Source organism: Mesorhizobium oxytropidicola (assembly GCF_056174625.1).
On the sequence record NZ_CM149692.1, the window covers coordinates 6567730 to 6683072 of the forward strand.

Consider the following 115343-nt stretch of genomic DNA (forward strand, 5'->3'; position numbering starts at 1 on the left):
TTGGCCATTCTCGTCCCTTCCTTCATGAAGGTCGAGAACGCCGTCGAGGTTCGTGCCTTGCCGATCACCAACGAAACGGCTGACCATTGGTTCTATTGGCTACCGCGGATCGTCGGTGTCTTCGCCTTCTTCGCCGCCGCCTTTAACCTCTTGCCGGGTCTCGGTATCGATCGGGACGGAATGATGGTCCTGTCTCTGGGCGCCGATTTCGTGATGCTTTTTCTGTGGCTGCTTGCCGTTTGGCGACGACCAAGAAGGGCGGCGGATGGCGCGCACCGCAGCGGTCATGTGGGCGTGACCTGGTTATTGACTGCTTATTTCGTCGTTCTGTTCCTGGAGCGCATCGCCGGCCTGTATACATGGTTCTGGTTTACCTTCGCCGCATTCGTCCTGCCCTTGGCAATCGTGCTGACGCAGCGTGGGGTTAATTTCGTCCTGCGGCCGGGTTCGGAAGATGCTGGCCGGCCGACGATCCCGGCGGTGACGATCGCAGTCATCGATCGCGGTATCCGGATGATCTTGATCCTGGCGGCGGCTTACTTTCTCGCGCGTGTCTGGGGCCTGGACATGCAATCCATGCGGGAGAGCGATACGACGACCATGCTCATATTGAGCGGCTTGATCAATGTCGTGGTCATTGCGCTTGCCGCCGATTTCGGCTGGTCGATCATCAAAGCCTTGATCGAACGAAAGCTGGGCATCCACACACCGCATGCGGTGATCGGCGATGAGGACATCCTGACCCTCGATCCGCATCAGGCGCGGCTGCACACGCTGTTGCCGATCATCCAGAACATTCTGCTCGCCGTGATCATCGTGATGGCGGTGCTGATGATGCTCGCCTCGATTGGAATCCAGATCGGCCCGCTGATCGCCGGCGCTGGCGTCGTCGGCGTCGCCGTGGGTTTTGGCGCACAAACCATCGTCAAGGATGTGATCTCGGGCGTGTTTTATCTGCTCGACGATGCTTTTCGTGTCGGCGAATACATTTCATCGGGCAGCTACAGGGGTACGGTGGAGAGCTTTTCGCTGCGCTCGGTGAAGCTGCGCCACCATCGTGGCCCGCTGTTCACGATACCTTTCGGCGAACTCGGGGCGGTGCAGAACCAGAGCCGCGACTGGGTCACCGACAAATTCAACGTCACCGTTGGCTACGACACCGATATCGAGCTCGCGCGCAAGCTGATCAAGCGGATAGGCCTCGAACTGGCGGAAGATCCAGAATTCAAACACTGGGTGATCGAACCGATCAAGATGCAGGGCGTACAGGAGTTCGGCGAGTACGGCATCGTGTTGAGGGTCAAGGTCACAACCAGGCCGGGAGGTGCCTTCAGTATGAAAGGCAGATTCTTTTTACGCCTCCGCCAAGCCTTCAAGGAGCAGGGCATCGAACTCCCATTCCCCACCGTCCACGTCCAGGGGCTGCAGAACCCGCATGAGGCAGAGAATGCGCCTTTGGAGATCACGCCCGAGTTAAGAATGGCCGTCGCGCAGTCGCACACCAATCGCCGCAGAAAGAAGAGCACTACAACGGAGTAGGAAAGTAGCGTCACGAGCCTCACCGAACCCCCTGACGGTACTCTGAAAGATTCGGTCGGCAGTATGCCGGAGGTCCGTTGGACGCGGCGTTGGCGTCAAACGCTACATGCCAGTAGGCATTCGCGTAAACGCCGTCCGCCCCGGATTTGTGCGCACCGGCATACAGGAGCGTGAAGTCATCTGGGAAGCAAAGCTGCGAGGGATGACACCTCAAGAGGTTACCGACAGCTACATCGCCCAGACCCCGTTAGGGCGCCTGGAAGAACCGGACGACGTCGCCAGGGTGGTTGCATTTCTGGTTTCGGACGCAGCGCGGTTCATGACAGGTCAAGGCACCAACGTCACCGGCGGTGTGTTCACATCCTGACGATTTTGGCCCCCTTGCGACGGTCCACGGCGCGCTCGGGCCGTCTCGAAAAGGACCGTCACCGCTCCAACCAGGGCATTTGTCCGTCGCAAATCCATCGCCATGGCGGTTTACGGGTCGTTCTCTAAACCACCGCCGATCCGTCGATGCGCGGCGTGGAAATGCCCTGGCGGGCCTGTGCTTCGTGCCTCATGAGGTACCGCTCTATCGAGCGGATGATCGCGATCAGCAACAGGTTGACGACCAGGTACAAGACCCCCGCAATTGCGAAAATCTCGAAGATCGCGAAGGTCTGGCTCATGAGCCGCTTGGCATAGCCGGTGATTTCCAGCACGGTGATCGTGGAGGCCAGGCTTGTCCCCTTGACGACGAGAATAAGCTCGTTGCCATAGGCCGGCAGCGCCTGGCGTATCGCGAGCGGGAACTCGATGCGGCGAAAGCGCAGTATCCGCGACATGCCGCAAGCCTGGGCTGCTTCGACCAGGCCCGCCGGGACCGACATCAGCCCTCCGCGCAGGATCTCGGACGTGTAAGCTGCGGTGTTGAGCGCCAACGCCAGCACGGCGCAGCGCGAACCATCGCTGATCACCCACCACAGAACGGCGTTGTCCCTGATCAGGCTGACCTTGCCGAGGCCGTAGTAGAAGATGAATATCTGGACCAGCAGCGGCGTGCCGCGAAAGACATTGCTGTAATACTTGGCAAAGCCGGCCGCGAAAGCATTTGACGACAGCCTCATCAGCGCCAGTCCCAGGCCGAGATTGAAGCCTATGAGCACCGAGACCAGCGCCAGCGCGACCGTGACCCACAGGCCTTTGAGGAGAACCGGAACCGCAAGCTGGATGAGTTCCATGGTCCTACCTCCTCGCCCGCAGCCGAAGCAGGCGTTCGACCCCATCGAAGCCGGCCTGGCTGACAAGCGTGATGAGCAGATAGACGACTGCCGCGATCAGATAAAAGATAAACGGATGGCGTGTGGAGTTCGCGCCGATGTAGGAAATGCGCATCAGTTCCTGAAGCCCAACCACTGAAACCAGGGCAGTGTCCTTGATCGTGGTCTGCCAGACATTGTTTATGCCTGGAACAGCTATGCGCAGCATCTGCGGGGCTATGATGCGGCGGAAGATACGGCCCCCGGATAGGCCAAGGGCACGCGCGGCCTCGATGTGCCCGTTGGGGATCGATGCCAATGCGCCCCGGATCACCTCGGTCGAGTAGGCGCCCGAGATCGCCCCTATGGCGATCACAGCGATGACGAATGCATAGCCGCTCTCCGCCAGCCCGGCGTAGCCGAAAGCCGTGATGACCTTCGTGACGAATTCAACCGAACTGAAAAACAGAAGGTAGATAACGAGCAGCTCGGGAACGCCTCGCACCACGGACGTATATCCGTCCACGAGGAGCGAGAGCGGAAATATCCTGGCCCATTTGATCAGACCACAGACAACGCCAATCAGCAGCCCTGCGACCATACTGGACAAGCCTACCGCGATCGTCACGGCAGCACCGCGCAGAATGGCGGTCACCCAACCAGCTTCCCAAACCTGCCAGAGACCGAATTCCATCTGTGTTGCTCTATTCCCGAATGCGAACGAAACGAGGCTTGATTTGGCCTGCATTGGCCGGCGCCCGGCTCATTTTCTCAAAGCAGCCCCGCGCCGATACTTCGCATGCGCCTATCTGGCGCATGCGATATCGCGAGTTGAGCGGCGTCAGTTGCAAGGTCTGGAAATATCCGTCTTGAACCATTTCTTGCTGGCGTTGCCGACCGATCCATCGGCGATCAGTGCGCAAAGCGCCTTGTCGATCTTGGCCTTGAGTTCGGTGTTTTCCTGCGCGATGCCGACGCCGATGCCTTCGCCGAGCGTCGGGTCGAAGGTGCTCTTGATCTGCACGCCGACCAGCTGGAAGTTCTTGCCGTCGGGCTTGTCCAGGAAGTCCTGCAGGGCGGATTGATCGGCAAAGGCCGCGTCGATCCGGCCGCTCGCCAGATCGATCTGCATCTGGTCAAGTGTGTCGTAGGTCTTCAGATCGGCATCCGGCGCACGCTTCTCGAGGAAGTGGGCGTGGGTCGTGCCGGCCTGCACGCCGACCTTCTTGCCCGCGAGAGATTTCAGCAGCGTGTCGACGTCGGTGACGCCTGCAAGATCCGAGCCCTTCGGGGCGACGAACATGTTGGCGAGTTCGGCGTAGCCAACGCTGAAATTGATCTCTTTCTTGCGGTCGGCGGTGATCGACATCCCCGAGATGATGACATCGAAGCGCTTGGCCTTCAGCGCGGGGATGAGGCCGTCGAAAGCCTGCACGACGAAATGGCACTTCACCTCAAGCTTGGTGCAGAGCAAAGCGCCGACATCCGCGTCGAAACCGGTTACGTTGCCGCTGGCGTCGGACATGCTCCATGGCGGATACGCGCCCTCCGTGCCGATGGACAGCTCCCCTTCCGCGGCAAACGCACTTCCTGTGCTTGCCGCAAGACATGCGAGCAATGACAAGACTTTCAATTTCATAGTCAGTTCCCCTTGTTGATGTTCATTTTTGGTAGACTTGCCCCGGCACTTGCTGGAGGCTTCGAGGGTGCGCCTTACGCTCATAGCGTCCGGGCCAGGAACTGGCGCAGACGCTCCGAGCGCGGACTGCCAAACAGCTCCGCCGGCGCGCCCTCCTCCTCCACCTTTCCCTGGTGGAGAAACAGAATCTTGTGGGAGACCTCGCGCGCGAACTGCATCTCGTGCGTCACGAGGATCATCGTGTTGCCTTCCTCGGCCAACTGCCGGATCACCCGCAGCACCTCGCCGACCAGTTCGGGGTCGAGCGCCGATGTCGGTTCGTCGAAAAGGATGACCTTGGGGCGCATCGCGAGCGTCCGGGCAATCGCGGCACGCTGCTGCTGGCCTCCCGACAACTGGCCGGGATAATGCGCGTGCTTGTCGGAAAGCCCGACCTTCTTCAGCAGGGCATGAGCGTGGTCGACAGCCTTCTCGCGCGGTTCTTTCAAGACATACCGGGGGGCCTCGATGATGTTTTCCAGCACAGTCATGTGCGGCCAGAGATTGAAGCTCTGAAACACCATGCCGACGCGGGCACGAATCCGTTCGACCTGCGCCATGTCGGCGGGTCCGGCACGACCGTTCGACAGTTGCTTCATCTTGATGACTTCGCCGTCGATGGCGACCTTACCGCCGTCCGGCTGTTCCAGCAGATTGATGCAGCGCAGAAACGTGCTCTTGCCCGATCCAGACGAACCGATCATCGAAATCACCTCGCCTGCGTGGGCGGTGAGATTGACGCCTTTCAACACCAGAAGAGGACCGAATCTCTTGTGCAGGTCTTCGATTTGCACGGCTGGTATCGTGACCTTCGCCGCGGTCGCGGGAACGTGACCCGCCACGGCAATACTGTCCGATGACAGCGTCTGTCCGCTCTGGCCGGGCTTGCTTTCCGCCACTTCGACGGCCTGCAACTCCGTCAACGCGCGATCGAAGTATCGCAGGCTGGTGGACAGGCAGGTCCGCTGCCAATCCGGATCGTCGGGGATGAAAGCACCGCGCAGCGTTGCCTTGATCCGTTTGCCGATGGCGGAATCGATCCGGCCGAAAAGATGCAGCCAGTTGTCGGCCTGGACGGCATCCATGACGGCGGCTCCGTCCAGCGTACCGCATTCCACCACGAGCGGCAGCACCCGCGCGTGCGGCATGGCCCTGACGACGGCCTCGGAGACATAACCGGTCGCGGTCGCGGCGATGCCGGTGCTGGTCGTCGCATCGGGTCCGGTGATGACCGTGGCCAGCGTCGGTCCGAAAACGGACTTGCCCCAGGCCATGCCGGGATGCTCGGAACCGGCCACCGAAAGCAGGGCTGGATAGGCATAGGGTCCGGCACCCGTGTGCAAGTCGAAGACGACGGCATGGCGCGCGCCGTCGGCAAAAGTCGACAGGATGTCGGTCAACGTCCGGTTCGACCAGACGGGGCCGGCGCCGCCATAAAACAGTCCGTCGGGAAATTCGTACTGACCGGCTTCGACGATGGCTGCCAGCCCGGCTTGTCCAAGCCTTGTTCTGGTGGCAAGAAGTTTCTCGTCGGCAGCTGTGCGATCCGGTCCTTCCCATTCCCTGTAGGCCAGCATGTGGTGGAGGCCGGCATAGCTATCGTTCTCAGGTGGTGTGCCGCCGGACCAATCGATAAAGTTGCGATTGAGATCGACGTTGTCCTCGTTGACACGACGCGACCACGCCGTTCCCCAGGGGTTGATGAGGTGGATTGCCAGGACGGCCGTTTCCGCGTCCAGCTTCCATGGGCTTTTCTGGCTGAGCCAGGCCGTCTGGCAGGCAGAGCCGAATGGGCCCTCCACGCCATGGGTACCCGAAATGAGCACGATCAGTTTTTGCGCGTCGCGCCGCCCCAACAGCGCGACATCGGTCGTAAGGACCTCACCATCCGGCCCATGCAACGGATGGACATATTCGGACAATTCCGCGCCCGCGCGCTGCGCCGCCCTGCGGAATCTGTCACGCATCGCCGAGAAGCTGGCGGCGTATGGCTGCGTCGTATGATCGTGCCGCGCCGTGGCCCCTTCAAAACGGTCAACAGCTTCGGCCAACTTGTCCGTTCCATGCAATTTCGCGATGGGGCTAGTCATTGGCGGTCTCGTTTTGACGTTGCGATCGGCGCACTTCGGAAGCAGGCGGTCCGGGACAACGGACGAACCAACCATGGCCAGGCAGTACCTTGTCAGGGTTCATGAGTGACTGACCGTCCAGCGCCTTCTTGATCCGTTCCATCGTGGCGAGCTTGGTCTGGTCGGCTGTTGCCAGGAGCGAATGGATGCGCTTGGACCCGATACCGTGCTCGGCGGAAAAGGAGCCGCCAAGCTCCCGCAGGCCGTCATAGAGAACGCGCTCGACCGCTTCTGCCATACGTTCGGGGAGCGGGCCCTGACGGTTCAGGATGATGTGCAAATTGCCATCCGCGAGATGCCCGAAAACATACGGGACAAGATCGGGTTCGATCGCGACAAGGCCAGCGAGGGCCTTTTCGAGATAGTCCGGAATTTCCGACAAGGGCACGGACACGTCGAACGATGGTGCGTTCGGGTGGGCGCGGTAGAGAACGCTGCTGTCTTCACGCAGCCGCCACAGATCGTCTTCCTGCCGTCGCGAGCTGGCGATGATGCCTGTCGCCTCCGGAAAGCGCTCGACGGTTTCGCAAAAGAGGCGTTCGAAATCCTCATGAAGGGCATCTTGGCGGGCGCCACCAAGCGACAGCAGGAGGAATATCGGCTGGTCGAGCGCAACACCGGGTTCTGACCAGCCATACGCCGAGGTCGCCAGCCTAAAGTAGGTATTCCACATTGCCTCGGCGGCGCGCAAATGCCCGACGCTGGATTGAAACGCCATACGGATGGTTTCGAGAGCGGCCTCGACAGAAGGCAGCCCGAAAAGCGCGGTAGCGGTTGCCTTGGGCGAAGGATCGAGCTTGACGACCACACGCGTCACTATTCCAAGTGTTCCTTCGGCGCCGATAAAAAGATGCTTGAGGTCATAGCCAGCGGAATTCTTCACCACCCTGGTGAGGTCGCAATAGACAGAACCATCCGCCATCACCGCCTCGAGACCAAGGATCCGATGGCGCATGACGCCATTGCGAAACGCCATCATCCCACCGGCGTTGGTGGACACCATGCCGCCGATCGTCGCGGAGCCCCGCGCGGCCAGATCGATACCCGGTTCCAGACCATGGACTCTGCTGCCGTTTGCAATTCTTCCAGGGTGACGCCGGCATCGACGACTGCAGTCCGCTCAACCGGATCGAGCCGTTCGATCCGGTTCATGCGTGCCGTCGAAAGGACGATCTCGCCAATATGCGAAATGCTTCCCCCGACAAGACCCGTCCCGCCACCGAGAGGCACCACCGGGATCTCGTACTGGCAGCAGACACGAACGACCGCGGCAACCTCATCTGTGGAGGCTGGCAACACAATGATGGCGGCGTCCTGTTCGATCGTCCCGGAGACCTCGGCGATACGCACGTTCGAAGTGCCGACGATGGTACGAAGGCTTTCAATCAGCGGAAGGGGCACCAAATTGCCGATACGTTCGTCATGGCTTGCGACCGCGGCGGCGTTCATTGGCCTGCCAGCCCCTGAAGGGTTGCGATCAGCCGGTCATTGTCGGCAGGCGAGCCGATTGTGACGCGGATATAGCGCTCATACCCGTTTTCGCGCCATGCCTTGACGATGATCCCCTGCCCAAGCAGCGAGGCCGCAAGGCGCGCACTGTCGCCGTTGCAATCGAAGAAAAGGAAATTGGTCTGCGACGGCGCGACCCGGAAGCCGAGCCCGGCAAGTGCCGCCGCGACACGCTCCCGCTCTGCTCTTACGCCGCTGGCCGACGCTCTCATCCAGCCTTCGTCAGCCAGCGCGGCGATGGCCGCGATCTGTGCCGCCCCGTTGACGTTGAACGGCGTTTTCGCGGCGGCAATCACCGCCGCCAGTTCAACGCTGGAACACAGGGCATAACCGACGCGCAGTCCGGCCAGGCCATAGGCTTTGGAAAATGTCCGAAGGACGACATAGTCGATGTCGCTGTCTCGCAAGATTTCGATGCCGTCGGGCGCGCCCGGATCGGAGAACTCGAAATAAGCCTCGTCGAGAACAAAGAGCGTTCCAGGCCGAACGGCTGCAATGAGGCGTTGCAGGGCGGCGTGGTCGAGGCCTGGTCCCACGGGATTCCAGGGCGATGAGATGAAAACGATCCTCGGCTCCTCAGCGATCGCGGCTTCGAGTGCGCGCAGATCAAATCCCATTTCGGCGGTCATGGGAATCTTGGCCACCTTGGCGCCGACCGCCAGGGGCTCGATTTCGTGCAGACCAAAGCTCGGCACCGTCGTGACAACGCAGGCGCCGGGCGAGAGTATGGCGCGCGAAATCGCAGCGATCATTTCCTCCGATCCGTTGCCGACAACGATCAGACCCGGGTCGATCGCCACTTTCTCGCCAAGTGCCGCACGCAACTCCGTGCAGGCCGGATCGGCATAGCGCCACGGCTCGAACGACGGCGATGCAAGCGCCTTCATGACAGTTGGAGAACAGCCGTCGGGATTCTCATTGCTGGCCAGCCGGGCGATGTCCTGGCGACCGCTGAGCGTGCGCGCCACCGCAATGTTCATGCCCGCATTGTATGGAGGCAACGAGGCGACATACGGATTGAAGAGAAGTTTTGACTTTGATGTGCGCGAATTTTCCAATCCAGACGTCCTTTCCGATACGCTCTTTCGGCGGATGGCATCCATCAGATATCCAGGACGACAGATCCGCGCGGCTTGGAGCAGCACAGCAACACTTCCCCTGGCTCAAGCTCGTCGAGCGGCTCTTCGAAATAGCTGACCTCACCGCTGATCAGCCGCGACTTGCACGTGCCGCAGACGCCGGCGCGGCAGCTGAATTCCGGTTCCAGGCCTTGCTCCTCGGCGAATTCGAGCAGGGATGACACACCGTCCCATGCAGCCTTGATCCCCGATTTCCGGAACTCGACCGCAACGGCTTTGCCGTCTGGCTCGATCTCCACCCTTGGTGGGGCCATGGCAGGTGTCTGCGCGACATCGAGCACCGTGGCCGGGCCGAAAAAACTCGTAGGCGACGCGCGCTTTCGGCACGCCAAGGTCCCGCACGATCGCGTAGACAGCTTGCATGAAAGGCGGCGGACCGCAGAGGTAGAAGTCGTAGTCGTCGAGCGGCAAAAGACGCTGGAGCATTTCGCGCGAAACCAGGCCCTCGCTGTGGAATTTCCGGTCCGATTTGTCGCGCTCCGTCGGTGAGCGATAGCAGAAGTGAACCGTGACGCCGGGCCGTGTGGCCGCCAAGGCCGACACCTCGTCGCGCAATGCATGAACGTCCCCGTTCTCGCAGGCGTGGATGAAGACCACCCGACGATCCGATATCGAAGGATCCGGTGTCGATGAAAGGGCGTGCAGCATCGAAACCATCGGCGTCAGGCCGACACCACCACTGAGCAGGACAACGGGCCGGCTGCTGCCGGTGTCGAGAACGAAATCGCCGCGCGGCCCTTCGGCCGACAGGACATCGCCCACTTCGATCTGGTCGTGCAGGAAGCAGGAACTCAGCCCGGCTGGTAAGCCCGCCTTGGGCGGGGCCTCCCGCTTGACGCTGATCCGGTAAGTGCCGACGACGCTCGGCGGGCCGGAGACGCTGTAGTTTCGCAGCACATAGTCCTTTGCGCCCGCCGCTTGCTTCGAAGCGGGAATGCGGAACACCAGGAACTGGCCCGGCTGGTACGGCCGCCAGCCCTGCGCCTGCACCGGTTCGAGGAGGAACGATGTGATGATCGCGCTCTCCCTGACCTTCGCGACGACTTTCAGGTCGCGAAACCCGCTTCGTTCCACACTTGCGCGGGCGGACAATGAGCTCATTCGGCCGCGGCCAATTGCTGGCTTTCGGCGGCAATGAGTTTTGAAAGATTGCGACGAAAGCGCATCGGTCCGACATCGATCTTGAGATCGAGATTGGGTGTCCGTTTGTTGGCCATGCCTTTGTGCACGGCATTCAAGACAGCGCGGTCTTCGTCGAATGCCCCGCGCACCGATGTGGCGAACTGGCGCGAGACCTCCTGGTCGGCGGGCGCGAAGTTGCGCATCTGGAACCAGTAGTATTTCGTCTGGTTCTCATCGACGGGCGTCATGAAGTTGTAGCTGTCCATGAGGAATACATCCTCATGGTACGGCTTGCCTTCGCCACCGGTACGGGCGGGCACGAAGATGGCCTTGATGATGGCGTTGCTGGGGTAGCGCACTTCGTAGTGCTGCTTGCGGTCGCAATGGCCTGAGAACTTCAGGAACGGCGCGTAGAATGGCGCTGGCTCGACATCCACCATCCAGCGCCACACCGTCACCCCGTCCGGGCCCACGGTGGTCTCGAGCGGCACGTCTTCCATCGCCGGGACACCGCCAAAAGACGACTGATGGACCCAGGAGACGTGCGACGGATCCAGCAAATTGTCAGTCATGTAGAGGTAGTTGCAATCGAGCGTCATCGACTCGCCGCGATTGACGCCCCATGCCGGATCGCCCCAGTGGTCGACTTCGAAGATCAAGGCGGGATCGGCCTTCTGCGGCTCGCCCATCCAGACCCACAGCAGGCCGTAGCGCTCGGCAATCGGATAGGAACGCACGCAGGCCACATGGGGTATCTTTTCCGCCCCGGGCACGCGGGTGCAGGTTCCGGTGCTGTCAAAAGTCAGCCCGTGATAGCCGCACTCGACCATATCGCCCTTGATGCGACCCATAGACAGCGGCAACTTGCGATGCGGGCAGGCATCCTCAAGTGCGGCCACGACGCCGTCGGTCTTGCGATAGAGGACGATATCTTCGCCGAGGATGCGCACAGGCTTGAGCCCCTCGCCGACCTCCGCGTCCCATGCCGCTACGTACCAACAATTTCGAAGAAACATGGCGTCCTCCCGAGCTTGCGATCGCCAGACTGATAGCTCTCGGGCAGGGAGCGACAAAGGGCTTGCATCTGCGTTCTATTTTAGAAATGCTAAAACAAACCGACCCCAGGATTGTCCCCAGGTGAAGAAAGCGCTCCCCCTCCGTGCGATCGAGGCCTTCGAGGCTTTCGGCCGACGCGGCAGCGTTACCGCCGCCGCCGAAGAGCTTGGCGTTTCCGTCGGTGCGGTCAGCCAGCAAATCCGCAAGGCCGAAGATGCGCTCGGCCTCAGCTTGCTTGAACGCCGTGGCAGGAGTGTCGCGCTGACGTCCTGGGGGCGAACCTATCACGCGGCCGTTTCTTCAGGCTTCGAACAGCTTCGCGACGCGCAGCACATTGTCGAGCGGGCGCGTTCGGAAAGCGCGCTCACCATCTCTTGTCTGCCTTCGCTTGCCAGCAAATGGCTGGCGCCACGGCTTCTGGATTGGCAGACGGTCCATGCCGGAGCGACCGTGCGGCTGATCGGCGCCGAGCAAGAGCCGCGTTTTGGTGATGACCAGGTGGATTTCCGGATCTCGTACGGCGCGAAGGTTCATGAGTTCGATCACTACGCCGAGTTGTTCACGGACTGGGTGGTCCCCGCCTGCGCGCCTGGGTTGCTGGCCAACCGCCCCTTGAAGAGGCCCTCGGATATCCTTGATTTTCCCCTGCTCGGCATAGAATGGGCACGGGACCATCAATCACCGCCGAGCTGGGCGGAGTGGGCGCACGGGATTGGTGCGTCGCACCGGAGGACTTCCGGTGAAGTGGCGTTCTCATTGTCGAGTGCCGCGATCGACGCCGCGATCAATGGAAAAGGCTTTGTCCTTGCTCAATTGTCCATGGCCGCAGAGGACATTGCATCCGGCCGGCTGATCGTGCCGTTCAACGAGCGCGTGCGACTGCCCGGTGCCTATTTCCTTGCCTGGGATCGTGCGGCGCTGGACAAGCCATTCGGGCCGGAACTGCGTGCTTGGGTCGTTTCAATCTCCAAGCGGCTGGATGCTTCTTGAGCACGTTCCTGAAACCGATGCCCTCGGCGACGATCTGATCAAGCGCACCAATAGCCTCGTGCAGCGCATCGTCGTGTGCAGCCGCTTACCGGCGCTTCAAAGCGAGCCCTCGGCTCGTAAACGGCCACCTATTATTTCGTCAGTCCCCTCGACGTCGATCGACACTCCGTGCGCCCGCGAGCGGGCCGCCAAGTCCTTGATCATCTCGGCTCCCAGCGTTTCCGACGCCGGAACTGGAATGATGCGCTCATGATAATTTTTGGCGCCCAGCAGCTGCTCGCCGCCTATGATGATGGGAAGGAAGTCGATCGACTGCAGCCGGGCATCGGCATCGAAGCGGCACGTCGCCACCATGCTCTTCCAAACATCCGGCGCGCTCCATACCACTTCGCCTTCATTGAGATGGAAGAGGAAATTACCCAGCCCGAAGAAGATCGGCGCGCCGCGATAGGTCTCCACGGGCTGCAGGACGGGAGCGCCGTGACTGACGAACACGCCTGCCCGGCATCGACACAGGCGCGCGCAAGCGACTGAACCCATGCTGGAACCTCCCGCCAGTTCGGTTCCCAATGATGATGGTGGAGGTAGGCGATGACGAAGGCACCCTCCGCGGCGGCCTGGCGGATCGCCGAGAGGTGATTTTGCAGGCTCGCCTCGTCCACCAGGATCCGGCGCCTGTTCGTCGAGGATCGGCAAAAGATCGTTCCGTAAAAATCGATCTCGTCTGCGGACTGAAGTTCAGGCGGATCGTGCGGCTGGGCATAGTTGCCCTGTTCCATTGGACTGCTTTGGAAGATGTCCTGAATGCCGGTCAGGTTTGCAAACACCTTGGGATCGACGTCAAATCGCCTCGAGACGTCGAGCCCATTCACGCCCGGCCTAGCAGGACGTCGGTCCGTCGCGTCGGCCGCGTACATGGTCGCCGGGCCGGGTCCCGCATCCATTGCGACAAGCGCCACCCGTCTCGTGCCGAAGGTTTTCACTCCCGGCCGACGCGCATCCGTGGCATCGACACCGATGCCGGCGTGAAGGAACCCTCTCTCCGCCACCTCTTCGAGCGTCGACAGAACGCCAGGTGGGCCGAGGTCGAAGGCGTGGTTGTTGGAGAGCGCCAAGGCGTTGAAGCCGATGTCCTTCAGCGCATCCAGCACCACGGGTGCCGAACAGCCGAAGTAGGAACCCTTCATCGGCCATCCTCCATGCCGGCCGAAAACCGTCGTCTCGAAATTCGTGAAGGCGATATCAGCCTGCCGGATCAGCGCCTTGATCGCGGTAAATCCAGCGTCCGAGACCTGCCGAACATCATGATGGATGAGAGATTGTCCGGTCAGAACAAGCGTGAACGGTGAAGACATTATAGCGTACCCTGGAGATGAATTAGGGGTGGCGGCCCTCAGGCCGCCGGAAGGAGCCGGGGGCAGTCACTTCCCGGTTTGCGGGGAAATATCCACGCCGAACCACTTCAGGCTGATCTTGCCGATCGCGCCGTCCTTGACGCTCGCTTCGATGGCCTTGTCGAGGGCTTCGGCGAGATCGGTATCCTCCTTGCGAAGGCCGACGCCGACGCCGGGACCCCAGGTGCCACCTGAAAGCTGCGGGCCGAAAAACTCGACCGCCTTCCCCTCCGGCGTGTCGAGGAACTGCTTCCACACCAGACGGTCTCCCAAGCCTCCGTCGATGCGTTCGGACGTAAGGTCGAGTTTGAGATTCTCCTGGCTGTCATAGCTGCGCACCTCCGCAACATCGCCGAAGAGTTCCCGGACGACCGCCTCCGAATTGGACGAGCGAAGGACGCCAAGGGTCCTCCCCTTCAGGTTCTCTCTCAGTTTTTCGATGGTTTCCTTCTTCGCCGTGTCGATGTCCGTCAGATTCAGTTTCGCATTGATGTCACTGGGCGGCAGGCCGAGCCCCCGGCGCATGACGATCTGGTTCGGCGCCGCGGCATAGGGAATGGAGAAGGCGATCGATTTCTTGCGCTTTTCGGTGATCGACATGCCGGCGATGATCGCATCGTACTTCATCACCAGAAGACCGGGGATGATGCCGTCCCAGTCCTGGGCGACGAAGGTGCATTGCAGTTTGATCCGGGCGCAGAGTTCGTTGCCGACGTCGATGTCGAAGCCGGCGAGCGCGCCGTTCTTGTCGATATAGTCCCACGGTGGTGAGGCCCCTTCCGAGGCAATCGTGATCGCCGTGCGCTCTCCGGCATGGGCGAGGCCGGCAACCAGCAGCAGAGCCGCGAGGGCGCAGGTCAGATGTCGTTTCATGTCATTCCCCTTCTTGTTGGTTTGGTCTGGATTGTTGTGTGACGTCTATCCGGCGCAGGCTCTCCCGCAGGCCGCAGGCCACGCCCGTTTCGTCTGTGTTCCAGGCACTGGCGAGCTCGGCAGCGTGATGCGATCTGCGCAGGAAGAGCCGAGCAGGACCGCTTCATCCCCGAACGCCGCTTCGGGAACATTCGTGACATCGATGCGCAGATGTTCGAGATGGATGGGCGGCACGATGGGCGCACGCTGTCCCCTGACGAGCACCGAGGCCGAGGAATCGAGGTCGCGCGGCACGCCATGCCCCCAGCCGATCCCCAGCACCGCCATGCGCATGGCCGCGTGGTATCCCGGCAGGCCGGGAGGCGCCCCCATGCTGTCGTGGCACGTCTTGAGCGCGACGATACGCGCCTTGATCGCCGCCAGGGCCGGACGGGTGGGCAGGATGCGGCGTCCATCGCGAGAACGGGTCAATCCGAAGAGCAGTGCGCCGGGATCGACCGCATCCATGTCGAATTCCGGATGGTGAAGCAGGCTTTCGCTGCTTGAGACCATGATCGTTCCGGGAAGGCGGCCCTTTGCCCTCAGCTCTTCGAGAAGTGGCGTCAGGCGCGCAAGCTGCGCCGGTGCCGAGGAACCGGCGTCGCCGAATTCGTTGAGATGAGCATAAAGACCGTCGACGGCGACATTGCCTTCGGTGGCGCACAGATCCATCAGACCTGGGAGGTCGGAAGGAGCCACGCCGGCGCGCCAAAAACCCAGATCGACCTTCACGAAGACCTTGAGCGGCGTGCCGGTCGCAAGCCAGCCTGCCAGATCCTCTTCGCCGGAAATCGAAATCGTCAAATCGAGATTCCGGACAAGATCGACAGCGTTCGGACCAATGCCCGGATACACGAGGATGGGTTTTCCTGCCGCCGCTTTTCGTACGGCCAAAGCGTCGGCGATCGACACGACGCCGAAGGCATCGGCGCCCGCTTCGGACAAGACAGACGCGACCTTCTCCGCCCCGCATCCATAGGCGTCCTGTTTCAGGCAGGCGAAGACTTTTGTGTCGCTGCCGATTGCCGCCCGGATGGCGCGATAGTTGGAGGTGATGGCCGACAGGTCGATTTCGCGCCAGGCAGTTTCGCGGAACGGCAATGGGTCTCGACGGGGACTATTGTCCATGGGCCACCTGCTGCAGGGTGACCCGGCGCTTGTATGCCTTTGCCCGCGGCGCACCGTTCAACCAGACCTCCAGCACGTGGAAAAAGCCGGCCAGCAGGAGGGTCAGGCCTAGATAGAGCACGCCGGCGGCAATGAAGATCTCATAGGGTGCAAAGGTCTCTGAAACCAATTTTCGTGAAAGGCCGGTTATCTCCAGCAAGGTCACGGTGCTGGCGAGCGATGTCGCTTTCACGAGGCTGATAACCTCGTTGGCATAAGAGGGAAGCACGCTTCGAAAGGCGATCGGGAAGATGATCCGGCGCTTGATCTGCAACGGCGACATGCCCACCGCCTGCGCCGCCTCGATCATACCGATGGCCACGGCCTGGATGCCGCCGCGAAAAATCTCCGTCGTGTAAGCAGCGCCGTTCAGGGAAAAGGCCAGCAGGCAGCACCAGAAAGGATCACGCAGCAGGACCCACAGGACGCTCGACCGAATGGCGCCGATCTGACCGAGGCCGTAGTAGATGATGAAAAGCTGGACAAGCAGGGGCGTGCCGCGAAACACATAGGTATAGGCGAGCACAGGCCGTGAAAGCCACTTGCGAGACGATGCGCGCATGAAGGCCAGAGGTACGGCAAGGACGAGGCCTGCAAGCAGCGATGCGAATGTCAGAAGGAGCGTCAGCGGAATGCCGCTGGCAAGCGCGACCATGCTGGTGAGGAGGAGCGTGATGTCCATTACCTGGCGCCTCACCGTCCGGGAACGGCGAAACGCCGTTCGAGAAGATGGAAGATCACCAGCGCAAGACTGGTCAGCGCGAGATAGAGGGCCGATGCGGCGAGATAGAACGTCAGCGGCGCCCGTAGTGAGCCCGCGCCGATGGCGGCAACCCGCATGATATCGGTCAGCCCGACGATCGAGATCAGCGACGTTTCCTTGACCAGGGAGATCCACTGGTTGGCAAGTGCCGGCAGAGCGATGCGCAGCATCTGTGGAAGGATGACCAGCAGCCAGGTCTGCCACGGATGCAGCCCGAGCGAGCGGGCCGCCTCGATCTGTCCCGTCGGTATGCTGAGCACGGCTCCCCGGAAAATTTCCGCCGTATAGGCGCCGAAGACGACGGTGAGGGAAACGACCCCGGCGAGGAACGCGTTGACCTCGACATAGCGACCGAAGAAAGCGCTGATGGCGACCGTTCCGCCGAAATAGATCAGCAGGATGATGATGAGTTCGGGCACGCCGCGAATCATCGTCGTGTAGAAACCGACCAAGCGGCTTAGTACCCTCCACCGCGACAATCGCCCCGCCGCGGCAAGCAATCCGAGCGCCATGCCGAGCGCGCCGCTGACAAGCGCCAGCAGTACCGTCGTCTTCAGTCCGCTGACGAACTGCACGGCAAAACCGTCCATGCGCGAAGTCCTTCTATCGGTGTGAAGCGAGAAAGTTGCGAAGGTGGCTGGAGACGGGAGAGGAGAAGAATTCTTGCGGCGGACTTTCCTCTTCGATCAGCCCGCGGTGCATGAAGGCTGCCCGTGTCGATACCTCGCGCGCGAAAGCCATTTCGTGGGTGACGATCACCATGGTGCGCCCCTCTCCCGCCAGCGCTGCCATGACGCGCAGCACTTCGCCCACCAGTTCCGGGTCCAACGCCGAGGTCGGCTCGTCGAAGAGCAGCACGCGTGGCTCCATCGCCAGCGCGCGGGCAATCGCCACCCGCTGCTGCTGGCCGCCGGAGAGATGGCGCGGGTAGGCGTCCGCCTTGTCGGAGAGCCCGACCTTGGCGAGGTAGTGGCGTCCGAGATCGGCCGCTGCATCGCGCCGGATTCCCTTTACGAGGACGGGCCCTTCCGTGACATTCTCAAGCGCCGTCCTGTGAGGCCAGAGATTGAAGCTCTGGAACACCATGCCCATCGACGCTCGCACCCGCCGGACCTGACGATGGTCGGTGACGCTGGACTGGCCACCCCGCTGCGATGCAACTCGGATCGCCAGCTTCTCGCCGTGGATCCAAATGTCGCCGCGATCGGGAACTGTCAGGAGATTGAGGCACCGCAGAAGCGTGCTCTTGCCCGAGCCGCTGCTGCCAAGGATGGAGAGAATTTCGCCTGGCCGGACGTCGAGATCCACGCCACGCAGGACATCAATGCCGCCAAGCCGTTTTTCAACCCGCTCAGCACGGATACCGGGCGTCAGGGTCTGTTGGAACATCGGCTCGCTCGGCATCAGGCACTCCGCGCTGGAGACTGCGTGCCGCCGGTACGAGACATGGGAAATGCAGGACACGGCAAAGCCCTTGCTGCACGCATGGAGCGGCACCACCCTTTTGCTTTCGGTTGTCGATGTGCAGGAGCGCCCCATTGCTCCGGTGGCGCCAAGCGCCTTCGGAACGGCGTCTTGACCTCAAAATTGCCTGCGGGCCTCCAAAGGTCAATTTATAAGCCAAATTATTTTTCGATAAGCTCAGCTAATATGGTCCAACGTCATCTCAATGCGAACAACCGTCTCTGGCGCTGCGGAAGCAAATCGGCGTGGCGCAAACGGCATTCAGGTATAAGTTGATCTTTGTATGGGAAAGGCGGCAATCGGCAGCCGCACGGAAGCTTCATCATGGTCGAAATCTCGAAAACAGGCATCACACTTCGCCAGCTTCAGATCCTGCGCGAGGTCGTCAGGGCGGGCTCAGAGCGGGCTGCTGCCAAGGTGCTCGAAATCACCCAGCCGGCCGTCAGCCAGCAAATTCGGATATTGGAGGGCCTGCTCGGAGTGCAATTGTTCGTGCGTGACAAGGGGCGGCTTCTCCCGACTGCCCGACGATGACGCTTTTTCGCGATACCGACGCGACCTTCATTCAGATGGAGAGGATAGCCAAGACGGTCGCGTCCCTGAAGGGTGTCGACAGCGATACGATAAGCATCGCGGCACCGTACGTCTTCTCACTCCGACTTCTTCCGGACGCTTTCCACAAACTGAGCTCACACCTGCGGGTCGCGGGGATCGTTCTTAAGTCGGGCACCTACCCGGAAGTGGCGGACCATGTGCTGGATGGGCGCGCCGACCTCGGAATTGCGCGACTGCCTTTGGACGGCAATGTCTTCGACTGGTGCCCGGCGACGACCGCAACCAATGTTTACATCGTCCCGCGTGGCCACCGGTTCGCCCAAAAGGACATCATCAGGCCCGAAGACCTCGTCGGAGAGCCGCTTGTGGATGTCGAACCCCGGATGCAATCGCATCTCATGAATGAGAACGCCCTGCGATACATGGGGGCGGAACCGCATCTTGCGATACAGGTCGATGTCATTGGTCAAGAGGTCAGTTTCGTCGCCGCAGGTCTAGGCATTTCAAGCAGCAACACCTTTGCCGCCCGGCAATTTGCGTCTTTTCCAGTGGAAGTCCGCCCCTTTGAGCCAAGCGCCCTCTATCACTACGTCGTATTCTGGCAAAAAGGCCGACGGTTGAGCACGCTGCTTCAGGAGGCAGTGAATGTGCTCGTCGAGTGCGCGCAGGACGGGCCGGAACGTCCTGGTTTGTAAGTACGCAATATCCTGGGTTGCGAGGCGATAACGTCTTTGTCGTCAAGATCGCCACTGGCTTTTATGAGAACCCATCCATAAGCCTGCCCTCCTCGGGCGGCGTGCCTTCTTTGGTATCGGACATTCTGATCCGCTGCGAGCGGCAAGAGCGGCGACTGGGGGCCGTGATGGGATTCTAAGTCAGTCGTGCTCGGGTCGTGCGCGGCGTGGCCAGGAGCAGACTGGTTTCGCTGCCTGTTATGCCGGCTATGAGGCGGATGCGCCTCAGCACTGCATCGAAATCAGTCAGTGATGCGGTCCCGAGTTCGACAACCAGATCCCAGCGGCCATTGGTGGTATGGATGGTCGAGACTTCGGGGAAGCCGCCTAGTGCCCGCACCACGCGGTCGGCGGCATGGCCCTCAATCTCGATGAGCATGATGCCGCGGATGCGCTGATCGACGGCGTCGGCGCGCAGCACCACCGTGTAACCGATGATGTCGCCGGACCGTTCCAGCCGCTCCATGCGCGCCCTGACCGTGGCGCGCGAGACGCCAAGATCGATGGCGAGATCCGACACGCTGCGCCGCGCGTCATGTCGCAGCAAGGTCACCAGCCGTTCGTCAAGCGTATCCATCGGGCATTTCCATCGAGGTTACCATTTTGATCAGTTCTGCTGCCATTACGATAGAGAATGCTTTCCGGATTGCCAATTCTATCTATTCGTATCGCCGGCTCGCCATGATCTCCTCGCGGCTATCAGGATTTGGGCTGCGGGAAAAACAATGCGTTGCAAAATCGTCGGGGCACCGGTGCAGGACGGAGCCGGCAGAATGGGATGCGAAATGGGGCCGAGTGCGCTGAGGACCGCGGGCCTTGTTGAGGTGCTGTCCGGCCTCGGGCACGCTGTCGAGGATATGGGTGCCGTCCAGGCAATTCCGGCGAGGCGCGTCGTGCATGGCAATCTGGCGCTGAAGGCCCTGCCCGAAATATCGGCCTGGACATCCGCCATTGCCGCGGCCGCCTACGCGGCGAGCGAGGACGCCATGCCGATCTTTCTCGGCGGCGACCATTCGATCTCGGCCGGGACCGTGTCGGGCCTCGCCCGCCGCGCCGCCGAGGCTGGGCGTCCGCTATTCGTGCTGTGGCTCGATGCGCATCCGGATTTTCACACGCTCGACACCACCGCCAGCGGCAATCTGCATGGCGTGCCGCTGGCCTATGCCAGTGGCCAGCCGGGTTTCAGTGGCTATTTTCCGGATCTGCCGGCGGCGGTCGACCCCAAGCGTATCTGCACCATGGGTCTGCGCAGTGTGGACCCGGCCGAGCGCAGCGCGCTCAACCAGGCGGGCGTGACTGTGCATGACATGCGCGCCATCGACGAGCATGGCATCGCGCCGCTGCTGCGCGCCTTCCTGGCGCGCGTGTCGGCCGAGGACGGGCTGCTGCATGTCAGTCTCGACGTCGACTTCCTCGATCCGTCGATTGCGCCTGCAGTCGGCACGACAGTTCCCGGCGGCGCGACGTTCCGCGAGGCGCACCTGGTGATGGAGATGCTGTCCGACAGCGGCCTCGTCTCCAGTCTGGACCTTGTCGAGTTGAACCCCTTTCTGGACGAGCGCGGCCGCACCGCGACGCTGATGGTCGACCTGACGGCGAGCCTGATGGGCCGCCGCATCATGGACCGCCCCACCCGCAGCCATTCCGGGAGCTTTTGATCATGACCGCGGCAAAGCTGAACATCGTCCCCTTCGTCAGCGTCGACCGTATGATGAAGCTGGTCATCGCCATCGGTATCGAGCGCTTCCTGACTGAGCTCGCCAGCTATATCGAGGAAGACTTCCGTCGCTGGGAACTTTTCGACAAGACGCCACGCATCGCCTCGCACAGCCATGACGGCGTCATCGAGCTGATGCCGACAAGCGATGGGCGCCTCTACGGCTTCAAATATGTCAACGGCCATCCCAAGAACATGCGTCAGGGTCTGCAGACGGTCACCGCCTTCGGCGTGCTCGCCGATGTCGGCAGCGGCTACCCGATGCTGCTCACCGAAATGACCATCCTGACCGCGCTACGCACCGCCGCAACGTCCGCTGTCGCCGCCAAATATCTGGCGCCGAGCGGCGCGCGCACCATGGCCATCATCGGCAATGGTGCGCAGTCGGAATTCCAGGCGATCGCCTTCAAGGCGCTGACCGGCGTCGATCGGCTCAGGCTCTACGACATCGATCGTTCCGCCTCGCGGAAATGCGCGAAGAACCTGGCTGGCATAGGATTTGACATCACCATCTGCGAAACCGCGCAGGAAGCGGTTGAAGGTGCAGGGATCATCACGACCGTCACCGCCGACAAGCAGTGCGCCACGATTCTCACCGACAACATGGTCGGCTCCGGCGTCCACATCAACGCCGTCGGCGGCGACTGCCCCGGCAAGACCGAACTGCACAAGGACATTCTGCTGCGCTCCGACATTTTCGTCGAGTTTCCGCCACAGACACGCGTCGAGGGCGAGATCCAGCAGCTGGATCCCAACCATCGGGTGACCGAGCTCTGGGAAGTGATCGCCGGCAAGGCGCAAGGGCGCCGAGACGCCAAGCAGATCACGCTGTTCGATTCAGTCGGCTTCGCCATCGAGGATTTTTCAGCGCTGCGCTATGTACGCGACCAGCTGCAAGCGACTGGCCTCTACGAAGAGCTCGACCTGCTTGCCGATCCCGATGAACCACGCGACCTCTATGGCATGCTGCTCGAGAGCGGCCTTACAGCCGGCGGCATAACCAGGCTCGCTCAAACGCTTGGAGGGGCCTGAATCATTCCCACTCGATCGTTTCCAGCCCAGCTAGGTCATTGATCTATCTGGATTTTTCTCGCTTGCCGCGCCGAAAGCCGACGCGCCATCCGTCAAAAAGTTACGCTTTTGATTTTAAAGGGAAAATCGACGCAAAAAATATTTTGAGGTCTCACCAACTATCGGGACCAATCGGACGATTTTGCACCCTTGCGGTGTTCCACGGCGCCGGCTCGAAAAGCACCGTCAGCGCCCCCATCGTCAGCATGTCAACGCCTACGCCCTGACGGAGCGGGTCTTATGTTGATGGACGTCAGGCCCCGGCGCGTGCCAGTTACAGGCCTGACATCGAAACCCGGGCATCGCCAATCGATTGGCGGTACCCGTTATTTCTGGCGAAACGCGGAATGGAACGACACAACCAGCGGGCCAAGAATGTAGTCGAGTGCCGTGCGTTCCTCGGTAACGATCATGACTGACGCCGGCATGCCCGGATAGAGGACAATCTGTGGGGCCGCGGCCAATTCCACCGGGTCGACCGCCACGTCGGCAAGATAGTAAGGAAACCCTGTCTTGCTGTCGGTGATTCGATCCGCCGAAATGCGGGTGACGCGTCCATGGATTATGGGTATCGAACGCTGCTTGTAGGATGTGAAACGAACTTCGGCGGCCATATCGGGTCGCAGGTTTGATATATCCTCGACGCGAACCTGAGCCTGGACGATCAGTGAATTCTCGGTCGGCACGATGTCGAGGATGGTCTGGCCCGGCGCCACGATCGCACCGATCGAGAAGACACTGAGATCCATCACCTGGCCATCATAAGGCGCGCGCACTTCGGCCCGGTCCACGGCAGCCTGGGCGGCAAACATCTTGGGCACGAGGTCGGCAAGGCTCGATTGCGTATCGATCAGCATGGCCGACAGTTTGGCCCGGCGCTCATTGGTCAATTGCGCGATCTGGCTCTCGAGTTCGGCTTTGCTCTGTTGGCTGCCGCCGATTGCGCCGAGATTCTCGTCGATCAGGCCCTGCAGATCCGAGGCGGACCTTTCCAGTTCCAGGATGCGCGGGCGGGTCGTCAGTCCAGCTGTGAGCAGCTTCGACAGGCTGGCCTTCTCGTTAATCGTCGATTGCAGCTGGGCCTGGTAGGATTCGACCCGAGACTGCTTGCCCTGGATCTGCTCCTCGAGCTCGGCAATGCGCCGCTCTAGGATCTGCTTGGCGCCGGCCATCGAGGCACGCTGGCTTTCCAGATCGGCGATCTGGTTTGCCATTGCATCCTTGAGATAGTCCTCGTGCCCTTTGAGAATGTCCTTCGGAAAGGCAACAGCCTCGCTGCCATCCAGTTCAGCCCGGATCCTGGCGTCGGTTGCGCGCAACAATGCATATTGCTGGGCATAGAGGTTGAACTCGGACCGAATCCTGGTGTCGTCCAGTTTCAACATGATGTCGCCCTTCCTGACGACGTCGCCATCCTTGACACGGATCTCCTTCACCGTACCACCGTCGAAGTGCTGGACGCTTTTTCGATTGCCTTCCACCTTGACGATGGCGTCGGCGAGCACGGCGCCATTCAGCGGGGCAAAGGCCGCCCAGCCACCGAAAATGCCGAAAAAAGCCAATATAATCAGCAGGCCGATATAGGCCGGCAGCCGAATCGAATCCGGGGCCAGGATACCGGCCTCGCCGGGCAGGCTTTGGTAGGTGAGGACGCCGTCGCTCATCGATCTCTCCGGCCACAGCTCATTGGGTCGCCACCGCGATTGGGGCCGCGCGCTGGTTGAGCAGCGCCACGATCTCGTTTCTCATCCCGAAGGCCTCAACGGCGCCATCGCGCAACAGAAGGATCTTGTCGACATTCGCCAAGGTAGAGGGCCGGTGCGAGACGATGATCACCGTGCTGCCGCGGCGCTTCAGCTCAATTGCGCAGTCGCTCAGCGCGCGATCGCCATCGGCGTCGAGATTGGAGCTCGGCTCGTCGAGAATGATCAGTTTCGGCATTCCGAACACCGCCCGGGCAAGAGCGATCCGTTGCCGGTATCCTCCTGAAAGAACTGCGCCGCCTTCGCCGATCTGGGTCTCGTAACCTTGCGGCAGGCGAATGATCATCTCATGCACGCCGGCGAGCCGCGCGGCGTCGATCACCTCCTGGTCGACACTGGTCTTGAAGCGGCCGATGTTGGCAGCGACCGTATCGGAGAAGAGTTCGATATCCTGCGGCAGGTAGCCGATGTGGTCGCCGAGCGCGTCGTGCCCCCATTGCGACAGGTCGGCCCCATCCAGCCTGACGGTGCCGCGGCTGGGCTGCATGACGCCCGCGAGATGACGCGCCAGCGTCGACTTGCCGGCGCCGGAAGGGCCGACGATTCCCAGCGCCTCGCCTGCGTCCAGCCGGAATGATACGTCCCGGAGAAGCACTTTCTGCTGGCTGGCGATCGCAAAGCTGACCTGCTCGACCGAAATCTTGCCGCTGGGCTTCGGCAGGTTGAACGATCTTTCGTCCCGCGCGCTCCCGTCGACCAGCTTCTCGACCCTTGCCAACGCCGCCCGCGCCAGGAGCAGGCTGCGCCAGAGGCCGACGATCTGTTCCACAGGCTGCAGCCCCGGCCGAGCAAGAGGCTCGCCGCGAACATGGTGCCGCCGGTGATCTGCCGTTCTATCACCAGATAGGCACCGAGGCCGAGGATCAGCGACTGCATGGTGAGCCGCAGGAACCGGATAAGGCCCGACATCAAAGCGGCACGGTCGCTTGCCTCCGCCTGGCGCCGCAGCGCCAGGTTGCGGTCGCGCCCCCAGCGGCGGATGAGACCGTCGATCATCCCCATGGCGCGAACGACTTCCGCGTTCCTGAGGCTCATCTCGGTAAAGTTATAATTGTTCGTCGCCAGCTCGTTTGCCTGCTTCAGCGGCGAGCGCACGAGATACTCGTTGAGCACCGCCATGGCGATCAAGAGCAATGAGCAGCCCAATGCGAAGAAGCCGAGCCACGGATGCAGCACGAAGATGATGCCGATGTAGATGGGCGACCATGGCAGGTCAAACAGGGCGTGGATGCCGCTGCCGGTGATGACCTGCCTGAACGTGTCGAAGTCGCGGATAGGCTGGCTCGGCGAGGAGCCAGGCGATGGGGTCTCGACCGACGCGGCGAGGATCCTTGCCGACAGCAGCCGGTCGAGCCGCGCGCTGGCACGCGTCAGAATCCAGGCGCGCACCAAATCGAGGCCGGCCAGCGAAAGGAAGGCCGCAAGCAATACCAGGGTCAGCATCACCAACGTGGTTTCGCTGCCGCTGGTGACCACTCGGTCGTAAATCTGCAGCATATAGAGTGGCGAGGCGAGGTAGAGCAGATTGATCGCCAGGCTGAATGCTGCCACAACCAGGAAATAGCGGCGGCATGCCCGAAGCGCATCCTTCACAATTCTAGGCTTTCTATCCAATTTCAGAACCCCCACTCGATACTCGTCAGGCCAGGCGAGCCGCCGCTGCCGGCGGCTCTTTTCACTCACATCACCAAGTCGCTTGAAACCGCCCCGCTGCCGATGCCTGTCAGCGTGAATTCCGCCGGATTATACGAAACGACCGTGTGGCCCTGGCCGTCATCGGCAAGCTTGAAGCCGTTCGCATCATAGGCGCCCAACAGATGCAACGCGGTGCCGTGGGTGCCATCCGAAACAGTCAGAGTTCCGCCACTGCCATCCTGATTTGCCTGATAGACGGCCGCCGTTCCCGCACCGAAGAGGATATCGGCGAGGTCCAGCCTGTCATCATTGGTGATGCCGCCGATCCGTCCGCTGTAGTCGAAGGAATCGTTGAGTTGCAGCGTACCGGCAGCATCGTGCCCGAAGGTGACGTCCGTCGACGAGGCGCCGTCAAACTCAAGCTTCGACAAATTACCGATCGTGGCATCGCCGGTGCCGGTGACCTGGCCGTGGATAACGATGTCGCCGCCATTGGCCCACAGCATGCCTGAATTCGCCAGGCCGCCGGTGATCGTCAGACCGCCGGAACCCATTGCTTCCAGCGTCCCGGAGTTGGTGACGACACTGCCTCCGGTATCGATGACCAGGGCATTCGAGCCGGAGGCGATAATGGTGCCCCTGTTGTCGAGGCTGAGCATGCCGCCGCCCAACTGGCCGGCGCCGGAGATCGTATTGTCGACATTGACCAGAGTGACGTCCGGCGCGGTGCCGGAGATGATGTTGGCGGCGCTGTCGGAGAGCAGGATCTGCCCCCCGCCCTGCAAGGTCACGCCGTGCTGGATGACCTGAAGCAGCGTGTCGCTACCGGTCGAGTCGAGCGAGATGAGGCCGCTGTTGTTGATTATGCCGCTCAGCGGCAGCAGGGCGCCGTCGCCGATCGTCATGGTGCCTGAATTGTTGACCACCGGCGTCTGGTCGAAGACGAAATTGCTTCCAGTCAGCGCGTTCGAATGTACGCCGTCCAGCGTGATGGACTGTCCGTCGCCGAGCGTTATCACCGCATTGCCGTTGGCATCGTCGGCGATATGCGTCTGGAGGTCGGCAAAGTCGGCCAATCCGTTGTAGCCGATGAGATCGATCTGATCGGCCGCCGCATCGAAATTGTGCACCGTGTCAGCGCCGATCGGTTGCGAGAAGACGAAGAGATCGTTGCCGTGGGAGCCGGTGAGCACGTCGTCACCTGACCAGGCAAAGATCGGCGAACCCGGCACGTAGGCCTCGACATTGTCGGCAATCGACGCAGTGCCCACAGTGCCGTCGGCGTTGATCCAGGTCATCTGGACATCGAGCACGGCTGCCCCGGTGAATTCGGGCGGCGTGGTGACTGTCAGTCCGTGCAAGTCGTTGGTCTGTGTGGTCCAGCTTCCGTCGGCATTATGGGTCGCGCCGTCAATGGTCCAGCCCGAAGGCACGTCCTTCACCGTGACGGTGATGAGTGCACCTTCATGCGATGGATCGGTCAGGGCAAGGTTGATGGGCTCGCCGGACGTGCCGGCGGGTTTGAGGCCGCCTTGGGTCGCGGCTGCGTTCGTATGACCTGCATTATCCGAGAATGCTCCGGCATCGATATTAAGGGTGTAGGACGATCCATTGTTGCTTCCAGCGCCTTTGTCGACGAGGAATGTATACTGAGTGTGGGCTGCGTTGAAGCTTCCCGACCCTGCGATCACGCTGACATTTGGCAGGCCAGATACATGCATCACGTCAGATAGATTGGCAAAATTCGTATGGACGGCCGTAGTAAACGTTATGGTGACAGTGCTTGGCTCAGAGTTATTCCCCTGTTTGCCGTCTGCCACCAAGGTAATCAGCCCAGGAGTAACTTCGTCCGTGCCGAAGACCGTCACAGCCAGGTTGGCCGATGCTGTCCCGCCATGCCCGTCCGAAACAGTATAGGTGAAGCTGTCCGTCACAGTCTGGCCCGCCGCCAGAGCCTGCACATTGGCTTGGGCGTTCGCCAGCGTATAGGTATAGGCGCCGGTCGCCTTCGTGATGACCACGGTGCCATAGGTTCCGGTCTTGGTGAATGTGGTGCCGTTGTCGATGCCGCCCGAGAGCGCGGATACAGCCAGTGTATCGGCATCCGGATCGGTATCGGCATGGTCCGAGAACGTTCCCGACGGTGCACCGGCATGCGCGAGTGTCTGAAGCACGTTGCCAGTTGCGCTTGTGTTGGTGTCTTCCTTCGCCCAATTGGTATCAGCGACAGCGACTGGTGCGCCGTTGTCATTGGTGCCATTGACGGTGATGGTCAGGTTGGCGGTCGACGAGCCGCCATGGTTGTCGGCATTGGTGTAGGTGAAGACGTCGGTGACGCTGGCGCCCTCGGCCAGTGCCTGCACCGAGGCCTTGGAGTTGTCGAGCGTATAGGTGTAGGTGCCGTTGCTGTTGAGGTGCAGCGTGCCGTAGGTGCCGAGCAAGTCGGCGCCGACATTGCCGGCCGAACCGTTGACAGCACTAACCGTGTGGGTATCGCCCGTGTCGACGTCGGTGTCGTTGGTCAGCACATTGCCGCTGACCGGATTGGGCGCGGTGTCCTCTTTCACCGAATTGGTGTCGGCAACCGCGATCGGGCCGTCATTGGTGCCATTGACGGTGATGGTCAGGCTGGAGTTCGATGAGCCGCCATGATTGTCGGCGTTGGTGTAGCTGAAGACGTCGGTGACGCTGGCACCCTCGGCCAGTGCTTGCACCGAGGCCTTGGAGTTGTCGAGCGTGTAGGTGTAGGTGCCGTTGCTGTTGAGGTGCAGCGTGCCATAGGTGCCGGCAATGTCGGCGCCGACATTGCCACCCGACCCGTTGACGGCGGTGACGCTGTGGGTATCGCCCGTGTCGACATCGGTGTCGTTGGTCAGCACATTGCCGCTGACCGGATTGGGCGCGGTGTCCTCTTTCACCGAATTGGTGTCGGCAACCGCGATCGGGCCGTCATTGGTGCCATTGACGGTGATGGTCAGGCTGGAGCTCGACGAGCCGCCATGGTTGTCGGCGTTGGTGTAGGTGAAGACGTCGGTGACGCTGGCGCCCTCGGCCAGTGCCTGCACCGAGGCCTTGGAGTTGTCGAGCGTGTAGGTGTAGGTGCCGTTGCTGTTGAGGTGCAGCGTGCCATAGGTGCCGAGCAAGTCGGCGCCGACATTGCCACCCGACCCGTTGACGGCGGTGACGCTGTGGGTATCGCCCGTGTCGACATCGGTGTCGTTGGTCAGCACATTGCCGCTGACCGGATTGGGCGCGGTGTCCTCTTTCACCGAATTGGTGTCGGCAACCGCGATCGGGCCGTCATTGGTGCCATTGACGGTGATGGTCAGGCTGGAGTTCGATGAGCCGCCATGATTGTCGGCGTTGGTGTAGCTGAAGACGTCGGTGACGCTGGCACCCTCGGCCAGTGCCTGCACCGAGGCCTTGGAGTTGTCGAGCGTGTAGGTGTAGGTGCCGTTGCTGTTGAGGTGCAGCGTGCCATAGGTGCCGGCAATGTCGGCGCCGACATTGCCACCCGACCCGTTGACGGCGGTGACGCTGTGGGTATCGCCCGTGTCGACATCGGTGTCGTTGGTCAGCACATTGCCGCTGACCGGATTGGGCGCGGTGTCCTCTTTCACCGAATTGGTGTCGGCAACCGCGATCGGGCCGTCATTGGTGCCATTGACGGTGATGGTCAGGCTGGAGTTCGATGAGCCGCCATGATTGTCGGCGTTGGTGTAGCTGAAGACGTCGGTGACGCTGGCACCCTCGGCCAACGCCTGCACCGAGGCCTTGGAGTTGTCGAGCGTGTAGGTGTAGGTGCCGTTGCTGTTGAGGTGCAGCGTGCCATAGGTGCCGGCAATGTCGGCGCCGACATTGCCACCCGACCCGTTGACGGCGGTGACGCTGTGGGTATCGCCCGTGTCGACATCGGTGTCGTTGGTCAGCACATTGCCGCTGACCGGATTGGGCGCGGTGTCCTCTTTCACCGAATTGGTGTCGGCAACCGCGATCGGGCCGTCATTGGTGCCATTGACGGTGATGGTCAGGCTGGAGCTCGACGAGCCGCCATGGTTGTCGGCGTTGGTGTAGCTGAAGACGTCGGTGACGCTGGCGCCCTCGGCCAGTGCCTGCACCGAGGCCTTGGAGTTGTCGAGCGTGTAGGTGTAGGTGCCGTTGCTGTTGAGGTGCAGCGTGCCGTAGGTGCCGAGCAAGTCGGCGCCGACATTGCCACCCGACCCGTTGACGGCGGTGACGCTGTGGGTATCGCCCGTGTCGACATCGGTGTCGTTGGTCAGCACATTGCCGCTGACCGGATTGGGCGCGGTGTCCTCTTTCACCGAATTGGTGTCGGCAACCGCGATCGGGCCGTCATTGGTGCCATTGACGGTGATGGTCAGGCTGGAGTTCGATGAGCCGCCATGATTGTCGGCATTGGTGTAGGTGAAGACGTCGGTGACGCTGGTGCCCTCGGCCAGTGCCTGCACCGAGGCCTTGGAGTTGTCGAGCGTGTAGGTGTAGGTACCGTTGCTGTTGAGGTGCAGCGTGCCGTAGGTGCCGAGCAAGTCGGCGCCGACATTGCCGGCCGAACCGTTGACAGCACTAACCGTGTGGGTATCGCCCGTGTCGACATCGGTGTCGTTGGTCAGCACATTGCCGCTGACCGGATTGGGCGCGGTGTCCTCTTTACTGAATTGGTGTCGGCAACCGCGACCGGGCCGTCATTGGTGCCATTGACGGTGATGGTCAGGCTGGAGCTCGACGAGCCGCCATGGTTGTCGGCGTTGGTGTAGGTGAAGACGTCGGTGACGCTGGCGCCCTCGGCCAGTGCCTGCACCGAGGCCTTGGAGTTGTCGAGCGTGTAGGTGTAGGTGCCGTTGCTGTTGAGGTGCAGCGTGCCGTAGGTGCCGAGCAAGTCGGCGCCGACATTGCCACCCGACCCGTTGACGGCGGTGACGCTGTGGGTATCGCCCGTGTCGACATCGGTGTCGTTGGTCAGCACATTGCCGCTGACCGGATTGGGCGCGGTGTCCTCTTTCACCGAATTGGTGTCGGCAACCGCGATCGGGCCGTCATTGGTGCCATTGACGGTGATGGTCAGGCTGGAGTTCGATGAGCCGCCATGATTGTCGGCATTGGTGTAGGTGAAGACGTCGGTGACGCTGGTGCCCTCGGCCAGTGCCTGCACCGAGGCCTTGGAGTTGTCGAGCGTGTAGGTGTAGGTACCGTTGCTGTTGAGGTGCAGCGTGCCGTAGGTGCCGAGCAAGTCGGCGCCGACATTGCCGGCCGAACCGTTGACAGCACTAACCGTGTGGGTATCGCCAGTGTCGACATCGGTGTCGTTGGTCAGCACATTGCCGCTGACCGGATTGGGCGCGGTGTCCTCTTTTACTGAATTGGTGTCGGCAACCGCGACCGGGCCGTCATTGGTGCCGTTGATGGTGATGGTGACGTCCTGCGTGGTGGTGGCGCCAAAATCGTCGGTGACGGTGACCGTGAAGGTGTCGGTGTGGCTCTCGCCCTGGGCGAGGTTCTGGTGGGCGGCATTGTCGAGTGTGTAGGTCCAGGCGCCGGTGGCGGGATCGATGACGAAGGAGCCATAGCTGCCGGTGTTGTCGCCCGAATAGGTCTGGTGGTCGCCATTGTCGACGTCGGAGGCCTGGACCTGGCCGGTCGCCGTCAGCTGCGTGTCTTCCGTGACCGAGCCGGTCTGGACGCCGGAGGTGATCACCGGGCCGTCATTGGTGCCGTTGATGGTGATGGTGACGTCCTGCGTGGTGGTGGCGCCAAAATCGTCGGTGACGGTGACCGTGAAGGTGTCGGTGTGGCTCTCGCCCTGGGCGAGGTTCTGGTGGGCGGCATTGTCGAGCGTGTAGGTCCAGGCGCCGGTGGCGGGATCGATGACGAAGGAGCCATAGCTGCCGGTGGTGTCGCCCGAATAGGTCTGGTGGTCGCCATTGTCGACGTCGGAGGCCTGGACCTGGCCGGTCGCCGTCAGCTGCGTGTCTTCCGTGACCGAGCCGGTCTGGACGCCGGAGGTGATCACCGGGCCGTCATTGGTGCCGTTGATGGTGATGGTGACGTCCTGCGTGGTGGTGGCGCCAAAATCGTCGGTGACGGTGACCGTGAAGGTGTCGGTGTGGCTCTCGCCCTGGGCAAGGTTCTGGTGGGCGGCATTGTCGAGTGTGTAGGTCCAGGCGCCGGTGGCGGGATCGATGACGAAGGAGCCATAGCTGCCGGTGGTGTCGCCCGAATAGGTCTGGTGGTCGCCATTGTCGACGTCGGAGGCCTGGACCTGGCCGGTCGCCGTCAGCTGCGTGTCTTCCGTGACCGAGCCGGTCTGGACGCCGGAGGTGATCACCGGGCCGTCATTGGTGCCGTTGATGGTGATGGTGACGTCCTGCGTGGTGGTGGCGCCAAAATCGTCGGTGACGGTGACCGTGAAGGTGTCGGTGTGGCTCTCGCCCTGGGCGAGGTTCTGGTGGGCGGCATTGTCGAGCGTGTAGGTCCAGGCGCCGGTGGCGGGATCGATGACGAAGGAGCCATAGCTGCCGGTGGTGTCGCCCGAATAGGTCTGGTGGTCGCCATTGTCGACGTCGGAGGCCTGGACCTGGCCGGTCGCCGTCAGCTGCGTGTCTTCCGTGACCGAGCCGGTCTGGACGCCGGAGGTGATCACCGGGCCGTCATTGGTGCCGTTGATGGTGATGGTGACGTCCTGCGTGGTGGTGGCGCCAAAATCGTCGGTGACGGTGACCGTGAAGGTGTCGGTGTGGCTCTCGCCCTGGGCAAGGTTCTGGTGGGCGGCATTGTCGAGTGTGTAGATCCAGGCGCCGGTGGCGGGATCGATGACGAAGGAGCCATAGCTGCCGGTGTTGTCGCCCGAATAGGTCTGGTGGTCGCCATTGTCGACGTCGGAGGCCTGGACCTGGCCGGTCGCCGTCAGCTGCGTGTCTTCCGTGACCGAGCCGGTCTGGACGCCGGAGGTGATCACCGGGCCGTCATTGGTGCCGTTGATGGTGATGGTGACGTCCTGCGTGGTGGTGGCGCCAAAATCGTCGGTGACGGTGACCGTGAAGGTGTCGGTGTGGCTCTCGCCCTGGGCGAGGTTCTGGTGGGCGGCATTGTCGAGCGTGTAGGTCCAGGCGCCGGTGGCGGATCGATGACGAAGGAGCCATAGCTGCCGGTGGTGTCGCCCGAATAGGTCTGGTGGTCGCCATTGTCGACGTCGGAGGCCTGGACCTGGCCGGTCGCCGTCAGCTGCGTGTCTTCCGTGACCGAGCCGGTCTGGACGCCGGAGGTGATCACCGGGCCGTCATTGGTGCCGTTGATGGTGATGGTGACGTCCTGCGTGGTGGTGGCGCCAAAATCGTCGGTGACGGTGACCGTGAAGGTGTCGGTGTGGCTCTCGCCCTGGGCGAGGTTCTGGTGGGCGGCATTGTCGAGTGTGTAGGTCCAGGCGCCGGTGGCGGGATCGATGACGAAGGAGCCATAGCTGCCGGTGTTGTCGCCCGAATAGGTCTGGTGGTCGCCATTGTCGACGTCGGAGGCCTGGACCTGGCCGGTCGCCGTCAGCTGCGTGTCTTCCGTGACCGAGCCGGTCTGGACGCCGGAGGTGATCACCGGGCCGTCATTGGTGCCGTTGATGGTGATGGTGACGTCCTGCGTGGTGGTGGCGCCAAAATCGTCGGTGACGGTGACCGTGAAGGTGTCGGTGTGGCTCTCGCCCTGGGCGAGGTTCTGGTGGGCGGCATTGTCGAGTGTGTAGGTCCAGGCGCCGGTGGCGGGATCGATGACGAAGGAGCCATAGCTGCCGGTGTTGTCGCCCGAATAGGTCTGGTGGTCGCCATTGTCGACGTCGGAGGCCTGGACCTGGCCGGTCGCCGTCAGCTGCGTGTCTTCCGTGACCGAGCCGGTCTGGACGCCGGAGGTGATCACCGGGCCGTCATTGGTGCCGTTGATGGTGATGGTGACGTCCTGCGTGGTGGTGGCGCCAAAATCGTCGGTGACGGTGACCGTGAAGGTGTCGGTGTGGCTCTCGCCCTGGGCGAGGTTCTGGTGGGCGGCATTGTCGAGCGTGTAGGTCCAGGCGCCGGTGGCGGGATCGATGACGAAGGAGCCATAGCTGCCGGTGTTGTCGCCCGAATAGGTCTGGTGGTCGCCATTGTCGACGTCGGAGGCCTGGACCTGGCCGGTCGCCGTCAGCTGCGTGTCTTCCGTGACCGAGCCGGTCTGGACGCCGGAGGTGATCACCGGGCCGTCATTGGTGCCGTTGATGGTGATGGTGACGTCCTGCGTGGTGGTGGCGCCAAAATCGTCGGTGACGGTGACCGTGAAGGTGTCGGTGTGGCTCTCGCCCTGGGCAAGGTTCTGGTGGGCGGCATTGTCGAGTGTGTAGGTCCAGGCGCCGGTGGCGGGATCGATGACGAAGGAGCCATAGCTGCCGGTGGTGTCGCCCGAATAGGTCTGGTGGTCGCCATTGTCGACGTCGGAGGCCTGGACCTGGCCGGTCGCCGTCAGCTGCGTGTCTTCCGTGACCGAGCCGGTCTGGACGCCGGAGGTGATCACCGGGCCGTCATTGGTGCCGTTGATGGTGATGGTGACGTCCTGCGTGGTGGTGGCGCCAAAATCGTCGGTGACGGTGACCGTGAAGGTGTCGGTGTGGCTCTCGCCCTGGGCGAGGTTCTGGTGGGCGGCATTGTCGAGTGTGTAGGTCCAGGCGCCGGTGGCGGGATCGATGACGAAGGAGCCATAGCTGCCGGTGTTGTCGCCCGAATAGGTCTGGTGGTCGCCATTGTCGACGTCGGAGGCCTGGACCTGGCCGGTCGCCGTCAGCTGCGTGTCTTCCGTGACCGAGCCGGTCTGGACGCCGGAGGTGATCACCGGGCCGTCATTGGTGCCATTGATGGTGATGGTGACGTCCTGCGTGGTGGTGGCGCCAAAATCGTCGGTGACGGTGACCGTGAAGGTGTCGGTGTGGCTCTCGCCCTGGGCGAGGTTCTGGTGGGCGGCATTGTCGAGCGTGTAGGTCCAGGCGCCGGTGGCGGGATCGATGACGAAGGAGCCATAGCTGCCGGTGGTGTCGCCCGAATAGGTCTGGTGGTCGCCATTGTCGACGTCGGAGGCCTGGACCTGGCCGGTCGCCGTCAGCTGCGTGTCTTCCGTGACCGAGCCGGTCTGGACGCCGGAGGTGATCACCGGGCCGTCATTGGTGCCGTTGATGGTGATGGTGACGTCCTGCGTGGTGGTGGCGCCAAAATCGTCGGTGACGGTGACCGTGAAGGTGTCGGTGTGGCTCTCGCCCTGGGCGAGGTTCTGGTGGGCGGCATTGTCGAGTGTGTAGGTCCAGGCGCCGGTGGCGGGATCGATGACGAAGGAGCCATAGCTGCCGGTGTTGTCGCCCGAATAGGTCTGGTGGTCGCCATTGTCGACGTCGGAGGCCTGGACCTGGCCGGTCGCCGTCAGCTGCGTGTCTTCCGTGACCGAGCCGGTCTGGACGCCGGAGGTGATCACCGGGCCGTCATTGGTGCCGTTGATGGTGATGGTGACGTCCTGCGTGGTGGTGGCGCCAAAATCGTCGGTGACGGTGACCGTGAAGGTGTCGGTGTGGCTCTCGCCCTGGGCAAGGTTCTGGTGGGCGGCATTGTCGAGTGTGTAGGTCCAGGCGCCGGTGGCGGATCGATGACGAAGGAGCCATAGCTGCCGGTGGTGTCGCCCGAATAGGTCTGGTGGTCGCCATTGTCGACGTCGGAGGCCTGGACCTGGCCGGTCGCCGTCAGCTGCGTGTCTTCCGTGACCGAGCCGGTCTGGACGCCGGAGGTGATCACCGGGCCGTCATTGGTGCCGTTGATGGTGATGGTGACGTCCTGCGTGGTGGTGGCGCCAAAATCGTCGGTGACGGTGACCGTGAAGGTGTCGGTGTGGCTCTCGCCCTGGGCGAGGTTCTGGTGGGCGGCATTGTCGAGTGTGTAGGTCCAGGCGCCGGTGGCGGGATCGATGACGAAGGAGCCATAGCTGCCGGTGTTGTCGCCCGAATAGGTCTGGTGGTCGCCATTGTCGACGTCGGAGGCCTGGACCTGGCCGGTCGCCGTCAGCTGCGTGTCTTCCGTGACCGAGCCGGTCTGGACGCCGGAGGTGATCACCGGGCCGTCATTGGTGCCATTGATGGTGATGGTGACGTCCTGCGTGGTGGTGGCGCCAAAATCGTCGGTGACGGTGACCGTGAAGGTGTCGGTGTGGCTCTCGCCCTGGGCGAGGTTCTGGTGGGCGGCATTGTCGAGCGTGTAGGTCCAGGCGCCGGTGGCGGGATCGATGACGAAGGAGCCATAGCTGCCGGTGGTGTCGCCCGAATAGGTCTGGTGGTCGCCATTGTCGACGTCGGAGGCCTGGACCTGGCCGGTCGCCGTCAGCTGCGTGTCTTCCGTGACCGAGCCGGTCTGGACGCCGGAGGTGATCACCGGGCCGTCATTGGTGCCGTTGATGGTGATGGTGACGTCCTGCGTGGTGGTGGCGCCAAAATCGTCGGTGACGGTGACCGTGAAGGTGTCGGTGTGGCTCTCGCCCTGGGCGAGGTTCTGGTGGGCGGCATTGTCGAGTGTGTAGGTCCAGGCGCCGGTGGCGGGATCGATGACGAAGGAGCCATAGCTGCCGGTGTTGTCGCCCGAATAGGTCTGGTGGTCGCCATTGTCGACGTCGGAGGCCTGGACCTGGCCGGTCGCCGTCAGCTGCGTGTCTTCCGTGACCGAGCCGGTCTGGACGCCGGAGGTGATCACCGGGCCGTCATTGGTGCCGTTGATGGTGATGGTGACGTCCTGCGTGGTGGTGGCGCCAAAATCGTCGGTGACGGTGACCGTGAAGGTGTCGGTGTGGCTCTCGCCCTGGGCGAGGTTCTGGTGGGCGGCATTGTCGAGCGTGTAGGTCCAGGCGCCGGTGGCGGGATCGATGACGAAGGAGCCATAGCTGCCGGTGTTGTCGCCCGAATAGGTCTGGTGGTCGCCATTGTCGACGTCGGAGGCCTGGACCTGGCCGGTCGCCGTCAGCTGCGTGTCTTCCGTGACCGAGCCGGTCTGGACGCCGGAGGTGATCACCGGGCCGTCATTGGTGCCGTTGATGGTGATGGTGACGTCCTGCGTGGTGGTGGCGCCAAAATCGTCGGTGACGGTGACCGTGAAGGTGTCGGTGTGGCTCTCGCCCTGGGCAAGGTTCTGGTGGGCGGCATTGTCGAGTGTGTAGGTCCAGGCGCCGGTGGCGGGATCGATGACGAAGGAGCCATAGCTGCCGGTGGTGTCGCCCGAATAGGTCTGGTGGTCGCCATTGTCGACGTCGGAGGCCTGGACCTGGCCGGTCGCCGTCAGCTGCGTGTCTTCCGTGACCGAGCCGGTCTGGACGCCGGAGGTGATCACCGGGCCGTCATTGGTGCCGTTGATGGTGATGGTGACGTCCTGCGTGGTGGTGGCGCCAAAATCGTCGGTGACGGTGACCGTGAAGGTGTCGGTGTGGCTCTCGCCCTGGGCGAGGTTCTGGTGGGCGGCATTGTCGAGTGTGTAGGTCCAGGCGCCGGTGGCGGGATCGATGACGAAGGAGCCATAGCTGCCGGTGGTGTCGCCCGAATAGGTCTGGTGGTCGCCATTGTCGACGTCGGAGGCCTGGACCTGGCCGGTCGCCGTCAGCTGCGTGTCTTCCGTGACCGAGCCGGTCTGGACGCCGGAGGTGATCACCGGGCCGTCATTGGTGCCATTGATGGTGATGGTGACGTCCTGCGTGGTGGTGGCGCCAAAATCGTCGGTGACGGTGACCGTGAAGGTGTCGGTGTGGCTCTCGCCCTGGGCGAGGTTCTGGTGGGCGGCATTGTCGAGCGTGTAGGTCCAGGCGCCGGTGGCGGGATCGATGACGAAGGAGCCATAGCTGCCGGTGGTGTCGCCCGAATAGGTCTGGTGGTCGCCATTGTCGACGTCGGAGGCCTGGACCTGGCCGGTCGCCGTCAGCTGCGTGTCTTCCGTGACCGAGCCGGTCTGGACGCCGGAGGTGATCACCGGGCCGTCATTGGTGCCGTTGATGGTGATGGTGACGTCCTGCGTGGTGGTGGCGCCAAAATCGTCGGTGACGGTGACCGTGAAGGTGTCGGTGTGGCTCTCGCCCTGGGCGAGGTTCTGGTGGGCGGCATTGTCGAGTGTGTAGGTCCAGGCGCCGGTGGCGGGATCGATGACGAAGGAGCCATAGCTGCCGGTGTTGTCGCCGAATAGGTCTGGTGGTCGCCATTGTCGACGTCGGAGGCCTGGACCTGGCCGGTCGCCGTCAGCTGCGTGTCTTCCGTGACCGAGCCGGTCTGGACGCCGGAGGTGATCACCGGGCCGTCATTGGTGCCGTTGATGGTGATGGTGACGTCCTGCGTGGTGGTGGCGCCAAAATCGTCGGTGACGGTGACCGTGAAGGTGTCGGTGTGGCTCTCGCCCTGGGCGAGGTTCTGGTGGGCGGCATTGTCGAGTGTGTAGGTCCAGGCGCCGGTGGCGGATCGATGACGAAGGAGCCATAGCTGCCGGTGTTGTCGCCCGAATAGGTCTGGTGGTCGCCATTGTCGACGTCGGAGGCCTGGACCTGGCCGGTCGCCGTCAGCTGCGTGTCTTCCGTGACCGAGCCGGTCTGGACGCCGGAGGTGATCACCGGGCCGTCATTGGTGCCGTTGATGGTGATGGTGACGTCCTGCGTGGTGGTGGCGCCAAAATCGTCGGTGACGGTGACCGTGAAGGTGTCGGTGTGGCTCTCGCCCTGGGCAAGGTTCTGGTGGGCGGCATTGTCGAGTGTGTAGGTCCAGGCGCCGGTGGCGGGATCGATGACGAAGGAGCCATAGCTGCCGGTGGTGTCGCCCGAATAGGTCTGGTGGTCGCCATTGTCGACGTCGGAGGCCTGGACCTGGCCGGTCGCCGTCAGCTGCGTGTCTTCCGTGACCGAGCCGGTCTGGACGCCGGAGGTGATCACCGGGCCGTCATTGGTGCCGTTGATGGTGATGGTGACGTCCTGCGTGGTGGTGGCGCCAAAATCGTCGGTGACGGTGACCGTGAAGGTGTCGGTGTGGCTCTCGCCCTGGGCGAGGTTCTGGTGGGCGGCATTGTCGAGCGTGTAGGTCCAGGCGCCGGTGGCGGGATCGATGACGAAGGAGCCATAGCTGCCGGTGGTGTCGCCCGAATAGGTCTGGTGGTCGCCATTGTCGACGTCGGAGGCCTGGACCTGGCCGGTCGCCGTCAGCTGCGTGTCTTCCGTGACCGAGCCGGTCTGGACGCCGGAGGTGATCACCGGGCCGTCATTGGTGCCGTTGATGGTGATGGTGACGTCCTGCGTGGTGGTGGCGCCAAAATCGTCGGTGACGGTGACCGTGAAGGTGTCGGTGTGGCTCTCGCCCTGGGCGAGGTTCTGGTGGGCGGCATTGTCGAGTGTGTAGGTCCAGGCGCCGGTGGCGGGATCGATGACGAAGGAGCCATAGCTGCCGGTGTTGTCGCCCGAATAGGTCTGGTGGTCGCCATTGTCGACGTCGGAGGCCTGGACCTGGCCGGTCGCCGTCAGCTGCGTGTCTTCCGTGACCGAGCCGGTCTGGACGCCGGAGGTGATCACCGGGCCGTCATTGGTGCCGTTGACGGTGATGGTGACGTCCTGCGTGGTGGTGGCGCCAAAATCGTCGGTGACGGTGACCGTGAAGGTGTCGGTGTGGCTCTCGCCCTGGGCGAGGTTCTGGTGGGCGGCATTGTCGAGCGTGTAGGTCCAGGCGCCGGTGGCGGGATCGATGACGAAGGAGCCATAGCTGCCGGTGGTGTCGCCCGAATAGGTCTGGTGGTCGCCATTGTCGACGTCGGAGGCCTGGACCTGGCCGGTCGCCGTCAGCTGCGTGTCTTCCGTGACCGAGCCGGTCTGGACGCCGGAGGTGATCACCGGGCCGTCATTGGTGCCGTTGATGGTGATGGTGACGTCCTGCGTGGTGGTGGCGCCAAAATCGTCGGTGACGGTGACCGTGAAGGTGTCGGTGTGGCTCTCGCCCTGGGCGAGGTTCTGGTGGGCGGCATTGTCGAGCGTGTAGGTCCAGGCGCCGGTGGCGGGATCGATGACGAAGGAGCCATAGCTGCCGGTGGTGTCGCCCGAATAGGTCTGGTGGTCGCCATTGTCGACGTCGGAGGCCTGGACCTGGCCGGTCGCCGTCAGCTGCGTGTCTTCCGTGACCGAGCCGGTCTGGACGCCGGAGGTGATCACCGGGCCGTCATTGGTGCCGTTGACGGTGATGGTGACGTCCTGCGTGGTGGTGGCGCCAAAATCGTCGGTGACGGTGACCGTGAAGGTGTCGGTGTGGCTCTCGCCCTGGGCGAGGTTCTGGTGGGCGGCATTGTCGAGCGTGTAGGTCCAGGCGCCGGTGGCGGGATCGATGACGAAGGAGCCATAGCTGCCGGTGGTGTCGCCCGAATAGGTCTGGTGGTCGCCATTGTCGACGTCGGAGGCCTGGACCTGGCCGGTCGCCGTCAGCTGCGTGTCTTCCGTGACCGAGCCGGTCTGGACGCCGGAGGTGATCACCGGGCCGTCATTGGTGCCGTTGATGGTGATGGTGACGTCCTGCGTGGTGGTGGCGCCAAAATCGTCGGTGACGGTGACCGTGAAGGTGTCGGTGTGGCTCTCGCCCTGGGCGAGGTTCTGGTGGGCGGCATTGTCGAGCGTGTAGGTCCAGGCGCCGGTGGCGGGATCGATGACGAAGGAGCCATAGCTGCCGGTGTTGTCGCCCGAATAGGTCTGGTGGTCGCCATTGTCGACGTCGGAGGCCTGGACCTGGCCGGTCGCCGTCAGCTGCGTGTCTTCCGTGACCGAGCCGGTCTGGACGCCGGAGGTGATCACCGGGCCGTCATTGGTGCCGTTGATGGTGATGGTGACGTCCTGCGTGGTGGTGGCGCCAAAATCGTCGGTGACGGTGACCGTGAAGGTGTCGGTGTGGCTCTCGCCCTGGGCGAGGTTCTGGTGGGCGGCATTGTCGAGTGTGTAGGTCCAGGCGCCGGTGGCGGGATCGATGACGAAGGAGCCATAGCTGCCGGTGTTGTCGCCGAATAGGTCTGGTGGTCGCCATTGTCGACGTCGGAGGCCTGGACCTGGCCGGTCGCCGTCAGCTGCGTGTCTTCCGTGACCGAGCCGGTCTGGACGCCGGAGGTGATCACCGGGCCGTCATTGGTGCCGTTGATGGTGATGGTGACGTCCTGCGTGGTGGTGGCGCCAAAATCGTCGGTGACGGTGACCGTGAAGGTGTCGGTGTGGCTCTCGCCCTGGGCGAGGTTCTGGTGGGCGGCATTGTCGAGCGTGTAGGTCCAGGCGCCGGTGGCGGGATCGATGACGAAGGAGCCATAGCTGCCGGTGGTGTCGCCCGAATAGGTCTGGTGGTCGCCATTGTCGACGTCGGAGGCCTGGACCTGGCCGGTCGCCGTCAGCTGCGTGTCTTCCGTGACCGAGCCGGTCTGGACGCCGGAGGTGATCACCGGGCCGTCATTGGTGCCGTTGACGGTGATGGTGACGTCCTGCGTGGTGGTGGCGCCAAAATCGTCGGTGACGGTGACCGTGAAGGTGTCGGTGTGGCTCTCGCCCTGGGCAAGGTTCTGGTGGGCGGCATTGTCGAGTGTGTAGGTCCAGGCGCCGGTGGCGGGATCGATGACGAAGGAGCCATAGCTGCCGGTGTTGTCGCCCGAATAGGTCTGGTGGTCGCCATTGTCGACGTCGGAGGCCTGGACCTGGCCGGTCGCCGTCAGCTGCGTGTCTTCCGTGACCGAGCCGGTCTGGACGCCGGAGGTGATCACCGGGCCGTCATTGGTGCCGTTGATGGTGATGGTGACGTCCTGCGTGGTGGTGGCGCCAAAATCGTCGGTGACGGTGACCGTGAAGGTGTCGGTGTGGCTCTCGCCCTGGGCGAGGTTCTGGTGGGCGGCATTGTCGAGCGTGTAGGTCCAGGCGCCGGTGGCGGGATCGATGACGAAGGAGCCATAGCTGCCGGTGTTGTCGCCCGAATAGGTCTGGTGGTCGCCATTGTCGACGTCGGAGGCCTGGACCTGGCCGGTCGCCGTCAGCTGCGTGTCTTCCGTGACCGAGCCGGTCTGGACGCCGGAGGTGATCACCGGGCCGTCATTGGTGCCGTTGATGGTGATGGTGACGTCCTGCGTGGTGGTGGCGCCAAAATCGTCGGTGACGGTGACCGTGAAGGTGTCGGTGTGGCTCTCGCCCTGGGCAAGGTTCTGGTGGGCGGCATTGTCGAGTGTGTAGATCCAGGCGCCGGTGGCGGGATCGATGACGAAGGAGCCATAGCTGCCGGTGGTGTCGCCCGAATAGGTCTGGTGGTCGCCATTGTCGACGTCGGAGGCCTGGACCTGGCCGGTCGCCGTCAGCTGCGTGTCTTCCGTGACCGAGCCGGTCTGGACGCCGGAGGTGATCACCGGGCCGTCATTGGTGCCGTTGATGGTCACCGTCAGGCTGGAGTTCGATGAGCCGCCATGGTTGTCGGCGTTGGTGTAGCTGAAGACGTCGGTGACGCTGGCACCCTCGGCCAACGCCTGCACCGAGGCCTTGGAGTTGTCGAGCGTGTAGGTGTAGGTGCCGTCGCTGTTGAGGTGCAGCGTGCCGTAGGTGCCGGCAATGTCGGCGCCGACATTGCCGGCCGAACCGTTGACGGCGGTGACGCTGTGGGTATCGCCCGTGTCGACATCGGTGTCGTTGGTCAGCACATTGCCGCTGACCGGATTGGGCGCGGTGTCCTCTTTCACCGAATTGGTGTCGGCAACCGCGATCGGGCCGTCATTGGTGCCATTGACGGTGATGGTCAGGCTGGAGCTCGATGAGCCGCCATGGTTGTCGGCATTGGTGTAGGTGAAGACGTCGGTGACGCTGGCACCCTCGGCCAGTGCCTGCACCGAGGCCTTGGAGTTGTCGAGCGTGTAGGTGTAGGTGCCGTTGCTGTTGAGGTGCAGCGTGCCGTAGGTGCCGGCAATGTCGGCGCCGACATTGCCACCCGACCCGTTGACGGCAGTGACGCTGTGGGTATCGCCCGTGTCGACGTCGGTGTCGTTGGTCAGCACATTGCCGCTGACCGGATTGGGCGCGGTGTCCTCTTTCACCGAATTGGTGTCGGCAACCGCGATCGGGCCGTCATTGGTGCCATTGACGGTGATGGTCAGGCTGGAGTTCGATGAGCCGCCATGATTGTCGGCGTTGGTGTAGCTGAAGACGTCGGTGACGCTGGCACCCTCGGCCAACGCCTGCACCGAGGCCTTGGAGTTGTCGAGCGTGTAGGTGTAGGTGCCGTCGCTGTTGAGGTGCAGCGTGCCGTAGGTGCCGGCAATGTCGGCGCCGACATTGCCGGCCGAACCGTTGACGGCGGTGACGCTGTGGGTATCGCCCGTGTCGACATCGGTGTCGTTGGTCAGCACATTGCCGCTGACCGGATTGGGCGCGGTGTCCTCTTTCACCGAATTGGTGTCGGCAACCGCGATCGGGCCGTCATTGGTGCCATTGACGGTGATGGTCAGGCTGGAGTTCGATGAGCCGCCATGATTGTCGGCGTTGGTGTAGCTGAAGACGTCGGTGACGCTGGCACCCTCGGCCAACGCCTGCACCGAGGCCTTGGAGTTGTCGAGCGTGTAGGTGTAGGTGCCGTTGCTGTTGAGGTGCAGCGTGCCATAGGTGCCGGCAATGTCGGCGCCGACATTGCCACCCGACCCGTTGACGGCGGTGACGCTGTGGGTATCGCCCGTGTCGACATCGGTGTCGTTGGTCAGCACATTGCCGCTGACCGGATTGGGCGCGGTGTCCTCTTTCACCGAATTGGTGTCGGCAACCGCGATCGGGCCGTCATTGGTGCCATTGACGGTGATGGTCAGGCTGGAGCTCGACGAGCCGCCATGGTTGTCGGCGTTGGTGTAGGTGAAGACGTCGGTGACGCTGGCGCCCTCGGCCAGTGCCTGCACCGAGGCCTTGGAGTTGTCGAGCGTGTAGGTGTAGGTGCCGTTGCTGTTGAGGTGCAGCGTGCCATAGGTGCCGAGCAAGTCGGCGCCGACATTGCCACCCGACCCGTTGACGGCGGTGACGCTGTGGGTATCGCCCGTGTCGACATCGGTGTCGTTGGTCAGCACATTGCCGCTGACCGGATTGGGCGCGGTGTCCTCTTTCACCGAATTGGTGTCGGCAACCGCGACCGGGCCGTCATTGGTGCCGTTGACGGTGATGGTCAGGTTGGCGGTCGATGAGCCGCCATGGTTGTCGGCGTTGGTGTAGCTGAAGACGTCGGTGACGCTGGTGCCCTCGGCCAGCGCCTGCACCGAGGCCTTGGAGTTGTCGAGCGTGTAGGTGTAGGTACCGTTGCTGTTGAGGTGCAGCGTGCCGTAGGTGCCGAGCAAGTCGGCGCCGACATTGCCGGCCGAACCGTTGACAGCACTAACCGTGTGGGTATCGCCAGTGTCGACATCGGTGTCGTTGGTCAGCACATTGCCGCTGACCGGATTGGGCGCGGTGTCCTCTTTTACTGAATTGACATTAGCAATGGCGACTGGCGCGTCATTGGTGCCAGTAATATTGACGACGATGTTATAACTCACCGTTCCGTCAGCCGACTTCACGGTCAGAGTATCCGTAACGGGCTGGCCCTGGGTCAGCGGGTCGGCGAGAGTCTGGTTGAGCGTATAGGCCCACACGCCAGTTGTGGTGTCGAAGGTGAAGGTGCCATAGGTGCCCTGCAGGCTTGGGGGAGCCTGGAAATGGTTCTGGCCGACATCGGGGTCGGTGATGATCAGCTGTCCGTGCGCGTTGGGGTCATTCAGCGTGCCATTGGCAACGCCGCCGGCCTCCACCACAGTCAGGTCGGCGCCAGGAACGGCGGTGATGATCGCGCCGTCATTGGTGCCTTGAATGTTGACCGACACGCTGGCCCAGCTCAGCGTTCCACTGCCGAGCTTGATCGCATAGGTGAAGGTCTCGTTGATCTGATCGCCCGCACCCATGGCCTGCAGGCTCGCGAAGCCATGTGCCGCCAGATACCCGCTAAGGTCCATCTCGACCTTGCCGTTGTTGATGCGGATGGAAACCCCGCCACCGATGCTTTCCCAGGCTGAAACGCCGGTTGCCTGAACGTCCTGAGACGTCAGGTCGATCGGCGCGTATTGCTTCGTGGCCGTCGAAGCGGAAACCCCGTCGTCCACCGAGAAGAGCGACTTTGCGTTTCCACCCTGATCGTTGGCCATCACATCTAGAACTATGATGGTTTGGGAACCTGACGCGAGGACGACCGTATCCTCGGTGAGATTGAAAACGTCATCGTTCGCCTGCGGCGTGTTTGAGAAAGACACTGTGGTTCCACCCGCATCGGCGATTTTAGAAGCCATTTTCAACCCCTTTGTTGTTTAAGAACAGACGCCCCATCTGCTTCATTGACAGTACTGAACGACCGGCTCTTTCCAGTCGAAGAATAGCCGGCGAATCTGGGCAGGCATGAATTGTCGCCGTCATCCAGACACGCCGACGCACTTGGAACAGCCGCGTTAAGCTGGCTATTCACGGGCGGATATTGTCTCGATGCTGGTCGGCGCGACTACACTGGTCGTCGCGCTGCGTTCCCTACCCAAATTACATCGTCCAACTCGTGGTTATTGGCCACGAACTTTAGATGTCCCTTATATTAGGAGATTATTAACTCTCTCGGCAGGGAAGGGTCAACATCCAAATTGATGGAACAGTTAATAGTCGAACATAGAGGGGCCAGAGTCATCCAGACCCGGCTGCGAGATCGATCGAGCGCACGCCGGATATGAGCCAAGCGCGGCGGAACATGCGGGGCAGCGTGACGAGAGCCCGCCAGCGCACCAACTGCCATACTGCCGGACCTTGATCGCCGTGACGAGGCGGAACAGACCCGCCTTTGCGCACGCCGTTCTACGCTGCAGCCACTCTCTCTTTAGGCCTTACTTCATGGGAGACATGGGCGCAGATCGAACTTGTCAGATCGGAGATGGAGAATGCCAGTTCAGTGGAAGTGAGATACGGATACAAGAACAATTTCCGATAGCGAAAGTCGTCACCAAAGCTACGCTAACGCTGCCGTTTGTATCCCCGTCATTCCCACTCGATCGTACCCGGCGGCTTCGACGTCACGTCGTAGACGACGCGGTTGATGCCGCGGACTTCGTTGATGATGCGCGTGGCGGCAGCGCCCAGGAAGGCCATGTCGTAGTGGTAGAAATCCGCCGTCATACCGTCGACCGAGGTGACGGCGCGCAGCGCGCAGACGAATTCGTAGGTGCGGCCGTCGCCCATCACGCCGACCGTCTGCACCGGCAAGAGCACGGCGAAGGCCTGCCAGATAGCGTCGTAGAGGCCGGCCTTGCGGATTTCGTCGAGATAGATGGCGTCGGCTTCGCGCAGGATCTCCAGCTTTTCCCGCGTAATGCCGCCGGGGCAGCGTATGGCAAGGCCAGGACCCGGGAACGGATGGCGGCCGATGAAGCTTTCGGGCAGGCCGAGCTCCTTGCCGAGCGCCCTCACCTCGTCCTTGAACAGTTCGCGCAGCGGCTCGACGAGCTGCATGTTCATGCGCTCGGGCAGGCCGCCGACATTGTGGTGCGACTTGATGGTCACCGACGGACCGCCGGTGAAGGAGACGCTTTCGATGACGTCGGGATAAAGCGTGCCTTGCGCCAGGAAATCGGCGCCGCCGAGTTTTTTGGCCTCTTCCTCGAACACTTCGATGAACAGCCGGCCGATGGTCTTGCGCTTCTTCTCGGGATCAACCTCGCCTTCCAGCGCCGAGATGAATTTTTCCGAGGCATCGACCAGGATCAGCGGCAGATTGTAGTGCTGGCGGAACATCGCCACCACGCCCGCCGCCTCGTCCTTGCGCATCAGGCCATGATCGACCAGGATGCAGGTGAGCTGGTCGCCGACCGCCTCGTGGATCAGCAGCGCCGCAACCGAGGAGTCCACGCCGCCCGACAGCGCGCAGATAACCTTGCCCTTGCCGACCTGCTTGCGGATGGCCTCGACCGCGTGTTCGCGGTAGGCGCGCATCGTCCAGTCGCCCTCGATGCCGGCGATGTTGTGGACGAAGTTCCTGAGCAGCCTCGCGCCATCGGGCGTATGCACCACCTCGGGGTGGAACATGATGCCGTACATCTTGCGCTCGACATTGCCGAAGATGGCGAAGGGCGAGCTTTCCGACTTGCCAAAAACCTGAAAACCCGGCGGCAAGGCGATGACGCGATCGCCGTGGCTCATCCACACCTGGTGGCGCTGACCGGTGGCCCACAGGCCCTCGAACAGCGGGCTGTCCTTCTCGATCTCGACGAAGGCGCGGCCGAATTCACGATGGTTGGAGCTTTCGGCGACACCGCCCATCTGCACGCACATCGCCATCTGGCCATAGCAGATGCCGAGTACCGGCACGCCGGCATCGAAGACGATCTGCGGCGCGCGCGGGCTGCCGATATCCGATGTCGAGGCCGGACCGCCGGACAGGATCACCGCTTTTGGATTGATGCGCTTGAACGCGGCTTCGGCCGACTGGAACGGCACGATCTCGGAAAAGACGCCGGCCTCGCGGATGCGGCGGGCGATGAGCTGCGTAAACTGGCTGCCGAAATCGACAATCAGGACGGTGTCGGGATGATTGGCTGTTGTCATGGCGAGCGTTTAGAGAAAGAAATGAGTCGACGCAATGGGTTACAAAGCCGCGCCGTTCACTGAACGCCGGCCTTTTTATCGCCGGCGTCCGCCTGCCCGGCATCGAGTGTCCGCAAAGCATCCATCAGCGCCGCGAACCGCTGCTGGCCGATGCGCTCGACATAGCCATGCTCGATCTGGAGCTTGATGCGGTCGCCGTCGCGCAAGGCATCCAGACCCATGCGCGTGTAGCCGACAAGCTTGCCGCGCCCGTCTCGCGGATCGGGCAGACGCTGCACCACGCCCTCCGCCTCCAGACCGTCGAGCAATTGTTGGACCGCCTGCTTGGAGATTGCCGAACGTTCGATCAGCGCCGCCTGACGAATGCCGCCGCGGGGGATATGCCCTAGCAGCCCCGCGCGCGCTTCGGTGAACCAGCCGTGGCCGGCGGTGCGCATCGCGGCAGCGAATTCGGCCTGCCAGGCACGGCTTGCCTGCCACAGGCGCCAGCCGACGTGGTCGGGCAGCACTTCGGTTTTTTCGTCAAGCTCCTTGACCACTTTATTACGACTCCATATAGTCAAGATACTTGACGATCTTGCTTGCGTCGAGCGCTTTCGAACTCGAACCTTTGGACAGGGATAATGACAATTCTGCACAAGGATACGCTGGCCATTATCATGATCGGCACCACGCATGTCGTCGACATGGGCGGCAAGAGCGCCTTCATCCACTACGAAACCGGGGACCGGGCGCACATGCTGCTGCCGGACGGCACCCGTTTCCATGGACTTTGGACACTGCAGGACGATGGCTACAAGGTCGAATGGCGGGACGGCCCCACCGGCTCCTGGAAACTCGATCACACACCGGGAGCCATCGACTATGTCGATGCGACCGGCATTGTGCGCGGGCGCATCTCGCGCATCGATTTCGGCGATCCGCAGAGCCTCGCGGCTTGATCCTTGTTGCGATCAGGCGCCGAGCAGTCCGTCACTGACCGCCTGTTCGAGCCGCCCGACGGCGTCGGCGAGCTTTTCGTCGATGACGTGCAGATATTCGGTCCAGTCGCCGACATGCCGGAGATCGGCCGCGCCGTCGGAAATGCCGCGCAGCCCGATGAGGGGAACATTGAACAGCTGGCAGGCGCGCAGGCAGGCGAAGGTCTCCATGTCGACCATGTCGGCTGCGATTGCATCATAGGCAGCGCCGGTGATGACGGCGCCGCCGGTCGACAGCGTGGCTTGCTTGATTTCAGGAATACGAAACGGCAGCGGCACAGTCACCGGCAGGTCGAGAAACGGTGTTGCGCCCTTCTCGAAACCCAGCGGCGAGGCGTCGATGTCGCGATAGCTGACGGAGACGGCCTGATAGATTTCGGTCTGTTCCAGGGTCCGGCTGCCGGCTGAACCGAGCGATACGACGAGGTCCGGCAGGGCCTTTTCCGATTTAAGCCAGGACAGCTCGGCGCCGAGCCGGACGGCTGCCTCGACCGGGCCGACGCCGGTCATCAGCGGCGTGAACAGTTTTTGCAGATGCGGCCCATATTCGGCCAGCGCCGCCATGACAAAGAGGACGTCCTTGCCGCCAATTCGGGTAATGTTGGCCATCAGCCTGCAATCCCGTCGCGGCCAACCACCGTCATCATCGTCCCCGTCATGGTGGCAATCAGCTTGGCCTCGCCATCGGCGGCGAAGGCATAGGCCTGGCCGTCGGCAACGATGATGGTGCGGCCGGGCTTGGTCACCGAGCCACGGAACAGGAAACGTTCGCCCCTGCCCGGCGCCAGGAGATTGACCTTGAATTCGATGGTCAGCACGCCGGAATTTTCCGGCATCAGGGAAAAGGCCGCGTAGCCGCAGGCCGAGTCCAGCGCCGTCGAGATGACACCGGCATGCAGGAAGCCGTGCTGCTGGGTCAGCGCCGCCGAATAGGGCATCTCGATCTCGATGATGCCGGGGGTCACCAATGTCAGCTCGGCGCCGATCGTCGCCATCGCCTGCTGACGCGCGAAGGACGCCCTGACGCGATCCTCATAGTCCGGAGCCGGTACGATCTTTGCTGCCATCGCAATTGCCTTCACGTTTGCCGGGAAAGCTTATCGCAGAGGGATCGGCGGCAGGCAATCTCAATTGCTGCACTGCAACAATCCGCCTCGCCGGCCGTCACGCGTCGAGTGGCCGGGGATTCGGCGGATCTCAACTGGTCCGGCGCAGCGCGCAGAAATAGAACCCGTCCGTTCCGCTCAGCAATGGCGACAGTGAGATATCACCGGCGGAGCCGATCCGCGCGGCTGCCTCGTGGCCCGGAAAATGGCCGTCCCACAAACTTCGATGATCGACGGGCGCAAAGCCTTTGTGCCGCTCGCGAAACGCCGCGATCTGCTCGCCATTCTCCTCGTCGAACACCGAGCAGGTGATGTAGACCAGCAGACCGCCGGGTTTGACATACAGTTTGGCGGCATCGAGGATCGCCGACTGTTCGCCCTTGCGGGCGTCGAGCTGCCTTTGCGTCAGCCGCCATTTGGCATCGGGGCGGCGGCGCCAGGTGCCGCTGCCGGTGCAGGGTGCGTCGACCAGCACGATGTCCATGTGGTTGGCGAGCGGCGCGAGTTCGGCCGGCTTGGTGACGACCTGCACATTGCGGTTTTCCGAGCGGCGGATGCGGTCGAAGATTGGCGCCAGCCGCGCCTTTTCGGCATCGTGGGCGAAGATCTGGCCGCGATTGTCCATCGAAGCCGACAGCGCCAGCGTCTTGCCGCCGGCGCCGGCGCAGAAGTCGAGCACCTGCATACCGGCCTCGGCGCCGGCAAGTGTCGCCGCTATTTGCGAGCCCTCGTCCTGGACCTCGAACCAGCCTTTCTGAAAGGCCGGCTCGGACTGCACGTTGGGGTGCCTGCCGTCGCCGTCGATGGGCGGAATGCGGATGCCGAGCGGCGCGATGCGCGCGGCCTGCGCCCCTGTATCGGCCAGTTCCTTGAGGACCTTGGCGCGATCGGCCTGCAGCGTGTTGACCCTTATGTCGAGCGGCGGGCGTGTCGCCAGCGCCGCGCCCTCCCCAACCCATGTCTCGCCAAAAGCCCGTTCGAAAAGCGGTTCGCACCAATCGGGAATGTCGGCCCGCACCGCGGGCGGCGCGTCGGCAAGCTGGCGACCGGCGACCGTTTGGAGCTCGGTTGCGCTGAGCAGCGGCGGCGCGAACTTGTCGCCGTCGAGCGCGTCGTTGAGCGACAGCGCCGTCTGGCCCCATTCGAGCAGCAATGCGCCGAAGCCGATGGCGCGTGGCGTGTCTTCGCCGAGCAGCCAGCCGGCGGAGCGCTTGTGGCGCAGCGCGTCGTAGACGATGTTGCCGATCGCGGCGCGATCACCGCCGCCGGCGAAGCGGTGCGACAGGCCCCAATCCTTCAGCGCATCGGCCACCGGCCGGTGACGCCGGCCAATGTCCTCCAGCACTTCGATGGCCGCAGCCAGCCGTCCGCCCAGTCGCATCGGTCATTCCATCAAATCGAGATCTATCGCCTGCTCTTAGAGCCTTTCGCGTCCGGATTGAACCCCGCTCCATCTGCGACGAAGAGGCAGCCTTAAATCTGTCCGATCGATAAATATCGCGGGCTGGCAACAGCAGATCGATCAATAGATGCAAGGTCTCTAATGTTTGCAACTGGCGACCGCAAGCATGGCTTGTGGCGCAACCGCTCTGCTTTCCAAGTTTTTGCGTTGGGAATACTCTTTACACCATGATTCGCGGCGCGGAAAACGTGGACCGGCGGATCGCTACGAGGAGAGGGCAATGAAAACTTATCTGGCGGAAGTTCTAGGCACATTTCTGTTGGTGTTCATCGGCACGGCGTCGGTGGTGACGGGCGGCTTTGGCGGCGCGCTGCCGCTCGGTCAGGAAGGCATCGGTCTGGCATTCGGCATCGGCCTCATCGCGGCCGCTTACGCGATCGGTCCGATTTCGGGCGCGCATCTCAATCCGGCGGTGACGCTCGGCGTCTTCCTTGCCGGCCGGCTGCCGGCCAAGGACGTCATCCCCTACTGGATCGCGCAGATCATCGGCGCCATCCTGGCTTCGCTGGCACTGTGGATCATCGTTTCCGGCCAAGCCGGCGGTCACACCGGCGGCTTCGGCGCCAATGGCTGGGACGTGGCGAAATGGGGCATGAGCTCGGCCTTCCTGTGGGAATTGATCGGCACCTTCACCTTCGTCACGGTGATCCTCGGCGTGACCGCTGAAAAGCACTCGACGGCGTTTGCCGGCCTGGTCATCGGCCTGACGCTGGCCGGCATTCACTTCGCCATGATCCCGGTCACCGGCACCTCGGTCAATCCGGCCCGCTCCATCGGCCCGGCGCTGTTCACCGGCGGTGCCGCGCTCAGCCAGCTCTGGCTGTTCATTGTCGCACCGCTGATCGGCGGCGCCATCGCCGGCGTCGTCGCCAAGGCGCGCATCTTCGAGAAGGATTGATTTTCGAAGCTGAAAATGCAAAAGGCGCGGGTCATGGCCCGCGCCTTTTTGTTGAGTGGAGAAAACTTCGCCTTGATCAGCCGGCGATGTCGAAGCGGTCGGCGTTCATCACCTTTGTCCAGGCCACGACGAAGTCTTTCGCAAACTTCGCCTTGGCGTCCACCGTCGCATAGACTTCGGCCAGCGCACGCAGCTGCGAATGCGAACCGAAGATCAGGTCGGCACGGGTGCCGGTCCACTTGACTGCGCCGGTCTTGCGGTCGCGGCCTTCGAACACGTCCTTGGCATCTGACGTCGCCTTCCACTCCGTGCCCATGTCGAGCAGGTTGACGAAGAAGTCGTTGCTCAGCGTTTCCGGCTTGTTGGTGAAGACGCCGTGCTTGGACTGCCCGGCATTGGCGCCGAGAACGCGCAGGCCACCGACGAGAACGGTCAGTTCCGGCGCCGTCAGCGTCAGCAACTGCGCGCGGTCGACCAGCGCCTCCTCGACGGTCAGGCGCTGCTTGCCGCCGACATAGTTGCGGAAGCCGTCAACCGTCGGCTCCAGCGGCGCGAAGGAGTGGATGTCGGTCTGCTCCTGCGAAGCATCCATGCGGCCCGGCCAGAAGGGAACGTCGACACTGTGGCCGGCTGCCTTCGCGGCCTTCTCGATGGCCGCGTTGCCGCCGAGAACGATCAGGTCGGCAAGCGAGACCTTCTTGCTGCCGGCCTGCGCAGCGTTGAAGTCCTTGGCGATGGCTTCGAGCTTGTCGAGCACCTTGGCCAGCTCGGCCGGCTGGTTGACCGCCCAGTCCTTCTGCGGGCTGAGACGGATGCGCGCGCCATTGGCGCCGCCGCGCTTGTCGGAACCACGGAATGTCGAGGCCGATGCCCATGCCGTCGAGACCAGCTGCGACACCGACAGGCCGGAGGCCAGGATCTTGGCCTTGAGCGCTTCGGCGTCCTGCTCGTCGATCAGCACATGATCGACCGCCGGGATGATGTCCTGCCAGGGCAGCTCTTCCTTCGGAACCAACGGGCCGAGATAGCGGGCGACCGGGCCCATGTCGCGGTGGGTCAGCTTGTACCAGGCGCGGGCGAAAGCGTCGGCGAACTGATCCGGATTCTCATGGAAGCGCTTCGAGATCGTTGCGTAGGACGGATCGAAACGCAGCGCGAGGTCGGTGGTCAGCATAGACGGTGCGTGGCGCTTGGCCGAGTTGTGTGCGTCCGGCACCGTGCCGGCGCCCGCGCCACCCTTCGGCGTCCACTGATGCGCGCCGGCCGGGCTCTTGGTCAGCTCCCAGTCGAAGCCGAATAGATTGTCAAAGAAGTTGTTGCTCCATTTGGTCGGCGTCGTCGTCCAAATGACTTCCAGACCGCTGCCGATGGCGTCACCGCCCTTACCGGTGCCGAATTTGCTCGCCCAGCCAAGGCCCTGCTGCTCGATGTCGGCGCCTTCCGGCTCGACACCCACCAGGCTCGCATCGCCGGCACCATGGGTCTTGCCGAACGTATGGCCCCCGGCGATGAGCGCGACCGTCTCCTCGTCGTTCATCGCCATGCGCGCGAATGTGTCCCTGATATCGCGCGCCGCGGCCAGCGGATCCGGATTGCCGTTCGGCCCTTCCGGGTTGACGTAGATCAGGCCCATCTGCACGGCGCCGAGCGGGTTCTGCAGGTCGCGGTCGCCGCTGTAGCGCTCGTCTGCCAGCCACTTGCCTTCGGGGCCCCAATAGACGTCCTGCTCGGGCTCCCAGACATCGGCACGGCCGCCGGCAAAGCCGAAGGTCTTGAAGCCCATCGATTCCAGCGCGACGTTGCCGGTGAGGATCAGAAGGTCGGCCCAGGAGATCTTGCGGCCATATTTCTGTTTGATCGGCCACAAGAGCCGGCGGGCCTTGTCGAGGTTGACGTTGTCCGGCCAGCTGTTGAGCGGCGCGAAACGCTGCTGGCCGGCTCCGGCGCCGCCGCGACCGTCGGCGATGCGGTAGGTGCCGGCGCTGTGCCAGGCCATGCGGATGAACAGCGGCCCGTAATGGCCAAAGTCGGCCGGCCACCACTCCTGCGAATCCGTCATCAGCGCATGCAGGTCCTTGATGACGGCGTCGAGGTCGAGGCTTTTGAATTCCTCGGCATAGTCGAATGCCTCGCCCATCGGGTCGGACAGGGACGACTGCTGGTGCAGGATCTGCACGTTCAGCTGGTTCGGCCACCAGTCACGATTGGCCCTGCCAACGGCTCCGTGCGCGACCGGGCATTTGCCCGCGCTTTTGTCATCGGTGTTCGCGTCCATCTTCAGTCTCCGATTTTGCCGAGTTTTGATCTTTGCCAAGATTTTGGGGGCGGCTCATCGGCCGCACCATCTTGGAATGATTCCAGACTAGGCCGCATTCACGATAAAAACAAATTGCCTTTCCTGTTCATTTCGATAGGATTTTCTTATGATCGGATTGACAGTTCGCCAGATGCATTATTTCGACGCGCTGGCGCAGACGCTGCATTTCGGGCGTGCGGCAAAACTCGCCGGTGTCAGCCAACCGGCACTATCCTCGCAGATCGCGGAAATGGAACAGCGGCTGAACTGTCGGCTGTTCGAACGCGGCGGCAAGTCGGTGCGCATGACCGACGAAGCGATCGCGCTTTTGCCGCGCATCGAACGCATCCTGGCCGACATACGCGACGTCGAAACCACGGCCCGGCGCGGCCGGACCGCCATGGAGGGGCGTTTCCGGCTGGGCATCATCCCGACCGTCGCGCCCTATCTTTTGCCGCGCGCTTTGCCCGAACTGAAAAAGCATTTCCCGGCCTTGCTGCTCGAATTGCGCGAGGCGGTCACCGCCTCTCTGGTCGAGGACATCGCCTCGCGAAAGCTCGACGCTTTCATCGCGGCGCTTCCGCTCGATCATCCCGGCCTGATTACCGAGGCGCTGTTTTCCGACCGGTTCTTCCTCGCCGTGCCGGCGGGCGATCCGGCCTTCGCCTCGCCGCCGGTTCCGCCCGAAAGCCCGGCGCTGGAACGACTGATGCTGCTGGAGGAAGGCCATTGCCTACGCGAACAGGCGCTCGCCGTGTGCGGCAATGTGCGGCCGGTGGCGATGGCCAGCTATGGCGCCACCAGCCTGACCACGCTGTTGCAAATGGTGGCGCACGGGCTCGGCGTAACGCTGATCCCCGAAATGGCCACGGGGCCTGCCGGCACCATCTCCGATCTCAAGATCGTGCCGTTCCAGGAGCCGATGCCGCAACGCATGATCTGCCTTGCCTGGCGGCGCAACAATGCAAGGCATGGCGAGTGTGTCGAACTCGCCAAGATCATCCGCAGCCTCGGCGCGGCGGTGCTGGCGGCGTGAGGGCGTCACAGAACCCGGGACAGAAACTTGCGGGTTCGCGGCGATTTCGAGTTGGCGATCATCTCGCGCTCCAGATGACTTAGGAGGCCGTCGCATTATCTGCGATGGCGCGAGTCTCGTTCTGGCGTGAACGCACCATAAAATAGAATGCGGTGACGTGCGTGATCATGAGCAACGGCACGTAGATGACGGGGATGGCGTAGGTGGCGCCAAACAATCCTGCATGGGCAGGGAGATCGGCCTGGATGGCTTGGTAATAATCGACGATGAGGTCGACTATCCCAATGACATTGAAGGCAACGATGAAAAACCAAAACAGCGGGCGTATCCTCACCGTGAGCAGCGCCAGTAAGGCCAGCACTCCTGTTGCGAAGTCGCCATAGGCGGCAAAGGTGGCGAAGCTGGCGGGCAGATCGGGGCTGACGACGCCCGGAAGGATGAAGACGAGCCCGAAAAAGCGGAAACTGTGCAGCGTGGCAATGGCGCGTTGCGCCGCGACCCCGTCCATCGAGCTCAGCCAGGGCCAGATGTACGCGCTGAAGCAAAGCAGCCACGCGACATAACCCAGAACGAGATGGGTCTGGAAAAGGATTTCCGTCGACATTGTGGTCTCCTGTCAGCTGTTGGTCGATGCGGCCTCGAACACCGCGGTCAGGATGCCGAGCCGGCCTTCCATGAGATTTCGTCCCAAATTGGCTGCAAGCTCGGCGAAGTCCGGCCCCATCACCACGCCAAGATTTGGCGAAGGCGGCGGACCCGACGCGCGCAACTGGGCGAACCAGGCCTTGGCGGCCTCAGTGTCGTCTTGCCATGCCAGCATGCGGAAGCCTGCCGGTTCGATCGTCTCCCGCGTCGCGTCGATCGTCAGCAGGAAGCTTGTCGCCGGCGTCCGCGCCCAGGGAAGCGGATAGTGCGGCTCGCCGCCGCCCAGCACGACGTCAAAGGTGGCAAACCTGCCGCCTGACTTCAGCACGCGCCGAAGCTCGCGGTAGAGCCGCGCCCGGTCGAAGATGTTCATCGCCACATGCTGAAGCAGCACGATGTCGAAACGACCGTCATCGAATGGAAGCTCCAGGGCGTTGGCGGCCTGGAACGACAATTGCTCGCTCTGTCCCGTGCGCTCGGTCAGATAGCGCGCGGCGTCCACGAAAGGCTCGCTGAGGTCCACGCCGGTAACCTGACAGCCATAGGTCGCAGCCAGAAAGCGCGCCGGCCCGCCGACACCCGAGCCGACATCCAGAACCGACATGCCAGCGGCGATCCCCGCCAATTGGGCAAGCTCGGCAGTGGCAGCAAGCCCACGGGTGTGAAACTGGTCGAGGGTACCCAATTGCTGCGGTGTGAGAGGCTGATCTTCCGGGCCGAGAGCAGCCAGCACCGTCTTCAGCCGCTCAGTTAGGCCGGTCGCGCGATAATGGTCGCGCACGCCATCAAGTTCATCGGTCATGGCAAGATGCCTCCTGTCTTCAGACTCTTACCTAAGCCCGCTTCCATCGTTCGACTATCCGCTGTAATCACAACAACCCATGAAGCAGAACTACACAATCCGGCATGGGGCGCTGGAGGGCGTCGAGGTGTTCCTGGCTGTCGCCAGGCACCGCAATTTCCGCCGCGCCGCCGCCGATCTCGGCGTGACGCCATCCGCCGTGAGCCAGACGGTGCGCGCGCTGGAAGCGCGGCTTGGTGCGGCGCTGTTTGTCCGCACGACGCGCAGCGTCGGCCTCACCGAGGCCGGTCAGCGCTTCCTCGACCGTGCCGGCCCTGCCTTCGAGGAGATTGTCGCGGCCGGCGAGGCCGCGCGTGATGTCGGCCAGCGGCCGACCGGCCTGCTGCGCTTGTCCGTACCGCGTGCCGTCGTGCCGTTGATCCTGGAGCCGGTGATCGCGTCGTTCTGCCAGGCCTATCCCGAAGTCGAACTGGAGATCGCGGCGAGCGACGAGATGGTCGATCTGGCGACCGGCGGGTTCGATGCCGGCATCCGCCTTGGCCAGTTCATCGCCACCGACATGGTCGCGGTGCGGCTGACCCCGTCATTCTCGTTCGTCGTCGTCGGCAGCCCTGACTATCTCGAGCGCCATGGCCGCCCCGAGCGTGTCGACGACTTGCGCCACCACGCCTGCTTGCGCCTGCGCCGTTCGAACGGCGCCATCGCGCCCTGGACGTTCGTCGACGGCAACGAGGCGATCGAGGCCATGGTCTCAGGCCCGCTGATCGCGCATGACTACCCGACATTGCTCGGGGCCGCGATGCGTGGGATCGGGCTGGCGCAGATCCCTCGGCCCGTCGCCGAAGGTCCGATAGGCCAGGGAAAACTCGAGCCAGTGCTGGACACCATCGCCGCGACGGCGCCGGGCGTCTTCCTCTATCATCCCGGCAAGCGCCAGATCCTGCCGAAGCTGCGCGCCTTCATCGACCACCTCAAATCCGGGGTCTGAGATAGCGAAGGATGCCGCCTCTGGCGCTTCGCTTGCACCAAAGCTCTCATGGTATAAATATCAGAAATACATAAGTAAAAAATACTACAAGATGGACCATTCCGGTCAAGAACGTCGTTCTTTCAGTGCTGAAGCTTACATTGCATATGAAAAGCGCCAAGGCCAAAAGGACCGCATCAGCAGCCGGCAGCCCCAGGGTCAGTCCTCTCCCGGTCAGCAGGCTGGCGGCTGCGACTCCCGGTATGGTCAGGCCGATCGTGGCGCAAGCCGAACCCATCGCGACATTCAAGCCGCGCTGCAGCTCGTTGTTGAGTGAAGCGCGCACCGCCGAAATGGCCTCCGGCATCAACACCAGCCCCGCGATCATTGCCCCCACAATGCTGTCAGCCTGGGTCACCTGGTAGGCAACGAGCGTATCTTCGACGCTTGCCGCGACCTGTTCGGCGAGCATGACAATTCCGATCAGCCCGGCCATCAACAGAAGAGCGCTGGCAAAGATGCTCCCGTGAGGCGCAGCGCGCACCGAAACGTCGTGTGGTTGTCCCTGGGTAAAGTCTTCCCGGTGCCGGACGGTCTGCGCGAACACGAAGCTTGCATAGAGCAGCACTGAAAGGACGCTGACGAAACCGAGTTGGGCTGCCGAAAACGTGCCGGGATCCGTGGTCTGGGTGTAGGTCGGCAGAATAAGCGTCATGACGGTCAGCGCGATCAGAACCGCCAGATAGGCACTGGTCCCTTGCCGCAGGATGGCCTGCTTGCGATGACGCCAGCCGCCAAGCGCGAGACACATGCCGACAACGCCGGTGGATGTGATCATCACCGTCGAGAAGACGGACTCCCGTGCCAGCGTCGGGTTGTTCTCCCCATGCAGCATCATGGAAACAATGATCGACACTTCGATTGCCGTGACGGCAAACGTCAGCACCAGCGTGCCGTACGGCTCCCCTACCCGCCGAGCTACCGCCTCGGCGTGGTCGAGCACCACGAAAATGGTGACGAACATGATCGCACACGACAGCGCACCGACAAGGATCCTGGCGTTCAGCGAACCCTGGTCCACCGACAGCCCACTGGCTCTGACGGCGACAGCCATCGCTAGCGCAGCGAGGGGCATCGCGTAGGAAATCGCCGATCGTCCGAAACCAGTCATTCAAGCTCCCATATGTTTCTGCGAACCTTGCGGAAAGCCTGTGGGGAGCGCCTCAGCCAATGTCATCGCAAAGCCGGCAAGCCCATCACCCGGCGTTCGATTCCGGCAAACGACACCGACCCGCTGCTCCTGAAGATGCAGCAAGGTCGCGCGACCTTGGCATTGTTGAGCGCAATGACAAATCGAGGCGCCCACCCCTCACGCCGTCTTCTGCACCACCAGTCCGAGCTCCTCGACCATCGCCTGACGCATCAAAAACTTCTGCGGCTTGCCGGTCACCGTCATCGGCAATTCGGTGCGGAAGCGGATGTGGCGGGGGATCTTGTAGTGGGCGATCTGGCCAGCGCAGAAATTCTTGATCTCCTGTTCGGTGGCTATCTGGTTGGGTTTGAGCACGATCCAGGCGCACAGCTCCTCGCCATACTTTTGGTCGGGAATGCCGAACACCTGCACCTCCCTGACCTTGGGATGGCGGTAGAGGAACTCCTCGACCTCCCTGGGATAGACGTTCTCGCCGCCACGGATGACCATGTCCTTGACGCGGCCGACGATGTTGCAATAGCCCTCTGCGTCGATCGTGGCGAGGTCGCCGGTGTGCATCCAGCCGTCGCTGTCGATCGCCTCGCGAGTCTTCTCCTCGTCGTCCCAATAGCCCTTCATCACGGAATAGCCGCGCGTGCAGAGTTCGCCCGGCGCGCCGACCGCAACGGTGGCGCCATCGGCATCGATGGCCTTGACCTCGACATGCGGATGGATGCGGCCGACCGTCGAGACGCGCTTTTCGAGCGGATCGTCGACGCCGCTCTGGAAGGACACCGGGCTGGTCTCGGTCATGCCGTAGGCGATGGTCACCTCCGACATATGCATCAGCGACACCACCTTCTTCATCACCTCGATCGGGCATGGCGAGCCGGCCATGATGCCGGTGCGCAGGCTGGAGAGGTCGAAGGTCGCGAAATCCGCATGGTCGAGCATGCCGACGAACATGGTCGGCACGCCGTAGAGGCCGGTACAGCGCTCCTGCGCCACGGCCTTCAGCGTCAGGCCGGGATCGAAGCCCTCGCCCGGAAACACCATGGTCGCGCCCTTGGTGACGCAGCCCATCGTGCCCATCGACATGCCGAAGCAGTGATAGAGCGGCACCGGGATGCAGAGCCGGTCCTCGACGGTGAGCTTGATCGCCGAGGTGACGAAATTGCCGTTGTTGACGATGTTGTGGTGCGTCAGCGTCGCGCCCTTTGGTGCGCCTGTCGTGCCCGAGGTGAACTGGATGTTGATGGCATCGTTCGGTTTCAGCCCCTCGGAAATGCGGTCGAGGCTGTCATGCTCGTCGCGGCCGGCCATGGCCAGCACGTCGGCGAAATTGAACATGCCTGGCGAATTGTCCTCGCCCATGCGGATGACGATCTTCAGATCAGGCAATTTTTGCGCCTTGAGCTTGCCCGGCGTGGCCTTCGCGATTTCCGGCGCGAGCGTCTCGATCATGCCGAGATAATCGGAAGTCTTGAAGCTGACGGCGGTGACCAACGCCTTGCAGCCGACCTTGTTCAGCGCATATTCGAGCTCGGTCAGCCGGTAGGCCGGGTTGATGTTGACCAGGATCAGGCCGATGCGGGCGGTGGCGAATTGCGTCACCAGCCATTCCCAGCGGTTGGGCGACCAGATGCCGACGCGGTCGCCTTTCTCTAGGCCCAACGCCAGGAAGCCGGCGGCGAGCGCATCCACCGTGTCCGACAGCTCGCTCCAGGTGAAGCGCTTGTCCTGGCTGACGAAGACGGCGGCATCCTGCGTGGCGTATTTGCTGGCGGTGTCGGAGAAAAGGGCCGGAATGGTCTTGTCGAGCAACGGCACCTTGCGCTCGCCCGAGACATGCGCCCTGCCATCGACGGGCGCGATAAAGACGCTGCCGGCGCGCGCGCCGCGGCCGCGCAGATTGGTGGCGTTCTTCAGCTCGTCGAGATTAACCGGCATCGCTGTTCCCTCCCAGGCCGCATCGAGTCTATCAGCCCGGCGGGGCAGTGGAAATCCTGTCGATGGTACTGAGAGTTCTGTGCCGCTGGAGGGCGGGATCGCTATCCGACCGCCGCTGCCATCTTCGCAGCAATGTCGCGCAAGACCGTTTCATCAGCCATCGAACGCGATTTGCGCGACGCCACCAGACAGGCCTGCGACTTCAGCACCACACCGTCGCCCAGCACCTTGAGGTGGTTGGCGCGCAGGGTCGAGCCGGTGGTGGTGATGTCGACGATGACGTCGGCCAGTCCAGCCGCCGGCGCGCCTTCGGTGGCGCCTAGGCTCTCGACGATGCGATAGACCTGGATGCCGTGTTTTTGCGAAAAGAACTGCTGCGTCAGCCGCCAGTATTTGGTGGCGATGCGCAACCGCCTTCCGTGGCGTTGACGGAAATCAGCGGCGACGTCGTCGAGATCGGCCATGGTGTCGACATCGAGCCATATCTCGGGCACCGCCACCACGACATCGGCATGGCCGAAGCCGAGACGGGCGACGATTTCGGCGCGGGCTTCCCAGTCGGCGAGATTTTCGCGCACCAGATCCTCGCCGGTGATGCCGAGGTCAACGGCGCCCTGACCGATCTCGCCCGCTATTTCGGAAGCCGACAGGAAGGCCACCTCGACATTGTCCAGGCCCTCGACGCGGGCGTGATATTTGCGCTCGTCGCCGGGCAGGCTGATGGCAAGGCCGGCTTTTGCCAGCACCTCCAGCGCCTGCTCTTTCAGCCGGCCCTTCGACGGGATCGCCAGCGTGATCATGGTGCCGTCTCCCGCAACGCCTCGATGCGGTCGAGCCAGACGGAAAAGCCGACGCCGGGGATGGCGGTCTTCGCCCCAAGCAGGGTCAGCAGGCGGTCGTAGCGGCCGCCGCCGGCCAGGGGACGCTCGCCGCCCTGTGCCGCGATTTCGAAGACCACGCCGGTGTAATAATCGAGCGGACGGCCGAAGGCGGCGTCGTAGCGGATTTTTCCAGCTGGCAAGCCATGCGCCTCGATCGCCCTCGCCCGGGCCGCGAACTTCTCCAGTGCCGCGCCCAGCGACAGCCCGGCAGAGGCGGCGAAGGTCTCCAGCGCCTCGGCTGCTCCATCGAGCGGCACGTCGATCGCCAGAAAATTCTTCAGCGCCGCGAAGGCCTCGTTCGACAGCCGCACGCTGCGCAACTCGGCTTTCTCGATCAGCCGCCGCACAATGTCCGTGGGCGAGCGTCCGGCCGATGCCGACAGGCCGGCCTCTTCCATGCCACCGGCGATGTGCGTGGAAAGGCCTTCGAGATCCCCGTCGAGGACAAGGGCAGCGACCTCGCCGGAAAGCTGGCCGTTGCGCGGCGGGTTGGCGAGGTCGGCGAGTGCCGCCTGCAGCATCGGCGCCGAGCCGAAGGCGCGGGCCAGCCGCATGCGCCAGCCGCGCGGCAGGCCGAGCGCCGCCAGCACCGCTTCGAAGATGCCCTGGTCGCCCAGTGTGACGGCCAGCGACCGGCCGGGCAGCACCAGCGACAGCAGCGCATGGGCGTCGGCCACGGAGCGGGCATCGGCCTCAGCGGTATCACGGTCGCCGAGATCCTCGATGCCGGCCTGGAAGAACTCGTTGCCGCCTTCGCGGCGCTGGCGAAACACTTCACCCAGATAGGAATAGCGGCGCGGTGTGCCGGCCTGCGAGCTTATGTGGTCGAGACAGACCGGAATGGTGAATTCGGGCCGCAGGCACAATGTCTGCCCGGTCTCGCTTTCGGTAAGGAAGATGCGGCGGCGCAGATCCTCGCCGGCCATGTCGAGGAACGGATCCGCCGGCTGCAATATGGCGACCTCGACCGCGTGCGTGTTGCGCGCGGCGAAGAGGTTTGTGATGTCGGCAGCGATGGCGGGAAAGCGGGAGGTCACTGGCCGCGCTCTTATTTCGCGCGGTCGGCGGCCTGCGCCGCCAGGATCTTCTTCACCTCGGCGACCAATTCACTTTCCGCCACCGTCACCTGCGCCGGGCGCGCGGCGCGCCATTCGGCGTTGTCGGTGATTTCGGCGGACATGCGCGCGCCTTCGATCAGATCCTTGATCTGCAGCTCGCCCTTGGCGCGCTCGTCGCCGCCCTGGATGATGGCGACCGGGCAACCACGCCGGTCGGCATACTTTAGCTGCGCCTTCATGCCGGCGCCGCCGAGATACATTTCGGAACGGATGCCGGCGGCGCGCAATTCGCTCACCATCTTCTGGTAGCGGCCGAGGCTTTCGGTGTCTTTGTCCATGACCAGCACGACGACCGGCGCGATCACATCGGCGCTGTCGAGCTTGCCGAGGTTCTTCAGCGCCGTCATTAGCCGCGATACACCGATCGAAAAGCCGGTCGCCGGCACCGGCTCGCCACGGAAGCGCGAGACCAGGCCGTCATAGCGCCCGCCGCCGCCGACCGAGCCGAAGCGCACGATCTGGCCGTCCTCATTGGGAATCTGAGCGAGAAGCTCGGCTTCGAACACGGGACCCGTGTAATATTCCAGGCCACGGACAACGGAGGGATCGATCATCACCCGACCACTGCCATAACCAGCAGTGGTACAAAGCGCCGCAATTAGCTCAAGCTCTTTTATCCCTTCAGAGAGCTTGTCGTTTGCAGGTAGGTTTGCGCGCATATTCGCAATGGTTTTCGAATTTTCTATTTGAAATTCGAAAGAGCCACCCAGTGGATCGTCTGCCTCGGCTTTAACAATCTGGCCGGCGACAAGTGCCTCTTCGTACCCTTCGTCGCCAGGCTCTAATTGATAGACAACTGGCTTAGCGGAGGCAAAAGCCAAGACAGTTTCAACGGCAGCCAAGCCAAGCCCTGCTCCCTTCGTAAAGTCACCGCTCTCGTCCTTGCGGCCCTCACCGAGAAGCTGCCGCACACCTTCGGGGCCAACCTTGTCCAGCTTGTCGATCGCGCGCAGCACGGTCAGCCGGCGTCCGGCATTCTCGTCACCGCCAAGGCCGATCGCCTCCAGCACCCCGTCGAGCACCTTGCGGTTGTTGACGCGGATGACGTAGTCGCCGCGCTTGATGCCGAGCGCTTCCATCACGTCGGCCATCATCATCGCCATTTCGGCGTCGGCGGCGACGCCCGGCGTGCCGATCGTGTCCGCGTCGAACTGCATGAATTGGCGGAAGCGGCCGGGGCCGGGCTTCTCGTTGCGGAACACCCAGCCGGAGCGGTAGCTGCGGTAGGGCTTTGGCAGACGCTCATAATTCTCGGCGACGAAACGCGCCGTCGGCGCGGTCAAATCATAGCGCAGCGACAGCCACTGGTCGTCATCGTCCTGGAAGGAGAACACGCCTTCATTCGGCCGGTCCTGGTCAGGCAGGAATTTTCCCAGCGCATCCGTGTATTCGATCAGCGGCTGGTCGGCGGGTTCGAAACCATAAAGCTCATAGACCGAGCGGATCGTCGCCATCATCTTCTCGACGGCGCGGATGTCCTCGGCGCTGCGGTCGGCAAAACCGCGCGGCAGCCGCGCTTTCGTCTTTTCCGATTTGTCGGCCATGAGATGGGTCTTTTTTGCTAAGTAAAGGGTGACTTATTTCCGAGTGCGCGTGTCCTAGCCGAAGCTACCGAGAGCGGCAAGGGTTAGCGCCTCTCCCTTCTCCCCTTGCGGGAGAAGGTGGCCTCGCGAAGCGAGGTCGGATGAGGGGTGTTCCAGCTTGGCAAGGACGGCGATCCGTCACGCACCCCTCATCCGTCTCGGCGCTGCGCGCCGATCCACCTTCTCCCACAAGGGGAGAAGGAAAGGCGATTGAAACGAAAACGCGCCGAAAATGAAACAATCCCGCCATCAGCACGGCATCGTGCCGACACAATCTCAGCCGATACAGCGCAGGACATGAAGGGGTTCGGGACATGACCAGCGCAGTGAAATTCCAGGCCAATCGCGATGCCGGCGAATTGCCGGCGCGCCTGCGCCCGGCCGGCACCCATACGCCGAAAATGGTTGGGCAGGCTGCCGGACCGTTCGACGTGCCGGCTGACACCGGCAAGGGGCCTTCCCTGCGCGACGCGTTGGTGACCGGCCTGCTGGTGATCTATCCGACGGTGGCGACAGTGGTGGCGATCGTTGCCGGACTGTTCTTGGCCAGCGTCAACGGCACCTGAACGCTACGCCGGCCGCTTGAAAGCCTTGCGTTCCTTCTCGACCTGCTTGCGGCAGACGCAGCCTTCGAGATGGTCGTTGACCAGGCCCATGGCCTGCATGAAGGCGTAGACCGTGGTCGGACCGACAAAACTCCAGCCGCGCTTCTTCAGTTCCTTCGAGATCCGCACCGAGACCGCTGTCGTCGGGTTGGCACGCAGATGGGCGAGGTCAACAATTTTGGGCCGCTCCTCCTTGCCGGGTTCGAACTTCCAGAACCAGGCGGCGAGCGAGCCGAACTCGTCGACCATTTCGCGGGCGCGCTTGGCGTTGTTGATGGTCGAGACGATCTTGCCGCGATGGCGGATGATGCCGGCATTGCCGAGCAGGCGCTCGACATCCTTTTCGGTAAAGGCGGCGACCTTGTCGAAGTCGAAGCCGGCGAAGGCCTCGCGGAAATTCTCGCGCTTGCGCAGGATGGTCAGCCACGACAGGCCGGACTGGAAACCTTCGAGGCAGATCTTTTCGAACAGCCTGCGGTCGTCGGCCACCGGCCGGCCCCATTCATGATCATGATAGTGCAGATAGTCGGGCAGGTTGCCGTGCCAGAAGCAGCGCGCGACACCGTCGGGACCGGCAAGCAGGCCGCTGTTTTCATTGCTCATTGCGAAAGATCCATCCGTTAACGCGCCTTTGCGCTGCATTTACTGTGGCTTTACCAGATTCCTGAACCCGGCGGTAACCACACCAAAAGGTTTACTGACAGAACCGCATTTTACGCATTCCGATTCATGTTTCGGTTGCTGCTTGCGCGCCAAAGATCGCTGAACCGGGGAGCGTTTCCACCCGGTTGTATCAGACGATCAAGGTGCGTTCCCGATGAAGAGAGTTTTGTTTTCCGTGCTCGGCGCCGCGGCCGTGTTTGCCGGCGTCACGCCCGCAGTTGCTGGCGACCGTTATGCCGACAGGCCGCCGGTGATGGTGAGCCCCGACCTTTCCGCCCCCTGGGTGCTCCAGCTTGGCAATGCACCCGGCATCGTGCGGCAGAACCGCCAGCAGCCGCGCCTGCGCTACGCGCAACCGGCGCAACCCGATCGCGTGCAAACGGCCGCCGTGCAGGCACCGGCCAAACGCATGGTGATGCGCCCGCAGATCAACCCGATCTACCTGCCGCAGGAAGTCGCCTATGACGGCCCGCAGAAGCCGGGGACGATCGTCATCGATACGACGCAGAATTTCCTCTTCCTGGTCGAGAAGAACGGCAAGGCACGGCGCTATGGCGTCGGCACCGGCAAGCCCGGCTTCGAATGGTCGGGCACGCACAAGATCACCAACAAGCGCGAGTGGCCGGACTGGCGCCCGCCGGCGGAGATGATCAAGCGCGAGGCCGCCAAGGGCCGCTATCTGCCGACCTATCTGGCCGGCGGCATCGAGAACCCGCTCGGCGCACGCGCGCTCTATCTCGGCACGACCGAATACCGCATCCACGGCACCAACCAGCCATGGACGATCGGCGGCGCCGTGTCGTCGGGCTGCATCCGCATGCGCAACGAGGACGTGGTCGACCTCTATGAACGGGTCAATGTCGGAACCACGGTCGAGGTGATATAGTCGTTTTTGCGAATCACCCGATCGGGAACACTCGGTTTCCTGAAGTCGGAAGGAATAACGGGGGACGGGCCGTATGGGGATACGGTCGGTCAGGAAGGGCAGCACGGGAAACCGCGCTGCCCTTTCTTTTTGACCGGCGTCCGGTGCCTGCGACACGTCCCCGCGTCGTTGCGTCGCGCAGAAGGCATGACGGTTCGCTTTCATGCTGCCATTTTCGATGGTCTTTTGCTATGTCGGCGCCAACGCAAGAAAAGAGTCCCACCCATGTCCCTGTCCGACGACAGCCGCTACCTCAAGGGCGGCCCGGTTGCCCAGCGCATCATCGCCGCCGTGCGCGAGGATGCGGCGATTGCCAAAGCCGAAGGTTTTCCGCCGAAGCTGATCTCGATCACCGTCGGCGATACCGATGCGGTCGACGTCTATGTACGCAACCAGCGTGCCAAGGCTCAGCTCGCCGGCATCGATTTCGAGGAGCGGCGCTTTCCCGCCACCATCACGTCGGGTGAACTGGAAGCAGCCATCCACGGGCTGAACGCCGATCCGCGCGTCACCGGCATCATCATCCAGCGGCCGGTGCCGGCCCATATTTCGGTCAGGACGCTGCAGGCGGCGGTGCATCCGCTCAAGGATGTCGAAGGCATGCATCCGGCCTCGATCGGCAACATCGTCTACAACCAGCTTGATCTGGCGCCCTGCACGGCGGCGGCCTCGGTCGAGCTGCTCAAGGAAACCGGCCTCGACCTCAAGGGGCTGGAAGTGGTCATCGTCGGCCATTCGGAAATCGTCGGCAAGCCAATCGCCTTTCTGCTGATGAGCGAAGGCGCAACGGTGACGGTCTGCCATCACATGACGCGCTCGGTCGCAGCGCACGCACGCCGCGCCGATGCGCTGTTCGTCGCCGTCGGCAAGCCGCGGTTGATCAAGGCCGACATGGTCAAGCCAGGTGCTGCCGTCATCGACATCGGCATCAATTCCGAGATCGGACTGGACGGGGCGAGCCGCATCGTCGGCGACGTCGACACCGAAAGCGTGCGTGAGGTCGCCTCCTGGATCACCCCGGTGCCGGGCGGCGTCGGCCCGATCACGGTGGCGATCCTGCTGCGCAACACGATGGTGGCACTCAGCCGCCAGCGCGCGCTCTACGAGGCGACCTACGGCACGGCGGACAGGCTCGCGGCGGAATGAGCGACGACGTCTAGATCCCTCCCCTTCGGCCAAAATAAGCTTACTGCTGCGCTGTCTTCCAGCGAACGAGCAAAGCCCTGATACCTTGGGATGCCTGTCGCCAATTTCTAAAAACCTCCCGGCGTATTGCAAACTGAGCTGTCAAATTCATGTCTTTTAGATCGAGATATGCCTGGCAATATACGGGCATACACGATAGCATTAAGCTATCCGTCTCATTTTTGAAATAATATTGATCGTTAGTGTCAGTAGTGTATTTGTTCTGCATCTTTATCAGGCGATCTTGATCGATCAGAACCAGGTCATCGTCGCCATACAGCCTGAGAAGTCTGTCAATTATCTGATCTGCGCTACTTTCCTTCAATGGATAGCCAGAACCGTAATACTGCACTCCGGTAACCCTGATAATTGAGTCGTTCGGCCCCGGATTCGGCCTGTCCGTTTCGCTCGGATGGAACTCCGGTACTCCCCAAAGGTCGCGCTCGGGCGCCTTCAGGTCCGGTATCCAGAATATGATCCCGACCGACTTGCGGTTCGGATTGCAATTGAGATGAGTGGAGAATGGACGGGGATAGATATAGGCCCATGGCATCTTGAACTTCAGCGGCCCAAGGTTAATGGCCACAGGGTGCGTAGGGTCAATCAGACCCTTGCGCACGGCCTCCTTGCTTACATGCCCTGGTTCCGAACTAAGGTCAGGCTCCGTGCAGGGAAGGTTGTAGACGTCTTCCGCGGTTTCAGCGGCGAGAGCGCTCGGTACCAACGAAGAAAAAAGCAGCAAGGCAACCGCGACTACCTTATGCGCTGTACGAAACCTCATTCCACCCGTGCCCAAGCTTTTGAGGCTCATTCTCTACTCCGCAGCTATCAAGCCGGACTCGGAAACGCCGTCCGGCTTCGGCCCGCCATAGGCCCAGTCAAGCAGCTTGATCGTGTGCACCACCGGCATGCTGGCGGCGGAAGCGATCTGCGTGATGCAGCCGATATTCCCCGTGGCAACGATCGAAGCGCCGGTCGCCTCGATATTTCTGACCTTGCGATCACGCAGTTTTGCCGAAATTTCGGATTGCAGGATGTTGTAGGTGCCGGCCGAGCCGCAGCACAGATGGCCCTCGCGCGGCTCGCGCACGATGAAGCCGGCTTTGGCCAGCAACTCCTTCGGCTGGCGGATGATCTTCTGGCCGTGCTGCATCGAACAGGCCGAGTGATAGGCGACGACAGTGCCCGGCTTGCGCACCGGCTCGGGCATGTCAAAAGCTGCCAGATATTCGGTGATGTCCTTCGCCAGCGCCGACACGCGTGCGGCCTTGTCGGCATAGGCCGGATCAAGCCGCAGCATGAAGCCGTAATCCTTGATCGTCGTGCCGCAGCCGGATGCGGTGATGATGATGGCATCGAGCCCGCTTTGGTCGATGGCGTGCGTCCAGGCATCGACATTTTGTCTCGCCGAGGCAAGGGCTGCCTGCTCCCGCCCCATATGATGAACCAGCGCGCCGCAGCAGCCCTCGCCTGGCGGCACCACGACCTCGACGCCGAGGCGCGTCAGCAGCGAAATCGTCGTGTCGTTGATGGCGGGATCAAGCACCGATTGCGCGCAGCCGGTGAGGATGGCGACGCGGCCTTTTTTCACCCCCTGCCCGGCATGGACGCCCGGCGAGGCCATCGGTGAAGCCCTGGGGATCGACGCCGGAGCGAGCTTGAGCATCGCACCGAGAGGCTTCAATGCTGGCACCTTTTCGAACAGGCCGATGAACGGCTTGCCCAATTTCGCCAGTTTCAGCGCGGCGCGAAAACGCTGGGGATAGGGCAGCACGAAGGCCAGCATGGCGCGAGTCAGCCTGTCGAACAGCGGCCGCTTGTAGGTTTCCTGGATATGGGCTCGGGCGTGATCAACCAGATGCATGTAGTTGACGCCCGACGGGCAGGTGGTCATGCAGGCCAGGCAAGACAGGCAGCGGTCGATATGGGTGACGATCTCCTTGTCGGCCGGACGGCCGTTCTCCAGCATGTCCTTGATGAGATAAATGCGCCCGCGCGGCGAATCGAGTTCGTTGCCGAGCGTCACGTAGGTCGGACAGGTGGCGGTGCAAAAGCCGCAATGCACGCATTTGCGCAGGATCTTTTCCGATTCCGCGACATGCGGATCGGCAAGCTGGGCAAGTGAAAAATTGGTCTGCATTTGCTGATTTCCTAGGCCATGCGGCCGGGATTGAGCAGGTTCCTCGGGTCGAATTCCTGCTTCAGCCGCTGGCTGAGCGCGGCCAACGCCGGCGGCTGCGGCTCGAAGACAGGCAAAGCGGCGCGATGGGCGGGGGCGGCGCGCACCAGCGTCGCATGGCCGCCGCCATGTTTGCGCAACAGCCCGCGCAGCAGGGCGGCTTCCGGGTCGCCCTCTTCCATGCGCAGCCACACCAGCCCGCCCTGCCAGTCATAGAAGGCACTGACGGCCGCTTGCATGCGCAAGGTCAGAACCATCTGATGCGCGTGAAAGGGTGCCATCGACACGCGCCAGACCGGTTTCTCGGTGCCGTCGGCGAAAGGCCTGATATCGCGCACATCGCGCCAGATCAGCTGCGAAGCCTCGCCGGCAATCTCCTCCAGCGGCCCGGCCTTGCCGAGCAGCGTCTTCAGCGTGGCGATGCGGTAGGCGACGGACGGGCCAAAACCTTCGACGCGCAGCAGCGTTGCAGCCTCACTGCCGAGCGCGCCGCCGGCGACACGCCCGGCAATGCGCTCGGGCAGATGGGCGGCACTCGACACTTCCGCGCTGGAGCCGAGCGCCAGGGCCATGACGTTTGCCGCGGCATCGTCGAGCAGACCACGGATGGCGAGCGTGACTTCAGTCTCGGCAGCCGGCAGCACCTTGAAGGTGACGTCGGTGAACACGGCCAGCGTGCCCCAACTGTTGGCCATCAGCTTCGACATGTCATAGCCGGTGACGTTCTTGACCACGCGGCCGCCTGACTTGAAGGCCTCGCCACGCCCGGACACGACATTGATGCCGAGGATATGATCGCGCGCCGCACCAGCCTTCAGCCGGCGTGGACCGGAGAGGTTCGCAGCGAGCACGCCGCCGATCGTGCCTCTGCCCGGCTCGCCGCCGAGCAACGGGCCGTAATCCATCGGCTCGAAGGCCAGTTGCTGGCCGCTTTCCGCCAGCAGCTTTTCGATCTCGGCCAAAGGCGTGCCGGCCTTCGCCGACAGCACCAGTTCGGAGGGTTCGTAAAGCGTGACGCCGGTGAGTTTCGACAAATCAAGCGTGTGCTCCGTCTGCAGCGGACGGCCGATGCCGCGCTTGGAGCCGTGACCAAGGATTTCGATCGGCGACTCCTCCACCACCGCCCAGGTCACGGAGGACAGCACTTCGTCTGACGTGGTCGGGGTGAAAGTCGTCAAAGCCTGTGCTCCCTGAGTTTTTCGAGCACGGCTTCGCCCCTTGGCGACAGCCGGTAGCCGACGTCGAGACTTCTCGGTGAGGCCGAATTCCCCAAGCTTGCGGACATCCTGCTTGAACTTCAGCGTTTCAACGCCGGCCATCGCTGCCAGATCAGCTGCCCGCACTTCCGGATGGGCGCCGATCGCCTGCAGGATCGACGGGAAGTAACCGGGTGCCGTTTTGTCCCAGCGGGCAAAGCGTGCGGTCAGGATGTGCCACTCCGCATCGGACAGCGAAGCCTCACCACGCAAGGCCACGCGTTCGTCGGGTTCAATGCCTTTGAGTTCAACGCGATAGACCGGGTGCCGTCATCGGGACCGAGCATCCCCTGAAGGGCTGCAAGCGTCGGAAAGCCGGCCGCGCTCGCGTCCTTTTCGGTCAGTGCGGACATGTCCACGGTCGCGATATCGCCGATCAGCACCACGCCCGAGGCCGTGCGGATTCGCCCGCCGGCTTTTACCGTCGGCCGTTTCCAGCGGCGAAAGGCGAGCGTCACTTCCTTGCGCGCGATTTTGTCCAGCGAGGATTGTTTGAACAGCACGCTCAGACCTCTGCAGAACTTGGGTTCCTCGCCCCCACAAAGTGGGGGAGAGGTGGCTCGGGCGAAGCCCGAGACGGAGAGGGGGCCATCATAGAGCGCCACCTCCGAACTTCTTGCCTGCGAAAACGAATCTCAGATCCGTGGCAACCACATCTTCTGCCAATCGTCCCTCAAGTGCCGCAAGAATGGTTTCGCAGACACTCCGGGGGCTCTTGAGAATATCGACGTTCCAGAAGCGCAGCACCGAAAACCCCTCGCCGCGCATGAACTCATCGCGTCGCCTGTCGTAGGAGCTCTCGGCGTGCTGACTTCCATCCAGCTCGACGACCAGCTTTTCGCTCCGACAAGCAAAGTCTGCGAAATACGACCCAATTGGCATCTGACGAACAAACTTGTAGCCGCCGAGTCGTTTTGCCTTCAGCTCACTCCAGAGGGTTGCCTCAGCCTGATTGTCCCCCTGGCGAAGCACGCGAGCGCGGGCGATCTGTTGTGGCGAGCGGCGGCTTGGCACATCGGCCGCAGGCCCCCTCTCCGTCTCGGGCTTCGCCCGAGCCACCTCTCCCCCGCTTTGCGGGGGCGAGGAACCCCCGTTCTGATAGACCATCCTCAAAACCTCGGAATGTCCGGGAACGCCACCTGCCCCCGGTGCACATGCATGCGTCCAAGCTCGGCGCAGCGGCGCAGTTGCGGGAACACCTTTCCCGGGTTGAGCAGGTGGTTGGGGTCGAAGGCGCATTTGACACGCATTTGCTGGTCGAGATCGGCCTGGTTGAACATTTCCGGCATCAGGTCGCGCTTCTCGACCCCCACTCCGTGCTCGCCTGTCAGCACGCCGCCGACCTTGACGCAGAGCCGCAATATGTCGGCGCCAGAGCTTTCGGCCTTGTCGAGTTCACCGGGCACATTGGCATCGTAGAGGATAAGCGGATGCAGATTGCCGTCGCCGGCATGAAAGACATTGGCGACGCCGAGACCGTACTTCTCCGACAGTTCGCGCATGCCGGCGAGCACGCGCGGCAGTTCCTTGCGCGGGATGGTGCCGTCCATGCAGTAATAGTCGGGCGAGATGCGGCCGACGGCGGGAAATGCCGCCTTGCGCCCGGCCCAGAAGGTCAGCCGCTCCTGTTCGGATTGCGAGATGCGGCAGGTGGTCGAGCCGTTGCTTATGGCGATCGCCTCGACAGCGGTGATGAGGTGGTCGACCTCGACGCCCGGCCCGTCGAGCTCGACGATCAGCAATGCCTCGACATCCAGGGGATAGCCGGCATGGACGAAATCCTCGGCCGCGTGGATCGCCGGCCGGTCCATCATTTCCATGCCGCCCGGGATGATGCCGGCGCCGATGATGTCGGCGACGCACTGGCCGCCCTGCTCGCTGGTCGGGAAACCGATCAGCAGCGCGCGCGCCGTCTCCGGCTTCTTCAGGATGCGGACCGTGACTTCGGTGACGACGCCGAGCAGGCCTTCGGAGCCGGTCATGACGCCAAGCAGGTCGTAGCCTTCGGCATCGAGATGGCTGCCGCCGAGCCGCACCACCTCGCCATTCATCAGCACCATCTCGATGCCGAGCACATTGTTGGCGGTGAGGCCGTATTTCAGGCAGTGAACGCCGCCGGAATTCTCCGCGACGTTGCCGCCGATCGAGCAGGCGATCTGGGAGGATGGATCGGGGGCGTAGTAGAAGCCCTCCTGCTCGACGGCGATGGTGATGCCGAGATTGGTGACGCCCGGCTGGGCGACGACGATGCGGTTGGGATAGTCGATCGCAAGGATGCGATTGAAACGGCTGATTACCAGCAGCACCGCATCTTCGAGCGGCAGTGCGCCGCCAGACAGCGAGGTGCCGGAGCCGCGCGGCACGACGCGGATGTTGCGGTCGTTGCAGTATTTCAGCACGCGGGACACCTGAGCCACCGTTTCGGGCAGCACCACGACCAACGGCAATTGCCGATAGGCGGTCAGGCCATCGCTCTCGAAGGCGCGCATCTGATTGGTCGCGTCGACCACGCCTTCGCCCGGCACGATGATGCGCATGTCGGCGACAATCTCGTCGCGCCGGCGCAGCGTGGCGTCGTCTGGTTTCGGCATGGCCAGGCCGGACATCAGCAGCCTCATTTCGCTTGACTGGTCAGATCTCTTTACCAGTGAAGCGAGCCGGTTGCAAATGCTGTGGTCGCGGGAGGCTCCCACGTCGAGCCGGGACAAGCTTCCGCAGCGGCAATCTGCCGCTATTCGCCCGGGTGCTTCGCCGGCTCGGAGTGCATCCGGCGCACACGGCGTACGCCCCACCAGACCAGCAGGATGGCGACCGGCACCGAAGCGGCGGTGACGACTTCCGGCGCGAAGGCGTGGCCGAAGATCGAGGCGCCCTTGGCGACATAGCCGATCAGGCCGACGACATAGTAGGAGACGGCGGCGACCGACAGACCTTCGACGGTCTGCTGCAGACGCAGTTGCAGGCGAGCGCGGTTGTTCATCGAGGCGAGCAGGTCGCGGTTCTGCTTCTCGACCTCGACATCGACCCAGGTGCGCAGCAGCGTCGTGGCGCGGGTCAGTTTGCGCGACAGATTGGCCTGGCGCTCTTCGACCGAGCGGCAGGTGCGCATGGCAGGCGCAACGCGGCGCTGCAAAAACCCGCCCCAGGTGTCGTAGCCCGGCACGGCCTCTTCCTCAAGCGCTTCCAGCCGCTCGACGACGATGCCGTCATAGGCGCGGCTGGCGCCGAAGCGGTAGAGGCTGGAGGCAGCGTCGGCCTCCAGTTCGGCCGCCAGTTCGGTCAGGTCTGCCAGCAGCGTCTGGCTATCGCGGGTCTCGGCGACCTTCATTTCCAATGTGGTCTGCGCCAGCCTGTCCTCTATGCGGCGGGCGCGGCCCGACAAGGTCAGCGCGAGCGGCAGGCCGAGCATGGCCAGCGTCCGGTAGGTTTCGATGTCGATCAGCCGCTGCGACAGCGCCCCGGTGCGCGCCGGCGTCAGGCCGCGATCGAGCACCAGGATGCGGGTCATGCCGTCGCCATCCTGGCGGAAATCGGTGACGATGGCCGCGTTGCCGCGTTCGACCAGCGAGTAGCATAGGCTGGTCGGGTCGAAAGCCGCGATCAGCCGCTCGCTCGTCTGCGTCCATTTGCGGATTTCGAGCCGGATACCCGAGATGACGGTGCCCGGCGGCGAAAAGCCGTTCCCGAAGGGCGTATCCTCCTGCGCCCTGCTGCTTTCGGAAAGCGGGCCTTCCCACAGATAGGTCGAGAATTCCGTGTGCCGCTCCCAGCGCAGCGAGCCCTTGCCCCACTTCATGGCGTGGTGCCGCGCCTGGCGGTCGGGCGCGGCGATGCCGAGGCGCCGCGACAGTTCGGAAAGCACGGCATGGTCGACGCCGGAGCCGCCTTCCGTCATGAAGGCGAGCTGTACCAGGACACGCGGCTTTTCGATCAGCGGATGCGGCCTTGCATGGACCTCGCCCAGCGCGCCGGGCCGGCCCTCATGCGCGGGGAACCCCATGACGCTGCCCTTGGCGCGCGGCTGGAACTCGAGATTGGACGGGTCGTCTGACACGGCTTGTCCCCCGGGTTTCTGTGAACCCTCTTGCGTTCGCGTCCCTCTAGGGCCAATCGCCCGATGACGCAAACAGCAAAGTTTAGCCGAAGACGATATAGCCTCGGGCGGCGAAACCGACACGCTTCGACCAATTGGATAAATAATTTGACCAGTTGGCGACGCAGGCTTTATCCTGCGGGACACCGGTTCCATCCCCAGGCACAGCTGTTGAGCGATATTTTTTCCAGGATCGAGCATTCGCGCACCGCCGACGAGGTGGTGCAGCAGATCGAGAGCCTCATCCTCGAAGGCGTGCTGCGCACCGGCGACCGGTTGCCGGGCGAGCGCGAACTGGCGCGCCAGTTCGACGTGTCGCGGCCGATCCTGCGCGATGCGCTGAAGGCGCTGGAAGGACGCGGGCTGCTGACCACCAAGGCCGGCGGCGGCACGCATGTCGCCGACATTATCGGCCAGCTGTTCACCAAGCCGGTGGCGGACCTGATCTCGATGCATCGCAAGGCGGTGACCGACTATCTGGAATACCGCCGCGAGATCGAAGGCATAGCCGCCGAATATGCGGCGCGGCGCGCCACGCCGGAGGACCTTGCGCTGCTCGATCGCATCATGGCGCGCATGGACGAGGCGCATCGTACCGGCGATTTCGACGACGAGGCCGAGATCGACGTCGAGTTCCATCAAGCGATCTGCGAATGCGCGCACAACATCCTGCTCTTGCACACGCTGCGCTCCTGCTATCGGCTTTTGTCGGAAGGCGTGTTCCAAAACCGGCTCCTGGTGTTCACCGTGCCCGGCGCGCGCGAGGCGCTGCTGGCGCAGCACAAGGCAATCCATGCCGCGGTGAAAGCCGGCGATCCGGCCGGCGCCCGCCAAGCAGCGATGGACCATATGATTTATGTCGAGCGGTCGATGGCGGAAGCCGAGCGCAGCGGCGACTGGCAACGCGTATCGCGGCTCAGGCTGCGGCAGCGTTCGGAAGCCGGCGACACCGAACCAGCACGCAAACGCTCCTAATTAATTCGATCAAGCAGGGACCATCATGAGCGACATTCTCACCATCGCAGACCTTAAGGATCTCGCGCGCCGGCGCGTGCCCAAGATGTTCTTCGACTATGCCGATTCCGGTGCCTGGACCGAGAGTACCTACCGGGCCAACGAGGAAGACTTCCAGAAGATCAAGTTCCGCCAGCGCGTGCTGGTCGACATGAGCAACCGCTCGCTGGAATCGACCATGATCGGCCAGAAAGTGTCGATGCCGGTGGCGCTGGCACCGACCGGCCTGACCGGCATGCAGCACGCCGATGGCGAGATGCTGGCGGCGCAGGCGGCGGAAGAGTTTGGCGTGCCCTTCACCCTGTCGACGATGAGCATCTGCTCGATCGAGGATGTCGCCTCGGTGACGAAGAAACCGTTCTGGTTCCAACTCTATGTGCTGCGCGACAAGGATTTCGTGCTCGATTTGATCGACCGCGCCAAGGCGGCGAAATGCTCGGCGCTGGTGCTGACGCTCGACCTGCAGATCCTCGGCCAGCGCCACAAGGACGTCCGCAACGGGCTCTCGGCGCCGCCCAAGATGACGCTGGCCAACATCATCGACCTGGCCAGCAAGCCGCGCTGGTGCCTGGGCATAGCCGGCACCAAGCGCCGCACCTTCCGCAACATTGTCGGCCACGCCAAGGGGGTCGGCGACGTCTCTTCGCTGTCGTCCTGGACAAACGAGCAGTTCGATCCGCAGCTGTCGTGGAAGGATGTCGCCTGGATCAAGGAGCGCTGGGGCGGCAAGCTGATCCTGAAGGGCATCCTCGACAAGGAGGATGCGCTGATGGCGGCCAAGACCGGCGCCGACGCGATCGTGGTTTCCAACCATGGCGGGCGCCAGCTCGATGGCGCGTCGTCCTCGATCATGGCGCTGGAAGAGATTGCGGACGCGGTCGGCGACAAGATCGAGGTGCACATGGATGGCGGCATCCGCTCCGGCCAGGACGTGCTGAAGGCGCTCTGCCTCGGCGCCAAGGGCACCTATATCGGCCGGCCATTTCTTTACGGCCTGGGCGCGCTCGGCAAGGAAGGGGTTACCAAAGCGTTGGAAATCATCCGCAAGGAGATGGACATCACGCTGGCGCTGTGCGGAAAGCGTCTGGTCACCGACATGGGCAAGGATCAGCTCCGCCGCTAGTGTCCCGTGACGGCATGACCACGGAGACCACGAGGCGTTGGCGGAACCCGGCATCCATTTTCTCGACGCGCGAGGGCCGGAGGGTGTGCGTCTTTACGCAATCGGTGACGTGCATGGCCGGCTCGACCTGCTGGCCGCCATGCACCAGCGCATCGAGAGCGAGCTGGAGTGGAAACCGGCTCGCGACTGGCGGGTGATCCACCTCGGCGACTATGTCGACCGCGGGCCGGACTCCAAGGGCGTCATCGATTTTCTGATCGCGGCGCGGGAACGCGATCCGCGCCATCTGATGCTCGCCGGCAACCACGACATCGGCTTTCTCGACTTTCTGAGAACCCCTGACCCGGAAGGGCTTTTCATGCGCTATGGCGGCGTCCAGACGGCGCTGTCCTATGGCGTGTCCCTGGCCGCCGACGCCAGCTGGTTCGGCAAGATGGAGACGATGAGGCGCGGGCACCAGGCGCTGCTCGAGGCCATGCCGCCAGGCCACGTCGATTTCCTGCGATCGCTGCCGTTCGCGTTAACGTTCGGCGACTTCTTCTTCTGCCATGCCGGCATCAGGCCAGGTATTCCGCTGGACAAGCAGGATCCGCAGGACCTGATCTGGATCCGCGACGTTTTCCACGATTACACCGGCCTGTTCCCGAAGATCGTGGTGCATGGCCACACGCCCGTCCCCGAGGCGGAAGTGATGGCCAACCGCGTCAATGTCGACACGCTTGCCTGGCAATCAGGCATGCTGACCGCCCTCGTCGTCGACGGGGCGGACAAGCGCATCCTGGAAATGGCGATAAAGGAAGCTTGAGCCTCCGCCGCGTTGCAGGATGCGTCGCGAGCGAGCCGGCTTTTAGCGAAGCGAGGCGGTGACGCCGTAGCCGTCGACGGCGTTGTGGTTGTTGGCGGCATCGGCGGAATAGATACCGAGACCGCACAGCACGATGGCGGACAACATGGCAAAGGACAGAAGCGCTGCTTTCACGGACGTCATCTCTTGTTGAGCTTGCTGCATCTGTGCACCAGGCGGTTACCAATGCGTTGAAACGGAGAATTCGCTTCAAAGTTTCGACGATTTCGCGCTTCTAAGCGCGTTCTGTATCGACGGTGTGTCGCACGGGTCACACAAAAGGTTCATCCCGGTTGCACAGCCAATGCAGAGCGCGCGCCTTCTAGGATAGCGGGCGGACACAAGCCAAGGATGAAAGGGGTTTTCCCCAGCCGGTTTCACGGTTGCGTGCCAATTATGCCACGCGATGACCGAAGGGCAGGCGCTTAGATCGTCGCCACCCAGGCGCGGGCTATGGCCAGACCGGCAGCATCGGCGTCGGGTCCGTTGCGGGCCATTTCACCATCGAGCTTGCCGGCCCAGTCGGGATGGCGCGCGGCGATGGTCGGCGCGAAGGAGGAACTCCAGTCCTTCACCATCGGCCGGTCGGCCTCGAAATGGAACTGGAAGCCATAGACGGCGCGGCCGACGCGAAACGCCTGGTTCTCGGCGACATCGTTGCCGGCGAGCCGTACGGCATTTTGCGGCAATACGAACGTGTCGTCGTGCCACTGGAAGATCGGGAACTTTTCCGGCAGTGCTCCCAGCACCGGATCGGCCTTGGCGTCAGGCGTCAACGACACGCCACGCCAGCCGAATTCATTGGCGCCGCCGATGCGGTTCTCGCCGCCGAAGGCGCGGGCGACGAGCTGGCTGCCAAGGCAGATGCCGAGCACGGCGCGGTCCTTGCCGGCGAAATCGCGGGTCAGTTCGAGCAGCGCGGGGAAATAGGGATATTCATCGTCGGCCAGCGCATTCTGGCCGCCGCCGAGCACGACCATAGCATCATGCTCCGTGGCATCGTCCGGCAGCGGATCGCCCTTGTAAGGGAGGCGCACGTCGAGATCGGCACCGGCTTCCGCAAGTGCGGCACCAACCTGGCCGAGGCCGGTATTGTCGTAGTTCTGGACCACCAGCACCCGCATCGCAAAACCCTGCTGACATGAAAATGATGCGACGAGCGATATCATGCCGCCTGTATCGCAGCCAAGATGCGCGTCCGGAGAGAAAACTATGCCACTGCAGAACCGGGTCGATCCGTTCGGTGCCATCCGTGCCGTGCCGGAGCGCGGGCTTTTCACCGGTAATCGCGGCATCATCCACGATCCCGCGACCAAGACGCTGTTGAAGAAGCGCTGGGCGCTTCAGGCCTGGATCATCTGCGTGTGCCGATTCCGCAATGTGCGGCGCGAGCCGATGGGCCGAAACCGTCCTGGTGGCAAAGCGGGCTGGACCGAGCTGTTCTTCCTCGACGAGGTGACGGCGTTGGCGGCAGGGCACCGCCCCTGCTTCTTTTGCCAGCGCGAACGGGCCAGGGATTTTGTCGGCCGCTTCGGCCAAGCCTTCGGCATTGCCGAGCCGCGCGCGCCGCAGGTCGACAAAAGGCTGCACAAGGAGCGGCTGGCGTCGGGTGGCAAACGTCCGGCTGTGGCGATGGACGAGCTGGCCGGCCTGCCCGACGGCGCGGTGATCGCTACCGGCGGCAACGCCTACGCCTTGCATCACGGCAAGGCGTTGAGATGGTCCTTCGCCGGATATGGGCCGCCCACCGGCCTGGGCCAACTGGAAGATAAGGCGCCTATGCTGCTGACCCCGGAGACAACGCTTGCCGTCCTGCGGCATGGCTTTCGGCCGGTGTGGCATCCGTCAGCCGAGGCTTGACGCCGGCGGCCGGCTCGCTCATTCCTCGACCATGCGCGCCAATTACAAGATGCAACGTCTTTCGTGCCTGACGACCTCGGGCCGGATGCCGAGTTCGACGCCGACCAGCAGCAGAGCCATTACCTGCAGCATGTGCTGCGACTTGGCGAAGGCGCCGAAATCCTGCTGTTCAATGGCCGCGACGGCGAATGGTCGGCGGCCATTGCGGCGAAAACAAAAGAGCAGTGCGGCTGAAGGTGCTGGCGTTGCAGCGGCCGCAACCACCGCTACCCGACCTCATCTATTGTTTCGCGCCGCTGAAGCAGGGGCGGCTCGACTATCTCGTGCAGAAGGCGGTCGAGATGGGCGCCGGCATCCTGCAGCCGGTCATCACCCAGCACACGCAAGTGGCCAAGCCGTCCATCGATCGCCTGCGCGCCAATGTCGTCGAGGCCGCCGAACAATGCGGCATACTGGCGGTGCCACAGGTGCGCGAGGCGGAAAAGTTCGACCGTCTGCTGACCGGTTGGAACCAGGAGCGGCGGCTGGTCTTCTGCGACGAGGACGCCTCGACCAACAATCCGTTGGCCGCGCTGCAGGCGGTAAAGGAGAAGAAGCTCGCGCTGTTGGTCGGGCCGGAGGGCGGCTTTTCCGACGACGAGCGCAAGATGCTGCGCGCCCTGCCCTTCGTCACCGCCATTCCGCTCGGGCCACGCATCCTGCGCGCCGACACGGCGGCCGTGGCGGCACTTGCGGTGATGCAGGCAACTGTCGGAGACTGGTAGGACGTCATGTCTTGCAAGAGGCCGCCTGGATCGTGGCCTTCAATTCCTCTTGACCTGTGGCTCAGGATTTTTCGCTTGATCGGCTACTGACATTTCGTCCATTTACCGCCGGCGGCTCCACTCGCCGCTTTTGAGGGCTTGATCATGGCGCGCGACACAACCGATTTCCGGCCGATCGAAGACATCGGCGAACTCGTCGAGCACCTGGCCGAAGGCAACAAACCGCGCGACAAATGGCGCATCGGCACCGAGCACGAGAAGTTCCCCTTCTATGTCGACGGCAACGCGCCCGTGCCCTATGGCGGCGAGCGCGGCATCCGCGCCATCCTCGAGGGCATGCAGCACAAACTCGGCTGGGACCCGATCATCGACGACGGCCGCATCATCGGCCTGGTCGAGCCGACCGGCCAGGGCGCGATTTCGCTGGAGCCAGGCGGCCAGTTCGAGCTTTCCGGAGCGCCGCTGGAGACGATCCATCAGACCTGCCGCGAGGGCAATGCGCATCTGGCGCAGGTGCGCGAGATCGCCGAGCCGATGGGCATCCGCTTCCTCGGCCTCGGCGGCAGCCCGAAATGGTCGCTGGCCGAAACGCCGAAAATGCCCAAGTCGCGCTACGAGATCATGACGCGCTACATGCCCAAGGTCGGCACCAAGGGCCTCGACATGATGTACCGCACCTGCACGATCCAGGTGAATCTCGACTTCGAGAGCGAGGCCGACATGCGCCGCAAGATGCAGGTGTCGCTGAAGCTGCAGCCTCTGTCGACGGCGCTGTTCGCCAACTCGCCCTTCACCGAGAGCCACCCGAACGGCTTGCAGAGCTGGCGCGGCGATATCTGGCGTGACACTGACAACCAGCGCTCCGGCCTGCTCGAATTCTGCTTCTCGCCCGATTTTGGCTTTGCCGACTATGTCGAATGGGCGCTCGACGTGCCGATGTATTTCGTCATCCGCGACGGCCACTATCACGACATGACGCACATCACCTTCCGCCAGTTCATGGCCGGTGCCGCGCGCAACGAAGTGCCGGACGGGCTGCCGACGATGGGCGACTGGGCGAACCATCTGTCGACACTGTTCCCCGACGTGCGGCTGAAGCGCTTCCTCGAAATGCGCGGCGCCGATGGCGGACCGTGGCGGCGCATCTGCGCGCTGCCCGCCTTCTGGGTCGGCCTGCTCTACGACGAGGCAGCACTCGATGCGGCCGAGGCGTTGACCGCGAGCTGGACCTACAAGGAAGTGCTGGCCATGCGCAACGCCGTGCCCGAACTTGGCATTGCCGCACCCTTCCGCAACGCCACGCTGCGCGAGATCGCGCGCGACGTGCTGGCCATTTCGCGCACCGGGCTGAAGAACCGCGGCAAGAAGAACCGCGACGGCTACGACGAAACCTCGTTCCTCAACACTTTGGACGAAGTGGTCGCGCGCGGCACGACCAGTGCCGAGGAAATGCTTTCGGCCTACCACACGCGCTGGGGCGGCTCGATCGAGCCGGTGTTCATGGAATACGCCTATTAACCCAGCGGCAAAAGCCGCTTCAATCGAGCGTTGAAACGAATTAGGCTCCCTCCCGAGGAATTCAGGAGGAGACGCCGATGCCCACCTTGTTCGACATGCTGACGCAGGCCCAGAACGGCAACGGCATGCAGGCGCTTGCCCAGCAATACGGGCTTTCGATGCAGCAGACACAGGCGGCCGTGGCCGCCCTGCTGCCGGCCTTTTCGCAGGGGCTGCAACGCAACACCGCCGATCCCTATGGGCTCGGCGCCTTCATGACGGCGATGGCAAGCGGCCAGCACGCCAAATATTTCGAGGACGCGACCCGCGCCTTCTCGCCGCAAGGCGTCGACGAAGGCAACGGCATTCTGGGGCATCTGTTCGGTTCGAAGGACCTGTCGCGCGCCGTGGCCAGCCAGGCGGCGCAGGCGAGCGGCGTCAGCCAGCAGATCCTGCAGCAGATGCTGCCGGCGATCGCCTCGATGGTAATGGGCGGGCTGTTCAAGCAGACGACAAATCAGATGCAGGCCGCCGGCGGTTTCGGCGGCGGCAACAATCCGCTCGGCGAGATCATCGAGCAGATGATGCGGCAAGGCGGCGGCATGGGCGCGCCGGCGCCACAGCAGCGCCAGGCACCGCAGCCCCAGAACCCGATGGACAACCCGCTCGGCAAGGTCTTGCAGGACATGTTCGGCGGCGGCACATCGCAACCGCAAAGCCAGCCACAGCCGGCGCCCAATCCCTATGGCGACAATCCGCTGGGGAAGGTGCTGCAGGATATGTTTGGTGGCGGCACGCCGCAGCCGCAAGGCCGGGCCCAGCCGCAACCTCAACAGACGCAGAGCCCCTACGGCGACAACCCGCTCGGGAAAATCTTCGAAGAGATGCTGCGCGGCGGTGGCGGCTTCGGCATGCCCGGCGGACAGCCGGCGCCGCAGCCGCAGGCACCACAGCAGCGCCAGGCCCCGCAGCCGCAGGCCAATCCGAGCGGTCGGCCAAGAAACCCGTTCGACGATTTGTTCGGCAAGATGTTCGAGACCGGCGCTCAGCAGCGCGACGAGTACCAGAAGGGCGTGGAAAACATCTTCGACCAGTTCAAGCGGGACATGGACCGGCGGTAGGCGACATCCGTGGGTAAAAGACTGGAGCAGATGCGCCGCAACCCTCGTGGCGACTGGTCAATAGCGGATGTGAGAGCCGTTTGTGACGAGGCAGGCGTCCAATGCGCGCCGCCAAGATCGGGCGGCTCGCACTACAAGGTCTATCATTCAGCGGTGGCCGACATTCTGACTGTGCCTTTCAAACGCCCGATCAAACCCGTATATCCGGAAACTCGTGGCATTCATCGACGAGGTTAAAGGCCATGACGGACAGACTTGAATATCCGGTCGTCGTCGCGCCACTTCCCTTGGAGGACGGTGGTGGATTTTCGGCTTTTGTACCTGATCTGCCAGGTTGCATGAGCGATGGTGACACTCCCGAAGAGGCCATCGCGAATGTCCAAGACGCCATAGCATCCTGGATAGAAGCTGCGCACGACCTTGGGCGAGCGATACCAAAGCCGTCGCAAAAGCTGGCCTTCGCCTGATTCCAAAAGAAAAGCCCGGTCCTTGGGAGGACCGGGCAGCGTGCAGGCAGGCCGGCGGGGAACCGGCAGGGAGTGGGGAGCCTGCGTAATCCTTGGTCGCGCTGAACCCGGAAAAGGTTCAACGGGACCTAAATTCAACAGATCAGGCCACCTTGCGGGCGATGTCCTCGATCGTTTCCACGCGATCGCTGGCGATTTCGCGCAGGATCGCCGTCGGGTCGCGGCCGAACGGCACATCGATGGCGACATGCAGGTCGGCGCGCGTCAGGCCGATATCGGCGAGCTCGGCATCCGACATCTCGCCAAGGCGGTAGAAGGCGCGGCGGTTTTTCCAGGCGCGGTAGAAATTGAAGACGGTATTGGCCACGCGCATCGCAACGGCCGGACGCGAGGTGATGCGCGAGGTCTCGGTGGCGAAATCGATCGTGGTCATGTCGGTCTCCTTCAGTTTCGAACGGACAAAGCCAAGCGCTCGGCGCTGGGGACAGCGGCCGTTCCGGCTTCGATTCACATGCCTTCATGTGGATGTCAGCAATTTGCCATCGGCCGATTGATTAATCCAACGAATGTTTCTAATCTTTAGCATCAACACCAGTGATGGATCACGCCGATGAAAGCGCCACTCGATCTCGATCAGTTGCAGACCTTCATCTCGATCGCCGATACCGGCAGCTTCACCCGCGCAGCCGAAGAGGTGCTGCGCACCCAATCGGCGGTGTCGATGCAGATGCGCCGGCTGGAGGAGCGTATCGGCAAGCCGCTGTTCGAGAAGGAGGGCCGCAACAACAAGCTGACGGAGGAAGGCGAAAAGCTGCTCTCCTACGCAAGGCGGCTGCTCTACCTCAACCGCGAAACGCTCGCCGCCTTCGACGACCAGCGGCTCGAAGGCACGATCCGCATCGGCACGCCCGACGACTATGCCGACCGCTTCCTGCCCGAGATCATGGCGCGTTTCACACGCTCCAATCCGCGCGTCGAACTGACCGTTATCTGCGAGCCGACGCCGGGCCTGGTCGAGCACATCAAGCGCGGCAATCTCGACCTGGCGCTGGTGACGCACAATGATGTGCGCGGCCAGTCGGAAGTGGTGCGGCGCGAACCGCTGCTGTGGGTCACCTCGGCCAACCATGCCACGCATGAACAGGTGACGTTGCCGATGGCCTTTGGCCGGCCGAATTGCATCTGGCGGCGCGCCGCCGTCGATGTGCTGGACCAGCAGAACCGCGACTACCGCATCCTGTTCACCAGCTTCTCGGCGACCGTCATCACCGCCGCCGTGCTTTCGGGCCTGGCGATCTCGGTGCTGCCGGAATGCGCGCTCAGGCCCGGCATGCGGGTGCTGGGTGAAGCCGACGGCTTCGGCACCCTGCCCGACTGCCGCATCGGCATCATGCGCGGCCAGACTTCGCGGCCGGAAATCGTCGATGCACTCGCCCGCCATATTTCGGAGAGCCTGGACAACATCTCGGTGCCGCTCGTCGAAGAGACCGGGACGTTCGATTTCGCGGCACTTGCCTATGCCAAGATCAGGCGGACCAAGGCGAACCAGATCCTGCCCGGCTGGTAAGATGGATCGTGGCGCCTTGACGCGAACGTTCAACCGGCCCCCAATCGACCGATGAGCGAAGCAGGATCCGAATCACGTACCAACGCCACCGAATACACGGTGAGCGAGATTTCCGGCGCGCTGAAGCGCACGGTCGAGGACGTCTTCGGCAATGTGCGGGTGCGTGGCGAAATCTCCGGCTACCGCGGCCCTCATTCCTCCGGCCATGCTTATTTCGCGCTGAAGGACGACCGCGCCCGGCTCGACGCGGTGGTGTGGAAAGGCACGATGAGCCGGCTGAAATTCCGCCCCGAGGAAGGGATGGAGGTGATCGCCACCGGCAAGCTCACCACCTATCCCGGCAAATCCAACTACCAGATCGTCATCGACAATCTGGAGCCTGCCGGCGCAGGCGCACTGATGGCGCTGCTGGAAGAGCGCAAGCGCCGGCTGCAGGCCGAAGGGCTTTTCGATGCCGGCCGCAAGCGCCGGCTGCCGTTCATGCCGCGCGTCATCGGCGTCGTCACCTCGCCGACCGGCTCCGTCATCCGCGACATCATCCACCGCATCAAGGACCGCTTTCCGCTGCATGTGCTGGTCTGGCCCGTGCGCGTGCAGGGCGAGACATCGGGCGTGGAAGTGACCAACGCCGTCAACGGCTTCAACGCGCTGGCCTGGGATGGCCCCATCCAGCGCCCCGATCTCTTGATCGTCGCGCGTGGCGGCGGCAGCCTCGAGGATCTGTGGGGCTTCAACGACGAAGCGCTGGCCCGCGCCGTTGCCGCCTCCGGCATTCCGGTGATCTCGGCCGTCGGCCACGAGACCGATTGGACGCTGATCGACCTCGTCGCGGATGTGCGGGCGCCGACGCCAACGGGTGCGGCTGAAATCGCGGTGCCGGTGAAGGCCGACCTCGAAGCGACGCTGGCCAGCCTTGGCGCGCGGCTCAAGGCGGCCATCTCACGCAATTTCGAACGCAAGCGGCAGGCAGCGCGTGCTGCGGCGCGTGCGCTGCCCTCGCCCGATCAATTGCTGGCGCTGCCGCGCCGGCGCCTCGACGAGGCGACATCGAGGCTCGGTCGCGGCCTCTTCGTCAGCGTCGATCGCAAGCGGGCGCGCCTCCAGGGCCAAAGGCTGACGCCGGCCACGTTATCGCGGCGCATCAATGAGGCCCGCACGCTGACGGGCCGTGACCTCGCCCGCGCACAGGCGGCGTTCTTTGCCATCGTGCGCGAACGGCGCGCGCGCTTCGCGCGCACCGCGACGCGGCTGTCGCCGGCGCCGATCGCCCGCCGGCAGAAACTGCAGGCCGACACGCTGGCGGCGCTCGCCAGGCGGCAGGACCGGGTCATCTCGCTGCGGCTCGAACGCCTGCGCGGCCAGTTGAGCCAGGCCGAACGCCTGTTGACCACGCTGTCGCACAAGGCCGTCCTGGCGCGCGGCTTCGCACTCGTCAAGGATGCCGACGGCACCGTCATCAAGCAGGCCGCCGACGTGGCATCGGGGATGGCGCTTTCGCTGGAGTTCGCCGACGGCACGGCCGATGCGGTAGCAACCAGCGGGGCTGCGCGGCCAAAGCCGGCTGCCAGGCCGGCGGCCAAGGCGAAAGAACCCGGCAATCAGGGATCGCTGTTCTGACCATGGCCGACAATCCGCACCATCTGGCAACGCCCAGCGGCAAGCCGCGCGCGCGAAGCTTCGGCATCGGCTTCGACGGAACGCCCGGGCCGTTCAACGCCATCACCGACGTGTCCGGCGTCGCGGTCGGCTATGCGACGTTGATTTCAGGCGACGGGCCGCTCATCGTCGGCAAAGGGCCGGTGCGCACCGGTGTCACGGCGATCCTGCCCAGACCGCTCGCCGACCTGGCCACGCCGGTCTTCGCCGGCATTTTCAGCCAGAACGGCAATGGCGAGCTGACCGGTTCGCACATCGTCGAGGAAACCGGCGCCTTCAACTTCCCGATCACCATCACCAACACGCATTCCTGCGGCGTTTCCCGCGACGGTACGCTGCGCTGGATGAGCCAAGTGCTGCCGGCCGCGGTCGACAGCGCCTGGGGCCTGCCGGTGGCGGGGGAGACCTATGACGGCTTCCTCAACGACATAAACGGTCACCACTTGACCTTTGAACACGTGGCCGAAGCCCTTGACGGCGCAACCAGCGGCCCGATCGAGGAAGGCAGCGTCGGCGGCGGCACCGGCATGATCACCTTCGGCTTCAAGGCCGGGTCGGGCACGGCGTCGCGCACCGTCGCATGGCAGGGACATTCCTATACGGTCGGCGCTTTCGTGCAGTCGAATTTCGGCAAGCGGCGCAATTTTACCCTTCGCGGCCTGCGTGCCGGGCCGGAACTCATCGAGCCAGCGATCCGAGAAGGCACGCCGCGCGCCGAAAAGGGCTCGATCATCGCCGTCATCGCCACCGATGCGCCGTTCCTGCCGCACCAGATGAAGCGGCTGGCCCGCCGCGTGCCGCTCGGCGTCGCCATGACCGGCGGCCTCGGCTATCACAGCTCGGGCGATATCTTTCTCGCCTTCTCGACAGCCAATCCTGCCGCCGCACTGGCGCCGTCGGGCCGGATTGCCAATGCCGATTTCATTCCCGATACAGACATCGATCCGTTTTTCGATGCCGTGATCCAGGCGGTGGAGGAATCGATCCTCAACGCCCTGACCGCCAATGACGACATGACCGGACGCGACGGCAATTTCGTGCCGGCACTGCCGAAGGCATGGTTGAAAGAGAGGTTTGGCCGAGGCTGAGACGAAATCGCGGGCCGAAGGGCCCGCGCATTCAGACAGAATGGCCGTTAAAATCTATTCCGCAGCCTTGTTGGCCGCCTGCTGGTGCTCGTCGGCCTCAGCGGCTTCCTCGAGCCGGGAAGCAATGAGTTCCTGGATGTCGCCGACCTCTTCCTGGATGTCCTCCAGCGGGATGCCGACCTCGGCCGCCTTGGCGGCGCATTCCCTGGCCAATGTCTCAGCCTGCTTGTCGATCCTGGACTGGGACTGGCAATGGACCTTTTCGCCGATCCATCCCCGTAAGAACTCGATCGCGTGTTCACTCATACTGCTGTTCCCTGGCGGCAAAGCCGGTTGGTAATCATAAACGTCGTCATCCCGCAAAGGATGCATCCTGCCATTCCAACCGAGTCGCGGCCGCCCGGCAAGTCAATGCCGTCCAAGGTCCACAGAGCCGAAGGAAATCGAGGGGTTAAGAACATTTTCTGATTCTGAAGGACTGTACCGTTGGCGGGATTTGGCCCGCTCCGAGCAATTGCTTCTACCTGTTACGGCTTTCAGTCCGTTTCTTAGTCTCAATGGCTGTCGCCACAGCCGCCTTTTGACGTTGCGCCTCGAGGCGCGAGCCAGCGAAGCCGCCGCTATATAGTGATATCCTCATCCAATGTCGACTCCTCCCAACCGTGCCCATAGCTTGCACCAAAGTCGCACCCCGCGCACCCCATCAGAAGGTCTCGACCCAAGGCCTGAGCTCCATTTCCCAGGTCCAGGCGCTGCGGTGCTGGCGATGGATGGAGAGATAGGCTTCGGCGATCGCGTCCGGCGACAGCCGGCGATCCTGCGTATCGGAATCCCCAGCGGACGCGGCCGACGCAATGGCGCCATCGATGATGAAATGCGCGACGTGGATGTTCTTCGGCGCCAGTTCACGGGCCATGGACTGGGCCAGTCCGCGCAAGCCGAATTTCGGCATCGCAAAGCCGGCGGAGCCGGCGAACCCCTTCACGCTGGCCGTCGCGCCGGTGAAGAGGATTGAACCCGAACCCAGAGCCACCAGCCGGCGGGCTGCCTGCTGGCCGACCAGGAACCCACCATAGGCACTAACCAGCAAAGCCTGCCGGACCGCCTCGGGATCGAGTTCGGCTATCGGTCCGCCGGGCGCGTCCGCTGGCGTTGAAAATCACCAGCGAGAGCGGACCGGCCGTGTCGGCGACATCGAACAGGTGCTCCACCGACGCGGGATCGGAGACATCAATCGCCACGGCCTGCGCGCCGGTCTCAGCCTGCAATGCACCGAGCTTCTCGATGTTGCGGGCGGCCAGAACGACGCTGAACCCTTCCTTTGCGAGGAGGCGCGCCAGCGAGGCGCTCAAGCCGGAGCCCGCACCGGCGATGATTGCGACATTGGATGTCATGAGATCTCTCCTTCTTTCCACGGGACTGCGGTCGATGGTCGGCGAATGAGCTGTATTGAAACTTGCCGGATCAGCATGGCGACGGCAACGCGCAAGACGCCAAGAAAAAGGCCGGGCGCGAAAACGGCCCGGCCAAAAAGAAGGTGATAACCTTCAGAGGGGAACACCGTTCGGCGAAATGGGAGGAAAACACCGACCGGATTTTTCTCTTTTGGACCGATTCCCAAACGGATACGACGAACGTTTTTCTAAAGATCAGCCAGAATGGCGAAAATCCTGTCCTTTCTTCGCCAGCAAGCTCAGCCAACCCGGCTTTCCCCTTCGAGCAGATCCGCATAATGGCGGCGCGCGACGTCGGGATGCGAGCGCAGCCGGCTTTTCAGCACATTGCTTCCGACATCGCGAAACAGCGGATTGTCCGGATCGCTGGACGGCCCGCGCGCCTGCGCCGCCAATTCCTCGGAAAGGCCAAGCAGCGGGATCGTCGCATCGAGCCTGGCGCTGAAGAAGAACGGCACCGAAATGCGCTCGACGCCGGCGGGCGGCGTCACGACGCGATGCACGGTCGCGCGCAAATAGCCGTTGGAGGCCAGTTCGAGCAATTCGCCGATGTTGACGACGAGCGTGCCGGGAATGGGATCTACATCGACCCAGGTTCCATCATAGTCGACCTGCAGCCCCTTGTTGTCATCCTGGAGCAGCAGCGTCAGAAAACCGCCATCCTTGTGCGCGCCGACACCCTGATCGCCGCCGGTCGCATCGCGGCCGGGGTAGCGCACGATCTTCATGCGATGGTTGGGCTCGCTGCTGTAGATCGGGTCGAACGCATCCTCGGGCTGATCGAGCGATTGCGCGAAAGCCTTCAGCAGCCGGATCGCCACGGCCGTCACCTTGCTCTGCCAGGCAAGCAGCGCCGGTTTGAGATCCGGCAGCGCCGCGGGCCACTGGTTCGGTCCTTGCAGCCGCGTCCAGGCGGGAACTCCCGGCCCTTGCGCGATTGCCTGCCGCTCGACGCCGACGTCGAGCTGTTCGCGCCAGTCCTCCTTGCCCTTGGTCAGTTCGCCGCCGGCGCGGGTGTAGCCGCGAAACTGCGAGGACTTGACCATCTCGATTGTCAGCTTGTCGGCCTCCGGCAAGGCAAAGAACTGGCGCGATGCGGTGAGGACCTCGCTGATCTCCGCCCAGGAGATGCCATGTCCGGCCAGATAGAAAAAGCCGATGTCGCGCGAAGCGGAACGCAAGTCGGCCAGAAATGTCCGGCGCTCCGACGCGCCTTGTTCAAGACGGCTCAGATCGAGCACCGGCACTATTCTGGGCATATCAAGCTCCTTTCCCAGCGCTTTCCGAGGCGTTGCTTGAAACCGCCACCCGAAAAACCCAGTCGATTGAACATCCGGGCACATTTCAGCGACCATAGCCGCCATCAACGCGCGCAAGTCTCATCGACTTCAGCTTGCCGGGAAAGAAACGATCGGCCCTTCGTCGCGGCCGTGACGAACAATTTTTCCATTCACAGGGGCAAGCGGATGACGATCGCGATCCATTCAGGAGAATTCAGGCGGAGCGGGGCCGCCTTGTCTCGCACCGGCGTGCTGCTTCGGTACATGACCGTCATTTCAGCCGGCAAATCCAATGCCGACGAGCGAAATCTTGCGAGTCGCCCGCGATTTTATTGGCCACATCACGGCAGCTATCCGCCCCTTTCATCAAACACTGCGAAAATAAATATAAAATAATATTCGTAGTATAATTATGATTGCGCACAAAATCAGATGACTGAACAGTCGCTGATATTGGCGACCACCTTTCAGCTACCCGTTCCTGCCGACTTGAGAGCTATTGCCTTGAGGGCGACTATTCCGGCCGGCGTTAATCGCTTTGGTCCCGCTCCCCTGAGGGGCCGATCGCTCAAGAGGAGATCTCGAGATGGACGGGTATGACGAATCGATGTTCGACGACCTTGCCTTTGATGAAGCGGAAGGCCCTGCCGACAGCTACGACGAATTCGACGAAATGGACGAGGGCGATGGCTTCGATGAGGCCGACGAAGGCGACGAGTTCGACGAAGGCGACGAATTCGAGGCCTCCGGCTTCGACGAGATGGACGCCGGCGACGAATTCGATGCCGGTGACGAGTTCGACGAAGGCGATGGCTTCGATGAAGGCGATGAGTCCGACGACGATGCCTGGGACGAGGCCATGAGCTACGCGCTTGCGGCTGAAGACAGCGACGAGTTCTTCCGCCGCATCGCCCGAGGCATTCGCGGCGTCGTGCGCACGGTCCGGCGTGCGGCTCCCACAATCGGCCGCATCGCCCGCGCCGTAGCGCCGGTCGCCAGCCTTATTCCCGGCGTCGGCACCGCGGTTGGCGGCGTCGCCAATGTCGTCGGCCAGTTGATGGCGGACGAGGCTTCCGAGGACGAGGCGCTCGACGCCTTCGCCGAGCTCGCTGTGCGCAATCGTGCCGCCATCCCCGTGGTGGCCGCGCTTGCGACGCGACGCGTGCTTGGCCCGGTGGCCGCACGCATGCCCGCGGCCGTACGCACCCAGGCAGTTCGCACCGTGCGCAGGGCCGCCACCCAGCTCGTCAACCGTGGCGGGCCGACCGCGATCCGCGCTCTGCCGCGCATCGCCAGCAGCGTCCGCCGTACCGCCGTCACGCGCCGCACCCCGGCATCGGTCCGGCCGCTGGTTCTGGCACGCACCGCGCGTCGTGTCGCGGCGCGCGGGCAAGGTCTGCGCCGGCAGCTGACGCGGCCCTTGCAGCGAGGGCGCCAGATCGTGCGCCGCACCGCGGCGGCGGTTCGCGCCGGCATGGCTCCGGGACGCAACCTGGCGCGTATCGCCGGGCGGGCATTGGGACGGACTGCCGGCGGTTGGCCAGGCGGATATGGCCCAAATCACGGGCGCCGGCGGCGTATCGTCATCCGCGGTCCGGTCAGCATCACCATCCGGCCCAACTGAAACCCTGTCGGTGCAACAAGAAGGATCGCGGCGATGCGCACGGGTTCTTCGACCAGGCGGTTCCTGGACACCAAGCTGCGGGCGCTGAAAGCGCGCGCACAGCGCCTCAACCGCCTGACACCGAGGCGCATCGGACTTCGTCCCGAAGACCTGCCCTATGCGCCGTCGCGGGCTCACTTCCATGCCGCCAACAAGCGGTTGGCGACCATCGGCAACGCCATTAGCCGGCATATCGCCGAGATCGAGCGCGGCTGGCCGCCTGCCACCGCACAGGCCGCGCTCACCCAGATGGCCATGCTCGACCGCAGGATCGATCGGCTGCGCCGGACCTTCGGCATGTTCTTCGAGGTCATGTCGCAGCGCGGCTCAGGCTTTGCGCCGGCGCTCGCCGCCCATGATGCGATCGCGCTCGACTGCTACACGGTCGTCCGCGCTGCCCTGCCGGGCGTCTTCGGCGGTCCCCTCTTGAAGCCGCTGACCTATATGGAACATGGCTATTCGCCGGCGACGCAGCGTCGCGGCGTCGCACTTGCCCGGTTGCTCGGCGACAGCAATCCGTTCCCGGTCATCCGCGTTCCCTGGGATCGCGACAATCCCTGGCAGTCGGTCTTCCTGCATGAAGTCGCCCACAATCTGCAGGCCGACATGGGTCTGTGGCAGGAGAACGCGCAAGCGGTCGCCAACCGCCTGGCCTCGATGCGATTCGATCCGCTGGTGGTGACGATCCTGCGCCGCTGGCATAAGGAAATCTTCGCCGATCTCGCGGCGCTGCTGCTCGGCGGCACCGCGTCGGTCTGGGGCATGATGGAGTTCCTCGCCCATCCCGGCGCGCGTGCCCTCACCTACCGCCCCGGCGGGGCGCATCCAACCGGCTGGATCCGGGTTCTGATCCTGACCGAGATGCTGCGGCGCATGGGCTTTGCCGCCGAGGCGGCGCGCGCCGAACGCGTCTGGCGTGGCCTTTACAATCCGGCGCGCGGCCACAGGCTGCCTCCGGCTCTGCTTGCTTCGGTCCCTCGCCTCATTCCGGCGGTGGTCGATGAGATTGCCTACCAGCCGCGCCGGGGTCTTGGGCAGCACGCGCTGGCCGACGCCATCCCTTTCACGCGCGCCGACGAAGCCCGCATCCGCCGCGGCGGAATCCTGATCGCGGCCGGGCAAGTGCCCGACCTGCCGCCACGTTTTCTTGTGTCGGCCAGCCGTTTCGCGCTGGAAGCCGGCGCCGAACCGGACGCCATTGCCAAGCTTGTCATCAGAAACCTGGCCCAGCGTCAGGCAAACCGACGGCCCACTGCGCAACCGTCCCCAGCCGCACTCGTTGCATGAGGTGAGATGTCATGGTCGACGTATTTACAGCCGCCGCCAGCCCGGTCTCGAAATTTCGGTCTCCTGCCACGGTTGCCGTGGACAATCTGCTGCGCAAGACGCTGCGCGTCAGTGACCCGCGCGATCCCGACCAGATCGCCAACGCTCTCTTGAACTTCTATCCCGAGGAAGCAGACCGGGATCGACGCGAACAAGCCGGCCTGCCTTATTCGAGCGTGCCCGACTATGTGCCGCAAGCCCGCAACACGGGCCCGTCCTCCGTCGAGATGGCGCAGGCGCAGGACGATCTCGAACGCGACCTGCAGACGCTTTCGACCTCCTCGCCACTGAAGGACATCCGCATCGAGATGATCGGCTGGGGCCGTTCGATCCGGCAGCTCGCCAATGATGGACTGGCTGCCGCCAGGCTCGCTCTCGATTCGGTCAATCACGACCGTGCCATGTCGGCACGCCGCCAGCTCGGCGAGTATTCGCGCCTGGCGCGCTATGTCGGCACGCTCACCGACGGCAGCGCCATCCTGTTCAGGCGGTTTGCCCAAAGCTGCGATGTGCTGGCCGGGCTCATTCTTGTCGCCATCGGCGAGGGGCTGGCGTCCAACGGCATCACCCGCAGCACCTCGATCGTGCGTTCGGCGGCCGGAGAGCTGCAGGCACGCCGCAACGCCGTCATCATGGCGCTGCGCAGCCTGACCGGTTCGGTTGAAAGCACGCTTGGCCAGGAAGACTGGCCACGCGGTATCGAAGCCTACCGCAATCTGGTGCAGCAGTTGGAGGCCGGCGGCCAGGCAGACCTGCGCGCGCTGCTGGAGGAGAACGCGCTGTCGCAGGCGATGGATGACCTGGTTGACCTGTCGACCGGGGCAAGCGTCGAAGGCTTGCGCGAGCTGTCGACCGCATCGGCAATGCTGGTCCACCGCTTCCAGCGCCTGATCCAGTTCGGCCAGAGCATCCCGGTTCCGATCGACGTTTCGATCACCTCAGGCCCACCGGAATCACCGCCGCTGGTGGCATTCGTCTCCAGCCTGCAGCTCTTCGTCGATGCGTTCGTCGCCAAGGGCAGCTCGCGGCTGCTCTATGTCGCCCGGCCGCCGATCATCGTCTACGGCCTCTACGGCGCGGGCGGCCCCGACCAAGGCGCCATCCGCCTGATGAACCTCACCATCGCGCGCGGCTTCCTGCTCGAGCAGGTCGACTGCTTCGCCGGCTGCGGCTGCGACGACGACGATATCAGCTGCCAGGTGCTGCTGGATTACCTGCTGTTCCTGCTCGACAGGGCGATCGACCTCTATGCGGTCGGCACGGATCCGGACGGCCTCGGCGAACAGGAGAGGCGTGCGACCGCCGTCGGCATCGTCGTCGACGCGGTGCTGGAGCTGACCGACCAGTTGCAGAACCCCGGCGTGCTTTTGTGCGAATTCAGCGACAAGCTGAAGAGCAAGCTCGGCACGATCTCAGGCGAATTGCTCAACCCGTTCGGAGGTCCCGGCGCCTGGGATTCGAGCCTGAAAGGGCTGATTGTGCGTGAGTTGCGCACCTTCTACCAGGCGGAGGACCAGACCGAGCGCCTGGTGCGGTCGCTGACCCCGCAATGCGACTTCAACGTCTTCAATTTCCGCAACAACCAGTCGCTGATCCGCTGGATGATCCGCCGGATCCTCGCCGATACGTTCGGCCAGGGCACCAATCTGCCGAGCCCGGTCCAGATGCCGTCGCCGATCGCAAGCTCAATGGCGAGCATGGGGCAGAACCGTCCCGACTACTGGTCGGCCTGAGTGGGCAGCAGAGGAGCACGACAATGGCTGCGAAGATTCCGTTTCCCTACCACCCGGCCAACAAGTTCCACGCCGGGGTCAAGGCCCGCTTCGAAGTAGAGGCCGAGACGCCGCAGTCGATCGATCTGTTGACCGACAAGGTCGACAGCGGCAGCAAGGGGACCCAGAAGGCCATCGGCGACGTTGCCAAGGCAATCAAGGGGTACCCCGACGGTGAACAATCGAAGACCCTCGACCGCTTGACCGTCGCGATCGAAACCATTGCCTCCGCGCTGAAGAACCAGCCCAATGGCGACACCATCGACAAGAAGCTTGGCGAGATCAGCAAGGCGATCGACAGGCTGGATGAAACGGTGCAGTCGCTTGGCCTGCGCGACAAGGACAATGTCACGGCACTCTATGCCGCCGCTGTCGACACGTCGGGCGACATCGTCGGCCGGACGAACGCCGGGCTCTGGTTCAACCACGCGAAATTCATGTCGTTGCAGGACATCGTGACATTCCAGAAGGGCAAACCGCAGGAAAATCGCCGCAACGAGTTCGTCAAGCGCCTTCGCGATGCCAACACGTTCAGCAGCGGCCTGCCCGCGGTCGTCACCGATAGCGAACTGGTGCGCTTCTTCGACCTCGCGCCAGCCGTGATGAATGCGATTGCCGCCAGCCAGGACGTAGCGTCCGGCGGGCAACCGCCGCCAAGTGCCTGAGAACCCAAGTGCCTGAGAACCCAAAGTGCCTGAGAACTATGAGCCGCCAATTCGAGCAAGATGAGGTCTGATTATGGCTAGTGAATCCAACCAGGTCATCCAGCGGCTGTTCCAGCGCTTCTTCAGGGACGAGCTGGCGGGTTTGTCGCCGGCTGACCGCGCCGCTTTCGAGAGCGAATTCGAGGGTCGGTACGGGGAGTTGCTCGACCGCTCATCCAGCAAAGCAACAACCAGTTTCGCCGATCTGGTCGGCTTCGGCGATGGACCGGTCAAGCCGTTCGATGCGCTGCAGATGCCGCTGCTACGCAATGATTTCGACGAATCGATCATCCCGCCGCAGCTGCAGGCCTCGGCCGAACTCTACTACATCTACCAGATGGACCGCATGAAGCTGTTCCAGGTGGTCGATGTGCTGCGCCGGCTGTTCCAGAACGGCCAGATCCGCATCCAGCGCGGCCCTGGCGCGCGCGGGCTCTACATCCTCGAGAAGTGGCGGCCGATCCGCTACAAGCGCCGCGACCGGCTGATCGCCTATCGCCGCGTCTTCAACTATGGCCGCGCACCGGTGCCCGCAGGAGCCATCGTCAACCGCAGCTTCCACTTCCAGCTGGTCGCCTTCATGAATGCGATGTCGCAGTACTTCCAGGATCTGACCATCGGCCAGGTTATTCGCGGCAGTTCCACCATCAACGACCGGCCTTTCGCAGCGCTGGCCACGGTGCAGCGCGTCGGCACCGATCTGCGCTATCACCTAGACCGTTCGAGCTATGGCAACATCCTGGCTCTGACCCGTGAAACCGGACAGTATGTGCAACAGATTTTCGAGTTGTTCGACGCACCGGACATCAAGAAATCCTTCGACGCCAACACCAAATGGGACGTTATCGAAGCCGTCGCCAACCGTCATCTGGGCGGCGCCACCGAGATGTCGGAACGCGCCAAGATGGCCGATGCGGGGCGGCGAATCCTGCAATACATCGCCGAAAACGATTTCCGCACGACGATCACGCCGGCCGAATTCGACGCCGACGCCAAGAAAATGGGTTCGCAGGCCGATGCATGGCTGGCCGCCTACCGGCTGACGCGCGAAGGGCGCCGCTTCCCCGGCCTCGATGGCGATCGCGTGCATTGGTCATATGGGCTGAACCGCAACACCGCGTCGCGAATAGCCGCCTGAACCGTTCGCCGGGACTGAAGGGTGTCAGCGATGGACCACCAACTTGCTCTTGCGGGGCGTTTCGCGGCCAAGCCGCCGAACATCGTCATCGACGCCCCGCTGGCGTTGTCACCGATGGGGCTGCTGGTGACGGTAACGCTTTCGCAATCAGCGCGGGTGTGGCTGCCGCGCGGCTTTTACACCTTGCTCGACAACGACGAATACTATCGGCGTCGGCCCGATCAGATGGGAGGCGGTTGGCTCGCCCCCGGCACTCGCGATGCCATCCTCAAGGAACTGGCGCTGGAGCTCGAACCATGGCGCCGGGCGTGGCAGAACGGCCGCCTGTCATCCCGGGTGCACTGGATCGGTGACGCCCAGTATGAAAGCGCGCTGCCCGAGCGTGAGGAAACAGCCCTGTTGCCGCGCTTTGAAGGGTGCTGCGCCGCGCTCGAAACACGTTTTGGCGATGTCGCCGGCACCGCCGCTCCGCTCGACGAGTGCGCGCGCGACGTGGTCGCGCTCTCCGCCGCGCTTCAGCCCGACAGCACCTATGTTCTCACCATCGCCGGCAATGACGGCGCCAGGCCGCCATTGTGCGACTATCTCGAACGGCTGGCATTTCCCACCAAACGCCATCCTGGAGCAACCCCCGGATGGTCCGGCCCGGCGCTCTGGCCCGCTGCTGCTCCAATCGCCGCGAGCGGCCGCAATGCCGCGATCGTGCAGGTGGTCGCGCCGGTCATCCTGGCGCTGCCCGACGGCTGGAGCGAGACCGACTGGGCGCTGGAAGATCCGGCCGACCATGATGATGGGACGCCGGACGATCCTTGGCGCAATGCCTGTGCGCTCTGGTACGAGCTGGTGCCGAAGGAGGCCGCGGCATGAAACCGCCTCGCATCCACCCGGTCCACGGCCTGCGCACCAATGCGCGCGACCTGGTGATGATCAGCGTCGCCGGACAGGTCGCCTCGCCGACCGAGAGGGGCACGCCGTGGCGGATCGGTTATGACGGCAGGCCGCGCTCGCTGCCGGGCACCGGCGGCATCGTGCTCAACCATCGTGTCGGCGACCCCTGCGTCGGGCTGGCCGGCGACCATGTCGAACCGGCGGTGTCGATCCGCAACGAGGCGCGCGCCGCCGGCGGCAGCCCGGACGCCGCCAACCAGGCGCTGCAGAGCTATTCCTGCGTCGGCAACCACGCGATCGTGACCACAGGCCGCGCCGCCGGCGCACGCGGCGTGGTGACCGGCAAGCATGGCGGCGTCGACACCGTGCTGATCGACTTTCCGCTGCCGGCGATGCGGCAGATGGCGATCGGTGACCGCATCCAGGTCTGGGCCTATGGGCTTGGCCTGCGCCTGACCGATTATCCCGACGTCGCGATCTGGAACTGCTCGCCGCGGCTGCTCGCCCGCTGGCGGCCAGTCGAGCGCAACGGCCGGATCCACGTCAAGGTGACACACCGCATCCCCGCCCGCGTCATGGGCTCGGGCCTCGGCCGCAACAATGTGCTGCGCGGCGACTACGATATCCAGATGTCGGATCCTGGCATGGTGCGGCGCTACAAGCTCGGCTCGCTGCGTTTCGGCGACATTGTCGGGATCATGGACGCCGACAACCGCTATGGCCGGTCACGGCTGGGCGGGCATGTGTCGGTGGGCGTCATCGTGCACAGTGACAGCACCGTCGCGGGTCATGGCCCAGGCGTTGTCTCGCTACTTTCAGCGCCGGCCTCGATTCTCCAGTTGGAGCTCAGCCCGGACGCCAATATCGCGCGCTACCTGGACATTCGCCCACCCCGACCGGCACGGCCGTCCTTTCCCTTGCCGACCGTCGAGCAAAGGGAACGAACCGTGGCAAGGCTGCGCCGGCGGGCGACGGCAGCGGACCCAAGCATGGTGGCCGGATCCGGCTAGATCCGAGCCCGGGCGGAGAAACGAGTTACGAGAAAGGGATCGGCATGTCATATCTCGACGAACAACTCGACGCGCTGGTCAACGAGGCCGCGCAAACGGTCGCTCACCGCTCGCCATGCGGCTGCTCGCGCTGTCGCCGACAACAGGGCTTTCGCGCTGTCGAGGTCAGGCGCCGGCATTTTCCGAGCTGTGGCTGCGGCAGTTGCGGGGATGCCTCTTCGTTTGATGAGACAGCCATACGGCGCGGGCGAGCCCCGCGGCCGGCGCGCGGCCAGACGTCGGTGCGGGCGCGCGGGTCACAACTGCCGGGCTGGCGCGGCTGGACGCCGCCGGTCTCGCTGGCTGCGATCGACGCGGCGCGCACCGCCGCCAGCCGGGGCGGACGCGTCGATGCTTTGTTGCGGCCGTTCCTGGCGCCAGGGCCGCAGGTCTATCGCATCACCCGCGCCGGCATCGACCGCGACCGCCCGCTCAGCATCGGCATGACCAAGGGCAACAATTCGATCGCGCAGAGAATTATCGAGCACTATCGGCAGCCGAGCCGCGCCGACCCCAGAGTAAACACCGCGATCCGCAATCTGCAGCCGGGCCAGATCCTGGTCCAGGCAGCCCGGCTCACCCGCCAGGCCATGCATCCAAGGCGGGCCAGGAACTACGAAGGCTGGCTGCAGGACCGGGAGCGCCCGCTGCTCTACGACCCCAACAGCACGACATTCGATGAAATGGCGCTGATGCGCAACAATTGAACGAAGGGAGATTCCCATGCACGGGCAAGTCGCACCTCATGCAAGGTCGGTATGGGCCGACCTCGACGCCATCGTTCTTCAGGAGGTCAAAGCACTGCGCGCCGCCTCGCCGCGCCCGGCTGAAATACCCTTCAACTCCGACGAGGAATTCATGGATCTCGCGGCGGCCTATCTCGAAGGCCGCGGCGACGAGGCTCATCTTCTGATGGAGCGACTGCGAGGCTTGCTCGGCCTGACTGCAAGTGCTGACGCGGATCAGGCTGAGGCGTCGCAAGAAGTTCCGCGCATGAAGGTGGGATGGATGATGCGGTGCAACCGGGGGCCATGCCCGTGGATGGCGCGACGCCGGAGGCCGAACGCGAGCAAGACACATGATGCTTTTTCGCCCACCCCCTTCGAACTCGACCGGCTAGCCGACGAAGCGGACTATGCGGTGGTTGGGCCGACTGACGGGCGCGCCAGGGTCACGCACACCAACCGCTTTCCACACAGCGCGGTCTGCCACATCGAGCGCGATTTCGGCGATGGCAGGATGACCGGCTGTACTGCCTTCCTGATTTCGCCGACGCGGCTGTTGACCGCGGCGCATTGCATCACCAGTCCGATCCGGCAACGGCTCGGCCTGCCCAATCTCGCCGTGCGCATCCGTGTCACGCCGGGTCGAGCCTCGCGTGACGCGCGGCCGTTCGGCTGGCAGTGGGCCAAGCAATGGCACGTCAACCCGCCATACCGCCGCCGCCCGTCTGGCCTGCACGATGTCGGGCTGATCGAGCTTGAGCGGCCCTTTTCGCCATCGCCCGGACACTTCCAACTCTGGTCGCCGAACCGCCAGGATCTCGAGAGGCTTCGCAGCTCCCGGCTCCTTCACATTTCGGGCTATCCGGCCGACAAACCGGACGGCACGCAATGGGAGCATTCCGAGCGCCTGGACCGGATCACGGAACGGCAGCTTTTCTACAGCGTCGATACCTGTCCGGGACATAGCGGCGCTCCAGTCTGGATCCATCGCCAGCAGGCCGGCCCACCGGTGGTGATCGCGGTTCACACCGCCGGTCCGCGTCCACATTCGGGTGGTGCCTGGGGGTGCCGGCCTGGGGTGCCGCTCGCCCCGGCCGGCCTGTTCAACCGAGGCGTCAGGCTTACCCCCGATCTCTTGCGCTCGATTCGCGCCGGATTCAGGCGCTGAAAGGTGAAAATTGGCGACCCGACGATGATTTTTGGAATGCTAATATTTCGGAAGGTGTTATAGTCGCAACCATCTATGCAGCTTTCATACTGGTTGCGCCGGGGTTCGGCGGCGCGGCAGTTTTGTTAGGGCGCCAGGGCTTGTGATTGTACTGAGTTTCCTGCCAACTGGGGCGTTCGGCCATGGTTGCACGTGCCGAGAACTTGCAGAGACTTTCCGACTTCGCTGACGAGATTGCTGCGTCACGGAAAAAGTGCGATCCGGAAACGGATACATCGAACTTTGTCGTGAACGGCCATTCGCTGGTTGCCATCCGTTACGCGGACGACGATCGCGGGGATCCAGACGGTCATACTGATCAGCGCCAGCCGGTGGGACGCCTCGTGTGCGCCGGCACGCACTACCTGATCTATGACGCCGTCTACATGCCGGACGTTGCCACCGATCTTCCGCCTTCGGCCGCCGAAATACTGACCCGGCGCGAACTCCAGATCGCCTTACTGATCGCTGACGGCAAGCTGGACAAAGAGATCGCGCGGCAGCTCGGCATCAGCGGCTACACCGTACGCGAGCACATCAGGCGGATCTTCGCGAAGCTGAATATCGGCCGGCGTTCGGCGATTGCATCCTGTGTGCTGGCGGGTCGGGCGGACTTCCGCCATGATGTGCGGTAGGGTCGGTCGAGCGTTTTTTCGAGGGATCGGCACTGAGCAGCAGGTCGCACGGGTCGGCCGGAATGCCGAACTCCTGGCAAAGGCCGGTCGACTTCACCTGATTCCTGAAATAGCGCAGCGCCGAAAGTCCTTGATGGCGCTGTTGCCGATCAACGCCATGCCGGGGGCGCCGGCAGGCTGCTTCCGAGCCAGCGATCGGGCAATGTAAGTATCTCTTCATAGTTGACAAAAACTATGATTTCTGTAACAAACTCCACAAAACAAGAGACCATGGATTTCGGGGAGGCCAATGGCGATAAGCGATGTTCTGATGCGCGGGGATCTGGCGCTGACGCCGTCGGAAGAGAAGATCGTCCGGCTGCTTTTGACGGACTATCCGACCTCCGGCCTGGGCACCGCCTCTTCGCTCGCCCGGCGCGCCGGCGTCAGCGATCCGACCGTGGTCCGGCTGGTCGTCAAGCTCGGCTATGAAGGCTTTCCGGATTTCCAGTCCAAACTGCTGGCCGAGGTCGAAGCCAGACTGCATTCGCCTTTGTTGATGATGGAGGCTAAGCGGCAAAGCGGCTCCAGCGACAGCGCCGTGCTCGCCTATCTCGATTCCGTCACCGCGGCGCTGCAGAAAGCCACCGCCGCGACGCCGGTGCAGACCTACGAGCGGGCCGCCCGCCTTTTGATGGAGGCCAAGGGCGAGATCGTGCTGGTCGGCGGCCGCTTCAGCCGCCATATCGCCGGCATGCTGGCGGGATATCTCGGGCAGTTCCGCTCCGGCGTTCGCGATCTCGGTGTGCTTTCTCCTCAGGCCTTCGACACGCTGGCCGATCTCGGCCGCCGCGACGTGCTGGTCGTCTTCGACTATCGCCGCTACCAGCTCGACGTCATGGCCTATGCAAGCCAGGCAGCAGCACTCGACGTGCGCATCCTGCTTTTCACCGACCAATGGCTGTCGCCGATATCAGACCTCGCCGAAGTCACCATCGTCAGCCCGCTGGAAGTCGCCTCGCCCTACGACACGCTGGCGCCGGCGATCGCGCAGATGGAAGCGCTTACCGCCCACATCGTCTCGACGCTGGGCGACGACGCCCGGGCGCGCATCGAAAGGATCGAGAAAGTGCGGCACGCCAATGCGGTGACCCTCGACAGCGACCCGCAATCGAACGGCGCGCGCCAGACAGCTGGGCCGCGCAAGACACCCGGACCCAAATCAGCAAAGCAGGACGACCAAGCATGACCCAAGCCTTACCCAAGCAGGCCCTACCCAAGCGAGACGAAGCTTTCCGTGCCGGCGAGACGGCGCTGCTGCTTGTCGACATGCAGCGCATCTGGCTGGAACCGGGCGCCGATCCCTCGCACCCGGAGCGCGGCCCCGACCATTATTTCTACCGGCAGACATCCTCGCAGACGATCCCCAACCAGGAGCGGCTGCTGGCGGCGGCGCGTGCCAATGGTGTGGAAGTGCTGCACACCATCATCCAGAGCCTGACCGAAGACGGCCGCGACCGCTCGCTCGACCACAAGCTGACGCCGATCCATGTCGCGCCGAGCCTCCCTGAGGGCATGCCGGTGGCATCTTTGGCGCCTGTCGGCGACGAGATCATGCTGCCGAAGACATCGTCCGGCATCTTCAACTCGACCAATGTCGACTACCTCCTGAAGAACCTCGGCATCCGCTACCTCGTCGTGGTCGGCGTGCTCACCGATCAATGCGTCGACATGACCGTGCGCGACGGCGCCGACCGCGGCTATCTCGTCACCTGTGTCGCGGACGCCTGCGCCACCATCACCCAGGAGCGCCACGATATCGCGCTGAAAGCCTTCGGCGGCTATTGCTGGGTCGCCGACACCGACACCGTCGTCGACCGTTTCAACGCTCTGGGAAAAACGGCATGACATCGACCGTCGAGCCCCTCGTTGCCGTCGTCACAACGGATCTCTGCGCCATCACGCGGGGCCGTTTCGTGGTTGAAAGCAGGCTGCAGAAGACCGCCACGACCGGTGTCGGGTGGCTGCAAGCCAACCTGTCGATGACGCCGTTCAATTCCATCGTCGTTCCCAATCCCTGGGGCTCGTCGGGCGATCTGCGGCTGATCCCCGATCTCAAGGCGCGCTTCCGCACCGAACGGACCGGATCGCCGACGCCCTTCGACATGGTGGCCGGCGACATTGTCGAGCTCGACGGCAGCCCCTGGCTCGGCTGCACGCGGACCATGCTCAGGGATGCGCTGGCGGAGCTGAAGGCCGCAACCGGCCTTTCCGTCATCGCCGCCTTCGAGCATGAGTTCCACATTGCCGACGGCAGCTTCGCGCCGGCGCATTCGATGTCCTTCGCCGCGCTGCGCCGCACCGATCCGTTCGCTCCCAATTTGATGGCGGCGCTGGAGGAGGCCGGCGTCGGTCCGGAAGTGGTCATCGCCGAATTCGGTGACGAGCAGTTCGAGGTGACACATGAGCCTGCGGACGCGCTGACGGCAGCTGACCGTGCCGTCGCCATCCGCGAGATCACCCGCGAAGTGGCACGCAATGCTGGCTGGCGGGCGAGCTTCGCGCCCAAGACCGCGCCCAATGCCGTCGGCAATGGCGTGCACATCCATTTCAGCTTCGTCGACGAGGCCGGCAAGCCGGTGACCTACGATGCGGCGCAACCCGGAGGCCTGTCCGCCAAGGCCGGCGCCTTCTGTGCCGGCGTGCTGCGACACCTCCCGGCGATCACTGCCATGACAGCGTCGAGCGTGTCATCCTTCTACCGGCTGAAGCCGCACAGCTGGAGTTCGTCCTACACCTGGCTCGCCGACCGCGACCGCGAGGCGTCCTTGCGCATTTGTCCGACGGTGACGATCGGCGGGCGCGATCCGGCACGGCAGTACAATGTTGAATACCGGGCGGCCGACGCCACCGGCAATCCTTACCTGTCGCTGGCGGCGATCATCCGCGCCGGGCTGGAAGGGCTGAAGGCGGAGCTGCCATCGCCGCGGCTGGTTACCGGCGATCCGACGCTGATGAGCGAGGCGGAGCGGGAAAAGCTCGGCCTCGTGCGGCTGCCGGAAACTCTGCCGGCGGCGCTGGACGCGCTTCTGGCCGACAAGACCGTCACCGGATGGTTCGCGCCTGTCTTCATCGAGACCTTCGTCGGCCTCAAGCAGCATGAGGCGGAGCGTCTGGCCGGCCTCGATCCGGCTGCCATCTGCGATCTCTACCGGACGCTTTATTGATGACTGCGCAGACTGAAAAAGACCTGCTCCCTCGAAAAGATTGGCCTGACGCCGTCGAGGTTCTCAATGAGCATGGCCGCTCGGATATCGTCCTGTTGTGCGAGCATGCCTCCAACCACATACCGGTCGAGTATCGGCAGCTCGGCCTCGATGCCAGCCATCTGCAGCGCCACATCGCCTGGGATATCGGCGCCGCTGAGGTGACGCGGCTCTTGTCGGCACGACTCGATGCAGCGGCCTTCCTCAGCGGCTATTCGCGGCTGCTGATCGACCTCAACCGGCCACTGGGCACCTCCGGCAGCATCCCGGTTCTGTCGGAAGACACCGACATTCCCGGCAATGTCGGCATCGACACGGTGGAACGGGACCGGCGCGCGGAAATCATGTTCGCACCGTTCCATGACCGGGTGGCCTCGTATCTCGATCGCCGGGTAGAAGCAGGCCGGCCAACGCTGATCGTGACGATCCATTCCTTCACGCCGGTGTTCCTGGGTGTCGCCAGGCCATGGCATGCGGGCGTGCTGCACGACCATGCGGCCGGTCTCGCCGAAGCGATCCTGTCGGGCCTGCGCGCCGACGCAACGCTCAACGTCGCCGCCAACGTGCCCTATGTGATCAGCCGCGACGCCGATTATGCCGTGCCGGTCCATGGTGACGACCGCGGCATCCCCGCCGTCCTCGTCGAGATCCGGCAGGACCTGCTGGCAAACCGGGTCGGCATCGAGGAGTGGGCGGACCGGCTGGCGGCGGCACTGCCGGCCGAGACGGAGGCAATCCCGTGAGCAATCTCAGCCTGCGCGAACGCGACGCCGCGACCATCGCGCAGATCGGCAAGCTGCGCTTCTCACCGCTCAGCGTCGTCGGCGGCAGGGGTAACCGGCTGATCGAGGAAGGCGGCCGCTCGCTGCTCGACCTGTCCGGATCGGCCGGCCCGGCGGTGCTCGGCTACGGCCATCCGGCCATCGTCGAGGCGGTCGAGGCCTCCGTCCGTGACATGGCGGGCGCCAGCCTGCTGCTCTATCCGAACGAGCCCGCCGTCTCGCTGGCCGAGCGGTTGCTGGCAATCACCCCTGGAGACGGCGAACGGCGCGTCTGGTTCGGCCATTCCGGTTCGGACGCCAATGACTGCGCTGTGCGCGTGCTGCAGGCGGCCACCGGCCGGTCGCGCTTCATCTCCTTCATCGGCTCCTATCACGGCAACCTTTCGGGCTCGATGGGCATCAGCGGCCACACCGCCATGACGCATACGCTGCCGCGGCCGGGCGTGGTGCTGCTGCCCTATCCCGATCCGTTCCGGCCGAATTTCAGCGGCGAGGAGGTGCTTGCCCTGCTCGACTACCAGTTCGAGACCACCTGCCCGCCGCATCAGGTCGCGGCGGTGTTCATCGAGCCGCTGATGTCGGATGGCGGGCTGATCGTGCCGCCGCCGGGGTTCCTGAAGGCGCTGCAGGAGCGCTGCCGCAAGCACGGCATCAAGATCGTCGTCGACGAGGTCAAGGTCGGGCTCGCCCGCAGCGGCATGATGCACTGCTTCCAGCACGAAGGGCTGACGCCGGACCTCGTCGTGTTCGGCAAGGGCATTGGCGGCGGGCTGCCGCTGTCGGCCGTGATCGGGCCGAAGGAGATCATGGATCATGCACCGGCCTTCGCCTTGCAGACCACCGCCGGCAATCCGGTGGCGACATCGGCCGGCAATGCGGTGCTGAAGACGATCGAAAGCGAAGGCCTGGTCGAACGCTCGGCGCGGATCGGCAAGCTCTTTTCCGATGCGCTGCGGGCACTCGGCGAAAAACATGCGATCATCGGCGACGTGCGCGGGCGTGGCCTCGCCATCGGCGTCGACCTGGTCAAGGACCGCGCAACGCGCGAGCCAGTGCCCGCCACGACCACGGCCAAGATCATCTATCGCGGCTACGAACTCGGCGCGGCCTTCACCTATGTCGGGCTCAAGGCCAATGTGCTCGAATTCATGCCGCCGCTGACATTGACCGAAGACGAAGTGGCCGAGGGCGTGGCGATCGTCGATCAGGCGATCGCCGACGTGAGTGCCGGCAAGGTCTCGGATGCGAATGTCGCGTCGTTCATGATGTGGTGAAAGAGAAACGCGCGCTCCATCAAAGTGCTCCGGCGGGTCGGCCCTGTCTCTCGAAGTATATGCGAAAGCCCGCGCCCCTGGCGGAGGCGCGGCTTTTTTCACTGCGGCACGGGCGGCTCAGGCGGCGCGCTGGCTTTGTTTCGGCCGCAGATTCTGGTTCATGCGGAACAGGTTCAGCGGGTCATAGCGCTGCTTGATCTCCAGAAGCCGCTGGTAATTGCCGCCATAGGCCGCTTCCACCCGGTCGACCTCGTCCTCAGGCATGAAGTTCACATAGGCTGTGCCGGCAGAATAGGGTTTGGCCGCCTCATAGAGGCTGCGCGCCCAACCGATGCAGGCCCTATCCATTGCCGGTTCGCGCCAGCGGGCATGAACATTCATGACGAAGTGCGAGCTGCGTTGTGGAAACGCCGTCGCGTTCTGCTCCACACGGCCCGCCGCACCGCCGACATGGCCGATGAATATCTCGCATTCCGGACCAGGAAGCTCACGTATCGCTTCGGTGACGATCTCAACTGCCCTGTCGGGAAGCTGGGTGAAGTCATGGCTCTTCCAGTAGTTGCGGGCGCCGGGGGTAAGCAATGGGTCGAATGCCTGCTGCCAGCCGGTGAACGGGTTGGGGCCGACGACATCGGCAATCGGCGAGCCGATGGCGCGAAGCTTCTTGGTCGCCTTTTCACCTGCCTGGAGATCGCCGCAATAGCACATGGCCAGCACCAGAACATCCTTGCCATGCCACTCGGCCGGCAGGAAGGGCAGCGGCGGCGCTTGCCGCATCACCACCCAGCAGGTCAGTTCGTCGGGCGCCGTTTCGAGCGCCTTGCGATACTCCTCCAGCACCTTCTCGGCATCGGCGAAAGGATGGACGACAAGCCCCGACAGAACTTGCGGACCCATCTGGTGGAGCTGAAACTCGAATGCCGTGACAATGCCGAAATTGCCGCCGCCGCCACGCAGCGCCCAGAACAGGTCCGGATTTTCCGTCTGGCTGGCGCGCAGCAACTTGCCGTCGGCGGTGACCACATCGGCGGAGACAAGATTGTCGATGGTCAGGCCGAATTTGCGGGTGATCCAGCCAAAGCCACCGCCCAGAGTCAGGCCTGATATGCCGGTGGTCGAATTGATGCCGGTCGGCACCGCCAGCCCGAAGGCCTGCGTTTCGCGGTCGACATCGGCGAGCGTGGCGCCGGGTCCGACCCATGCCCGCCGTGCGGCGGGATCGACCCGCACCGACTTCATCGGCGACAAATCGATCATCAGACCGCCATCGCAGACAGCGCTGCCGGCAATGTTGTGGCCGCCGCCGCGCACGGAGACGAGAAGCCTGTTTTCCCTGGCGAAATTCACGGCACGGATGACGTCGGAGGCGCCGACGCAACACACGATCAGCCCGGGCCGCCGGTCGACCGTGGCATTCCACACGGTGCGGGCTTCGTTGTAGGCAGCGTCCCCCTGCTGCAGCAGTGTGCCGCGCAATTGTGCCGAAAGCGCTTCTATTGCCTCGGCGTCGACTGTCGTCTTGCCGCGATCAAGCGTGGTGAGGCTCATGGTGTTCATGGTTTCCTCCCGATTTGCTTATGAGCCGTTCTCCCTCAAACGCCTTTAATTCTGCTCTTATATTAGGTGCCGCGCAAGTTGGAGCAGCTGACGGGAACGGCGCATGGCGGACAAAAATCCTGGCGTGGATGTCACACCAGCAAGCGCTCGCTCGTCATGGGATCGGCACCAACAGAAGGAAGCCAACCATGACCGCAAAAATCGACCTCTTCGCCGCCGCCCCTTCGCTGATGAAGAACTGGCAGCGCTCCTCGATCGAGCTCTCCGCCGCCGCCAGCCTCGAGCACAGCCTCACCGAACTGGTGAAACTGCGTGCATCGCAGATCAATGGCTGCGCCAACTGCATCAATCTCCACGCCACCGAGGCGCGCGAGAATGGGGAAACCGAGCAGCGCATCTACCTTTTGCCGGCCTGGCGCGAGGCCCCCTGCTACAGCGACCGCGAACGCGCCGCGCTTGGCTGGACCGAGGCGCTTACTCGGCTTTCGGAAGACACCGGCCGCGCAGGCGCCTATGAAGAGCTGAAGGCGCATTTCACGGAGGAGGAGCAGATCAAGCTCACCCTGACGATCAACATCATCAACGCCTGGAACCGCATCGCTGTCGGTTTTGGCCTGTATGCCGACCCGGCTGCCGTGAAGGCCGCCCGGGTGGCCGCGGCCTGATGACGAGCTCAGCGGCCGACGATGCGGCAGCGGACTTCGGCCCGCTGCGCCCCAAGCTCATGCGTGTCGCCTACCGCATGCTGGGTTCGGTGTCGGACGCCGAGGATGCCGTACAGGAGGCTTTCATCCGCTGGATGAAGGCCGACCGCGCCGCGGTGCGCGAGCCCGAGGCATTCCTGCGCCGCACGGTGACGCGGCTCTGTCTCGACCAGCTCAAATCCGCGCGGCACAAACGCGAGACCTATGTCGGCCCCTGGCTTCCCGATCCCGTGGTGGAGGAGGACGAAGTGGAAGACGTGACCTTGCCGCTGATGCTGGTGCTGGAGCGCCTGTCTCCGCTCGAGCGGGCGGCCTTTCTGCTGCACGACGTGTTCGGCCTGGGGTTTGACGAGGTCGCGGCCGCCATCGAGCGCGACCCGGCGGCCTGCCGCCAGCTCGCGGCACGGGCACGCGGCCATGTCCGCGAGGCCCGGCCGCGTTTCACGGTGGAAAGGCAACGGGGCCTCGAGCTTGCCGAGGCCTTTTTCACGGCTTCGCGCAGCGGCGACATGAAGGCGCTTGGCGCCATGTTGAGCGCCGATGTCATCGCCCATGCCGACGGCGGCGGCAAGCGTCCGGCAGCCGCGGAGCCGGCCCTGGGTTTCGATGCCGTCATGAAGCAATACGAGCGTGTCGCGGCCTGGTTGCGCACGCGTGGCTCGAAACTTGTCCGCGTCGGTTTCATCAACGGCTTGCCGGGTTCGTCACCCTGGAAGCCGATGGCGAACTCCAGACCACCGCACTCGACATCGAGGACGGCAAGATCGCGGCCATCTATGTCGTGCGCAACCCCGATAAGCTCAGGCACCTACATTAAGCTACAAACTCCTCAGGCCAGCCCGAACTTCTCCACGGCGCGCATGATGCCACGCAGTTCGGCGAGGCCTTTCAGCCGGCCGATCAGCGAATATCCGGGATTGATCTTCTTCTTGCCGATGTCGTCGGCGAGCAGGTGGCCATGGTCCGGCCGCATCGGAATACGCCAGTCGGCACGGCCCTCCTTGCGCCGGCGTGCCTCCTCCTGCATCAGAGCCAGGATGACATGCGCCATGTCGGTGCCGCCCTCGAGATGCTCGGCTTCGTAGAACGAGCCGTCCTCCTCGATGGTGATGTTGCGCAGGTGGACGAAATGGATGCGGTCGGCGAATTCCTTGACCATGGCGACGATGTCGTTGTCGGCGCGCGTGCCGTAGGAGCCGGTGCAGAAGGTCAGGCCATTGGCCAGGCTGTCGACGGCGTTGAGGATGAACCGTGCATCCTGCCCGGTCGATACGACGCGCGGCAAGCCATAGAGCGAAAAGGGCGGGTCGTCGGGATGGATGCACATGCGCACCCCTTCCTCTTCCGCGACCGGAATGATCTCGCGCAGGAACCAGGCGAGGTTGTCGCGCAACTCGTTCGGCCCGATCCCATCATATTCCGCTAAAGCCTCGCGGAAACTGTCGCGGTCATATTTGCGCTCGGTTGCCGGGAGGCCGGCAATGAGGTTGCGCTCGATCTGGTCGATCTGCTCTGCCGTCAGGGCCTTCAGCCGCTTCTCGGCCTCAGCGATACGCGCCGGTGTATAGCTGGCGGCGCCGTTCTTGCGCTGCAGTACGAAGAGATCATAGGCGGCAAAGTCGATGGCATCGAAGCGCAAGGCATAGCCGGTTGTCGGCAGGCGATACATGAGGTCGGTGCGCGTCCAGTCCACCACCGGCATGAAATTGTAGCAGATCGTCTTGATGCCGGCCTTGGCGAGCGTGCGGATGCTGTCGCGATAGTAGCCGGCATAGCGCTCGCGTTCAGGTGCGCCGATCTTGAAGGAATTGTGGACCGGGATGCTTTCGACCACCGACCATGTCAGGCCGGCGGCCTCGATGATGCGCTTTCGCTCGAGCACATCGGTTTCGGGCCAGGCCCTGCCATCGTAGATATGATGGAGCGCCGAAACCACGCCGGTGGCGCCAGCCTGCTTGACATGTTCAAGCGTCACCGGGTCATCCGGACCATACCAGCGCCAGCACTGTTCCATTGCCACTTTCCTTTTTGCGAGAGACCGGCAACCTATTGTTTGACTACGATGAGTGTCAAACTCAGAACCAGGTTTTTCGATAGCGCATGAAGGAGCTCCCGCGATGAAGGATTTCGACGGCAAGGTGGCATTGGTGACAGGGACGACCGGCATCGCGCTCGCCACCGCAAGACGGCTGGCGCAGGGGGGTGCGGCGATCATCGCCTGCGGCATCGACCGGGCCGCCAATGCCGCCATGCAGGAGAGCCTTGCCAAGGCCGGAGCGGACGCGCTGGTGCAAACGGTCGACGTCTCCGTTTCCGATCAGGTGCGCGACGCGGTTGCGGCCGGCGTCGCGAAATTCGGCGGCATCGACGTCATCGTCAATTCCGCCGCGGTCCATCCCTACGGCACGGCGACGACGACCGATTGGGAAACCTGGAACCGGGCGATGACGGTCAATGTCGGATCGATCTACCTGACCGCCCATTTCGGCATCCCGGAAATGATCAAGCGCGGCGGCGGCGCCATCGTCAACGTCGCTTCGGTGCAAGGCTTCGCCTGCCAGCAGAACGTCGCCGCCTATGCCACGACCAAGGGCGCCATCCATACGCTGACCCGCTCGCTGGCGCTCGACTACGCGGCATCAGGCATAAGGGTCAATTCGGTCAGCCCGGGCTCGATCCGCACGCCGATCCTGGAAAAAGCCGCGCGCGGCGACAGTGGCAGCGATGCCGATGTCGAAGAGGCCTACAGGCGCTTCGGCGCGGCGCATCCGCTTGGCCGCATCGGCGAGCCGGAAGAGGTGGCGGAACTCATCGCTTTCCTGTGCTCGTCCAAGGCCGGCTTCTGCACCGGCGCCGACTACAAGATCGATGGCGGCCTGACCGCCGGCATCGGCGTGAAGTAGACGATCGACCGAACCTTTTGGCAAAACTCAAAGACTGGCGGCGCACCGTCACTCGCTAAGACAGGTGCGCCCACACCCTCTTGTCCGTCATATGCATCGCAGCAGCCGTCATCTTCTGGCTCTAATCAATGAGCCCTGAGCCTAGCGTTTATCGTCGGATATTTTCTTGGCGGCGTTGACGTCGAAGTAATCACGCCAGGCTACGATGTGATCGCCCTCCACTTCGAATATGCCCATCAACTTGACGGCGGCGATTTCGCTGCCATCAGAGCGTACAAAACGATCCAGTCGCTCGGTCAACACGCGATTTCCGTCTGCCGCGATAGCAAGCATGTCAAAATGGACTGCCGCGATGCTCGGGGATCTATTGGGTCGTTCTAAAAATGCGATTGCCTCTTCAATGCCAGTAGTGCTCGAAATACCTTCATTGACCCAAACTGTCTTGGGCGTGAAATATCGCCTAATGGCGACCTTGCCATCATCCTCTGAGATAGCAGCGGAGAAGGCGGTGACGATTTCGATGGGCGTTGGCATTCTACTGTCCTCTATCTTGTTAGAATTGTCGCCCGGCTGAGCCAAAGCAACAGTGGAAAACATCGCAGCGACCGGGTTATGAGCGCATGCTTCATCTGAGCAGCCTCCAGCCTCCATGCAGAAGATTTGGCGTCAGCGAAGCCAACCAGCGTGGTCGGGGTTTTCGTAAATATTCGGAATGATGACCCATCTCCGCGTCCAGCGCGTCGTTCGCAAGCCGGCGTCTCAGCCGGCGGAGAACTTCTGGACGGCGGTAACGTCGAAATAGTCCCGCCACTCGACGATCTTGTCGCCTTCGAGCTCGAAGATGCCCATGATCATCACGCGTCCGATTTCACTGCCGTTGGCACGCTCGAACCGGTCGAGCCTTTCGGTGAGAACGCGAGATCCGTCGGCCGCAATCGCGAGCATGTCGATATGGACCGTGGAGATGCCTATCGACGTCTCCAGTTCGTCGATCATGGCAATGGCCTCTTCGGCGCCCTTTGTGACTGAAATGCCTTCGTTGACCCAGCGCGTGTTGGGTGTGAACCAGCGACGCACGGCTGGTCTTCCGCCGTCTTCAACGAATGTGGCGCAGAAAGCTGATACAGTTTCGATCGGGGTGGGCATGGCAGCTTCTCCTAGATGATTTAGAAGCCTTATGGCCTCGGTGTTGAGCCTGAAAATAGGCATTGAACCGTGACGCCACGATGCCGGATTTTCCGCTACAATTGCCTGATTTTCCGGAATGCTTGATAACTCTGGGCAATCGAGTCAAGATGCCTTGATGAGCGAACTCGACAAGATCCGCGCCATCGCAGTGCGTCACGCTGGGCGTAAAAGCCTTCAACTGCCGCGACTGTTCGCTTACACACTCGACCATACAACCGAGATCGACCCGCTGATCTACGATCCTGCGGCGTCCCTGGTGATCCAGGGAACTCAGCGCATGTTTATAGGCGACAAGATGTTTGAGTACGGTCCTGGTCAAAGCATGATCGTCGCGGCTGAGATCGCTGCGTTGGGTCAGATCTGTGAGGCGTCAGAGGATCAACCGTTTCTCGCAGTCGGTCTGTTTTTGGACCCGGCCCTGCTGTCGGATCTCGTACTTGAAATGGCCGCGATACCAGAGTTGCCGATTGGGTCGGGATACGGGGTTAGCACCGCGAGCGCGTCGCTTCTGGGCGCTTGGGGAAGACTACTGGAATTACTCGATCGCCCAACCGAAATCCCGGTCATGGCTCAGTCTCTGGAGCACGAGCTCATGTTTCGGCTGCTGATGGGACCGCACGGCGGCCTGCTCCGTCAGATTGCCGGATCTGACTCGCGCCTGATGCACATCCGAAAGGCCATGGCTTGGATCCGCGACCATTACACCGAGCGCCTCAATTTCAAGGCGGTCGCTGCGCTCACGGGCATGAGCGTATCCGTTTTTTACGACCGCTTTAAAGCCGTCGCTGCCGTCAGCCCGCTTCAGTATCAGAAATATATCCGGCTCCACGAGGCCCGCCGCCGCATGATCGCAAACCAAGGAGGTGCAGCCGAGGTGGGGTTCGCGGTCGGCTACGAAAGCGCCTCGCAATTCAGCCGCGAGTACAAGCGTCTCTTTGGAGCGCCGCCGGGTCAGGACACCGAGAAAGCGAAGGCAGGCTTGGGGGGCATTGATCCGCCAAGATCGCTTGGTGCTCGGCCAGACCGCGTCCTTTGACGTCGTAGGCGGCGACGATGCTCCGGGCACGGCTTGGAGGGATGCGCGACTCCACTACGAGTTCGTCAACTAGCTTTCATCGCAGGCTCGGTGCTCAAAGGTTGCGGACCGCAGCGTCCGCAAGGTGATCGAATAGCGATGCTCGGCTAGCGGCGGGATGCTGTGCTCCCATTCGCTGCGCGAAGGACCAGTCATGAGATAGGCCGACCTTGGCTCGACGGCGATGGTCCGGCGTTCCCATTTGTCGCCGCTCTTTCGCCGCATCCGGAAGCTGCAGGGCGCCAGCAGGGAGACGCCAACGACATCTTCGAAATGCGGCTTGTCGCGATGCCAGCCGATACCGGCGCCAGGCCGGTATTCATTGATCAGCACCTGAGCGAAGGCCTCGACAGGCCGGCGCGCAAAGGCTGCGACCCTCTCGCGCACGGGCAGCAGGAAATCAGGGATCGGCGCCGCCTCGACGACTTCGCGCCGGTCATAATCGTAGCGCAGGCCAAACCCGACGACACGCCGGTTTGCAAGATGGCCATGGAAATCGAACGCCTCGAACGGCAGTCCCGCAAGATGCCGGGCAAGCTCTGTCTCTTCCTGCGGCGTGATCAATCCGGGCTGGTAGGCAAAACCCTCGGGCAGGTCCTCAGCAGCCCCAAAGAGATCATGCTGGAATGCCGGAGTGTGGCCGGTGGCTTTCAATTTGAGTGACGACATGCCGCGTAGATGGTGAAGGCTGGACGGCAAGGCAATATCGAGCCGCTCTTCCGTGCGTGACA

91 protein-coding genes and 12 pseudogenes (1 of these 103 running past the window's edge) are annotated in these 115343 nt (G+C 63.3%); 44 read left to right on the forward strand and 59 right to left on the reverse strand.

Going from position 1 to position 115343, the window contains the following annotated elements; all coding sequences use genetic code 11:
- Positions 1–1539 carry the 3' portion of a mechanosensitive ion channel family protein gene (locus AC0V8S_RS32760; protein WP_475435682.1) on the forward strand. Its footprint begins 762 nt before the window's first position, so the window shows 1539 of its 2301 coding nt (coding positions 763–2301); its start codon lies off the left edge, out of view; the stop codon is at positions 1537–1539.
- 115 nt (positions 1540–1654) lie between these two features.
- Positions 1655–1906: pseudogene (locus AC0V8S_RS32765) on the forward strand (SDR family NAD(P)-dependent oxidoreductase); the annotation flags it as partial.
- A 124-nt stretch (positions 1907–2030) separates the two neighbouring features.
- Here AC0V8S_RS32765 and AC0V8S_RS32770 read toward each other — a convergent pair.
- The 10 genes and pseudogenes from AC0V8S_RS32770 to AC0V8S_RS32815 all read right to left on the reverse strand — a co-directional run bounded on the left by AC0V8S_RS32770 (position 2031) and on the right by AC0V8S_RS32815 (position 11370).
- Positions 2031–2759, reverse strand: a complete 729-nt coding sequence (locus tag AC0V8S_RS32770) for an ABC transporter permease (RefSeq protein WP_475435684.1) — start codon at positions 2757–2759, stop codon at positions 2031–2033.
- A gap of 4 nt (positions 2760–2763) precedes the next feature.
- Positions 2764–3471, reverse strand: a complete 708-nt coding sequence (locus tag AC0V8S_RS32775) for an ABC transporter permease (protein ID WP_475435686.1) — start codon at positions 3469–3471, stop codon at positions 2764–2766.
- Positions 3472–3618: 147 nt separating this feature from the next.
- Positions 3619–4416: a transporter substrate-binding domain-containing protein gene (locus AC0V8S_RS32780; protein ID WP_475435688.1), complete on the reverse strand. Its 798-nt coding sequence runs from the start codon at positions 4414–4416 to the stop codon at positions 3619–3621.
- 80 nt (positions 4417–4496) lie between these two features.
- Positions 4497–6422: a DUF2817 domain-containing protein gene (locus AC0V8S_RS32785; protein WP_475438739.1), complete on the reverse strand. Its 1926-nt coding sequence runs from the start codon at positions 6420–6422 to the stop codon at positions 4497–4499.
- 115 nt (positions 6423–6537) lie between these two features.
- Positions 6538–7506: an FAD-binding oxidoreductase gene (locus AC0V8S_RS32790; protein WP_475438740.1), complete on the reverse strand. Its 969-nt coding sequence runs from the start codon at positions 7504–7506 to the stop codon at positions 6538–6540.
- A gap of 42 nt (positions 7507–7548) precedes the next feature.
- Positions 7549–8033 (reverse strand): annotated as a pseudogene (locus AC0V8S_RS32795) (FAD-binding oxidoreductase); the annotation flags it as partial.
- The gene (locus AC0V8S_RS32800; protein WP_475435689.1) at positions 8030–9073 is read right to left on the reverse strand and encodes an aminotransferase class I/II-fold pyridoxal phosphate-dependent enzyme; all 1044 of its coding nucleotides are present in this window, start codon (positions 9071–9073) and stop codon (positions 8030–8032) included. The pseudogene AC0V8S_RS32795 and the gene AC0V8S_RS32800, both read right to left, overlap by 4 nt.
- A gap of 122 nt (positions 9074–9195) precedes the next feature.
- Complete coding sequence (locus AC0V8S_RS32805) at positions 9196–9360, reverse strand: 2Fe-2S iron-sulfur cluster-binding protein (protein ID WP_475438741.1); 165 nt, start codon at positions 9358–9360, stop codon at positions 9196–9198.
- Complete coding sequence (locus AC0V8S_RS32810; RefSeq protein WP_475435691.1) at positions 9293–10324, reverse strand: FAD-binding oxidoreductase; 1032 nt, start codon at positions 10322–10324, stop codon at positions 9293–9295. Before AC0V8S_RS32810 ends, AC0V8S_RS32805 begins: the two co-directional genes overlap by 68 nt.
- Positions 10325–10329: 5 nt before the next feature.
- Positions 10330–11370 (reverse strand): aromatic ring-hydroxylating dioxygenase subunit alpha, encoded by a 1041-nt coding sequence (locus AC0V8S_RS32815; RefSeq protein ID WP_475435693.1) that lies wholly within the window; start codon positions 11368–11370, stop codon positions 10330–10332.
- A gap of 121 nt (positions 11371–11491) precedes the next feature.
- Between AC0V8S_RS32815 and AC0V8S_RS32820 the strand changes: the two genes are divergently transcribed.
- On the forward strand, positions 11492–12400 hold the full coding sequence (locus tag AC0V8S_RS32820) for a LysR substrate-binding domain-containing protein (RefSeq protein WP_475435694.1): 909 nt from the start codon (positions 11492–11494) through the stop codon (positions 12398–12400).
- A gap of 96 nt (positions 12401–12496) precedes the next feature.
- Here AC0V8S_RS32820 and AC0V8S_RS32825 read toward each other — a convergent pair.
- From AC0V8S_RS32825 to AC0V8S_RS32850, 6 genes and pseudogenes are all read right to left on the reverse strand, one after another.
- Positions 12497–13755 (reverse strand): annotated as a pseudogene (locus AC0V8S_RS32825) (CapA family protein).
- Positions 13756–13821: 66 nt separating this feature from the next.
- Positions 13822–14667, reverse strand: a complete 846-nt coding sequence (locus AC0V8S_RS32830) for a transporter substrate-binding domain-containing protein (RefSeq protein WP_475435695.1) — start codon at positions 14665–14667, stop codon at positions 13822–13824.
- Positions 14668–14712: 45 nt separating this feature from the next.
- Positions 14713–15834, reverse strand: a complete 1122-nt coding sequence (gene alr, locus AC0V8S_RS32835) for an alanine racemase (RefSeq protein ID WP_475435697.1) — start codon at positions 15832–15834, stop codon at positions 14713–14715.
- Positions 15824–16555 (reverse strand): ABC transporter permease, encoded by a 732-nt coding sequence (locus AC0V8S_RS32840; RefSeq protein ID WP_475435699.1) that lies wholly within the window; start codon positions 16553–16555, stop codon positions 15824–15826. The genes alr and AC0V8S_RS32840 overlap by 11 nt, the downstream gene beginning before the upstream one ends.
- 11 nt (positions 16556–16566) lie before the next feature.
- Entirely contained in the window at positions 16567–17226 is a 660-nt protein-coding gene (locus AC0V8S_RS32845; protein ID WP_475435701.1) for an ABC transporter permease, read from the reverse strand.
- 13 nt (positions 17227–17239) lie between these two features.
- Positions 17240–18040 carry an ATP-binding cassette domain-containing protein gene (locus tag AC0V8S_RS32850; protein ID WP_475438742.1) on the reverse strand — a complete coding sequence of 267 codons (801 nt, stop codon included), beginning with the start codon at positions 18038–18040 and terminating at the stop codon, positions 17240–17242.
- A gap of 384 nt (positions 18041–18424) precedes the next feature.
- Here AC0V8S_RS32850 and AC0V8S_RS32855 point away from each other — a divergent pair, with 384 nt between their 5' ends.
- Both AC0V8S_RS32855 and AC0V8S_RS32860 read left to right on the forward strand, forming a co-directional pair.
- Positions 18425–18634, forward strand: a complete 210-nt coding sequence (locus tag AC0V8S_RS32855) for a helix-turn-helix domain-containing protein (protein ID WP_475435702.1) — start codon at positions 18425–18427, stop codon at positions 18632–18634.
- Positions 18631–19350, forward strand: a complete 720-nt coding sequence (locus tag AC0V8S_RS32860; RefSeq protein WP_475435703.1) for a LysR substrate-binding domain-containing protein — start codon at positions 18631–18633, stop codon at positions 19348–19350. Before AC0V8S_RS32855 ends, AC0V8S_RS32860 begins: the two co-directional genes overlap by 4 nt.
- A 175-nt stretch (positions 19351–19525) precedes the next feature.
- Here the strand turns inward: AC0V8S_RS32860 and AC0V8S_RS32865 are convergent, their stop codons facing one another.
- Positions 19526–19966 carry an Lrp/AsnC family transcriptional regulator gene (locus AC0V8S_RS32865; RefSeq protein ID WP_095197976.1) on the reverse strand — a complete coding sequence of 147 codons (441 nt, stop codon included), beginning with the start codon at positions 19964–19966 and terminating at the stop codon, positions 19526–19528.
- Positions 19967–20114: 148 nt separating this feature from the next.
- Between AC0V8S_RS32865 and rocF the strand changes: the two genes are divergently transcribed.
- Complete coding sequence (gene rocF, locus AC0V8S_RS32870; RefSeq protein ID WP_095197977.1) at positions 20115–21047, forward strand: arginase; 933 nt, start codon at positions 20115–20117, stop codon at positions 21045–21047.
- Positions 21048–21049: 2 nt separating this feature from the next.
- A complete protein-coding gene (locus AC0V8S_RS32875) occupies positions 21050–22138 on the forward strand; it encodes an ornithine cyclodeaminase (protein ID WP_475435706.1) in 1089 nt (362 codons plus the stop codon).
- A gap of 365 nt (positions 22139–22503) precedes the next feature.
- Here AC0V8S_RS32875 and AC0V8S_RS32880 read toward each other — a convergent pair whose 3' ends face one another.
- From AC0V8S_RS32880 to AC0V8S_RS32935, 12 genes and pseudogenes are all read right to left on the reverse strand, one after another.
- On the reverse strand, positions 22504–23841 hold the full coding sequence (locus AC0V8S_RS32880) for an HlyD family type I secretion periplasmic adaptor subunit (RefSeq protein ID WP_183456698.1): 1338 nt from the start codon (positions 23839–23841) through the stop codon (positions 22504–22506).
- A 19-nt stretch (positions 23842–23860) separates the two neighbouring features.
- Positions 23861–25554, reverse strand: a pseudogene (locus tag AC0V8S_RS32885) (type I secretion system permease/ATPase).
- Positions 25555–25619: 65 nt separating this feature from the next.
- Positions 25620–30209 carry a VCBS domain-containing protein gene (locus AC0V8S_RS32890; protein WP_475435708.1) on the reverse strand — a complete coding sequence of 1530 codons (4590 nt, stop codon included), beginning with the start codon at positions 30207–30209 and terminating at the stop codon, positions 25620–25622.
- Positions 30203–32548 (reverse strand): beta strand repeat-containing protein, encoded by a 2346-nt coding sequence (locus AC0V8S_RS32895; RefSeq protein WP_475435710.1) that lies wholly within the window; start codon positions 32546–32548, stop codon positions 30203–30205. Before AC0V8S_RS32895 ends, AC0V8S_RS32890 begins: the two co-directional genes overlap by 7 nt.
- A gap of 12 nt (positions 32549–32560) precedes the next feature.
- A pseudogene (locus AC0V8S_RS32900) lies at positions 32561–32656 on the reverse strand (VCBS domain-containing protein); the annotation flags it as partial.
- Between the two features lie 113 nt (positions 32657–32769).
- Positions 32770–35175, reverse strand: a pseudogene (locus AC0V8S_RS32905) (beta strand repeat-containing protein); the annotation flags it as partial.
- Positions 35064–37757, reverse strand: coding sequence for a beta strand repeat-containing protein (locus AC0V8S_RS32910; RefSeq protein WP_475438743.1), 2694 nt, complete (start codon positions 37755–37757; stop codon positions 35064–35066). The gene AC0V8S_RS32910 and the pseudogene AC0V8S_RS32905, both read right to left, overlap by 112 nt.
- An 83-nt stretch (positions 37758–37840) precedes the next feature.
- A pseudogene (locus AC0V8S_RS32915) lies at positions 37841–38011 on the reverse strand (VCBS domain-containing protein); the annotation flags it as partial.
- A 110-nt stretch (positions 38012–38121) separates the two neighbouring features.
- A pseudogene (locus AC0V8S_RS32920) lies at positions 38122–40590 on the reverse strand (beta strand repeat-containing protein); the annotation flags it as partial.
- An 83-nt stretch (positions 40591–40673) separates the two neighbouring features.
- Positions 40674–44930, reverse strand: a pseudogene (locus AC0V8S_RS32925) (beta strand repeat-containing protein); the annotation flags it as partial.
- Between the two features lie 727 nt (positions 44931–45657).
- A complete protein-coding gene (guaA, locus tag AC0V8S_RS32930) occupies positions 45658–47220 on the reverse strand; it encodes a glutamine-hydrolyzing GMP synthase (protein WP_475435712.1) in 1563 nt (520 codons plus the stop codon).
- Positions 47221–47276: 56 nt separating this feature from the next.
- Positions 47277–47759: a MarR family winged helix-turn-helix transcriptional regulator gene (locus AC0V8S_RS32935; RefSeq protein WP_183456691.1), complete on the reverse strand. Its 483-nt coding sequence runs from the start codon at positions 47757–47759 to the stop codon at positions 47277–47279.
- Positions 47760–47843: 84 nt separating this feature from the next.
- On the opposite strand from AC0V8S_RS32935, the gene AC0V8S_RS32940 reads away from it, so the two are divergent.
- Positions 47844–48161, forward strand: a complete 318-nt coding sequence (locus tag AC0V8S_RS32940) for a hypothetical protein (protein WP_183456689.1) — start codon at positions 47844–47846, stop codon at positions 48159–48161.
- Positions 48162–48173: 12 nt separating this feature from the next.
- On the opposite strand, the gene AC0V8S_RS32945 is transcribed toward AC0V8S_RS32940, so the two are convergent.
- The 3 genes from AC0V8S_RS32945 to AC0V8S_RS32955 all read right to left on the reverse strand — a co-directional run bounded on the left by AC0V8S_RS32945 (position 48174) and on the right by AC0V8S_RS32955 (position 50687).
- Complete coding sequence (locus AC0V8S_RS32945; RefSeq protein ID WP_183456687.1) at positions 48174–48809, reverse strand: 5'-methylthioadenosine/S-adenosylhomocysteine nucleosidase; 636 nt, start codon at positions 48807–48809, stop codon at positions 48174–48176.
- A complete protein-coding gene (locus tag AC0V8S_RS32950; protein ID WP_023686843.1) occupies positions 48809–49267 on the reverse strand; it encodes a PaaI family thioesterase in 459 nt (152 codons plus the stop codon). The genes AC0V8S_RS32945 and AC0V8S_RS32950 overlap by 1 nt, the downstream gene beginning before the upstream one ends.
- 130 nt (positions 49268–49397) lie before the next feature.
- Positions 49398–50687: an RsmB/NOP family class I SAM-dependent RNA methyltransferase gene (locus tag AC0V8S_RS32955; protein ID WP_475435717.1), complete on the reverse strand. Its 1290-nt coding sequence runs from the start codon at positions 50685–50687 to the stop codon at positions 49398–49400.
- Between the two features lie 301 nt (positions 50688–50988).
- Between AC0V8S_RS32955 and AC0V8S_RS32960 the strand changes: the two genes are divergently transcribed.
- Positions 50989–51666, forward strand: coding sequence for an MIP family channel protein (locus tag AC0V8S_RS32960; RefSeq protein WP_095197998.1), 678 nt, complete (start codon positions 50989–50991; stop codon positions 51664–51666).
- A gap of 76 nt (positions 51667–51742) precedes the next feature.
- On the opposite strand, the gene katG is transcribed toward AC0V8S_RS32960, so the two are convergent.
- Positions 51743–53941 (reverse strand): catalase/peroxidase HPI, encoded by a 2199-nt coding sequence (gene katG, locus AC0V8S_RS32965; protein WP_475435720.1) that lies wholly within the window; start codon positions 53939–53941, stop codon positions 51743–51745.
- Positions 53942–54089: 148 nt separating this feature from the next.
- Here katG and AC0V8S_RS32970 point away from each other — a divergent pair, with 148 nt between their 5' ends.
- Positions 54090–54998 carry a hydrogen peroxide-inducible genes activator gene (locus AC0V8S_RS32970; RefSeq protein WP_475435721.1) on the forward strand — a complete coding sequence of 303 codons (909 nt, stop codon included), beginning with the start codon at positions 54090–54092 and terminating at the stop codon, positions 54996–54998.
- 79 nt (positions 54999–55077) lie between these two features.
- On the opposite strand, the gene AC0V8S_RS32975 is transcribed toward AC0V8S_RS32970, so the two are convergent.
- The gene (locus tag AC0V8S_RS32975; protein ID WP_475435723.1) at positions 55078–55602 is read right to left on the reverse strand and encodes a hypothetical protein; all 525 of its coding nucleotides are present in this window, start codon (positions 55600–55602) and stop codon (positions 55078–55080) included.
- 12 nt (positions 55603–55614) lie between these two features.
- Positions 55615–56445 carry a class I SAM-dependent methyltransferase gene (locus AC0V8S_RS32980; protein WP_475435724.1) on the reverse strand — a complete coding sequence of 277 codons (831 nt, stop codon included), beginning with the start codon at positions 56443–56445 and terminating at the stop codon, positions 55615–55617.
- 79 nt (positions 56446–56524) lie between these two features.
- Here AC0V8S_RS32980 and AC0V8S_RS32985 point away from each other — a divergent pair, with 79 nt between their 5' ends.
- Positions 56525–57433 carry a LysR family transcriptional regulator gene (locus tag AC0V8S_RS32985; protein WP_475435726.1) on the forward strand — a complete coding sequence of 303 codons (909 nt, stop codon included), beginning with the start codon at positions 56525–56527 and terminating at the stop codon, positions 57431–57433.
- Positions 57434–57479: 46 nt separating this feature from the next.
- Here AC0V8S_RS32985 and AC0V8S_RS32990 read toward each other — a convergent pair whose 3' ends face one another.
- The 5 genes from AC0V8S_RS32990 to hisS form a co-directional block, all read right to left on the reverse strand.
- Positions 57480–58583, reverse strand: coding sequence for a calcium:cation antiporter (locus AC0V8S_RS32990; protein WP_183456671.1), 1104 nt, complete (start codon positions 58581–58583; stop codon positions 57480–57482).
- Positions 58584–58781: 198 nt separating this feature from the next.
- Positions 58782–60554 (reverse strand): AMP-binding protein, encoded by a 1773-nt coding sequence (locus AC0V8S_RS32995; RefSeq protein ID WP_475435727.1) that lies wholly within the window; start codon positions 60552–60554, stop codon positions 58782–58784.
- 101 nt (positions 60555–60655) lie between these two features.
- Positions 60656–61354, reverse strand: coding sequence for an ATP phosphoribosyltransferase (hisG, locus tag AC0V8S_RS33000; RefSeq protein ID WP_475435729.1), 699 nt, complete (start codon positions 61352–61354; stop codon positions 60656–60658).
- Positions 61351–62472 carry an ATP phosphoribosyltransferase regulatory subunit gene (locus AC0V8S_RS33005; RefSeq protein WP_475435731.1) on the reverse strand — a complete coding sequence of 374 codons (1122 nt, stop codon included), beginning with the start codon at positions 62470–62472 and terminating at the stop codon, positions 61351–61353. Before AC0V8S_RS33005 ends, hisG begins: the two co-directional genes overlap by 4 nt.
- 11 nt (positions 62473–62483) lie before the next feature.
- Complete coding sequence (gene hisS / locus AC0V8S_RS33010; RefSeq protein WP_475435733.1) at positions 62484–64097, reverse strand: histidine--tRNA ligase; 1614 nt, start codon at positions 64095–64097, stop codon at positions 62484–62486.
- Between the two features lie 353 nt (positions 64098–64450).
- Between hisS and AC0V8S_RS33015 the strand changes: the two genes are divergently transcribed.
- Positions 64451–64702, forward strand: a complete 252-nt coding sequence (locus tag AC0V8S_RS33015) for a hypothetical protein (protein ID WP_183456660.1) — start codon at positions 64451–64453, stop codon at positions 64700–64702.
- Between the two features lie 3 nt (positions 64703–64705).
- Here the strand turns inward: AC0V8S_RS33015 and AC0V8S_RS33020 are convergent, their stop codons facing one another.
- Entirely contained in the window at positions 64706–65344 is a 639-nt protein-coding gene (locus tag AC0V8S_RS33020) for a DNA-3-methyladenine glycosylase I (protein WP_475435735.1), read from the reverse strand.
- Between the two features lie 214 nt (positions 65345–65558).
- Between AC0V8S_RS33020 and AC0V8S_RS33025 the strand changes: the two genes are divergently transcribed.
- Complete coding sequence (locus AC0V8S_RS33025; protein ID WP_475435737.1) at positions 65559–66290, forward strand: L,D-transpeptidase; 732 nt, start codon at positions 65559–65561, stop codon at positions 66288–66290.
- Positions 66291–66554: 264 nt separating this feature from the next.
- Positions 66555–67475: a bifunctional 5,10-methylenetetrahydrofolate dehydrogenase/5,10-methenyltetrahydrofolate cyclohydrolase gene (locus tag AC0V8S_RS33030; RefSeq protein ID WP_183456654.1), complete on the forward strand. Its 921-nt coding sequence runs from the start codon at positions 66555–66557 to the stop codon at positions 67473–67475.
- Positions 67476–67515: 40 nt separating this feature from the next.
- On the opposite strand, the gene AC0V8S_RS33035 is transcribed toward AC0V8S_RS33030, so the two are convergent.
- From AC0V8S_RS33035 to AC0V8S_RS33065, 7 genes are all read right to left on the reverse strand, one after another.
- Positions 67516–68325, reverse strand: a complete 810-nt coding sequence (locus AC0V8S_RS33035; protein ID WP_475435739.1) for a hypothetical protein — start codon at positions 68323–68325, stop codon at positions 67516–67518.
- 3 nt (positions 68326–68328) lie between these two features.
- Positions 68329–69654 (reverse strand): glycolate oxidase subunit GlcF, encoded by a 1326-nt coding sequence (gene glcF / locus AC0V8S_RS33040; RefSeq protein ID WP_475435741.1) that lies wholly within the window; start codon positions 69652–69654, stop codon positions 68329–68331.
- A gap of 11 nt (positions 69655–69665) precedes the next feature.
- Positions 69666–70871: an FAD-binding protein gene (locus AC0V8S_RS33045; RefSeq protein ID WP_183456645.1), complete on the reverse strand. Its 1206-nt coding sequence runs from the start codon at positions 70869–70871 to the stop codon at positions 69666–69668.
- Positions 70872–71116: 245 nt separating this feature from the next.
- Positions 71117–71452: a hypothetical protein gene (locus AC0V8S_RS33050; RefSeq protein ID WP_475435743.1), complete on the reverse strand. Its 336-nt coding sequence runs from the start codon at positions 71450–71452 to the stop codon at positions 71117–71119.
- An 88-nt stretch (positions 71453–71540) separates the two neighbouring features.
- Positions 71541–72056, reverse strand: coding sequence for an endonuclease domain-containing protein (locus tag AC0V8S_RS33055; protein WP_475435744.1), 516 nt, complete (start codon positions 72054–72056; stop codon positions 71541–71543).
- Positions 72057–72058: 2 nt separating this feature from the next.
- Positions 72059–73555, reverse strand: a complete 1497-nt coding sequence (locus AC0V8S_RS33060) for an FAD-linked oxidase C-terminal domain-containing protein (RefSeq protein WP_475435746.1) — start codon at positions 73553–73555, stop codon at positions 72059–72061.
- A gap of 125 nt (positions 73556–73680) precedes the next feature.
- Entirely contained in the window at positions 73681–75003 is a 1323-nt protein-coding gene (locus AC0V8S_RS33065; protein WP_475435748.1) for a DUF3422 family protein, read from the reverse strand.
- 210 nt (positions 75004–75213) lie between these two features.
- Here AC0V8S_RS33065 and AC0V8S_RS33070 point away from each other — a divergent pair, with 210 nt between their 5' ends.
- Genes AC0V8S_RS33070 through AC0V8S_RS33080 form a run of 3 tightly spaced genes read left to right on the forward strand, consistent with a single transcriptional unit; the run spans position 75214 to position 77984 of the window.
- Entirely contained in the window at positions 75214–76017 is an 804-nt protein-coding gene (locus tag AC0V8S_RS33070) for a FadR/GntR family transcriptional regulator (RefSeq protein WP_475435749.1), read from the forward strand.
- Between the two features lie 25 nt (positions 76018–76042).
- The gene (locus AC0V8S_RS33075; protein WP_475435751.1) at positions 76043–77179 is read left to right on the forward strand and encodes an alpha-hydroxy acid oxidase; all 1137 of its coding nucleotides are present in this window, start codon (positions 76043–76045) and stop codon (positions 77177–77179) included.
- Between the two features lie 37 nt (positions 77180–77216).
- The gene (locus AC0V8S_RS33080) at positions 77217–77984 is read left to right on the forward strand and encodes a metallophosphoesterase family protein (RefSeq protein ID WP_475435753.1); all 768 of its coding nucleotides are present in this window, start codon (positions 77217–77219) and stop codon (positions 77982–77984) included.
- Between the two features lie 42 nt (positions 77985–78026).
- On the opposite strand, the gene AC0V8S_RS33085 is transcribed toward AC0V8S_RS33080, so the two are convergent.
- Positions 78027–78158, reverse strand: a complete 132-nt coding sequence (locus AC0V8S_RS33085; RefSeq protein WP_257784452.1) for a hypothetical protein — start codon at positions 78156–78158, stop codon at positions 78027–78029.
- A gap of 290 nt (positions 78159–78448) precedes the next feature.
- A complete protein-coding gene (locus tag AC0V8S_RS33090; RefSeq protein WP_475435755.1) occupies positions 78449–79147 on the reverse strand; it encodes a type 1 glutamine amidotransferase in 699 nt (232 codons plus the stop codon).
- A gap of 88 nt (positions 79148–79235) precedes the next feature.
- Here AC0V8S_RS33090 and AC0V8S_RS33095 point away from each other — a divergent pair, with 88 nt between their 5' ends.
- From AC0V8S_RS33095 to AC0V8S_RS33115, 5 genes and pseudogenes are all read left to right on the forward strand, one after another.
- Positions 79236–79883 carry a hypothetical protein gene (locus AC0V8S_RS33095; protein ID WP_475435757.1) on the forward strand — a complete coding sequence of 216 codons (648 nt, stop codon included), beginning with the start codon at positions 79236–79238 and terminating at the stop codon, positions 79881–79883.
- Positions 79884–79914: 31 nt separating this feature from the next.
- Positions 79915–80647 (forward strand): annotated as a pseudogene (locus AC0V8S_RS33100) (16S rRNA (uracil(1498)-N(3))-methyltransferase).
- Between the two features lie 144 nt (positions 80648–80791).
- Complete coding sequence (locus AC0V8S_RS33105; protein WP_475435759.1) at positions 80792–82165, forward strand: glutamate--cysteine ligase; 1374 nt, start codon at positions 80792–80794, stop codon at positions 82163–82165.
- A 77-nt stretch (positions 82166–82242) separates the two neighbouring features.
- The gene (locus tag AC0V8S_RS33110) at positions 82243–83265 is read left to right on the forward strand and encodes a DUF937 domain-containing protein (RefSeq protein ID WP_475435761.1); all 1023 of its coding nucleotides are present in this window, start codon (positions 82243–82245) and stop codon (positions 83263–83265) included.
- A gap of 242 nt (positions 83266–83507) precedes the next feature.
- Positions 83508–83732, forward strand: coding sequence for a type II toxin-antitoxin system HicB family antitoxin (locus tag AC0V8S_RS33115; protein WP_475435762.1), 225 nt, complete (start codon positions 83508–83510; stop codon positions 83730–83732).
- Positions 83733–83874: 142 nt separating this feature from the next.
- On the opposite strand, the gene AC0V8S_RS33120 is transcribed toward AC0V8S_RS33115, so the two are convergent.
- The gene (locus tag AC0V8S_RS33120; RefSeq protein ID WP_019860034.1) at positions 83875–84165 is read right to left on the reverse strand and encodes a DUF1127 domain-containing protein; all 291 of its coding nucleotides are present in this window, start codon (positions 84163–84165) and stop codon (positions 83875–83877) included.
- Between the two features lie 177 nt (positions 84166–84342).
- Here AC0V8S_RS33120 and AC0V8S_RS33125 point away from each other — a divergent pair, with 177 nt between their 5' ends.
- The 3 genes from AC0V8S_RS33125 to AC0V8S_RS33135 are packed head-to-tail and all read left to right on the forward strand — an operon-like array spanning position 84343 to position 88043.
- Positions 84343–85299 carry a LysR substrate-binding domain-containing protein gene (locus AC0V8S_RS33125; protein WP_475435765.1) on the forward strand — a complete coding sequence of 319 codons (957 nt, stop codon included), beginning with the start codon at positions 84343–84345 and terminating at the stop codon, positions 85297–85299.
- 51 nt (positions 85300–85350) lie between these two features.
- Positions 85351–86916: an exodeoxyribonuclease VII large subunit gene (gene xseA, locus AC0V8S_RS33130; protein WP_475435766.1), complete on the forward strand. Its 1566-nt coding sequence runs from the start codon at positions 85351–85353 to the stop codon at positions 86914–86916.
- A 2-nt stretch (positions 86917–86918) separates the two neighbouring features.
- Positions 86919–88043, forward strand: coding sequence for a DmpA family aminopeptidase (locus tag AC0V8S_RS33135; protein WP_475435768.1), 1125 nt, complete (start codon positions 86919–86921; stop codon positions 88041–88043).
- A 54-nt stretch (positions 88044–88097) separates the two neighbouring features.
- Here AC0V8S_RS33135 and AC0V8S_RS33140 read toward each other — a convergent pair whose 3' ends face one another.
- The 3 genes and pseudogenes from AC0V8S_RS33140 to AC0V8S_RS33150 form a co-directional block, all read right to left on the reverse strand.
- Positions 88098–88349: a DUF768 domain-containing protein gene (locus AC0V8S_RS33140; protein WP_183456617.1), complete on the reverse strand. Its 252-nt coding sequence runs from the start codon at positions 88347–88349 to the stop codon at positions 88098–88100.
- 397 nt (positions 88350–88746) lie between these two features.
- Positions 88747–89437 (reverse strand): annotated as a pseudogene (locus AC0V8S_RS33145) (SDR family NAD(P)-dependent oxidoreductase).
- 299 nt (positions 89438–89736) lie between these two features.
- The gene (locus AC0V8S_RS33150) at positions 89737–90756 is read right to left on the reverse strand and encodes an isopenicillin N synthase family dioxygenase (protein WP_475435770.1); all 1020 of its coding nucleotides are present in this window, start codon (positions 90754–90756) and stop codon (positions 89737–89739) included.
- 607 nt (positions 90757–91363) lie between these two features.
- On the opposite strand from AC0V8S_RS33150, the gene AC0V8S_RS33155 reads away from it, so the two are divergent.
- From AC0V8S_RS33155 to AC0V8S_RS33225, 15 genes are all read left to right on the forward strand, one after another.
- Complete coding sequence (locus AC0V8S_RS33155) at positions 91364–92401, forward strand: serine/threonine-protein kinase (RefSeq protein WP_183456611.1); 1038 nt, start codon at positions 91364–91366, stop codon at positions 92399–92401.
- A gap of 33 nt (positions 92402–92434) precedes the next feature.
- The gene (locus tag AC0V8S_RS33160; RefSeq protein ID WP_183456609.1) at positions 92435–93727 is read left to right on the forward strand and encodes a hypothetical protein; all 1293 of its coding nucleotides are present in this window, start codon (positions 92435–92437) and stop codon (positions 93725–93727) included.
- Between the two features lie 11 nt (positions 93728–93738).
- Positions 93739–95499, forward strand: a complete 1761-nt coding sequence (locus AC0V8S_RS33165; RefSeq protein ID WP_475435772.1) for a hypothetical protein — start codon at positions 93739–93741, stop codon at positions 95497–95499.
- A gap of 23 nt (positions 95500–95522) precedes the next feature.
- Complete coding sequence (locus tag AC0V8S_RS33170) at positions 95523–96203, forward strand: hypothetical protein (protein ID WP_183456607.1); 681 nt, start codon at positions 95523–95525, stop codon at positions 96201–96203.
- A gap of 73 nt (positions 96204–96276) precedes the next feature.
- Complete coding sequence (locus tag AC0V8S_RS33175; RefSeq protein ID WP_183456605.1) at positions 96277–97380, forward strand: hypothetical protein; 1104 nt, start codon at positions 96277–96279, stop codon at positions 97378–97380.
- Between the two features lie 30 nt (positions 97381–97410).
- Positions 97411–98247: a hypothetical protein gene (locus tag AC0V8S_RS33180; protein WP_475435774.1), complete on the forward strand. Its 837-nt coding sequence runs from the start codon at positions 97411–97413 to the stop codon at positions 98245–98247.
- Positions 98244–99278, forward strand: a complete 1035-nt coding sequence (locus AC0V8S_RS33185) for a DUF4438 domain-containing protein (protein ID WP_183456601.1) — start codon at positions 98244–98246, stop codon at positions 99276–99278. Before AC0V8S_RS33180 ends, AC0V8S_RS33185 begins: the two co-directional genes overlap by 4 nt.
- A 44-nt stretch (positions 99279–99322) precedes the next feature.
- Entirely contained in the window at positions 99323–100024 is a 702-nt protein-coding gene (locus tag AC0V8S_RS33190; RefSeq protein ID WP_475435776.1) for a hypothetical protein, read from the forward strand.
- Between the two features lie 16 nt (positions 100025–100040).
- Positions 100041–101210 (forward strand): trypsin-like serine peptidase, encoded by a 1170-nt coding sequence (locus tag AC0V8S_RS33195; RefSeq protein WP_475435778.1) that lies wholly within the window; start codon positions 100041–100043, stop codon positions 101208–101210.
- Between the two features lie 182 nt (positions 101211–101392).
- Entirely contained in the window at positions 101393–101884 is a 492-nt protein-coding gene (locus tag AC0V8S_RS33200) for a helix-turn-helix domain-containing protein (protein WP_183456595.1), read from the forward strand.
- 289 nt (positions 101885–102173) lie between these two features.
- Positions 102174–103112: a MurR/RpiR family transcriptional regulator gene (locus tag AC0V8S_RS33205; RefSeq protein WP_475435780.1), complete on the forward strand. Its 939-nt coding sequence runs from the start codon at positions 102174–102176 to the stop codon at positions 103110–103112.
- Positions 103109–103771 carry a cysteine hydrolase family protein gene (locus tag AC0V8S_RS33210; protein WP_475435782.1) on the forward strand — a complete coding sequence of 221 codons (663 nt, stop codon included), beginning with the start codon at positions 103109–103111 and terminating at the stop codon, positions 103769–103771. The genes AC0V8S_RS33205 and AC0V8S_RS33210 overlap by 4 nt, the downstream gene beginning before the upstream one ends.
- Entirely contained in the window at positions 103768–105090 is a 1323-nt protein-coding gene (locus tag AC0V8S_RS33215; RefSeq protein ID WP_475435784.1) for a type I glutamate--ammonia ligase, read from the forward strand. The genes AC0V8S_RS33210 and AC0V8S_RS33215 overlap by 4 nt, the downstream gene beginning before the upstream one ends.
- Complete coding sequence (locus AC0V8S_RS33220) at positions 105090–105872, forward strand: N-formylglutamate amidohydrolase (protein ID WP_475435786.1); 783 nt, start codon at positions 105090–105092, stop codon at positions 105870–105872. The genes AC0V8S_RS33215 and AC0V8S_RS33220 overlap by 1 nt, the downstream gene beginning before the upstream one ends.
- Positions 105869–107185, forward strand: a complete 1317-nt coding sequence (locus AC0V8S_RS33225; protein ID WP_475435788.1) for an aspartate aminotransferase family protein — start codon at positions 105869–105871, stop codon at positions 107183–107185. Before AC0V8S_RS33220 ends, AC0V8S_RS33225 begins: the two co-directional genes overlap by 4 nt.
- Before the next feature lie 117 nt (positions 107186–107302).
- Here the strand turns inward: AC0V8S_RS33225 and AC0V8S_RS33230 are convergent, their stop codons facing one another.
- The gene (locus tag AC0V8S_RS33230; protein WP_475435790.1) at positions 107303–108742 is read right to left on the reverse strand and encodes an FAD-binding oxidoreductase; all 1440 of its coding nucleotides are present in this window, start codon (positions 108740–108742) and stop codon (positions 107303–107305) included.
- Positions 108743–108930: 188 nt separating this feature from the next.
- On the opposite strand from AC0V8S_RS33230, the gene AC0V8S_RS33235 reads away from it, so the two are divergent.
- Both AC0V8S_RS33235 and AC0V8S_RS33240 read left to right on the forward strand, forming a co-directional pair.
- Complete coding sequence (locus tag AC0V8S_RS33235) at positions 108931–109407, forward strand: carboxymuconolactone decarboxylase family protein (RefSeq protein WP_064989205.1); 477 nt, start codon at positions 108931–108933, stop codon at positions 109405–109407.
- Positions 109407–110263, forward strand: a pseudogene (locus tag AC0V8S_RS33240) (sigma-70 family RNA polymerase sigma factor). Before AC0V8S_RS33235 ends, AC0V8S_RS33240 begins: the two are co-directional and overlap by 1 nt.
- Before the next feature lie 12 nt (positions 110264–110275).
- Here the strand turns inward: AC0V8S_RS33240 and uxuA are convergent.
- Positions 110276–111460: a mannonate dehydratase gene (uxuA, locus tag AC0V8S_RS33245; protein WP_475435792.1), complete on the reverse strand. Its 1185-nt coding sequence runs from the start codon at positions 111458–111460 to the stop codon at positions 110276–110278.
- Between the two features lie 103 nt (positions 111461–111563).
- Here uxuA and AC0V8S_RS33250 point away from each other — a divergent pair, with 103 nt between their 5' ends.
- Positions 111564–112349 carry an SDR family NAD(P)-dependent oxidoreductase gene (locus AC0V8S_RS33250; protein WP_475435794.1) on the forward strand — a complete coding sequence of 262 codons (786 nt, stop codon included), beginning with the start codon at positions 111564–111566 and terminating at the stop codon, positions 112347–112349.
- A gap of 141 nt (positions 112350–112490) precedes the next feature.
- Here the strand turns inward: AC0V8S_RS33250 and AC0V8S_RS33255 are convergent, their stop codons facing one another.
- Together AC0V8S_RS33255 and AC0V8S_RS33260 are read right to left on the reverse strand one after the other, a co-directional pair.
- Positions 112491–112883 (reverse strand): limonene-1,2-epoxide hydrolase, encoded by a 393-nt coding sequence (locus AC0V8S_RS33255; RefSeq protein WP_475435796.1) that lies wholly within the window; start codon positions 112881–112883, stop codon positions 112491–112493.
- Positions 112884–113108: 225 nt separating this feature from the next.
- A complete protein-coding gene (locus AC0V8S_RS33260; RefSeq protein WP_475435798.1) occupies positions 113109–113495 on the reverse strand; it encodes a limonene-1,2-epoxide hydrolase in 387 nt (128 codons plus the stop codon).
- A 157-nt stretch (positions 113496–113652) separates the two neighbouring features.
- Here AC0V8S_RS33260 and AC0V8S_RS33265 point away from each other — a divergent pair, with 157 nt between their 5' ends.
- Positions 113653–114573, forward strand: a complete 921-nt coding sequence (locus AC0V8S_RS33265; RefSeq protein WP_475435800.1) for an AraC family transcriptional regulator — start codon at positions 113653–113655, stop codon at positions 114571–114573.
- Between the two features lie 69 nt (positions 114574–114642).
- Here the strand turns inward: AC0V8S_RS33265 and AC0V8S_RS33270 are convergent, their stop codons facing one another.
- Positions 114643–115281, reverse strand: a complete 639-nt coding sequence (locus AC0V8S_RS33270) for an alpha-ketoglutarate-dependent dioxygenase AlkB (protein ID WP_475438744.1) — start codon at positions 115279–115281, stop codon at positions 114643–114645.
- Positions 115282–115343 lie beyond the last annotated feature (62 nt).

What these genes read in the sequence shown, in the direction of transcription:
- AC0V8S_RS32770 (WP_475435684.1), bottom strand. Translation starts at nt 2,759, where the DNA reads ATGGAACTCATCCAGCTTGCGGTTCCGGTTCTCCTCAAAGGCCTGTGG.
- AC0V8S_RS32775 (WP_475435686.1), bottom strand. Translation starts at nt 3,471, where the DNA reads ATGGAATTCGGTCTCTGGCAGGTTTGGGAAGCTGGTTGGGTGACCGCC.
- AC0V8S_RS32780 (WP_475435688.1), bottom strand. Translation starts at nt 4,416, where the DNA reads ATGAAATTGAAAGTCTTGTCATTGCTCGCATGTCTTGCGGCAAGCACA.
- AC0V8S_RS32785 (WP_475438739.1), bottom strand. Translation starts at nt 6,422, where the DNA reads ATGCGTGACAGATTCCGCAGGGCGGCGCAGCGCGCGGGCGCGGAATTG.
- AC0V8S_RS32790 (WP_475438740.1), bottom strand. Translation starts at nt 7,506, where the DNA reads ATGGCGGATGGTTCTGTCTATTGCGACCTCACCAGGGTGGTGAAGAAT.
- AC0V8S_RS32800 (WP_475435689.1), bottom strand. Translation starts at nt 9,073, where the DNA reads ATGAACATTGCGGTGGCGCGCACGCTCAGCGGTCGCCAGGACATCGCC.
- AC0V8S_RS32815 (WP_475435693.1), bottom strand. Translation starts at nt 11,370, where the DNA reads ATGTTTCTTCGAAATTGTTGGTACGTAGCGGCATGGGACGCGGAGGTC.
- AC0V8S_RS32830 (WP_475435695.1), bottom strand. Translation starts at nt 14,667, where the DNA reads ATGAAACGACATCTGACCTGCGCCCTCGCGGCTCTGCTGCTGGTTGCC.
- alr (WP_475435697.1), bottom strand. Translation starts at nt 15,834, where the DNA reads ATGGACAATAGTCCCCGTCGAGACCCATTGCCGTTCCGCGAAACTGCC.
- AC0V8S_RS32840 (WP_475435699.1), bottom strand. Translation starts at nt 16,555, where the DNA reads ATGGACATCACGCTCCTCCTCACCAGCATGGTCGCGCTTGCCAGCGGC.
- AC0V8S_RS32845 (WP_475435701.1), bottom strand. Translation starts at nt 17,226, where the DNA reads ATGGACGGTTTTGCCGTGCAGTTCGTCAGCGGACTGAAGACGACGGTA.
- AC0V8S_RS32850 (WP_475438742.1), bottom strand. Translation starts at nt 18,040, where the DNA reads ATGCCGAGCGAGCCGATGTTCCAACAGACCCTGACGCCCGGTATCCGT.
- AC0V8S_RS32855 (WP_475435702.1), top strand. Translation starts at nt 18,425, where the DNA reads ATGGTCGAAATCTCGAAAACAGGCATCACACTTCGCCAGCTTCAGATC.
- AC0V8S_RS32860 (WP_475435703.1), top strand. Translation starts at nt 18,631, where the DNA reads ATGACGCTTTTTCGCGATACCGACGCGACCTTCATTCAGATGGAGAGG.
- AC0V8S_RS32865 (WP_095197976.1), bottom strand. Translation starts at nt 19,966, where the DNA reads ATGGATACGCTTGACGAACGGCTGGTGACCTTGCTGCGACATGACGCG.
- rocF (WP_095197977.1), top strand. Translation starts at nt 20,115, where the DNA reads ATGCGTTGCAAAATCGTCGGGGCACCGGTGCAGGACGGAGCCGGCAGA.
- AC0V8S_RS32875 (WP_475435706.1), top strand. Translation starts at nt 21,050, where the DNA reads ATGACCGCGGCAAAGCTGAACATCGTCCCCTTCGTCAGCGTCGACCGT.
- AC0V8S_RS32880 (WP_183456698.1), bottom strand. Translation starts at nt 23,841, where the DNA reads ATGAGCGACGGCGTCCTCACCTACCAAAGCCTGCCCGGCGAGGCCGGT.
- guaA (WP_475435712.1), bottom strand. Translation starts at nt 47,220, where the DNA reads ATGACAACAGCCAATCATCCCGACACCGTCCTGATTGTCGATTTCGGC.
- AC0V8S_RS32940 (WP_183456689.1), top strand. Translation starts at nt 47,844, where the DNA reads ATGACAATTCTGCACAAGGATACGCTGGCCATTATCATGATCGGCACC.
- AC0V8S_RS32945 (WP_183456687.1), bottom strand. Translation starts at nt 48,809, where the DNA reads ATGGCCAACATTACCCGAATTGGCGGCAAGGACGTCCTCTTTGTCATG.
- AC0V8S_RS32950 (WP_023686843.1), bottom strand. Translation starts at nt 49,267, where the DNA reads ATGGCAGCAAAGATCGTACCGGCTCCGGACTATGAGGATCGCGTCAGG.
- AC0V8S_RS32955 (WP_475435717.1), bottom strand. Translation starts at nt 50,687, where the DNA reads ATGCGACTGGGCGGACGGCTGGCTGCGGCCATCGAAGTGCTGGAGGAC.
- AC0V8S_RS32960 (WP_095197998.1), top strand. Translation starts at nt 50,989, where the DNA reads ATGAAAACTTATCTGGCGGAAGTTCTAGGCACATTTCTGTTGGTGTTC.
- katG (WP_475435720.1), bottom strand. Translation starts at nt 53,941, where the DNA reads ATGGACGCGAACACCGATGACAAAAGCGCGGGCAAATGCCCGGTCGCG.
- AC0V8S_RS32970 (WP_475435721.1), top strand. Translation starts at nt 54,090, where the DNA reads ATGATCGGATTGACAGTTCGCCAGATGCATTATTTCGACGCGCTGGCG.
- AC0V8S_RS32975 (WP_475435723.1), bottom strand. Translation starts at nt 55,602, where the DNA reads ATGTCGACGGAAATCCTTTTCCAGACCCATCTCGTTCTGGGTTATGTC.
- AC0V8S_RS32980 (WP_475435724.1), bottom strand. Translation starts at nt 56,445, where the DNA reads ATGACCGATGAACTTGATGGCGTGCGCGACCATTATCGCGCGACCGGC.
- AC0V8S_RS32985 (WP_475435726.1), top strand. Translation starts at nt 56,525, where the DNA reads ATGAAGCAGAACTACACAATCCGGCATGGGGCGCTGGAGGGCGTCGAG.
- AC0V8S_RS32990 (WP_183456671.1), bottom strand. Translation starts at nt 58,583, where the DNA reads ATGACTGGTTTCGGACGATCGGCGATTTCCTACGCGATGCCCCTCGCT.
- AC0V8S_RS32995 (WP_475435727.1), bottom strand. Translation starts at nt 60,554, where the DNA reads ATGCCGGTTAATCTCGACGAGCTGAAGAACGCCACCAATCTGCGCGGC.
- hisG (WP_475435729.1), bottom strand. Translation starts at nt 61,354, where the DNA reads ATGATCACGCTGGCGATCCCGTCGAAGGGCCGGCTGAAAGAGCAGGCG.
- hisS (WP_475435733.1), bottom strand. Translation starts at nt 64,097, where the DNA reads ATGGCCGACAAATCGGAAAAGACGAAAGCGCGGCTGCCGCGCGGTTTT.
- AC0V8S_RS33015 (WP_183456660.1), top strand. Translation starts at nt 64,451, where the DNA reads ATGACCAGCGCAGTGAAATTCCAGGCCAATCGCGATGCCGGCGAATTG.
- AC0V8S_RS33020 (WP_475435735.1), bottom strand. Translation starts at nt 65,344, where the DNA reads ATGAGCAATGAAAACAGCGGCCTGCTTGCCGGTCCCGACGGTGTCGCG.
- AC0V8S_RS33025 (WP_475435737.1), top strand. Translation starts at nt 65,559, where the DNA reads ATGAAGAGAGTTTTGTTTTCCGTGCTCGGCGCCGCGGCCGTGTTTGCC.
- AC0V8S_RS33030 (WP_183456654.1), top strand. Translation starts at nt 66,555, where the DNA reads ATGTCCCTGTCCGACGACAGCCGCTACCTCAAGGGCGGCCCGGTTGCC.
- AC0V8S_RS33035 (WP_475435739.1), bottom strand. Translation starts at nt 68,325, where the DNA reads ATGAGCCTCAAAAGCTTGGGCACGGGTGGAATGAGGTTTCGTACAGCG.
- glcF (WP_475435741.1), bottom strand. Translation starts at nt 69,654, where the DNA reads ATGCAGACCAATTTTTCACTTGCCCAGCTTGCCGATCCGCATGTCGCG.
- AC0V8S_RS33055 (WP_475435744.1), bottom strand. Translation starts at nt 72,056, where the DNA reads ATGGTCTATCAGAACGGGGGTTCCTCGCCCCCGCAAAGCGGGGGAGAG.
- AC0V8S_RS33060 (WP_475435746.1), bottom strand. Translation starts at nt 73,555, where the DNA reads ATGTCCGGCCTGGCCATGCCGAAACCAGACGACGCCACGCTGCGCCGG.
- AC0V8S_RS33075 (WP_475435751.1), top strand. Translation starts at nt 76,043, where the DNA reads ATGAGCGACATTCTCACCATCGCAGACCTTAAGGATCTCGCGCGCCGG.
- AC0V8S_RS33090 (WP_475435755.1), bottom strand. Translation starts at nt 79,147, where the DNA reads ATGCGGGTGCTGGTGGTCCAGAACTACGACAATACCGGCCTCGGCCAG.
- AC0V8S_RS33095 (WP_475435757.1), top strand. Translation starts at nt 79,236, where the DNA reads ATGCCACTGCAGAACCGGGTCGATCCGTTCGGTGCCATCCGTGCCGTG.
- AC0V8S_RS33105 (WP_475435759.1), top strand. Translation starts at nt 80,792, where the DNA reads ATGGCGCGCGACACAACCGATTTCCGGCCGATCGAAGACATCGGCGAA.
- AC0V8S_RS33110 (WP_475435761.1), top strand. Translation starts at nt 82,243, where the DNA reads ATGCCCACCTTGTTCGACATGCTGACGCAGGCCCAGAACGGCAACGGC.
- AC0V8S_RS33115 (WP_475435762.1), top strand. Translation starts at nt 83,508, where the DNA reads ATGACGGACAGACTTGAATATCCGGTCGTCGTCGCGCCACTTCCCTTG.
- AC0V8S_RS33120 (WP_019860034.1), bottom strand. Translation starts at nt 84,165, where the DNA reads ATGACCACGATCGATTTCGCCACCGAGACCTCGCGCATCACCTCGCGT.
- AC0V8S_RS33125 (WP_475435765.1), top strand. Translation starts at nt 84,343, where the DNA reads ATGAAAGCGCCACTCGATCTCGATCAGTTGCAGACCTTCATCTCGATC.
- xseA (WP_475435766.1), top strand. Translation starts at nt 85,351, where the DNA reads ATGAGCGAAGCAGGATCCGAATCACGTACCAACGCCACCGAATACACG.
- AC0V8S_RS33135 (WP_475435768.1), top strand. Translation starts at nt 86,919, where the DNA reads ATGGCCGACAATCCGCACCATCTGGCAACGCCCAGCGGCAAGCCGCGC.
- AC0V8S_RS33140 (WP_183456617.1), bottom strand. Translation starts at nt 88,349, where the DNA reads ATGAGTGAACACGCGATCGAGTTCTTACGGGGATGGATCGGCGAAAAG.
- AC0V8S_RS33150 (WP_475435770.1), bottom strand. Translation starts at nt 90,756, where the DNA reads ATGCCCAGAATAGTGCCGGTGCTCGATCTGAGCCGTCTTGAACAAGGC.
- AC0V8S_RS33155 (WP_183456611.1), top strand. Translation starts at nt 91,364, where the DNA reads ATGGACGGGTATGACGAATCGATGTTCGACGACCTTGCCTTTGATGAA.
- AC0V8S_RS33160 (WP_183456609.1), top strand. Translation starts at nt 92,435, where the DNA reads ATGCGCACGGGTTCTTCGACCAGGCGGTTCCTGGACACCAAGCTGCGG.
- AC0V8S_RS33165 (WP_475435772.1), top strand. Translation starts at nt 93,739, where the DNA reads ATGGTCGACGTATTTACAGCCGCCGCCAGCCCGGTCTCGAAATTTCGG.
- AC0V8S_RS33170 (WP_183456607.1), top strand. Translation starts at nt 95,523, where the DNA reads ATGGCTGCGAAGATTCCGTTTCCCTACCACCCGGCCAACAAGTTCCAC.
- AC0V8S_RS33175 (WP_183456605.1), top strand. Translation starts at nt 96,277, where the DNA reads ATGGCTAGTGAATCCAACCAGGTCATCCAGCGGCTGTTCCAGCGCTTC.
- AC0V8S_RS33180 (WP_475435774.1), top strand. Translation starts at nt 97,411, where the DNA reads ATGGACCACCAACTTGCTCTTGCGGGGCGTTTCGCGGCCAAGCCGCCG.
- AC0V8S_RS33185 (WP_183456601.1), top strand. Translation starts at nt 98,244, where the DNA reads ATGAAACCGCCTCGCATCCACCCGGTCCACGGCCTGCGCACCAATGCG.
- AC0V8S_RS33190 (WP_475435776.1), top strand. Translation starts at nt 99,323, where the DNA reads ATGTCATATCTCGACGAACAACTCGACGCGCTGGTCAACGAGGCCGCG.
- AC0V8S_RS33195 (WP_475435778.1), top strand. Translation starts at nt 100,041, where the DNA reads ATGCACGGGCAAGTCGCACCTCATGCAAGGTCGGTATGGGCCGACCTC.
- AC0V8S_RS33200 (WP_183456595.1), top strand. Translation starts at nt 101,393, where the DNA reads ATGGTTGCACGTGCCGAGAACTTGCAGAGACTTTCCGACTTCGCTGAC.
- AC0V8S_RS33205 (WP_475435780.1), top strand. Translation starts at nt 102,174, where the DNA reads ATGGCGATAAGCGATGTTCTGATGCGCGGGGATCTGGCGCTGACGCCG.
- AC0V8S_RS33210 (WP_475435782.1), top strand. Translation starts at nt 103,109, where the DNA reads ATGACCCAAGCCTTACCCAAGCAGGCCCTACCCAAGCGAGACGAAGCT.
- AC0V8S_RS33215 (WP_475435784.1), top strand. Translation starts at nt 103,768, where the DNA reads ATGACATCGACCGTCGAGCCCCTCGTTGCCGTCGTCACAACGGATCTC.
- AC0V8S_RS33220 (WP_475435786.1), top strand. Translation starts at nt 105,090, where the DNA reads ATGACTGCGCAGACTGAAAAAGACCTGCTCCCTCGAAAAGATTGGCCT.
- AC0V8S_RS33230 (WP_475435790.1), bottom strand. Translation starts at nt 108,742, where the DNA reads ATGAACACCATGAGCCTCACCACGCTTGATCGCGGCAAGACGACAGTC.
- AC0V8S_RS33235 (WP_064989205.1), top strand. Translation starts at nt 108,931, where the DNA reads ATGACCGCAAAAATCGACCTCTTCGCCGCCGCCCCTTCGCTGATGAAG.
- uxuA (WP_475435792.1), bottom strand. Translation starts at nt 111,460, where the DNA reads ATGGAACAGTGCTGGCGCTGGTATGGTCCGGATGACCCGGTGACGCTT.
- AC0V8S_RS33250 (WP_475435794.1), top strand. Translation starts at nt 111,564, where the DNA reads ATGAAGGATTTCGACGGCAAGGTGGCATTGGTGACAGGGACGACCGGC.
- AC0V8S_RS33255 (WP_475435796.1), bottom strand. Translation starts at nt 112,883, where the DNA reads ATGCCAACGCCCATCGAAATCGTCACCGCCTTCTCCGCTGCTATCTCA.
- AC0V8S_RS33260 (WP_475435798.1), bottom strand. Translation starts at nt 113,495, where the DNA reads ATGCCCACCCCGATCGAAACTGTATCAGCTTTCTGCGCCACATTCGTT.
- AC0V8S_RS33265 (WP_475435800.1), top strand. Translation starts at nt 113,653, where the DNA reads ATGAGCGAACTCGACAAGATCCGCGCCATCGCAGTGCGTCACGCTGGG.
- AC0V8S_RS33270 (WP_475438744.1), bottom strand. Translation starts at nt 115,281, where the DNA reads ATGTCGTCACTCAAATTGAAAGCCACCGGCCACACTCCGGCATTCCAG.